Source organism: Kitasatospora sp. NPDC058046, assembly GCF_042885595.1.
Taxonomy (GTDB): Bacteria; Actinomycetota; Actinomycetes; order Streptomycetales; family Streptomycetaceae; genus Kitasatospora.
This window is the reverse complement of record NZ_JBHVRS010000027.1, coordinates 1-115,343: the sequence shown is the minus strand read 5'-3', so window position 1 is coordinate 115,343 and position 115,343 is coordinate 1. Positions and strand designations below refer to the sequence as shown.

94 protein-coding genes and 3 pseudogenes (1 of these 97 running past the window's edge) are annotated in these 115,343 nt (G+C 73.2%); 76 read left to right on the top strand and 21 right to left on the bottom strand.

Translation table 11 applies throughout. The features are described 5' to 3' along the window. The 5 genes from ACFVU7_RS38165 to ACFVU7_RS38145 all read right to left on the bottom strand — a co-directional run. Positions 1 to 572, bottom strand: partial view of an RNA-guided endonuclease InsQ/TnpB family protein gene (locus ACFVU7_RS38165; RefSeq protein ID WP_388050437.1) — the start only. The gene continues 643 nt to the left of window position 1, outside the view; only the first 572 of its 1,215 coding nucleotides appear in the window; its start codon is at positions 570 to 572; its stop codon lies beyond the left edge, outside the window. 254 nt (positions 573 to 826) lie between these two features. Beyond that, positions 827 to 1,024, bottom strand: a complete 198-nt coding sequence (locus ACFVU7_RS38160) for a DUF397 domain-containing protein (protein ID WP_388050434.1) — start codon at positions 1,022 to 1,024, stop codon at positions 827 to 829. A gap of 90 nt (positions 1,025 to 1,114) precedes the next feature. Then, positions 1,115 to 2,011 carry a DUF1932 domain-containing protein gene (locus ACFVU7_RS38155; protein WP_388050431.1) on the bottom strand — a complete coding sequence of 299 codons (897 nt, stop codon included), beginning with the start codon at positions 2,009 to 2,011 and terminating at the stop codon, positions 1,115 to 1,117. Positions 2,012 to 2,195: 184 nt separating this feature from the next. Beyond that, positions 2,196 to 2,450, bottom strand: a complete 255-nt coding sequence (locus ACFVU7_RS38150) for a DUF397 domain-containing protein (protein ID WP_388050429.1) — start codon at positions 2,448 to 2,450, stop codon at positions 2,196 to 2,198. Beyond that, entirely contained in the window at positions 2,447 to 3,298 is an 852-nt protein-coding gene (locus ACFVU7_RS38145) for a helix-turn-helix transcriptional regulator (RefSeq protein ID WP_388050427.1), read from the bottom strand. Before ACFVU7_RS38145 ends, ACFVU7_RS38150 begins: the two co-directional genes overlap by 4 nt. A gap of 310 nt (positions 3,299 to 3,608) precedes the next feature. Between ACFVU7_RS38145 and ACFVU7_RS38140 the strand changes: the two genes are divergently transcribed. From ACFVU7_RS38140 to ACFVU7_RS38130, 3 genes are read left to right on the top strand one after another with little or no spacing between them, the layout of a single operon-like run. Then, positions 3,609 to 4,553 (top strand): hypothetical protein, encoded by a 945-nt coding sequence (locus ACFVU7_RS38140; protein WP_388050424.1) that lies wholly within the window; start codon positions 3,609 to 3,611, stop codon positions 4,551 to 4,553. A gap of 16 nt (positions 4,554 to 4,569) precedes the next feature. Next, positions 4,570 to 5,922 carry a hypothetical protein gene (locus ACFVU7_RS38135; protein WP_388050422.1) on the top strand — a complete coding sequence of 451 codons (1,353 nt, stop codon included), beginning with the start codon at positions 4,570 to 4,572 and terminating at the stop codon, positions 5,920 to 5,922. An 18-nt stretch (positions 5,923 to 5,940) separates the two neighbouring features. Beyond that, on the top strand, positions 5,941 to 6,642 hold the full coding sequence (locus ACFVU7_RS38130; RefSeq protein ID WP_388050419.1) for a 2'-5' RNA ligase family protein: 702 nt from the start codon (positions 5,941 to 5,943) through the stop codon (positions 6,640 to 6,642). Here ACFVU7_RS38130 and ACFVU7_RS38125 read toward each other — a convergent pair. Together ACFVU7_RS38125 and ACFVU7_RS38120 are read right to left on the bottom strand one after the other, a co-directional pair. Next, positions 6,621 to 7,658 (bottom strand): aldo/keto reductase, encoded by a 1,038-nt coding sequence (locus ACFVU7_RS38125; protein ID WP_388050416.1) that lies wholly within the window; start codon positions 7,656 to 7,658, stop codon positions 6,621 to 6,623. The two genes, ACFVU7_RS38130 and ACFVU7_RS38125, sit on opposite strands and share 22 nt — an antisense overlap. Beyond that, positions 7,658 to 8,113 carry an ATP-binding protein gene (locus ACFVU7_RS38120; protein WP_388050413.1) on the bottom strand — a complete coding sequence of 152 codons (456 nt, stop codon included), beginning with the start codon at positions 8,111 to 8,113 and terminating at the stop codon, positions 7,658 to 7,660. Before ACFVU7_RS38120 ends, ACFVU7_RS38125 begins: the two co-directional genes overlap by 1 nt. A 317-nt stretch (positions 8,114 to 8,430) precedes the next feature. On the opposite strand from ACFVU7_RS38120, the gene ACFVU7_RS38115 reads away from it, so the two are divergent. The 3 genes from ACFVU7_RS38115 to ACFVU7_RS38105 all read left to right on the top strand — a co-directional run bounded on the left by ACFVU7_RS38115 (position 8,431) and on the right by ACFVU7_RS38105 (position 11,156). After that, on the top strand, positions 8,431 to 9,585 hold the full coding sequence (locus tag ACFVU7_RS38115; protein WP_388050410.1) for a hypothetical protein: 1,155 nt from the start codon (positions 8,431 to 8,433) through the stop codon (positions 9,583 to 9,585). Positions 9,586 to 9,635: 50 nt separating this feature from the next. Beyond that, positions 9,636 to 10,517, top strand: a complete 882-nt coding sequence (locus tag ACFVU7_RS38110; RefSeq protein WP_388050407.1) for an ATP-binding protein — start codon at positions 9,636 to 9,638, stop codon at positions 10,515 to 10,517. A 69-nt stretch (positions 10,518 to 10,586) separates the two neighbouring features. Beyond that, a complete protein-coding gene (locus tag ACFVU7_RS38105) occupies positions 10,587 to 11,156 on the top strand; it encodes a hypothetical protein (RefSeq protein WP_388050404.1) in 570 nt (189 codons plus the stop codon). Between the two features lie 158 nt (positions 11,157 to 11,314). On the opposite strand, the gene ACFVU7_RS38100 is transcribed toward ACFVU7_RS38105, so the two are convergent. The 3 genes from ACFVU7_RS38100 to ACFVU7_RS38090 form a co-directional block, all read right to left on the bottom strand. Beyond that, positions 11,315 to 11,797, bottom strand: coding sequence for a hypothetical protein (locus ACFVU7_RS38100; RefSeq protein ID WP_388050401.1), 483 nt, complete (start codon positions 11,795 to 11,797; stop codon positions 11,315 to 11,317). Positions 11,798 to 11,950: 153 nt separating this feature from the next. Then, the gene (locus ACFVU7_RS38095; RefSeq protein WP_388050399.1) at positions 11,951 to 12,853 is read right to left on the bottom strand and encodes a phosphotransferase family protein; all 903 of its coding nucleotides are present in this window, start codon (positions 12,851 to 12,853) and stop codon (positions 11,951 to 11,953) included. Between the two features lie 33 nt (positions 12,854 to 12,886). Next, entirely contained in the window at positions 12,887 to 14,230 is a 1,344-nt protein-coding gene (locus ACFVU7_RS38090; RefSeq protein ID WP_388050396.1) for a hypothetical protein, read from the bottom strand. Between the two features lie 409 nt (positions 14,231 to 14,639). Between ACFVU7_RS38090 and ACFVU7_RS38085 the strand changes: the two genes are divergently transcribed. The 29 genes and pseudogenes from ACFVU7_RS38085 (at position 14,640) to ACFVU7_RS37945 (ending at position 49,683) form a co-directional block, all read left to right on the top strand. After that, the gene (locus ACFVU7_RS38085; protein WP_388050393.1) at positions 14,640 to 15,104 is read left to right on the top strand and encodes a hypothetical protein; all 465 of its coding nucleotides are present in this window, start codon (positions 14,640 to 14,642) and stop codon (positions 15,102 to 15,104) included. Between the two features lie 64 nt (positions 15,105 to 15,168). Then, positions 15,169 to 15,702 (top strand): hypothetical protein, encoded by a 534-nt coding sequence (locus ACFVU7_RS38080; protein WP_388050390.1) that lies wholly within the window; start codon positions 15,169 to 15,171, stop codon positions 15,700 to 15,702. After that, the gene (locus ACFVU7_RS38075) at positions 15,699 to 15,905 is read left to right on the top strand and encodes a DUF5999 family protein (RefSeq protein WP_388050387.1); all 207 of its coding nucleotides are present in this window, start codon (positions 15,699 to 15,701) and stop codon (positions 15,903 to 15,905) included. Before ACFVU7_RS38080 ends, ACFVU7_RS38075 begins: the two co-directional genes overlap by 4 nt. Next, entirely contained in the window at positions 15,902 to 16,864 is a 963-nt protein-coding gene (locus tag ACFVU7_RS38070; RefSeq protein ID WP_388050384.1) for an SAM-dependent methyltransferase, read from the top strand. The genes ACFVU7_RS38075 and ACFVU7_RS38070 overlap by 4 nt, the downstream gene beginning before the upstream one ends. Continuing rightward, a complete protein-coding gene (locus tag ACFVU7_RS38065; RefSeq protein WP_388050381.1) occupies positions 16,861 to 17,538 on the top strand; it encodes a hypothetical protein in 678 nt (225 codons plus the stop codon). The genes ACFVU7_RS38070 and ACFVU7_RS38065 overlap by 4 nt, the downstream gene beginning before the upstream one ends. Further along, a complete protein-coding gene (locus tag ACFVU7_RS38060; RefSeq protein WP_388050378.1) occupies positions 17,535 to 19,670 on the top strand; it encodes a tetratricopeptide repeat protein in 2,136 nt (711 codons plus the stop codon). Before ACFVU7_RS38065 ends, ACFVU7_RS38060 begins: the two co-directional genes overlap by 4 nt. A gap of 14 nt (positions 19,671 to 19,684) precedes the next feature. Further along, positions 19,685 to 20,314, top strand: a complete 630-nt coding sequence (locus ACFVU7_RS38055) for a hypothetical protein (protein WP_388050375.1) — start codon at positions 19,685 to 19,687, stop codon at positions 20,312 to 20,314. Continuing rightward, on the top strand, positions 20,311 to 21,357 hold the full coding sequence (locus ACFVU7_RS38050) for a hypothetical protein (protein ID WP_388050372.1): 1,047 nt from the start codon (positions 20,311 to 20,313) through the stop codon (positions 21,355 to 21,357). The genes ACFVU7_RS38055 and ACFVU7_RS38050 overlap by 4 nt, the downstream gene beginning before the upstream one ends. Continuing rightward, positions 21,302 to 22,249, top strand: coding sequence for a hypothetical protein (locus ACFVU7_RS38045; RefSeq protein WP_388050369.1), 948 nt, complete (start codon positions 21,302 to 21,304; stop codon positions 22,247 to 22,249). Before ACFVU7_RS38050 ends, ACFVU7_RS38045 begins: the two co-directional genes overlap by 56 nt. 13 nt (positions 22,250 to 22,262) lie before the next feature. After that, entirely contained in the window at positions 22,263 to 22,898 is a 636-nt protein-coding gene (locus ACFVU7_RS38040) for a hypothetical protein (protein WP_388050367.1), read from the top strand. Between the two features lie 46 nt (positions 22,899 to 22,944). Then, a complete protein-coding gene (locus tag ACFVU7_RS38035) occupies positions 22,945 to 24,747 on the top strand; it encodes a hypothetical protein (protein WP_388050364.1) in 1,803 nt (600 codons plus the stop codon). 6 nt (positions 24,748 to 24,753) lie between these two features. Further along, positions 24,754 to 25,629: a Scr1 family TA system antitoxin-like transcriptional regulator gene (locus ACFVU7_RS38030; RefSeq protein ID WP_388050361.1), complete on the top strand. Its 876-nt coding sequence runs from the start codon at positions 24,754 to 24,756 to the stop codon at positions 25,627 to 25,629. Then, positions 25,626 to 27,068: a hypothetical protein gene (locus ACFVU7_RS38025; protein WP_388050358.1), complete on the top strand. Its 1,443-nt coding sequence runs from the start codon at positions 25,626 to 25,628 to the stop codon at positions 27,066 to 27,068. Before ACFVU7_RS38030 ends, ACFVU7_RS38025 begins: the two co-directional genes overlap by 4 nt. Before the next feature lie 116 nt (positions 27,069 to 27,184). Then, on the top strand, positions 27,185 to 29,071 hold the full coding sequence (locus ACFVU7_RS38020; protein ID WP_388050488.1) for a glycoside hydrolase family 15 protein: 1,887 nt from the start codon (positions 27,185 to 27,187) through the stop codon (positions 29,069 to 29,071). After that, entirely contained in the window at positions 29,068 to 30,045 is a 978-nt protein-coding gene (locus tag ACFVU7_RS38015) for an SAM-dependent methyltransferase (protein WP_388050355.1), read from the top strand. Before ACFVU7_RS38020 ends, ACFVU7_RS38015 begins: the two co-directional genes overlap by 4 nt. Further along, the gene (locus ACFVU7_RS38010) at positions 30,042 to 30,989 is read left to right on the top strand and encodes a hypothetical protein (protein WP_388050352.1); all 948 of its coding nucleotides are present in this window, start codon (positions 30,042 to 30,044) and stop codon (positions 30,987 to 30,989) included. The genes ACFVU7_RS38015 and ACFVU7_RS38010 overlap by 4 nt, the downstream gene beginning before the upstream one ends. Before the next feature lie 103 nt (positions 30,990 to 31,092). Further along, positions 31,093 to 31,839, top strand: coding sequence for a response regulator transcription factor (locus tag ACFVU7_RS38005; RefSeq protein WP_388050349.1), 747 nt, complete (start codon positions 31,093 to 31,095; stop codon positions 31,837 to 31,839). Beyond that, entirely contained in the window at positions 31,836 to 32,687 is an 852-nt protein-coding gene (locus tag ACFVU7_RS38000; RefSeq protein ID WP_388050346.1) for an SAM-dependent methyltransferase, read from the top strand. Before ACFVU7_RS38005 ends, ACFVU7_RS38000 begins: the two co-directional genes overlap by 4 nt. 201 nt (positions 32,688 to 32,888) lie before the next feature. Beyond that, positions 32,889 to 35,738, top strand: a complete 2,850-nt coding sequence (locus ACFVU7_RS37995) for a helix-turn-helix domain-containing protein (protein WP_388050343.1) — start codon at positions 32,889 to 32,891, stop codon at positions 35,736 to 35,738. A 9-nt stretch (positions 35,739 to 35,747) separates the two neighbouring features. After that, positions 35,748 to 36,530 carry an SAM-dependent methyltransferase gene (locus ACFVU7_RS37990; protein ID WP_388050340.1) on the top strand — a complete coding sequence of 261 codons (783 nt, stop codon included), beginning with the start codon at positions 35,748 to 35,750 and terminating at the stop codon, positions 36,528 to 36,530. Next, positions 36,527 to 37,288, top strand: a complete 762-nt coding sequence (locus ACFVU7_RS37985; protein WP_388050337.1) for a hypothetical protein — start codon at positions 36,527 to 36,529, stop codon at positions 37,286 to 37,288. The genes ACFVU7_RS37990 and ACFVU7_RS37985 overlap by 4 nt, the downstream gene beginning before the upstream one ends. Positions 37,289 to 37,447: 159 nt before the next feature. Further along, positions 37,448 to 38,701, top strand: a pseudogene (locus ACFVU7_RS37980) (glycoside hydrolase family 15 protein); the annotation flags it as partial. Then, complete coding sequence (locus tag ACFVU7_RS37975) at positions 38,698 to 41,043, top strand: Helicase associated domain protein (protein ID WP_388050335.1); 2,346 nt, start codon at positions 38,698 to 38,700, stop codon at positions 41,041 to 41,043. The pseudogene ACFVU7_RS37980 and the gene ACFVU7_RS37975, both read left to right, overlap by 4 nt. A 227-nt stretch (positions 41,044 to 41,270) precedes the next feature. Next, complete coding sequence (locus ACFVU7_RS37970; protein ID WP_388050332.1) at positions 41,271 to 42,107, top strand: hypothetical protein; 837 nt, start codon at positions 41,271 to 41,273, stop codon at positions 42,105 to 42,107. Continuing rightward, on the top strand, positions 42,104 to 42,964 hold the full coding sequence (locus tag ACFVU7_RS37965) for an SAM-dependent methyltransferase (protein ID WP_388050329.1): 861 nt from the start codon (positions 42,104 to 42,106) through the stop codon (positions 42,962 to 42,964). The genes ACFVU7_RS37970 and ACFVU7_RS37965 overlap by 4 nt, the downstream gene beginning before the upstream one ends. Before the next feature lie 496 nt (positions 42,965 to 43,460). Further along, positions 43,461 to 44,336, top strand: coding sequence for an SAM-dependent methyltransferase (locus tag ACFVU7_RS37960; RefSeq protein ID WP_388050327.1), 876 nt, complete (start codon positions 43,461 to 43,463; stop codon positions 44,334 to 44,336). Further along, positions 44,333 to 46,966 carry a helix-turn-helix domain-containing protein gene (locus ACFVU7_RS37955; protein WP_388050324.1) on the top strand — a complete coding sequence of 878 codons (2,634 nt, stop codon included), beginning with the start codon at positions 44,333 to 44,335 and terminating at the stop codon, positions 46,964 to 46,966. The genes ACFVU7_RS37960 and ACFVU7_RS37955 overlap by 4 nt, the downstream gene beginning before the upstream one ends. Beyond that, the gene (locus tag ACFVU7_RS37950) at positions 46,963 to 47,955 is read left to right on the top strand and encodes a Scr1 family TA system antitoxin-like transcriptional regulator (protein WP_388050321.1); all 993 of its coding nucleotides are present in this window, start codon (positions 46,963 to 46,965) and stop codon (positions 47,953 to 47,955) included. Before ACFVU7_RS37955 ends, ACFVU7_RS37950 begins: the two co-directional genes overlap by 4 nt. A gap of 375 nt (positions 47,956 to 48,330) precedes the next feature. Continuing rightward, a complete protein-coding gene (locus tag ACFVU7_RS37945) occupies positions 48,331 to 49,683 on the top strand; it encodes a hypothetical protein (RefSeq protein ID WP_388050318.1) in 1,353 nt (450 codons plus the stop codon). Positions 49,684 to 49,750: 67 nt separating this feature from the next. Here ACFVU7_RS37945 and ACFVU7_RS37940 read toward each other — a convergent pair whose 3' ends face one another. Together ACFVU7_RS37940 and ACFVU7_RS37935 are read right to left on the bottom strand one after the other, a co-directional pair. Continuing rightward, the gene (locus ACFVU7_RS37940; protein WP_388050485.1) at positions 49,751 to 50,788 is read right to left on the bottom strand and encodes a transcriptional regulator; all 1,038 of its coding nucleotides are present in this window, start codon (positions 50,786 to 50,788) and stop codon (positions 49,751 to 49,753) included. A 120-nt stretch (positions 50,789 to 50,908) separates the two neighbouring features. After that, positions 50,909 to 51,094: pseudogene (locus ACFVU7_RS37935) on the bottom strand (multiprotein-bridging factor 1 family protein); the annotation flags it as partial. Between the two features lie 433 nt (positions 51,095 to 51,527). Here ACFVU7_RS37935 and ACFVU7_RS37930 point away from each other — a divergent pair. The 27 genes from ACFVU7_RS37930 to ACFVU7_RS37800 all read left to right on the top strand — a co-directional run bounded on the left by ACFVU7_RS37930 (position 51,528) and on the right by ACFVU7_RS37800 (position 80,849). Continuing rightward, on the top strand, positions 51,528 to 52,163 hold the full coding sequence (locus ACFVU7_RS37930; RefSeq protein WP_388050315.1) for a hypothetical protein: 636 nt from the start codon (positions 51,528 to 51,530) through the stop codon (positions 52,161 to 52,163). 49 nt (positions 52,164 to 52,212) lie between these two features. Further along, on the top strand, positions 52,213 to 53,544 hold the full coding sequence (locus ACFVU7_RS37925) for an aspartate aminotransferase family protein (protein WP_388050312.1): 1,332 nt from the start codon (positions 52,213 to 52,215) through the stop codon (positions 53,542 to 53,544). Further along, the gene (locus ACFVU7_RS37920; RefSeq protein ID WP_388050309.1) at positions 53,541 to 54,293 is read left to right on the top strand and encodes a hypothetical protein; all 753 of its coding nucleotides are present in this window, start codon (positions 53,541 to 53,543) and stop codon (positions 54,291 to 54,293) included. Before ACFVU7_RS37925 ends, ACFVU7_RS37920 begins: the two co-directional genes overlap by 4 nt. After that, positions 54,290 to 55,507: a hypothetical protein gene (locus ACFVU7_RS37915; protein WP_388050306.1), complete on the top strand. Its 1,218-nt coding sequence runs from the start codon at positions 54,290 to 54,292 to the stop codon at positions 55,505 to 55,507. The genes ACFVU7_RS37920 and ACFVU7_RS37915 overlap by 4 nt, the downstream gene beginning before the upstream one ends. A 16-nt stretch (positions 55,508 to 55,523) precedes the next feature. After that, complete coding sequence (locus tag ACFVU7_RS37910) at positions 55,524 to 56,396, top strand: TauD/TfdA family dioxygenase (protein WP_388050303.1); 873 nt, start codon at positions 55,524 to 55,526, stop codon at positions 56,394 to 56,396. Between the two features lie 32 nt (positions 56,397 to 56,428). After that, positions 56,429 to 57,787, top strand: a complete 1,359-nt coding sequence (locus tag ACFVU7_RS37905; protein WP_388050300.1) for a hypothetical protein — start codon at positions 56,429 to 56,431, stop codon at positions 57,785 to 57,787. After that, positions 57,787 to 59,109, top strand: a complete 1,323-nt coding sequence (locus tag ACFVU7_RS37900) for a hypothetical protein (protein WP_388050297.1) — start codon at positions 57,787 to 57,789, stop codon at positions 59,107 to 59,109. The genes ACFVU7_RS37905 and ACFVU7_RS37900 overlap by 1 nt, the downstream gene beginning before the upstream one ends. After that, a complete protein-coding gene (locus tag ACFVU7_RS37895) occupies positions 59,106 to 60,806 on the top strand; it encodes an amino acid adenylation domain-containing protein (RefSeq protein WP_388050294.1) in 1,701 nt (566 codons plus the stop codon). Before ACFVU7_RS37900 ends, ACFVU7_RS37895 begins: the two co-directional genes overlap by 4 nt. Then, the gene (locus ACFVU7_RS37890) at positions 60,803 to 62,980 is read left to right on the top strand and encodes an HAD-IA family hydrolase (RefSeq protein ID WP_388050291.1); all 2,178 of its coding nucleotides are present in this window, start codon (positions 60,803 to 60,805) and stop codon (positions 62,978 to 62,980) included. The genes ACFVU7_RS37895 and ACFVU7_RS37890 overlap by 4 nt, the downstream gene beginning before the upstream one ends. Then, positions 62,977 to 64,896: a hypothetical protein gene (locus ACFVU7_RS37885; RefSeq protein WP_388050288.1), complete on the top strand. Its 1,920-nt coding sequence runs from the start codon at positions 62,977 to 62,979 to the stop codon at positions 64,894 to 64,896. Before ACFVU7_RS37890 ends, ACFVU7_RS37885 begins: the two co-directional genes overlap by 4 nt. A gap of 61 nt (positions 64,897 to 64,957) precedes the next feature. Then, entirely contained in the window at positions 64,958 to 65,503 is a 546-nt protein-coding gene (locus ACFVU7_RS37880) for an AAA family ATPase (protein WP_388050286.1), read from the top strand. Next, positions 65,500 to 66,369, top strand: coding sequence for a phosphotransferase family protein (locus ACFVU7_RS37875; protein WP_388050284.1), 870 nt, complete (start codon positions 65,500 to 65,502; stop codon positions 66,367 to 66,369). Before ACFVU7_RS37880 ends, ACFVU7_RS37875 begins: the two co-directional genes overlap by 4 nt. A 147-nt stretch (positions 66,370 to 66,516) precedes the next feature. Further along, positions 66,517 to 67,380, top strand: a complete 864-nt coding sequence (locus ACFVU7_RS37870; protein WP_388050281.1) for an NUDIX domain-containing protein — start codon at positions 66,517 to 66,519, stop codon at positions 67,378 to 67,380. An 87-nt stretch (positions 67,381 to 67,467) separates the two neighbouring features. Beyond that, complete coding sequence (locus ACFVU7_RS37865; RefSeq protein WP_388050279.1) at positions 67,468 to 68,934, top strand: hypothetical protein; 1,467 nt, start codon at positions 67,468 to 67,470, stop codon at positions 68,932 to 68,934. Positions 68,935 to 69,035: 101 nt separating this feature from the next. Next, a complete protein-coding gene (locus tag ACFVU7_RS37860; RefSeq protein ID WP_388050277.1) occupies positions 69,036 to 70,874 on the top strand; it encodes a hypothetical protein in 1,839 nt (612 codons plus the stop codon). Further along, the gene (locus ACFVU7_RS37855; RefSeq protein WP_388050274.1) at positions 70,871 to 72,967 is read left to right on the top strand and encodes an integrase; all 2,097 of its coding nucleotides are present in this window, start codon (positions 70,871 to 70,873) and stop codon (positions 72,965 to 72,967) included. The genes ACFVU7_RS37860 and ACFVU7_RS37855 overlap by 4 nt, the downstream gene beginning before the upstream one ends. Continuing rightward, positions 72,964 to 73,410: a hypothetical protein gene (locus tag ACFVU7_RS37850; protein ID WP_388050271.1), complete on the top strand. Its 447-nt coding sequence runs from the start codon at positions 72,964 to 72,966 to the stop codon at positions 73,408 to 73,410. Before ACFVU7_RS37855 ends, ACFVU7_RS37850 begins: the two co-directional genes overlap by 4 nt. A 42-nt stretch (positions 73,411 to 73,452) precedes the next feature. After that, on the top strand, positions 73,453 to 74,148 hold the full coding sequence (locus ACFVU7_RS37845; RefSeq protein ID WP_388050268.1) for a GNAT family N-acetyltransferase: 696 nt from the start codon (positions 73,453 to 73,455) through the stop codon (positions 74,146 to 74,148). Continuing rightward, complete coding sequence (locus ACFVU7_RS37840) at positions 74,145 to 74,378, top strand: hypothetical protein (RefSeq protein WP_388050265.1); 234 nt, start codon at positions 74,145 to 74,147, stop codon at positions 74,376 to 74,378. Before ACFVU7_RS37845 ends, ACFVU7_RS37840 begins: the two co-directional genes overlap by 4 nt. 39 nt (positions 74,379 to 74,417) lie before the next feature. Then, positions 74,418 to 75,626: a protein-L-isoaspartate O-methyltransferase gene (locus ACFVU7_RS37835; protein ID WP_388050263.1), complete on the top strand. Its 1,209-nt coding sequence runs from the start codon at positions 74,418 to 74,420 to the stop codon at positions 75,624 to 75,626. Between the two features lie 151 nt (positions 75,627 to 75,777). Then, positions 75,778 to 77,796, top strand: a complete 2,019-nt coding sequence (locus tag ACFVU7_RS37830) for an ATP-binding cassette domain-containing protein (protein ID WP_388050260.1) — start codon at positions 75,778 to 75,780, stop codon at positions 77,794 to 77,796. Positions 77,797 to 77,874: 78 nt separating this feature from the next. Further along, positions 77,875 to 78,456: an NUDIX domain-containing protein gene (locus ACFVU7_RS37825; RefSeq protein WP_388050257.1), complete on the top strand. Its 582-nt coding sequence runs from the start codon at positions 77,875 to 77,877 to the stop codon at positions 78,454 to 78,456. Further along, positions 78,453 to 78,710 (top strand): hypothetical protein, encoded by a 258-nt coding sequence (locus tag ACFVU7_RS37820; protein ID WP_388050254.1) that lies wholly within the window; start codon positions 78,453 to 78,455, stop codon positions 78,708 to 78,710. The genes ACFVU7_RS37825 and ACFVU7_RS37820 overlap by 4 nt, the downstream gene beginning before the upstream one ends. Then, positions 78,682 to 79,131 (top strand): isochorismatase family protein, encoded by a 450-nt coding sequence (locus tag ACFVU7_RS37815; protein ID WP_388050251.1) that lies wholly within the window; start codon positions 78,682 to 78,684, stop codon positions 79,129 to 79,131. The genes ACFVU7_RS37820 and ACFVU7_RS37815 overlap by 29 nt, the downstream gene beginning before the upstream one ends. Before the next feature lie 286 nt (positions 79,132 to 79,417). Next, complete coding sequence (locus tag ACFVU7_RS37810) at positions 79,418 to 79,576, top strand: hypothetical protein (RefSeq protein WP_388050490.1); 159 nt, start codon at positions 79,418 to 79,420, stop codon at positions 79,574 to 79,576. Then, positions 79,573 to 80,451 (top strand): hypothetical protein, encoded by an 879-nt coding sequence (locus ACFVU7_RS37805; RefSeq protein ID WP_388050483.1) that lies wholly within the window; start codon positions 79,573 to 79,575, stop codon positions 80,449 to 80,451. The genes ACFVU7_RS37810 and ACFVU7_RS37805 overlap by 4 nt, the downstream gene beginning before the upstream one ends. Next, on the top strand, positions 80,343 to 80,849 hold the full coding sequence (locus ACFVU7_RS37800) for an RNaseH domain-containing protein (RefSeq protein ID WP_388050480.1): 507 nt from the start codon (positions 80,343 to 80,345) through the stop codon (positions 80,847 to 80,849). Before ACFVU7_RS37805 ends, ACFVU7_RS37800 begins: the two co-directional genes overlap by 109 nt. Positions 80,850 to 80,879: 30 nt before the next feature. Here the strand turns inward: ACFVU7_RS37800 and ACFVU7_RS37795 are convergent. Then, positions 80,880 to 81,122, bottom strand: a pseudogene (locus tag ACFVU7_RS37795) (transposase); the annotation flags it as partial. Between the two features lie 536 nt (positions 81,123 to 81,658). Between ACFVU7_RS37795 and ACFVU7_RS37790 the strand changes: the two are divergent. The 3 genes from ACFVU7_RS37790 (at position 81,659) to ACFVU7_RS37780 (ending at position 87,964) form a co-directional block, all read left to right on the top strand. Beyond that, entirely contained in the window at positions 81,659 to 81,835 is a 177-nt protein-coding gene (locus ACFVU7_RS37790; RefSeq protein ID WP_388050249.1) for a hypothetical protein, read from the top strand. Positions 81,836 to 82,283: 448 nt separating this feature from the next. Beyond that, positions 82,284 to 87,461 carry an SNF2-related protein gene (locus tag ACFVU7_RS37785; RefSeq protein ID WP_388050246.1) on the top strand — a complete coding sequence of 1,726 codons (5,178 nt, stop codon included), beginning with the start codon at positions 82,284 to 82,286 and terminating at the stop codon, positions 87,459 to 87,461. A gap of 62 nt (positions 87,462 to 87,523) precedes the next feature. Then, entirely contained in the window at positions 87,524 to 87,964 is a 441-nt protein-coding gene (locus ACFVU7_RS37780) for a hypothetical protein (RefSeq protein WP_388050243.1), read from the top strand. 336 nt (positions 87,965 to 88,300) lie between these two features. On the opposite strand, the gene ACFVU7_RS37775 is transcribed toward ACFVU7_RS37780, so the two are convergent. Continuing rightward, positions 88,301 to 92,065, bottom strand: coding sequence for a hypothetical protein (locus ACFVU7_RS37775; RefSeq protein ID WP_388050240.1), 3,765 nt, complete (start codon positions 92,063 to 92,065; stop codon positions 88,301 to 88,303). A 189-nt stretch (positions 92,066 to 92,254) separates the two neighbouring features. Between ACFVU7_RS37775 and ACFVU7_RS37770 the strand changes: the two genes are divergently transcribed. Continuing rightward, entirely contained in the window at positions 92,255 to 92,431 is a 177-nt protein-coding gene (locus tag ACFVU7_RS37770; protein ID WP_388050237.1) for a hypothetical protein, read from the top strand. 596 nt (positions 92,432 to 93,027) lie between these two features. Beyond that, on the top strand, positions 93,028 to 94,344 hold the full coding sequence (locus ACFVU7_RS37765) for a hypothetical protein (protein WP_388050235.1): 1,317 nt from the start codon (positions 93,028 to 93,030) through the stop codon (positions 94,342 to 94,344). A gap of 601 nt (positions 94,345 to 94,945) precedes the next feature. Here ACFVU7_RS37765 and ACFVU7_RS37760 read toward each other — a convergent pair. From ACFVU7_RS37760 to fxlM, 4 genes are all read right to left on the bottom strand, one after another. Continuing rightward, positions 94,946 to 96,169, bottom strand: a complete 1,224-nt coding sequence (locus ACFVU7_RS37760) for a lanthionine synthetase C family protein (RefSeq protein WP_388050232.1) — start codon at positions 96,167 to 96,169, stop codon at positions 94,946 to 94,948. Continuing rightward, on the bottom strand, positions 96,162 to 98,951 hold the full coding sequence (locus ACFVU7_RS37755) for a lantibiotic dehydratase (protein WP_388050229.1): 2,790 nt from the start codon (positions 98,949 to 98,951) through the stop codon (positions 96,162 to 96,164). The genes ACFVU7_RS37760 and ACFVU7_RS37755 overlap by 8 nt, the downstream gene beginning before the upstream one ends. A gap of 69 nt (positions 98,952 to 99,020) precedes the next feature. After that, positions 99,021 to 99,188 (bottom strand): hypothetical protein, encoded by a 168-nt coding sequence (locus ACFVU7_RS37750; protein ID WP_388050226.1) that lies wholly within the window; start codon positions 99,186 to 99,188, stop codon positions 99,021 to 99,023. 74 nt (positions 99,189 to 99,262) lie between these two features. Then, positions 99,263 to 100,501, bottom strand: coding sequence for a methyltransferase, FxLD system (fxlM, locus tag ACFVU7_RS37745; protein WP_388050224.1), 1,239 nt, complete (start codon positions 100,499 to 100,501; stop codon positions 99,263 to 99,265). 240 nt (positions 100,502 to 100,741) lie between these two features. On the opposite strand from fxlM, the gene ACFVU7_RS37740 reads away from it, so the two are divergent. The 7 genes from ACFVU7_RS37740 to ACFVU7_RS37710 all read left to right on the top strand — a co-directional run bounded on the left by ACFVU7_RS37740 (position 100,742) and on the right by ACFVU7_RS37710 (position 105,974). Then, complete coding sequence (locus tag ACFVU7_RS37740; RefSeq protein ID WP_388050221.1) at positions 100,742 to 101,287, top strand: hypothetical protein; 546 nt, start codon at positions 100,742 to 100,744, stop codon at positions 101,285 to 101,287. 334 nt (positions 101,288 to 101,621) lie between these two features. Next, positions 101,622 to 102,062 carry a hypothetical protein gene (locus ACFVU7_RS37735; protein WP_388050218.1) on the top strand — a complete coding sequence of 147 codons (441 nt, stop codon included), beginning with the start codon at positions 101,622 to 101,624 and terminating at the stop codon, positions 102,060 to 102,062. Between the two features lie 5 nt (positions 102,063 to 102,067). Continuing rightward, positions 102,068 to 102,307, top strand: coding sequence for a hypothetical protein (locus ACFVU7_RS37730; RefSeq protein ID WP_388050216.1), 240 nt, complete (start codon positions 102,068 to 102,070; stop codon positions 102,305 to 102,307). Between the two features lie 92 nt (positions 102,308 to 102,399). Further along, complete coding sequence (locus ACFVU7_RS37725) at positions 102,400 to 103,617, top strand: endonuclease domain-containing protein (RefSeq protein WP_388050213.1); 1,218 nt, start codon at positions 102,400 to 102,402, stop codon at positions 103,615 to 103,617. Between the two features lie 546 nt (positions 103,618 to 104,163). Continuing rightward, entirely contained in the window at positions 104,164 to 104,478 is a 315-nt protein-coding gene (locus tag ACFVU7_RS37720; RefSeq protein ID WP_388050210.1) for a hypothetical protein, read from the top strand. Between the two features lie 54 nt (positions 104,479 to 104,532). Further along, positions 104,533 to 105,018 carry a hypothetical protein gene (locus tag ACFVU7_RS37715; protein WP_388050207.1) on the top strand — a complete coding sequence of 162 codons (486 nt, stop codon included), beginning with the start codon at positions 104,533 to 104,535 and terminating at the stop codon, positions 105,016 to 105,018. A gap of 572 nt (positions 105,019 to 105,590) precedes the next feature. After that, positions 105,591 to 105,974, top strand: a complete 384-nt coding sequence (locus ACFVU7_RS37710) for a hypothetical protein (RefSeq protein ID WP_388050205.1) — start codon at positions 105,591 to 105,593, stop codon at positions 105,972 to 105,974. A 207-nt stretch (positions 105,975 to 106,181) separates the two neighbouring features. Here the strand turns inward: ACFVU7_RS37710 and ACFVU7_RS37705 are convergent, their stop codons facing one another. After that, positions 106,182 to 106,334 (bottom strand): hypothetical protein, encoded by a 153-nt coding sequence (locus ACFVU7_RS37705; RefSeq protein WP_388050202.1) that lies wholly within the window; start codon positions 106,332 to 106,334, stop codon positions 106,182 to 106,184. A gap of 356 nt (positions 106,335 to 106,690) precedes the next feature. Between ACFVU7_RS37705 and ACFVU7_RS37700 the strand changes: the two genes are divergently transcribed. Next, positions 106,691 to 110,530, top strand: coding sequence for a restriction endonuclease (locus tag ACFVU7_RS37700; protein WP_388050199.1), 3,840 nt, complete (start codon positions 106,691 to 106,693; stop codon positions 110,528 to 110,530). A 150-nt stretch (positions 110,531 to 110,680) separates the two neighbouring features. On the opposite strand, the gene ACFVU7_RS37695 is transcribed toward ACFVU7_RS37700, so the two are convergent. Together ACFVU7_RS37695 and ACFVU7_RS37690 are read right to left on the bottom strand one after the other, a co-directional pair. Next, entirely contained in the window at positions 110,681 to 112,651 is a 1,971-nt protein-coding gene (locus tag ACFVU7_RS37695; protein WP_388050196.1) for a hypothetical protein, read from the bottom strand. 503 nt (positions 112,652 to 113,154) lie between these two features. Further along, positions 113,155 to 113,592: a hypothetical protein gene (locus tag ACFVU7_RS37690; RefSeq protein ID WP_388050193.1), complete on the bottom strand. Its 438-nt coding sequence runs from the start codon at positions 113,590 to 113,592 to the stop codon at positions 113,155 to 113,157. A gap of 708 nt (positions 113,593 to 114,300) precedes the next feature. Here ACFVU7_RS37690 and ACFVU7_RS37685 point away from each other — a divergent pair. Continuing rightward, positions 114,301 to 115,014 (top strand): prephenate dehydrogenase, encoded by a 714-nt coding sequence (locus ACFVU7_RS37685; protein ID WP_388050191.1) that lies wholly within the window; start codon positions 114,301 to 114,303, stop codon positions 115,012 to 115,014. Positions 115,015 to 115,343: the final 329 nt, after the last annotated feature.

The following is a 115,343-nucleotide window of genomic DNA, read 5'->3' as shown; positions in this document are numbered from 1 at the left end:
CCGGCGTCGATCCCGACTGCGGCATTCACCGGGGCGGTCATGGTCGGCCGGTCGTCGCACAGCATCGAGACGAACCAGCGTCCCGCACTGTCCTGCGACACGGTCACCGTGGACGGGACCGCACCCTCCGGGAGCGGCCTCGACCACACGACGTCCAGCGGCTCCGCCATCTTCGCCAGCGTGAGCCGACCGTCCCGGTAGCGGAACGCGGAACTGGTGTACTCGGCAGACTTCCGCGACTTCTTCCGGGACTTGAACGTCGGGTACTTCGCCCGCTTGAGCCAGAAGTTGGCGAACGCCCCTTGCAGGTGCCGCAGAGCCTGCTGCAACGGGACGGAGGAGACCGCGGACAGGTAGGACAGTTCCTCGGTCTTCTTCCACGCCGTCAGCATCGCGGAGGTGGCGTTGTAGTTGATCCGCTCCTGACGCAGCGTCCATGCCTCGGTGCGGGCCGCCAGCGCCATGTTGTAGACCTTGCGCACGCATCCGAACGTACGCGACAGCTCGGCTGCCTGCGCATCGGTCGGATAGAAGCGGTACTTGAACGCCCGCTTCACATGGTTCGCGGTCATGCTCACAACCTAGCATGACAACTTGTAAAGACCACCTGCGGGGCAGAGCACTGCGGTCCGCCTGACGGCGAAACGCAGCCCGTTGCCCTGCTCCGCAGGAGATCCATTTCCTCCCCCGGCTGAAGCCGGGGGTATCCATGGAGGCATCCGATGACGACGGAGGTCCACCGCCCCTGGGGCTGCCGAGGCACGGCCAGCGTAGAGAGCCAGTTCACGGAGGTCGGCCATGGCACGGTGGGACGTGAGGCCTCCGCTCAGGGCGGACGGCCTGATGTCCCTGGGCCACTCCGTCTTCGGCGTCCCCAGCCGCGAGCATCAGGGAGACCAGCGGATGCCTGTGGCGTGACCGCGAGCACAGGGCCATGCGGATCCTTCGGGTCACGGATGTACACCAGGTGGTCGAGCGCGGAGACCTCCACGCGGTACCCGCCGCCACTGTGGCTGAACTTCACCCAGTTCAGTCCAGCGTCCGGGCTGGGTGTGTCACACCTCGGTGCTGGCGGTTCAAGATGAGCGCCAATCAGTCATTTGTACCGGTCGCGTCATTTCTTGCGTACCTGGTGCATTTGAGCGGAGGGTCCCGGCGCCATGCCCGCCCGGCCTGTACTGTCGTGCAGAGCATCGAACACCTCGTTCAGCGGAGGCTGACCGGTGTCCTTCAGGGGAGTCCAGCGCAGTAGGGTGTCCGCCGCTGCTAGGGCGAGCGAATCGGGTAGGTTCGTCTCTCGCAGAGTCCGGGCGATCTCTTCGAGTTCAGGTGCCCAACGCCAGCCGCGGGGCGCCACGGTGCGCAAGTACTCGCGGTCGAGAAGGATGTCGGAAGGCATCGACGCGGCTTCGGTCAGGAGCTCGTCGGCGACTCCGTGGTCGGCGGCCAAGGCATGTGCGACGGCGGCCAGGAGTCGGGCGGGTTTCTGGTAGGCGGCGAAGGCCATCTTCAGCGCGGACGCGCCGCCGACCTCCTTGTCCAGGACGTGCGCCATGACGCGGGTTCCGGAGAACAGGCCAGCGACGGTGTTGGTAAACGGGTGGTCGCCAGCTAGGTAGAGCCGGGCACTCGTGTCGCCACCCGGCGGCGGCCCGATGATGCAACCGTCGACCAACCGGGCCCCGGTCTTCTCAAGGATCGCGCCGACTGCTGTGACCGTGTCCGGGCTCACGGCGTTCGCCTCGACGTACACCCCTCCGAAGCCGGTGATGGCGACCTCGGCTGCCAGATCTTTGGCCGCTGCAGGCGGGCAGATTGCCATCACGATGTCGCTGCCTGCGAGCGCGACGGCCAACGAGCTGGCCGGCCGTAGACCGGCCTCGGTTGCGCGCTCCACCGTGGCGTTGCTCCGCCCCTTGGCCACCCATAGCACCTCGTGGCCGGCGAGGCGGAGCTGGCGGGCAACTGCCGCGCCCATCTGTCCGGGGTGAAGGACGGTAACCGTGCTCATTCCATGTCTCCTGCGGGCAAAGCGGGTGGGCGGGGTGTAGCAGCCGGGGTAGGACGGGTCAATCACCACAGGCCGGCCCGTCAGTGGGCGCTCGTCCCGCTTCGGTCCCAGCCGGGGACCGAGGATGTGGTCGACGGTCGTGCGAGCGATCCCCGTTGCACGTGCTGGTCCGTTGGCCGCATGCCTACGGCCGGCGCCTGATGCCTGGGCTGTCGAATTCACCAGTGGCGGCGGCGGTGAGGAAGGCGGCGTATGCCTGTGACGTGACGCCGAGTACAGGACCTCGTGGGTCCTTCGAGTCCCGGATGTACCGCAGGTGGTCGACTGCGGCGACCTCGACGCAATTCCCTCCGCCGCCGCTGTGGCTCGACTTCACCCAGTCCAGCCCCTCGGCCGGGCTCTGGGCGTCAGGCCTCGGTGTCAGCGGTTCGAGATTCATGTGCGCTCCGTGATCAGTCGGGTGAGGTGGTCGAGAGTGGCGGGGACCGCGTGCGCGTGCGCGGCGATCGCGGCGAAGGCGGACTGGTAGCGCTTCACGGTGGCATCCTCGAGCCGGATGCTCCGGTCCATGAGCTCCACCCATACGCAGGGTCCACCGACCGGCGGGTCCATCAGGACGAACGGTGCGGTGAGACCAGGGTGGTAGGGGAGATCGGGTGGGAGTACGCGCAGGGTGATTCCGGGCTGCTGCGCGGCTTCGAGGAGCCGTTCGATCTGTCGGCGCGCGGCACCAGGGGCGAGGCCCGGGAGGTCCAGTACGGATGGCCCGAGCAGGATGTCCTGTTCCCCACTGAGCGTCTCGATCTGGCGGCGCATGCGCAGGTCCACGAGCTCGGTGACCTCGCGGCGGGTCAGGTCGGGTCGCATGCCCGTGATCACGGCGGTGGCACAATCCTCGGTCTGCAGGCGGCCGGGCGGCAGGTGAAGTTCCACGGAGCGGATCCGGCGGGCTTCCTGTTCGTCGGCGAGGTACTGGTCGAAGTCCTGGGGCAGGGTGAAGCCGCGGCGCCACCATGCGGGGCGCGCCTTGACGGCCGAGTCCGCCTCCCACAGCGCGGCCGCGGTCGCACGTGCGGAGGGATCGGCATCGTAGAGGTCGAGAAGCGCGCCGACGGTCGGGGGTTCGATCCTGCGGCTGCCCTTCTCATATCGGCTGAGGGTGCCCGGATCGATGCCGGTGGCCTCGGCGACCTGCCGCCCGGTCAGCCCGCGTCGACCGCGGAGGCGGCGCAGCAGGTCTCCGAGTTCCTTGCGGGCGGCCGAAGTGGTGGCCTGTCGGGTGGGCATGGCGGCAGTCTTCCCGGGTTCGCCCTACACGAGCAAGGGGTGGTGGAGCAATTTGCGCCATCAATTTGGTGAATCGCATTGCTACACGGCGCTCTGACGGACATTCTTGTTCTCGACGAAGCGTACCGGCGCGGTAGCCGTGTGTTGGTTCGACGGGCTCCGGGATCAGCTCACAGGGGGTGTCCTCGATGGTCTGGGACTGCTCGGCGATGCGACGTCAGTGGATGCTCCCGGACGTGGTCGGTGTTCCCGGCCCGGTGTTCCGGGGCCTGTCTGTCCACCGTGCACCACGGAAGGGTGGCGAGCTCGTATGACTCTGCTGCGCCGGCTCGTCGGGGCCGAGAGGTGGTCCTATGAGGCGCTCTGCCTCCACTTCGCAAGGGCCGCACGGGAGACGGCGGCAAAGAAGGCCAATCCGCGGATCGCCCACGTGGCAGTCTCGCAGCGGACCTACACCCGGTGGCTGGCCGGGGACCTGAAGGGACTGCCGTCGCGCGAGGCCTGCCTGGTTCTGGAGTACCTCTTCACAGAACACGTGACAACGGCCGAAGAGTTGTTCCAGGCGCCGGTCGACGAGCCGGTGAGCAGCGGCTGTCTTGAGCGGCCGGTCGGGCCGAACGTGCTTATCGGCGGGGTGTTGCCGCCCGCCGGAGTGGACCCGGCCCTGGTCCCGCACTGGCAGGGGATGCTGCAGGTCCTGTCCGCTGCGCACAACGCGCTGGGCTCCGCACAGATCCACCAGTCCGCTGTCCGGGAAATGCCGGTGATCCGGGGCTTTCGGGAGCGGGCGTCCGGCGGGCTCGCAGTGAGCCTGAGGTCGGTCGAGGCGCGGTGGGCGGAGTTCGCCAGTTGGACGGCCGACACCATGGGTGATCCGCAGCGGGCTGCCTTCTGGCTCGACCAGGCCTTGGTCCTGGCCCAGTATGCCGACGATCCGGCTCTCGCATCGTACGTGCTGATGCGGCAAGCGCAGGGGGCTGTCGAGCGTGGGGACGCGGCTGCGGCCTTGTCGCTGGCCGGGCGTGCGTGGCAGTCGGCCGGGGGCAGTGCCCACGACCGTGCGTTGTGCGCGGTTCGCCAGGCCGAGGCGTACGCGCTGGCCGGCGACGGCCGGGGGAGTCGGCGGGCAGCGGCCGAGGCGGTCCGGCTGGTGGGGCAGGCCGAACAAATCGGTGCGGCGGACGACGCGGGCGTGATCGACCTTGCGGGTCCTGACAGGCGAGGACACGACCGGACCGGCTGGAGAACCCGATGACTGACAGGAGCATGTGATGGGCGAACTGGTCCCCAGGTTCCGACTGCTTGTCCAGGAGCGGAAGTGGCAGAGGTTCGAGGTGTTCGACCTCCGCTTCAGCCAGGCCACCCGCACCGCAGCCGAAAAAGAGAACCGGCCGTCGCTGCGGACGGTCACAGTCAGCCGGAGGACCTTCAGCCGCTGGATGCTGGAAGGTGTGCGTACCGCTCCGACCATCGAGGTCGGCCTCGTCCTCAAGCACCTGTTCAACATGTCCGTCGAGAAGATCTTCGAAAACATCGACCCGGACGCCCACGGCCTCCCCCTGGAGGCCGTCCCCGCCGATCGGTTGGTTCCCGCCGAGCCCCCGGCCGTCGAGTTCGACGACCCGCAACAGGTGCGGGAGCAGGCCTGGCTGCTCACCGCCTCCAACACCGACCCCGCCGTCCTCGTGATGGCCGAAGCCACGATCACCGGCCTCGTGGACCGCTACGAGCGGCTGGGACCGCACCAACTGGTCGGCGAAGCCCGACTGCTGCGCAGCATGCTCCACACCCTGCTGGCCGGCCATCAACCGCCCCGGACCCAAACCGAGCTGTTCCGTCTCACGAGCCAGGTCTCCGGTCTCCTCGGCTACATGGCGACCAATGCGGGCCGGCCGACAGCGGCCCAGGCCTACAGCACGGAGGCGCTGGAACTCGCCCAGGAGGTTGGTGACCGTGCCCTGGAAATGTGGGCCCTGGGCACGCGATCCCTCGGCTACTACTACCAGGGACGATACGACCTTGCCGACGAGGCGGCCGCCGCCGGCATCGCCCTCGCTCCCGAGCACCCTCAGGCGATCCGCCTGCTGGCCAACGGCCGAGCCCGGGCCCTCGCCCGGGCCGGCGACCGCTGGCAGGCCCTCGACGCCATCAACCAGGCCCTTCAGCTCTCGGACCGTCACGACGTTCCTCCCGGGCTCACGGCCTGCATCTCCTTCGAGCCGTACTCTGCGGCCCGCACGCTGGCCAACGTGGTCACCGCCCACCTGTCCATCGGGAACACCGAACAGGTCCTCGACCGGGCCCGCGACCTCGAGCCGATGCTGGCCAGTTCCGACTCCGGGTGGAGCCGCGCCCTGGTCGGCCTCGACGTGGCCACCGCCCTACTCCAGCAGCAGCAGCCGGACGTCGAGACGGCCATGCATCTCGGGCAGCGGGCACTGGGGTCGGGCACCACCGCCCCGATCCGGTCCGTGTGGCTGCGCGGCATCGAACTCTACAAGCGCGCCGCCCGCTGGAAGGACGAACCCGTCGTCGGCGACTACGCTGAGCAACTGCGTGCCTGGCGTGCACACCCCACCGCCGGTACCGTCACCGGGAGCACCCGGACCCTGGGCGCTGCCTGAGGTGCCGAAGGAGGCGTCATGGCGCTGGTACCCGACCACAAGGCATTCCCGGCCGAGCCGCCGCCCGACCTGGACGACGCCGACGCCATCGTGCGCGCCGACTGGGCGGCCTACGCGAGCCTCGACCGCCTCGTGAACCACTGGGACCGCCGCGGCTGGGACAGTCGCACCCGGCGCCTGTACTGGATGCTCACCTTCGACGGGCACCACCAGCTCGCCGCCCGTGCAGCGCAGTGCCAGCGTGCGCTTCAGCACATGGGTCTCGACCTGACACCCCCCGAGGGCCTTCACCTCACCGTCCTGCGCGTCGGCGACACAGCAGATGTGCCTGCCCGGGTCGTGGATGCCCTGGCCCACCGCGCTCACGCGCTGAGACCGGGCCGGCTGACCCTGGCGGCTCATCCCCTCAGCGGATCCCGCGGAGCGGTCCGTTTCTCCATCACCCCGTGGACCGGCCTGGTGCACTTGCACCAGCAGCTCACCGCCGCAGGACGTGCCCTCGGCCTCCCCGGCGGCACGAGCACCGGCCGGTGGCGGCCGCACCTCGGCATCGGATACAACCCCCTCGACCGCCCCGCACGCCCCCTCGTTGAAGCCGTCGAACCGCTGCGCACCCTCGCACCCGTGCCCCTGGACGTCGAGACGCTTGACCTGGTTGAACTTCGACGCCACGGCAGGCAGTACCGGTGGCGGACGCTTCAGCGCGTCAACCTGTCCTGACACGCGTTCCGGCGCGCCGTCGAACGGAGTTCCTCACGCAATGAGGCGTAGGCGGCTTCGATGACGGCCATATCCTGTAGGGACAGTTCCAGGTCGAGGCTGCCGTAGTTCAGCGCGACGTGCTCGGCCTGCCCGAATCCGGCCACCACTGCGGTATGCGGTCCGCGCGACAGGCAGTACCTCAGCGCCGCCTGTCCGAGGACCGCCGGGTGGCCGCCGAGGTGCTGGCGCAGCGGCTCAAGCGCGCGGGCGATGACGGCCCTTGGCCCGTGCTCCTGCATCGGAAGCCTGTCCGCGAGACGGGCTGCCCCCGTGAGCAGCCCCCCGGCCAATGGCGAGACAAGCAGGACTCCGGCGCCCTGCTCGGCCGCGCGGGAGAGCAGATCGGTCTCTCCACTGTCCGGGAGGACCGCGAGCGGGGTCAGGGCGTTGAAGGGGAGCAGGACAACATCGGGCCGGATCAAGGCGATCAGCTCGTCGAACCTCGCAAGCCCGCCCGTATCCGGCACCGTGGCTGTGTCCCATCGCGGACCGACGAGACCGATCGCCCCGATCATGTCCAGATCCTTCATCGTCCGCAGGACCTCGATCGCCGGCCCCAGATAGCAGTCGTTCGGCCCGAAGTCGTGGGCCGGCAGCCCGAACAGGTCAATTCGCTCGACGCTCAGGTTCTCCAGGCTCTGTTCGAGCTGATGCCTCAGGTGGGGTCCCGCATAGGGGTGGGGTGCGGATCCCTTGTGCCCGACCTTGCTACTGATCTTGAGTGCGACCCCCTGCCGACGGCATTCCCGGACCACCTGGCCGAGCAGCCGCTCCGCGTGCCCATCCCCGTAGGTGTCGGCGACATCAAAGAGATCGGCTCCGTACTCGACAGCGCTGCGCATGCCGTTCAGCCACTCGGTGTCCGACACCTGGCGCGGCGACGACAGGGCACCGATGGCGCGGCATCCCACCCCGAGCGGGTGAACGGTGAAACCGGGCGCGAGGTGCCGCGGAACCGGCTCCAGACGGCCCATCAGGTCAGATCCGCCGATCGGAAGACTGCCGTCACGGTGGCGCCCGCCGGAGACGCCGGCTCGACACTCCACCCCGTGGCGTACGCGTCCACGAGGTTCAGGCCGCGGCCGCTCTCGGCCATCGACTCAGCACCCACCTGTTTTCCCCTCATGAAGTCCGTGATCCGTTCGCAGTCACCACTGCGGTCGGTCACCGTCACAGCGACACCGCGCTCGTAGCGGGCGATGCCAACCTCGGCAGGTCCGCCACCGTGTCCCTCAGCGTTCGCAACCAACTCTGCGACCACCAAGGCCACGTCGTCGGCAAGTCCCGGCATGTGCCGGGCGAGGAGAACCACGGCCAGGCGCCGCGCCACCGCCGCCGGCCTCTCCTCATCGGCCAGCCGCAACAGCATGTCGGAACGGGCCAACCCGAGGCCACAGCGTCCAACCAGGGAAGTGATCGGGAGCGACATCTTCGCCTCCTCGCACGGCCGACGCGGGGCGCGCCGTCTTCCAGACCTCCACCGTGCCGCCGCCGGTCCGGCATCACCAGGCCGCAGGGTGGCCATCTGGTGGCCATCTTCACCTCGAGGGAGACCTCGGCAGGGATCTTAAAATGGGACAAATCGGCCACTTGGCGCGGGCGCTTGCGTCCCTACGCTCCGAAGGTGGCCACCAGATGGCCACCCTGCGGCCTGGTGATGCCGCAGCACCCGGGCCACGGTTGATCCATCCCCCGAGGCCACCAATGGCTGCACTTCGACCTTTCCGACCCTGGGATGAGCTCCCGATGGCACTGCAACTCCACATAACGCGGATGCGTCACCGCGGTGACACGCTGGTCGCGCCACGCCTCACCCAAGGCGGCGCCGTCGACATGCGAGTCAAGGGCGCCGAGAACAGGGCCGCACCTCGGCACGTATCCGCGGGACAGCACACCCTCAACATCGTGCCCATGCCGAACGGTCACAACAGCCTGGCCATGGGCCAGTCCGTTCTACCCCGGTTGCACCGTCGGCACGCAACGGCCGAGACGGCGGTGCCGGCACACCGGCTGGAGGAGGCCAGGGCCGCCGAGCGGTCGGTCGAGGAGGTCGCCCGCACCGGCCTGCCGCTAGTGGTGCGGGCCGCCGAGAACGCCGGAGTGCTCGCGTCGCTCGACCTGCTGGCGGGGCACCTGCCCTCCGAGGCGGGAACGGAACGGTTGCTGCTCCTGGCGCCGCAGACCACGCTGATGCTGCGGCCCGCGGTGCGGGCCGGCGGGGGCTGGCCAGGCCTGCACTGCGAAGCCGAGTCGCTCAGCGGCCTCGCGCGCGCGGCGCTGGCTGGCGTGGACGGCGGCGATCGGGTCGAGATCGTCGTCCACCTGGAACGCACGGTCGCAGGCCGAGCGGTGGAGCCGCTGCTGGCCGCGCTGGCCGAGCTTGCAGACAACGCATTGCGGGCCTCGGACAACGCGCAGGTCGTGATGGTGGCCGGGCCGCCGGCGGGCGGGGTGCTGCCGGTGACCGCCACCGACACCGGCACGGACATGGACGCCGCCGTCTTGGCCCCCACGCAAACCCTCCTCCGACACCGCCGGGGCGTCTACACCGCCTCCCCCCGGCTCCCCGGCCGACGGCCTGGGGCTGCGGCTGGTCGCGGCCGCCGCGGACAGCGCCGGTCTGGACGCCACGGTCGACTCGGTCCCCGGCCGGGGCACCACCGCACAGCTCCTGGTCCCCGCCCATCTGCTGACCGACCCCGCCGCGTACGCGGACCTGCACCCCCACGATCGAAGGACCACGCCGTGATCAACACCATGACCTTGCACCGGGCATCGGGCCCGACCGCGCGACCGCCGCGCCTCCACACCGCCCGGCCGAGGTGCGGCCCGGGCCAAGCTGGCGGTCGCGGCCGCCTCCGGTCGGCCCTCACGCCCTCGGCCATGAACGGGGTGCGGTGATGGCGGTCTTCTCTCGGACGGGCCGTCACCGGGGCGCCGCCGCTGACGTCGTGGCCGTTGTCCGCAAGGAAGCGCACGACGCCGCGCTGGAGCACTTCGTCACCGTCTGTCTCCCGTACCTGCTGCGCAACGTCGAAGCCGGCCTGCCGCCGCGCCTGGACGGGGCTCCGCCCGTCGTCCGGCGGGCCGCGAGCATGATCGTCGCCTCCGTCGGGCGGGTCCGGGGGCAGGTCTCCCAGGACGTGGCGGCCGCGGTCCGCCCCGTCCTCGCCCAACTCGGCCAGCAGGGCGGTGAGCTGAGCGCGGCCCAGCAGAAGATCACGGACGCGGAGTCTCTGGACCACCTCTACCGGGCTGACCTCGCCAACGCCTTGGCGTTGCGTTTCGCGGTGCGGCTGGCCGTCCTGACCGGCGGGATCTGGCCCGCACCGCGCCGAGAGCCCGCGCAGCTTGTCGAGGTCGGTCAGGCCGCGACGAGCCAGGTGGCCGCCTACGAGCGGGTGCAGGTGCTGGCAACCGAGAACCTCGCCGTGGTGCCCGGGGCGGTCTACCCCCTCGTCGCAGCAGTGGCGGAACTCCTGGACAACGCCCTGGTGCATGGCGGCCCGCAGGCGCACGTCGAGCTGGGCAGCTCGACCGAGCCCGGAGGCGGTGTCACGTGGCTGACCGTCACGGACAAGGACGGCCCCGGCATGGACGACGAGACCCTCGCGACCGTACGGCAGGTCCTGGAAGGCGGCGGCCGCACTCCGGCCGGGAGACCGTGGCCCGGTCTGGGACTGCGGCTGGTGGCAGCGGCCGCCCGGTCCCTGGACCTGAGGGTCAGCGTCACCAGCGTTCCCGGACAGACCACCGCCGGCGTGCTGCTGCCCCCGGGCATTCTCGTCCCGCCGCCCGCTCCCGTTAGCCACGCCCTGCGCCGGTTCCAGTGACCCCCTCGCCCAGCGGCCGGAGTTGCCCGCTGACCGGTGCCCACTTGAGCGATCCACGAGGACGATCCGATGACCTCCCGCAGCATCACCCGCAAGCTTCCCGCGCCCGCTGGAGCCGACGCCGTTCAGCCGGTCGGCCCGCTCGTGACCATGCTGTCCCCGTCGTCCGCGGGCGGCGACCGGACCCGTTTCCGGGCCGGCCGTGACCGCGCGTCGTCCGAGGAACTGAGCGCAGCCGCCGCCCGGACCGGTGTCCCGGCGGCGTCCATGGTGTCGGTCACCGTCCCGCGCACTGGTGTGCGGGCCACCGGGAACAGCGGCCGGCCCGCCGTCACCTGCTCCTACCTCGACTCATCCTTTAGCCGTGCCGAGAAGGCCGTACCCGGGCGGGACCCTCGGACGCTGCTCGCCGTGGTGATGCCGGGGGCGAGGACCGGCGAGGCGCGGGTCTTCGTCGACGGCCGGCTCCACCCGGCGGTCGTGGCTTCGGGTGGCGGGTGGCGGGCCTACGCGCTGCAGGCGCACGGCTTGCTGCTGCTGGCCGTGGTGCCAGACCGGCCGGGTGTCGGCACTGCCCCGCACCTGCACCTCGTCGGCCCCGCCACCACGCGCACCCCCGACGCGAGGGGATCCGCGTGACGACGCCCCAGGCCGCTCGCCGACGGCAAGCCCGGCACGCCTCCCTCGTGCTCGTCGGCGCCTTGCCCGGCTCGTCGCTGCTCCCCATGTGCGCTCCGGCGGGTGCCGGTGGGCGTTCGGTGCGGGTGCGTCAGGCCGAGGAGCGTCTGGTCCTGCCGTCACGCCGCCGGTCGCGAGGCGCCATCGGGCCAGAGGACCTGGACTTTGACGCCGGCCCGGTCGGCGTGGGCGACGACGTCTGCGGTTCCGCCGAGGCCGCGGGCGGGCTGGCCGTCCCATACGGCGAGGAGCACGTCGCAGTGGCCGACCAGGATCTCACCGGCGGCCATGTGCGCCTGAGCGGTGGAATCGGCCAGCCCGGTCCGGTGCACCTCGGCGGCGCGGGCCAGCAGGCGATCGTAGGCGTCACGGTGCCACAGGGGGAGGCCCTCGCGGTAGTCGGTGGCGGGGACGACGACGATCAGACGGCCGCCACGTTCGACGACGAGGTCGGCGAGCCACGTGTCGGGGCCGTCGGCGAGGCAGGTGACGGCTTCCAGGCCACTGTCGTCGTAGGTGTCCAGTGCCTGTACGAGCAGGGCCGTCACCTGGCGCCGCAGAGGTTCGTCGAGGCCGCGGTGGCCGGTGATGCCGATACGCATGGGTGCTCGCTCCCGTTGGGGGTGGGTGGTGTGGAGGCGGTCGTCGAAGCCTGGGACGACCGCGGCTGTCGGACTGCGGCAGACGCGGCCCGTGACCGGGGCACGCTGGGCGGGCGGCTCCGCCCTGGCGTCGCGTTGCCGGTCATCGCGGCTTCAGAGGATGTTCCACCGTTGCTCGATGTCCCCGTCGGCCAGCTGGCTGATGCGGCGCCGGACCTCTTCGAGGGTCGCGCTGCCGGGGGCGGCGCGCTTGGCGTTGGTGGTGATCATCCGCAGTTCCCGCAGTGCGGCCAGGACCGGGTAGCCGTCCCAGGCGGTGATGTCGAGGCCGTACCGGTCGGCGAAGGCCTCGTAGTGTGCCCGGCCGTAGCCGAATCGCCGGCAGTGGATCTCGACCGTCGTCAGGTCCCATTCGGGCTGGCCGAAGGCCGCGGTGTCCCAGTCGCACAGGACCGCCCGGCCGTCGCCGTGCAGGGCGTTGCGGTGCTGGGGATCGCCCTGGATCACTGCGGGCCGCAGCAGGTAGGTGGTGCGGGCGAGGTCCGCCTCCAGCTGCTCCAGACGCCGGTGAAGGCAGTCCCGCTCCGGCGTGGTGAGGGCGCCGGCGGCGGCCAGGGAGCGGCGGACGGCGGCGACCGTGTCCACCGGGGGCAGTGGCACGGGCGGGTCGGTCAACCGGTGCAGCGCTTTGAGTGGGCCGGCCAGTTGCTCGGCGGCCACGGGGTGGCCGGGCTGGGGCAGGTGGGTCCAGATCGTGGCGAGGTGGCCGTCGGCCTCGACCGGCTGGCGTACGGGGTGCAGCCCCACGGTGGGGAAGCCTTGTGCGCCGAGCCAGGTGACCAGGGCGACGGTTCGTCGGACGGACGCGGCGGGTGTGCCGCGCCGGGCGATCTTGACGACGACGTGCTCGCCGGGCAGGTGGTAGACGGCGTTCGTGTGCCCTCTCAGCAGTACGGCGCCGTCGGGGCGCAGCCCGGCTGCACGGCACACCTCATCGAGGACGGCGGCCAGGTGCGCGGCGGTGAAACCGCCGGCTGTGACTGGGGTGGTGGTCATGGTGGTCAGGTTTTCCTATGCCGTGAGTCGATGTCACCCCTGCCCGGAGGGCAGGGTGAGCATCTCCGCGACCTGGCGGGCCGGGCGGCCCGACTGGAGCGGGGTGGGCAGTATCGCGATGACGTCGCGGGCCCGGGCACCGAGGATCGCGGTGCGGTGTGGTCCGGGCACCTGCTCGTAGGTGTGGACGGTCAGTTGCAGGGCCTCGGTCGGGCTGTGGTCGATGACCAGGCACATCGCCTCCTCGAGGCGCAGCAGGGCCGGGTCGATGCCGGTGTGGCCTGCGGGGTAGAGCGCCAGTGCCTGGTGCTGGGCGTGGCGGGCCTGGCCGGTTTCGCCGAGGGCGGTGTGCGCGCCGGAGAGGTAGAGCCACAGGCGTCGCTCGGGGAAGGCCCAGGCGTCGTCGTCCTGGTCGGCTTGGCAGTGGTCGTAGAGGTCTTTGGCCAGGCGGATCGCGGCCTGTGCGCCGTCGCGGTCGCCGAGTCTGGCAAGGGCGCGGGCTTCGGCCGCGACCGCGAACACCGCGGTCGGTCCGGGGCGGCCGTGGCTCAGCAGGCGGGCCTGGCGGGCGAGGTTCGCGGCGGTCCTCAGGGGGCCGTAGTAGTAGGGGAGCATCGCGGTCTGCACGCGGACGCGGGCTCGCAGCTCGGCGTTGCCGGCGTCATCGGCGGCCAGCCGGGCGGTGCCGTACCAGCGCTGTGCCTCGGGCAGCCGACCCAGCTTCATGTAGGCGTCGGCCACCAGGGTGGAGGCGATCGCGGTGAGCTCGGACAGGCGGGACTGCGCTGCGGCGGGCTGCCGCTCGGCGGCCAGGGCCTGGATGTCCCCCAGGTCGCCGAGCAGGTGCTGGATCATCTGCTCCGGTGCAGCGGTGACGTAGAGGCGGCGGGCGTCGTCGAGGCGCTCGTCCAGCAGGTCCAGTTCCCCCGGGCTGACGGTGCTCGCGGCGAGCGTCCGGTTGATCGCCCTGCGGGTCCGCTCCGCGTGTTCGTGCAGCGGGTCCGGCGGCTGGAGCTGTTGCGGCGGCGGCGCGGCGACGGGTGCGGACGATGTCAGCCCGAGACCTGCGGGGGAGGCCTCGTAGAGCACGCACAGCAGCTGAAGGGCCCGCTCGCGGGGCCGGGCGCCGAGGTCCTCCCAGGTACGCAGCAGCTCCCGCGTTCCCCGGAAGCACGTCCCGTCGTGCTGCTCGGCAAGCGCAACGAGCCGGGCGACGACCTCCGGCCGGCTCCAGCCCCGAGCCTGCCGGTGGGCTCGCAGCCGACTGATCCCGCAGCACTGCTGCAGTGCCCCCACCAGCGCGGGCAGGCCGCCGTCGATTACCTCGCGGTCCGCGCGCAACCTGCCGACACATTCCCGTCCGTGACGATTCGTCATACCGCCATTGTGCGACCCGACGAGGGCCCGAGGTACGGGTTCGGCGGGCATCCGGGCCGAAAGGGCCCGGATGCCGAGCGCGAGCCGGGCCGATCCACGGGAACGGCCCAACTCGCGGCCCGGGAAGGCCGCTTCGGCCCAAATCCGCTCGGTTGCCGAGCCCGCCCCGGCGCGACGAGTCTTTCCGGACCCGAAGCACTGCCGCTGTGTGCGGCCCGTCGTCCCGAAGGGGGAAGGCATGAACTCCAGCAGGTCCGCCCGGTCCACATCGCCCGGCGATGCCCTGACGCCGTCACGGCGCCGCCCGGCGACCGGGCTGCTGCACCGGCTCAGCAGCCGCCTGCCGCGCTACGGCTCCACCCCCGCCGTTCGCACGCACTCGGAGACCGCTGTGTGCACGCCGTCACGCGTGCCGCAGCCTCGCCCGCGCACTGTAGAGGCCGTCTGCGGCGAAACGGACCTGCCCGACCAGACGGACGGCTTCGCGCTGCGGGACCGGCTCGTGCGTCTGGCCCAGGCGGTGCTGCGCGCGGACGAGCTGGCCGCCCACCGAGCCACCTTCGGCGCTGCCGAGGTGTACCTCAAGGAGGTCCGCTACGGCGTGGGCGAACTCCTGCAGATCGTCGACTGCGGAGGATGGCCGAGCCTCGCGCTGGTGGGCAGGGACGGCCTGGACGCGGCTCTGATCATCGCGAAGGCCGCCAGCGTCGAGGAGCAGGTCACACTGCGTCGCGCCCTGGCCCCCGCCGTCCGCAACGGCTTGGTGCCTGAACCCCACCTGGTGCACCTGGCGGCACTGATCGCCCGCGCGAGCGGGACACCGATCGACGACGCGGACCGATTCGGCCCCGAGGCCGCGGACGGAGCCGCGTGAAGCGCGCTTCGCGCCGCGCTGCCCCGCCCTGCGACCTTCCCGAACCCACGATCACGAGGACCTGATGGACGACCAGCTCAGCCCCATCGACTCCCGGACGGCGCCGGACGCCTTCGGTGAACAGCCCAGCTGGGTACCGCCGGCGGGCACCGCCTCATGGCGCAGCGACGCCCGAACGACCGTCGGCCCCGTCCCCGGTGTCCTGCCGACCGCCGGGCCCGAGCAGGCCCTCATGATCGCGGTCCTCGAACGTCCCGCCGGCACCGCCTCCGGTCACACCGAGGCATGGGCCGATTCGACGTGCAGCACGACCTACGACGACGAATCCTCGGTGTGCGTCCGGCGGGCGGACACCGATTCACGGGCGCTGGCCGCGCTGGCCGCCGAACTGCTGCCCGAGGGCATACCGCTGCCCGGCATTCTGCGGATCGACGGCCGTCTCGTACCGGCCCAGGAGCGCCGCACCGACCAGTGGGTGGCGAGCGCCGCCGCGTGGCGGGGTCTGGCGGTCGTGACCCGCACGCCGGCCCGCGCCCCGGGCCTGCCGCAGGTGCGGCTGACCGTTGTGACCCACAAGCCGACCGGGGAGTCGTCATGAGCTGCACCCACCGACCCGAATGCCCCGAGGCCTGGAAGAGCGACCGCCAGGCGGCCGTCGTCGTGGCGACCCACCCGGAGCAGGGCTGGAGTCGGCTGTGCAACGGCGTCGTCCTCTTCGAGGACACGGGGCTGCTGCTGCCCGACGGCCACATCGTCACGCCGCAGAACCCGGCCACAAACACCTGTGAGCGTGCCGCATGAGCCGGCCCCGCGCGCAGCACCGTGGACCCGTCTGCCGGCGGGCGGACCGTGGAGCGCCCGTGGCGCGGCCGGACACGGCCCTGCAGGTCCCGCAACCCGCTGTACCTGTCGGCACGGGCCCGGAACCGCCGTCGCAGTGGTGGACTCGCCCCGGGAGGACGGACGCTTCCGTCTGGTCCAGGGTCGGGGCCGACTGCGCCGGGTCCGCCCGGGTGTCCAACCTCCTTCTGGGCGGCAAGGACTCCTTTCGGGCGGACCGGGCCGTCGCCGATCGTCTGCGTGAGGCGGACCCCTCCTGGGCCGACACCGCGAAGGCGGCCCGCCGCAGTGTGCTCGAACTCGCCGGGCGGCTCGCCGCACGGGGCGTCGGCCAGTTCGTCGACCTGGGCTGCGGCCTGACCACCAGCGACCACCCGCACGCGCCGCGGGCCCTGCGTCCGCTGCACACGGCCGTTCTCCCGGCCTTCCCCGGCGCACGGATCGTCTACGCGGACCGGGACCCGATGGTCCTGGCCCACGCCCGTGCTCTGCTGCACACCCAGATGCCGGGCCGTGCTCGGCACCTGATGGCCGACCTCACCTCGGTGGGCCCGCTGACGGAGGCGCTGCTCGGCCCGAACGCCGGTCTGGACCGGCGACAGCCGGTCGCCGTGGTCCTCTCCGACGTCCTCCACGAGCTGACGGACCCGCAGATCGCGGAGTTGCTCACGGCCCTGCGGGAGGGCCTGCCGCCGGGCAGCCGTCTCGTGCTCTCCCACCGCCACGCCGGCTCCGACGAGGCTCGGCGTGCGGCGATCGCCACCGTGCACGCGGAGGCGGGACTGGCCTGGCATCCCCGCACCCGCGGCGACCTCGAGGTGCTGGCCGCCGGCTGGAGGACTGCCGACCTGCCGTCGGCGAGGGACCGGGCCGCTCACGGATACACCGTGATGCTGCTGGAGACCGGGGGCACCCGGTGACGACGATGCGTCTCGGGGTGCCGGCGGTGACGCTCTGGTCCGGGGAGCCGCGCACCGGCGAGCTGGTGCTGCGCCGGTCCGAACCGGACGCGTTCCGGCCCGGCCGGGTGGTCGGGATCGGCTACGCGGACGAGAATGCGGCCGACCGCGACGAGATGGGCGTGCTGATCCTGCGCCACCACCAGGCGCCGGGCACCGGGACGGCACGCCTCAAACTGGTCCACCCGGCCCGCCACCACCGCTCCATGGCCGGCGAGCTGTGCCAGGGCTGCGGCGGCGAACCGGACCGCACCGCCGCCGGGACGCTGTGGCTGATGCCCCGCGAGGAGGGAGCGCCGACAAGGTGGCCGGAGGGCGCGGTCGTCGAGCACCCGCCGATCTGCCTGCCGTGCGCGCTGCGCTCACGCGCCGCGTGCCCGGAAGGGCGCCGGTGCGGCTGGGCGGCGGTCCGCGTCGGGGACAGCGACCTGTGGGGTGTCGCCGGCCCCGTGTACGACGGCGGCCGGCCGCAGGAGATCGCGCACGACAGGCTCAGCTACGACAATCCGCGGCTGGGGTGGATCGCCGCGAGCCGGTGGCTGCGAACCCTGTGGGACTGCACGCCCGTCGACCTGGACGACGAGGCCCGCCGCGCCGCGGCCGCCGGCCGGAACGAACGGGCGGCGGTGCGGTGACCACGAACACGATCACCGGCAGCCGTGTGGCCGGTCCGGTGGTGCAGGCCCACAGCGTCCACGGCGGCATCCACGTCCATCAGAGCCCCGAGAACCCGTGGGTGCGCCCCGATCAGCTGCCGCGCCCGGCCCCGGTGTTCGTCGACCGCGGCGCCGAGTACCGGACCGTGGCCGACACCCTCGACGCGGGCGGGATCCCCGTCCTGGTCGGCGCGCACGGAGTCGGCAAGGCGGCCCTGGCAGCCCGGGCGCTGCGCGCACGGGAGCAGCCCGGCGGCTACCTGGTGGCCGACCTGCGAGCCCTCCCGGGGGGCCGGGGCGGGGCGGCGCTGGATGTCCTCGGCGGGTGGCTGCGCGCCCTGGGCGCCCCACTGGTGCCGGACCGGCTCGACCAGGCCCAGCGCCTGTGGCGGACCCTGAGCTCGGCCCACCATCCGGCGGTACTGGTCGCCGGGGCACACGACGGCGCCCTGGTGGGCGACCTTCTTCCCGCCGCCGGATGCCCGGTGGTGGTGACCGCACCCGGTCACCTGCCCGGCCTGGTCCCCCACGGCGGCGTCCACGTCGACCTGGGCCCGCTGCCGCGCAAGGCTGCCGCGGTCCTGCTCGTCTCCCTCGCCCGCCGCACACCGGCCGACGGGGACCAGCCGGCGCTCGCCCGGCTGGTCGAGGCGTGCGCGGGCCTGCCGCTGGCGATCGGCCTGGCCGCCGCCCAGCTCCAGATTGACCCGGACCTCAGCCCCACCTCGCTCGCCGACACCCTCACCGGGCCCGCGCCCGACGGCGATTACCGCGCGGTGGACCGCGCCGTGCAGCGCGCCCTCGACCACGCGCACGGCATGCTGAACACCTCCCGCGCCGCCGCCTACCGTGCCCTCGGGGCGCTGCCCCCCGTCCCGGTGGACGCCGCGCTGCTCGCCGCGGTCACCAGCGCCACCGCGCAGACGGCGGCCGCGCACCTGGCCGCCCTCGAACGGCGCCACCTTGTCACGCGCGTGGACGACGGCCCCGACGGTCCCCGCTACCGGCTTCAGGGCCCCGGTCACGGCCATGCCGCCCACCTCGTCGCCGCCCTCGACGGGGTCGGCGCCGCGGCGGCCGCCCTGCTGGGCGGCGTGCGGTGGTGGGTGGCCACCGCCGAGGCCGCCGGTGCCCTGGCCAGCGCCCGCCGTGCCCTCCTGCCGCCCGAGCCCTCCCCCGACCGCCCGGCCTTCACCGACCCGCAGCACGCCTGGAGGTGGCTGGACGCCCAGGACCCGCTGGTGCGCCCCCTTCTGGACGCGGCCTCCCGCGCCGGGCAGCGGACGCTGGTGTGGCGCGCCGCCCTGGCCCTGTGGCCGCTCGTTCTGCGCCGCCGCGACTACCCGCTGTGGCTGTGGCTCTACCGCCTCGCCCTCGACGCGGTACGCCAGGACGCTGGTGCCCCGCCCGCCGCCCTGCGCGAGGTCCTCAACACCCTGGCGATCGGCCTGCGCGGCGTCGGACGGCACGACGAGGCCCTCGACCTGCTGCACGAGGCCCTCGCCAACGCGGCTGGCGACCCGCACCCCGACGCGACCCTCTCGCTCGCCCAGCACCTGCACGACATCGGCGCCACCCACGTCGAAGCCGGTCGCCCCGCAGCGGCACTCCCCGCGCTGGAGGAGGCCCTGAGGCTGCGCCACGAACTCGGCTACGAGCGGGGCGTGGCGCTCACCCGGATCGTGCTGGCGGGAGTCCACGCCGACCTCGGCGAGTTCCGGCCCGCGCTGGCGCTGCTGCGCCGGGCCCGCACCGCGCTGGCCGGCGAGCCGCTGGAGGCGATGCGCGCGCTCGCCTGGACCGGCCGCGTCCTGACCGGCGCCGGGCATCCCCTGCTCGCCGGGCGGGTCCTGGCTCATGCCCAGGCCCGGGCCGAGGAGCTGCGGAACGCCCTGTGGAGTGCCCGGCTGGAGGAGTGGCGCGCCCTCGCGGCCGAGGCCGCGGGCCGCACGGCCGCCGCGCGGCGGCTGCTTCGGGCCTCGCACGCCGCCTACACCACGGCTGCCTCCGCCTCCGACGTCCGGCGGCTGACCCGGCATCTGGACCGCCTCACCCCCGGACCGGCCCACCGTCGCTCTGACCTTCCCCCGTACCCCCTGTCCTCGTCGTGATCCTGGAGCAGCTCGTGTCCCGCCCCCGCTCACCCCAGCGGCCGCCGACCGCGGCCCCGGCCGCCCTCGTCTCGGTGCCCGGCATCCCGGCCGGCACGCAGCCAGCCCCCGATCCGGCGGACCTGCCGCCCGGCGCCGAGGTCCCGGGCGCCGCTCGGGCCCGGATCGTGGCCGAGACGACCGGCCTGCCGGTCGCCCTCCTCGACGGCGCGGCGGCGCCGTTGGAGATTGACGCCGCCGTCGAGCCGGCGGACGGCCGAGACCGGTACACCGCCACCACCACCCTGTATCCCGCCGGCGTGAGCATCTGCGTCAGCGCCAACCGGCCGCACGCGGTGCCGCCCGGGGATCCGGCCGCGACCCAGCGGGCGACCGTGGCCAGCGGGCTGTTCTCCGTTCTCACGGTCGTCGTCGACGGGGTGGCACTGCCCGCGACGGGCTGCCGCGCCCGGCGCGGCGGACCGATGCGGAGCTGGACCGTGTCCGTGGACGGGTGGCTGGTGACCGTGCGCGGCGCCGTGCCCGCTACGAGGGCCGTGCGGCTCGTGCGCGCCGGTATGCCGCCCGGCCCCGAAGCCCGCAGGCCCCCCGTCGCCCGCGGCGCCGACGACCGCGCCCCTCTCCGCTCCGTGGACGCGCGGTGACGGCGTCCGCGGGTACGACGGTGCGCAGCGGGCCGCCGTCCGGCGCGTCGTCGCTGGAGCTGGTCCGGTATCTGGCTGGCCCGCTGTCCGTGGAGGGCGTCGCCGAGGCCCTGGCACGTCCCGTCGCCCAGGTGGAGGACTCCGTGGCGGTCCTGTGCCAGGCCACGGGTGCGCGCAGCCGTGTCGAGCTGGTCGCCGACTACGCCTGGGCCGGGCACCTGTCGCCGCAGGACCTCGGTGTCCGCGACCTCACGGCGGTGTACGGCCTGTCCGGCGAGATGCGGCTGCTGCTGAGGCTGACCGCCGCCGACCGGTCCGACCGGGCGGTCGGTCACGAGACCGGCGCCACCACGGGCACGGTGCGCCGGCGCCGAGAGGCGCTGCGCTGTGTCCTGGGGGTGGACAGCGACCACCAGGCGGTGGGCCTCGGCTGCCTGGCCGGCGTCGTACGCCGCGCGGACGTGCCCGAGCGGCGGTTCGTGCCCGCGGTCGTGCCGGTGGCGGAGCACCTGCGGCCGCTGACGGTGCTGGCGCGGCGGCGCCTGACCGCCGAGCGGCGGGCGCTGGTGGTCCTGCCTCGCGGTGAGCAGGCCCGCCTGGCCGCCGTCTGTGCCGCGCTCGCCGGTGGCCGCCGCCGGGTCCTCGTCCTGACCGTGCCGGGCGAGTACTGGGAGCACGACCTCGCCGTCCTCGCCGACGCCCACCGGGAGACGGGGCAGGTGCTGGCGGTACTTGACCGGGCCGAGGCCGCGCGGCTGCCGCTGCCGGCCGGCGTGGCGGTGGCCACCGGGCCGCACGCGGTGCGCGCCCTCGCCGGCATGACACTGCCCGCGGTCCTCGTCGCCTCCCCGGCGGGCCTGCCCGCCCTCGACCGGCTCCTCCGGGACGGGTTGCTGGCTCCCGATCTGACCATCGCCCTGGACGCCCACCTGCCGGCCACCGGACGGCGGATCGGCCGAACCGGCGGCCGCCCGCCCGCCCGCCGCCGTGCTGCACCTGACGTCCGTTCCCCGGTTCGTCGCCGCCGGGCGGGTCGACCGTGACGGCTGCGAGCCGGGTGCCACCGGCGAGCCGGCGGCGGCGCTGACGCACAGGCAGGCCGTGGAGGCCGGGCTGATGCGCGGCCACCGGCTCGCGGCACTCGCCACCACCAGCTTGTTCCGGCACGTGGGTCCGGCCCGGGCCGTCGCGGACCTCGCCCGCGTCCACGCGCTGCGGCGCGTCGTCGTGCGCACGGCCGGCCCGACCGACTCCGTGAGGCTCGCGGAGGTTCTCGACGCGGAAGGCCTGGCCGCCGAGGCACTGCCCGCCCAGGACCGTGCCCGGGTCCTGGCCTGGTTCACCGGCCCCGAACCGGACACGCGGGTGCTGGTCGTCGACGGGCCGCTGCCGCCCGGGCTGGGCGCCGACGCCCTGGTCCACACCCATGTCGCGGCGTCGACCGCGCGCACCGCCGCTGTCGTCGAGGCCGCGCTCACGCCCGCCAGCCGCGGCGAGGGCCCGGTGCTGATGGTCTCCGTCGACCGGTCCGACGCCACGGGCTGGCCCGTCCTGGCCGCCCTGACCGCGGCGCTGTCCGCGCTCGACCCGCACCTGCGCCAGGACCTGGCCCGGGCGCGCACCGAGCCGGACGGCCACGACGGCCTGGAGATCGCCCTGCCGCTGCCCGCCGGCGCCGACGAGCAGCGGGCGAGGCGGGTGTGCGCGTGGGCGGACACCACCTGGGAGGAGGAGATGACCGCCACCGCCGCCCGGGCGGCCGCCGGCGGACAGCCCCGGCGCGGCATCGTCTCGCCCTCCGGCCGCCCGCTCACCTCCTGGACACCGCCCGAGACCGTCGCCCGACCCAACCTCGCCCCGGTGAGGACACCAGCCGGAACCCGGCCCGCCGCCGCCGGCCAGGTGCCCGCGCACCTGCCGCCACCTGCCGTATGAACGGAGAGTCTCCATGTCCCACCCTTCCTCCTCCGAGACACTCTCGGACGGGCTGTTCGGCTACGACACCGACGTCCGCAAGGCTCGCGGCGAGAACCTGCGCGAGGACGTGCAGGACTGGCTCGGCAACGTCGGACCGGGCGGCGAGCAGAGGGTTCTCGATCCCGGCTACGGCCGCGACGCCCCCGTCGTCCCCCTCGCGACACGCATCAAGGCGGTGACGGCCGCGACCGGCCTGCCGGTGGCCCTTCTGGACACCGGCCCGGCGCCGTACCGCATGCGCGGCCTCACCAACCTGGTCGGCGGCCTCGTGCGCTACACCGGCATCGAGGCCCGCTACCCGGACGGCCGGGACGTGGCCATGCGATGGCCCATCCCGTCGGACGAACCCCCGGCGACCGAGGAGACCCGTCAGGCGGCGGAGTCCTGTCCCCTGTTCACGGACGGTCTGCTCATCGTGGACGGCACCCAGGTCCCGGCCACCGTGTACCGGCCGGTGCGCAGCGGAGCGGTGCCCACCTGGGTCGCCGAGGTCGGCGGATGGTACGTCAGCGTGCGCGGCACCACCTACGACGGCACCCGGGTGCGCCTGGTGGGCGCCGACCGGAAACCGGGGCCGGGCCACCCGCGCCGCACCGGCGCGACCTGAGCCGACGCTCACCCGCCCCTGCCACCCACTTTCACCGGGACACCCCATGCACCCCGCCATCCCCGATTTCTCCTTCCCGGCCGGCTCCGACCTGCGCAGCACGGAGGACACCGCCGAGATCACCGCCGCGCTCGCGCACACACTCGCCAGCGACGTGGACTCCCTGGCCTTGGCGGCCCTGCTGTGCGGGCCGGGAACCGTGGAGCAGACCGACGCCGACGGCCTGCTGCAGCGCACCGCCCTGGGCACGCGTGCTCAGCTCGCCGCCGCCTACACGGCCGCGCGGCTCGTCCCCTGTGACGCGATGCCCCTCGACGGCCAGGACCCGGCCGACCTCAGCCTGGCCGACCAGACGCTGTTGAGGCTCCTGTCCGGCCGCACCCGGCGGGAGGCCGCCGCCGAGCTGGGAGTGGCAGGCGGCGCGGTGAGCACCCGCATCCGCCGCGTGCTCACCGCCCTGCAGGTCGCCACGCTCCAGCAGGCCACCGCGCTCGCCGCCCACCGCGGGATCGTCCGGCCGTGGGACATCCGCCCCGACATCCCCCTGCCGCTTCCCGCCCCGGCGCTCCCGCAGTCGCTGGGCCCGGCCGTCGAGGCGATCACCGCCCTGCTGGCCGAAGCCCCGACCTGGGTGGTCGCACAGATCCCCCGTGCCGAGCAGCAGCAGGTCGCGGCGGCCGTCGCGCACGCCCGCTTCGGCGCGGGCGGCCGGATCCTGGTGATCGTCCCGTCCGGGCCCGGATGGACCCTCGCGATGCACGAGTGGGGCCTGGCCCGGCAGCACGCCGGCGCCCTGGCCGGTCTCCGGCTGTCCAACCGGTCCAGCGGCCCACGCGAGGCGCCGGCCAGGGGGCTCGCGGCGGTGGCCTCGGTGCGGGCCGTGCTCGACCTGGCCGGCACCAGGCAGCCCGCCACCGTCGTCACCACGCCCGAGGCACTGCCCCTCGTCACGGCCCTGCACCGCACCCCGGGCGCCGCACGCTGGGACCTGGTCGTCGTCGCCGACACCGACCTCACCGGCCCGCCGGGCCTGGCGCCTTGGCAGGTCGAGGTCCTGCCCGCCGCCGCACGCCTGCTCATGACCTCCACCGCCCCGCACCGGCTGCCCGACGGCGCCGGCCCGGTGAGGGTCGCACGCTCGGCCGCCGGAGCTGCCGCGACCGGCCGGGTGCGCGGCCACCGGCTGCTGGCCACCGCCACCCCCGCCCCCGCCACCGCGGCAGCACTCGCCGACGTGGCCGGCCTGGTCCTGGAGACCGCTCCTCGCCACGGTCTGCGTCGCGTCCAGGTCGCGTGCGCGACACCGAAGCAGGGCCGCTGCCTGGCCGAGGCGTTCGCCGTCGCGGCCGCCGGCCTGCCCCCGTGGCAGCGCGCGGCCGCGCCGTGGACGACCGTGATCACCCCCGGTACTGGGGCAGAGGAGCGCCGCGCCGCGATGCGGCACTTCGCCGAGGCCGAGCAGGGCCTGCTCGTGCTGATCACCTGCGGGCCGGTTGCCGCCGCCGGCGCCGACGCGCTGCTGGTTCTGGAGTCCGCCGACGAGCAGGCGACGGCCGAGGTCATCGAGTGGGCACTGCTCGCCCGCGACAGGGCCGACGCCGCCCGCCCCCTGACGGTCCTCGTCCCCCTGCCCGGCGGCCACGACGCGGGCGACGGGCAGGCCGCCGCCCGGCACACGGCGGGCCTGGTGCGCGCCTGCACGCTGCTGGACCCGGCCCTGGCCGGGCGAGCCCGGCAGCATCCGGCCGGCTCGGCCACCCCCTGGATCCGGACGGGACCCGACGTGACCGGACGTCACCTCGCATGGCTCGAGGACACCACCCGGCCCATCACCGCAACGGAGGCGTGAAAACCCGTGCCGACCACCTCCGCCACCCAGCAGGACACCCTGCACCCCCGCCTGCCCGGACCGGCCGTCGTCCTCGGAACTCTGGCCGCCCTGCTGGACTCCTGCGACCTCACCTGGCCCGACCTGGCCGCGCGCAGCGGCCTGGCCCTGGACCAGCTCACGCCCCTACGGGACGGCCGATCGGTACCCTCCCACAAACAGCTCGCCGCCGTGCTGCCCGCGCTCGGTGCCGGGGCGGACCTCGAGGCGCTCCAGAGCCTGGCCCGGACGGACACCGGCACCGTCACCGATCGGCTGCCCGGCTGGGCCGCACGGCTGGCCGCCGTGCTGAACAGCGCCACCGGCTGGCGGGCCGGCGGCGCCGACGTGATCCCGCTGGGACTGCGCACCACCGACCACCACGCCCACTGGACCGGCGCGGCGCTGCCGGACCTGCCCGAGGCCGAACGCGCGGCCCTGGACACGCTCGCGACCACAGTGCCGACATCGGCCGGGCGCCGCACCGCGTTCCTGGACCCGGCTATCCTCCAGCGCCCCACCGGTGGCCCAGCCACGGCCGCCGCCCAGCTCGGCCGCCTCGTCGAGCTCGCCGACTCCGAAACGGTGGACGTGCGCCTGGTCGAGGGCCCCGGCACGGGCACCGCGCTCATCGAGATCACCACGGCCGCCCGGGGCGTGCTGGTGGTCGACGTCACCGCCGACGGGGCCCGCTACCGCGCCGGTGACGCCGCGACGGACGACGTGCTCGCCCTGGACACCCTCGCCTACCGCGCCGTGTCCGCCGAGGCGACGATCATCCAGCTGCGCACCGCGGCCGGGTGGATGAACGTGCGCGCCGCCCCCCGCCGGGTGCGGGGCCAGCGTCCGGGAGGGCCCCGGTGACCGCCACCGTCCGGAGCGCACCCGACCGCCCGGCCCACCGCCACAGCGGGGCCCCGCAGAGCCCCGCCCCGTCCGGCGGTCCCGCGCGCCTGCTGATGACCGGGCCGCGCACCGCACTCACCGCCCAGGCCCGGCGCGCCGTCGGCACCGTCACACGCGCCCTGCTGGTCCTGCAGGACGGGGACATCGCCCACGCCCTCGCCCACTGGCTGCCGTCGGCGGCGCCCGACGCCCGGCTCGTCGGGGTCCACGGGCTCGGTGAGCGCGCCGCCGCCGGCCGTGCCCCAGCCGGCAGCACCCTGCACGCGGACCCCGTCGCCGTGGCACGCGCGCTGCACGCGCCGGGCCCGGCACTGGCCGTGACCACGCTCGCGGGCGCCGAGGTCGTCGCCGACGCGCACCGCGCCCGCCGGCTCGGCCCCTGGCAGCTACTCCTGATCGAGGACGTCCTGGCACTCCAGGCCACCGGCACAGCGGCCGGTGACCTGCTGTCGGACGCCGCCGTCCCGGCGGCCCGGCGACTGCTGCAGACCACCGCCACCTCGATGGTCGACCAGGCCGGCCAGCTCTGGGCCGCCGCCCCCGGCCCCCGGTACGGCCGGCTGCGCGAACTCGGCCCGCCCACCGCCCGCGGCTGGCGCCTGGAGCTGCCACTCGACGCCCCGGCACGGCCCACCGACGGCATCGCCCGCCTGGACGCCGCCGCCCGCCTGGCCCTCGACACCGCCGCCCGGCCCGGAATCGACCGCGTCGCGGTGTACTGCCCGGACGAGGACACCGCCCGCAGGCTCACCGCCCGCGCCCACGCCCTGACCGACGCGCCGCACCGACGCGCGCCGGCGCCGGTCGTGCTGCTGGCCGCATCCCAGCCCCCGTACGAGCGGGCACGGAACCTCGCACGCCTCGCCGGCGGCTGCCGCGCCGTCGTCGTGACCTGCTCGCCCCTGCCGACCGCGGTGGACGCGGTCATGCTCCTGGCACCCGGCCGAATGCCGTGGACGGCACTCGCCGCGCTCGAACGCGCACTCCCCCACCCGGGCAACGACCTGCTCGTCCTGACCGGACGCCTCGAACTCCGCGCCCCCGACCAGCGCACCACCGACCTGCGCACCGCCCGGGCCGACCTCAGGGACGCCACCGTCGTCCTCGCCACCCTCGCCGCCCTCGACCCCCGGCTGCGCCGGGCCCTGGCCCACACCCCCGCAGCACCCGCGGCCGACCCGTGGGCGCCGGGCGGAGCCCTGGACCGGGTCCTGCTGCCCGCCTCGCTGTCCCCCGACCACCGCCGCACCGTCGCCCGCGTGCTGCTCCAGGCGGACACCCCCCGCACCCGCCCCGGCCGGGACGCCGACGACCTCCCCACCACCGGGCCCGCCCCGCCGAGGACCGGCCCCCAACCCGATGCCGCCTGGGACACCTCCCCTGTGCCGCACCCCTGACCACCCACCACGGCGAGGACCCCACGGCCCGCCGCCCTCCCACCCACGTAAGGAACACCCCCGTGCACGCCCACCCGACCGCACGCCGGATCGAAGAGCACGCGCTGATCGGCAACATGCAGACCGCCGCCCTCGTCAGCAGGGACGGAGCCGTCGACTGGATGTGCGCCCCCCGCTTCGACTCCCCGGCGCTCTTCGCCGCCCTGCTCGGCACCGACGACCACGGCTCCTGGCACCTGGCCCCCGCCGCCGACCACCCGCGCCCGGCCGACCGCCGCCGCTACCGGGGCGACTCGCTGATCCTGGAACAGGAGTGGGACACCGACGGCGGCACCGTCCGGGTGACCGACTTCATGCCCACCGCCGTCCGGGCCGGCGCCGACCCGGTGCCCCGCATCGTCCGGATCGTCGAATGCCTCAGCGGCACGGTGACGATGCGCTCCACCCTCAGCCCCCGCCCCGGCTACGGCCGTACCCGGCCCGCCGTCACCCGCCCGATGCCGGCACCCGGCGGCCCGCACCGCCTGGCCGCGGTCGCCGGCCCCGACGCGATCTGGCTCGACAGCCCCCACCACCACACGAACACCAACGGCACCCTCACCGCCGAGTTCACCGCCTGGGCCGGTGACCGAACCGCGTACGTCCTCACCTACCGAGAGTCCCACCGCGGCGCCCCACCCACCGTCGACGCCGCCGACGAGCTCGTCCGCACCGTACGCTTCTGGCGGGAGTGGGCCGACCAGTGCACCTACCAGGGCCCCTACCGCGAAGCCGTGATCCGCTCCCTGATCACCCTCAAGGGCCTCACCTACGCCCCCACCGGCGGCATCGTCGCCGCCCCCACCACCTCCCTGCCCGAGGACATCGGCGGCGAACGCAACTGGGACTACCGCTACACCTGGCTGCGCGACGCCGCCATCACCCTCTCCTCCCTGCTGCGCACCGGCTACCGCGACGAGGCCAAGGCCTGGCGCGAATGGCTCCTGCGCGCCGTCGCCGGCGACCCCGAGAACCTGCAGATCATGTACGGCATCGCCGGCGAGCGCGAGCTCACCGAGTCCTCCCTCGACTGGCTGCCCGGCTATGAGGGCTCCCAGCCCGTCCGCATCGGCAACGGCGCCGCCGGGCAACTCCAGCTCGACGTCTACGGCGAGGTCGTCGAAGCCCTCCACCTCGCGGACACGAGCGGCGTCGTCCGCAACGACCACGCCCACCAGCTCCAACTGCGCCTGATCGAGTACCTGGAGGACCACTGGCAGGAGCCGGACGAGGGCATCTGGGAGGTCCGCGGCCCGCGCCGGCACTTCGTCCACTCCAAGGTGATGGCCTGGGTCGCCGTCGACCGCACCATCAGACTGCTGGAACGGACCGGGGAGCAGGGCCCGTTGGAGCGCTGGCGCGCGCTGCGCGACACCATCCACGCCGACGTCTGCGAGAAGGGCTACGACCCGGAGCGCAACACCTTCACCCAGTACTACGGCGGCAAGGAACTGGACGCCTCGCTGCTGCTGATCCCCCAGGTCGGCTTCCTGCCCGCCGACGACAAGCGCGTCATCGGCACCATCGAGGCCATCCAGCGCGAACTGTCCACCGAGGACGGCTTCGTCCTGCGCTACCCCACCCACGACGAGTCCGGCAACAACGTGGACGGCCTCTCCGGCCACGAGGGCGCCTTCCTGGCCTGCTCGTTCTGGCTGGCCGACGACCTCGCCATGATCGGCCGGGTCCAGGAGGCCCGCGAGCTGTTCGACCGGCTGCTCGCGCTGCGCAACGACGTCGGCCTGCTCGCCGAGGAGTGGGACCCGCGCCTCAAGCGCCAGGTCGGCAACTTCCCCCAGGCCTTCAGCCACGTCCCGCTGATCGACACCGCCCTGCGGCTCACCGCCTGCGGCGCGGCGTACCCGTCCGCCCAGCCGGACGGCCCGGACACGCTCCCGATCCCCGGCCAGCGCACCACCACCGAACCCGCCGCGACGGCTGCCGTACCCGGGAGCCGCTCGTGACCCCCACCACCAACATGACCGCCCCGGCCACGGGCTGGCCCACGGGCCACCGTACGGCGCCCTGGGCCGGACCGGAGCGCGAGGACGCCGAACGCGACCGCATCCTGGCGCTGCTGGACCGGGCCTCCTACGCCGGCGTCCGGGACATCCTGGCGGGCGGGCACGACGCCAACCCGTCCAGCCGAACAGCCGCTGGAAGGCTGCTCAGCCTGCTGCCGGACGTGCCCCACCGGGTCCAGGACGCCCTCTGGTTCGCCGAAGCAGCCGCTGCCGTGCTCGTCCGCGACCTCGGGGTGCGGCAGATCATCCACATCGATCACGGCTTCCCCAACCACCCGCCCCGGCGCAACGTCCACGAGATCGGCCAGGCCATCGACCAGGGCTGCCGCACGGTGTACGCGGACGCCGAACCCGTCGTCCACGCCGTCTCGCGCTGCAGGCTCGCCTGCAACGACCACGTGACCGTCGCCGCCGTCGGCCTCGGCGACGGCGCGCACCGCGTCCTGGAACACCCGGCCGTCGCCGCCCACCTCGACCCGGCCCGGCCGGTGGCCGTGCTGTGCACCACGCTGGAAACTGTCCCGGACGCGGTGACCAGCACCCTCACGGCCGACCTCGCCCGACTGCTGCCGGCCGGCGGGTATCTGGCGGCATGCCAGCTGTCCGTCGAGGACACCCGCCTGGCCCAGCAGGTCGACGACGCGATGGCCACCGCGCTCGGCGGCCGGTGGGGACGCCTGCGCACCCCCGCCCAGACCGCGGGCCTGCTCCGCGACCTGCCACTCGTCCAGCAGCTCGGCGTCGTCGAGGCACCGCGCTACATCCCGTCGACGTACCGGCCCGCCGGCCCGCCCAGGAGCGCGGTCCTCGCCGCGATCGCCCGGATCACCCCGTACGACACGAGCCGCGCGGCCCGCCCCCGCACCACCCACACCGCAGCCTCGTCCCCCGCACCGACCGGAGGCCACCGATGACCACCACCCGCACACACGCCGAACTCCTCCTCACCGACCGGCAGGGCCGTGTACTGCTCACCCCCGGACCCGCCGGCCCGGACCTGCCGCGCGGACCCGTGCCGTTCAACCAGACGCCCCACACCGCGGCACGACGGCACGCCGAGGCCGCGACCGGCCTGGCCCAGCTGGCTCCCGGGCGGATGCTCGCGACGGACTGGCGGCCGGACACCGCGCTGTCGGTCGTCACCTACGACCACCCGCCGCTGACGGACACCCAGGTCGCCGCGCTCGTCGTCGAGGACGGGCGCCGAGGCGCACCCGTGCTGCTGGCCCCCGCCGATCTCGAGACGCGAGCCCCGGGCGCGGCTGGGCGCGTGCTGGCGCTGCTGCACGCCCGGGTCGAGGGCCGCACCGTCGAGCTGGAGCACGGCCTCCCGCGGACCCCGGGCCTGCTGGACATCCACCGTGTCCTCGCCCGGTCATCGGCCCCGGTGCCCGCCGCATGGTCACCAATTGACCACGGCGGCCCGATCACGGACGTACGCGGCTGGCTGTTCCACCCGGCCGGTCTCGTACTCGTCAGCCACGACCTGGAGACCGGCCGGACCACGCTGCCCGGCGGCGGTCTCGACACCGGCGACGCGGACGACCCGGAGGCGGCCCTGGGCCGTATCTGCGCGCTCACCGTCCACCTCTTCGTCAAGGACGCGGAGGTGATCGGCTTTCGCGGCCCGAGCGCACGCCTGGCCGCGTTCCTGCCCGGGCAGGCCCTCGCGATGCCGGCCGGTACGAGACTGCTGCGCCTACTGGTCACTCCCGACCAGGTCCTCGACCTGTGTGCCGGTCAGGTCTGCCGTGCCGAGCTGGAGGCGGCCTGCCGCTCGGTCGACCTCGAGGGCGCCGCGCAGATGCCCCGGCGACGGTCCGTTGTCGACGTCCCCGCCGAGGGGATGCCCTGGTGAACGGAGAACCGGACCGCGCTGTAACGACCGGGCCGGGGGCCGTCGACCGCCTGGGCGGTGGCGGCCGCCTGCGACCCCAGCCCCAGCTGCCCGGGGCCGCCCGGTGACCGCGACGTCCTCGCCGCTCTCCGGCGGCTACGTGTACCGCGAACAGCCCCCACGGAAAGCCGGGCCCACGTCCCTGTCCGGGGTGCGTCCCACCGGCGCCGGCCGTCGTATCGCCGTCGCGGCTCCGCTCCTGCAGGCCGAATCCCTCGCCGTCGCGCTGCGCCGCCACGGCTGGACCGCCGTGCCGGCCAGGCCCGGCGGGCGTGCCGACGTCCTGGTCCTCACCGTCGACGGCGCGACCTCGTGCCGGCCACGGATCGGGCGCTTGAAGCGGGCGCTGCCTGCGGCAGCGGCCCTCGCTGTCGGGCCGCACGACGGCTCGGTGGCGTTCGGCGCCCTGCTCGCGGGTGCGGACGGCTACCTGCCGCACGACGCGGGCATGGCCGAGACACACGACGCGCTCACGCGGCTCCTGTCCGGCCAGGCGGCGATCGGCTCCGCTTTGCTGCGCCAGGCGCTGGAGGCCGGCTGCCTGCCCACGGCAGGGGAGGGCGAGCGGCTCGCCGCCCTGCTCACCCGGCGGGAGCGGCAGGCGCTGCGGGGCGCGGCCGACGGGCTGGACACCGACGGCATCTCCCGTCGTCTCGGCATCCGCCCCAGTACCGCCCGCACCTACATCCAGCAGGCCATCGGCAAGCTCGGCGCCGACAACCGCCCGCACGCCGTCGCGATCGCCCGGCGACACCGTCTCCTCGACCCCGAACCCGAATCCGATCCTTGCCTGGGAGGGCCCCGGCCATGACCACTGACCACGCCGCCGTCGCCGCCGATGACCTGGACGTCTTGGTCCCCTGCTCCTACCGCATGGGGGACTACTGGACGTCCGGCACGGCCAGCTTCGCGCCGGACCGCTTCACTGCGAAGGCCGTCGAGGCCGCGGTGCCCGGTACCGCGCGGGCCGCCCGGGCGGCCGCCGACTTCGAGGTCCGCGTGCTGGAGTACCTCGCGGGCGCGGGCATCGCGCAGGTCCTGCACCTGGGACACGGATACCCCTACGCGCCGGCCGTCACGGGCGTGCTCGGCTGGGAGGTGGTGCAGCAGCACATTCCCGGTGCCCCCGTGGTGATGGTCTGCACCAACCGGCGCGTGTACACCCTCAACGAGGCGCTGGTGCACGCCGACGCGCCGGTCGTCACCCTCTGCCGGGATCGGCTGGGTCCGGAGGTCCTCGACGATCCTCAGGTCCGGGCTGTCCTCGACCCGGACCGGCCGCTGGCGGTCCTGCTCACCAGTGTCCACCGGCAGCACCCCGCACCCGACCTGCCGGCCCTTGTGGCGGGTCTGACCGCCCGCATGGCCCCGGGCAGCCTGCTTGCGCTGTCCCACCTCGCCGCCGGCGGCCGCCGCACCCGCCGCTGGCTGACCCGTTCGATGCGCCAGGCGACACGCGGCCGGTGGGGCAGGGTCCTCGCGCCCTGTGACCTGGCCAAGCTGCTGCTGGGTATGGAGCGCGTCGGTTCCCGGCCCGGCGACGTCGCCGCGTGGTCGGCGGACGGACGCACCCCGCCTCCCGCCGCGCACCTTCCGACGGAGGGCGGCCGGGCCCCGGCGGTTGTCGAGTACGGGGGCCTGGCCCGGATCCGGACCTGACGCCCGCCATCCGGGTTCGGGGGTTCGGGCGGCGCGCAGCAGCAACGCGCACCGCCCGCGCCCGGCACACCCGCCGCCGTCCGCAGTGCCCGTCCGCACGTCGCCCGGGCCCCGACGACTCCGGCATCCCAGCAACCGCGCCCGCCGTCGGGCGCCGACCCACCGCCGCCCCGTGCGGCCCACACCTCGAAGGATCCGTTCGTGAGCCCCGTCGCACCCGCCCGTCCCGGAACGCTCGCTCCCGCGGCAGACCACGCCCGGGCCGCCAGAGTGCCGGTGACCGGCCGCCACCCCGACACCCACCACGGCGACCCGGCACGCGAAGAGGCGACGCAGAGCCGCGCGCCCGGGAGCGGACGCGCCGCCATGGTGGTGGATGCGGTCGGCCTGCCGGAGTTAAACGCGTCCGAGCGGTGTGTGCTGGATCTGGTCTCCTGCGGGCTGGCGCGTGAGGTGGTGGCCCGGCGGCTGGGCGTGGGTGTCGAGCAGGTGGAGCGCGTCCTCGAGCGGATGTGCGGGCGGGCCCGGCTTCCGCACGCCGCGGCCCTGGTCGCCCGGCGGGTGCTGGGCCTGCGTACGGACGGCGCGGCGGACCTTGTTCCCGGGCCCGGACCTGCCCCTGAGGCGTGGGTTCGGCTGCTGCGGGTGGTGGCACGCGGCTTCAGCGTCGCGGATGCGGCCCGCCTGACGAGGATCGGGCAGGAGCCGGCCCTGCGGCTGGTGGCCGCTCTGCCGCGGGAGTGGGACACGACGCTGGAGGGGGCGGTGGCGGCCCTGGTCGGGGCGGGGCGGATCAGGCGGGAGCACTTGGACGGTGAGCCGCCGCACGCGGACGGAGCGGGCGCCAGGCGGTTGCTGATTGGGCCGCGCCGGGACATGGACGTACACGCGCGGGCAGCGGTCCTCGGGGCGCGGCGCGCGGTGCTGGTCGTGCAGGAGGAGCATCTGGCGCGACCCCTGAACCGGTGGGCCGCGCTGGTGCGCCCGGACGTCGTGACGGTGGGCGTGCACGGCCCGGGCGAGCGGGTCGACGGCCGGCTTCCCCCGGGCTGCCCGATCGTGCACCGCCCTCAGGACCTGCTCGGTGAGAGCGCGACCGCGGGCAGGATCCTGCTCGTGGCCACCCGGGACGGCGCCCAGGTCGTCGCGGACGCGCACCGGATGGTCCCGATGCCGGTGTGGGACGTGCTGGCCGTGGAGGACGTGCTGGCCCTGGAGGCCGCCGGTCTCGAGGCGGACCTGCTGTCCGACGACCGGCTGCCCGCGCACCGCCGGCTGCTGTTGTCGACCGTCACCCGGGTCAACACCGAGAGCCGGTCCCACAACGCACGAGCGGGCGCTCGCCTCGGCAAGCTGACGCGCCTGGCCCCGAGCACCGCGCGCGGCTACCGGCTGGAGGTCACTCTGTCCGCCCCGAGCCGGCCCAGCAGCGGCCCCGCCCTCCTGCACGCGGCCGCCGCCCGCCTGCGGGAGGCCGCGTTGTCGCCCGCCGCCGGACGCGTCGGCGTCTGCTGCCCCGACGACCCCACCGCGCGCCGCCTCATCACCGCCCTCGACTCCGCCGGCCCCGACGGTACCGCCGCACCGCATCCCGTCGGAGGCTTGCACCTGAGTATCCGTCAGACGCAGGCAGAGCAGCGCTCCGTGCTGCGGCACCTGCTCCGGGCCGAACCCGTCGTCGTCGCCTCCCGCGACCCGCTGCCGGCCGGCACCCCGCTCGACGCGCTCATGGTGATGGCCGCCGCACGACGCCCGTGGCAGAGCCTCGCCGTCCTCGAGCGGGCACTCGCCGAGCCCGGCCCCGACCTCCTCCTGATGACCGCTCCCGCCGACCACACCCCCAACCCGCGCGCCGACGCCTCCGGCACGGCCGATGCCGTCACCCTGGTCCGTGCCCTCGCCGCCCTGGACCCCGCTCTGCGCGGGAACCTCGCCCGGTGGGACGGCAGCCCCGACGAGGCCCTCGCCGCCGAAGGCCCTCTCTCCTGGGTCACCGTGCGCGGCGACCTGCCCGACGCCGCCCGCACCGCCCTCGCCGCCGAACTCCTCGGCGCCGACCGTAATCGTGCCCCCGACAAGCCCTCCGGGCCCACTCGTACCGCCCCGCGCCGCACCGCCCGTCCGAAGCCCGTCCCACGCCCGCCCCTGACCACGCGCCACACACCGGCCCTGGGCCGGATCCCGGGTACCCACCTGCACCGGCTGCGCACCGGGCAGCGTCTCGAGGTGGGTCACGTCGGCCTGGCCCTCGGACTGACCACGATCGAGGTCAGCCGCATCGAGCGGGGAGGCGCGCTGCCTGACCCCGCGACCGCCGAGCGTCTGCTCGACCTGTACCACGCGGGCGGTCAGGACCGTGAGGAGATCCTCGCCCTGTACCGGCAGGCCCTCGATCCTGCGGGCACGGACGGGCTCGAAGACCGCGGCCAGTGGTGGGAGCGGCTGACGTGGCTGGCGAGCAGCTCCATCGGCGGGCGGATCGCGGCAACCGCCGGCCTGCCGCCGATCGCAGGTCTCGGCCGCCGGCTCACCGTCCTGCTCGACAGCCGACTGCTGGACCGGTGCGCAGCCACGAGTCCCGGCCGTCAGGAACTCACCCGCCTGCAGGACCTGGCCGTCGTTCGCGTGGTGCCGGCCCGTGGTCCAGTGACGCCCATCGATGTCGCCGAGTTCACGTTCACCGACCCCGGCTCCCAGGCGGTGTACGCGAGCTGGGATTCCACCGGCGTCCGCTACCGCGTCGGACCGGCCGCCGCCGAGGAGGTCGGCGCAGGCCTCGACACACTGCAGGCCCATGCCCTGCATGAGCAACGCAGCAGCGACCTCCTGCAGGCGGCCGTGACCGGCGCCCTCGGGCGATGGCACCGACCGGACCGCACCACCGTCGAAGACGGGCACTCCTCCTCCCGGGACCCCGGGTGGTCGTCACGGCCCTTGTCCGCGGGCAGCGCGGATCAGCAGGTCCCGCCCGGCCGGCCGCCGCGGCCAGGCGGCCCCGCGGCGCCGCTGCCGGAAGAAACCGGCCCTCATGTCCGACCGTTCATCCGCTGAGAGGTGTCCATGACCAGCACGAATACCGGTACCGGAACCTGGGACGACGCGGTGCCGAACGGCCTGCAGATGGTCGACCACCTCGCGGGGCAGGAGAGGAACCGCCGGGTCGACCAGGAACTCGCCGCCGAACTCTCCACGCTCGTGGCCGGCCTGACCACCGCCGTACGCTCCGCGGACGCGTTCAAGGCCGGTGCCGTCCGCAGAGCGCTCGGCATGGGGATCCGCCAGATCGTCGACCTCGGCTGCGGCATGCCCCGCCGTCCCCACGTCTACCAGAGCGCGCACGACCTCGACCCCTCGGCGCTGGTGGTGACCGTCGAGAACGACAGGTGGGCGGTCGCACACGCCAGGGCCGAACTCGGCGTCAGCCATCTCACTCCCGTGATCGCGGCGCCCTACCTCACCGCGGACGCCCTCGACCACCCGGTCCTGCACGACCTCGCGGCCCTGGTCGCCGCCGTCGTCAGGCGTCTGCCCCGGGGGAGCGAGATCGCGGTGTCCCAGTGGACGATCGACGACGACATGACCCGGTGGGCCGTCAACGGCCTCCTCACGGAGAGGACCCATGGCTGGTGGGGGCAGGTGCGCAGCAGCGCCGAGATCGCCGGCGCGCTCGTCCCCCACCCTCTGCTCGGCCCATCCCCAGGCCCTGTGGCCGGGATTGCGCGGCCCGCCAAGAGGCGACGGCCCGCGCTCGGAGGCGGACGGCTCGCCGAGGTGGTCGAGTTCGGCGGCATCATCCACCTCGGCGACCCGGCACTGCCCGCCGCCTACCAGGGTGTGTCGTGACCGCGCCGGCCGTCCCGCTCGCCGTCACCCCGGACCAGTACATCGACGCGCAGGCCGAGCACAACGCCCACCTGACCCGCCTCGCCCTGGCCGGCCTGGACGCCGCCAGCGACGCCGCCAAGCGCGCCCCCGCGCTGGTCGACGAAGCCCGCACGGCCGCCCGCACAGCCGCCCGACGTTTTTACCCGCTCTGCCGGGCGACGGTGATCATCCACGAGTCGGCAGACCCCGAACTGACCATCATCCCCGAGGTCTACGACCAGCACCTGCACCCCACCGGCCGCCAGCTCATCACCGTCTTCGCCCACCAGCTGACCGCGCTGGCGCTGTACGCGCACTACCCCGAGCTGGCCTGGGCCCAGCCCAGGTGCAACGCGCTGGACAGCACACTCCCGACCCACCGGCGACGCCGGCCCGCCGCCCTGGTCCCCGGATACGGCCAGTACGTCGAGCGCCTCGTCGCCAATGCGCTGGGCGGACCCGCCGTGACCGGGCCCCTGCCCGACGAACCCCAACCCAGCGACCTCTACACCCAGCTGCTGGCCGACCCGGACAGCCCGGCGAACGCCTGCCAGGTTGACCACGGAGAGCAGGTCGCCACAGCCCTCCTCGACGCCGGCGGGCACCCGCTGCTCCACCTGGCCCTGTACCCGACCGTCGCCGACCTCAAGGACCCGGCGAAGTGGCTCACCCGCCACCAGGCGGCCGGCCCGGCCGCCACCATCACCGACGACAGCGGTACCGCGGGCGACAGGTAGAAGCCCGCACGCCGAGCCTGGCGACCACCCCGCCCACAGGCCGACACCCGAAGAAGGAGACCACCGATGAACCCCGCCGCCACGATCGCCCTGGAGCCCATCCAGGCCAGCATCCTGGAGCTGCACCGCAACGCCAGCACCATCCACACCTACAGCCCCGTCGTACGCTCGGCCCTCGTCCTCAAGTCCCTGTGCCACCCGGGCGGCGGGATCGTCGCCGCCCCCACCACCTCCCTGCCCGAACAGATCGGCGGCGAACGCAACTGGGACTACCGGTACGTGTGGCTGCGCGACTCCGCCCTGACCATCACCACCCTCGCCCGCCTCGGCCACACCGAGGAAGCCGAAGCCTGGCGCGACTGGCTGCTCGCCGTCCTGGGCCCCGACGCCTCCACCTTCCAGATCCTGTACGGCCTCCACGGCGAATACGACCTGCCCGAGAACGAGTTGGGCCACCTGCCCGGCTACGAGGACTCCCGGCCCGTGCGGGTCGGCAACGGCGCCGCCGACCAGCTCCAGCTCGACGTCCCCGGCGAAGTCGCCGACGCACTCCTCGCCGCCGAAGACGCCGGCCTTCCTCCCTCCCGCGACGCCGACGCGATGCTGCGCGCCCTCGCCCGCTGGGCCGAAGACCGATGGGCCGAGCCGGACGAGGGCATCTGGGAGGTCCGCGGCCCCCGCCGGCACTTCGTCCACTCCAAGGTGATGGCCTGGGCCGCGATCGACCGCACCATCACCCTGCTGCGCCGACGCGCCTCCACCACCGCCGACGAACTCGCCCACTGGCAGCAGCTGCGCGACCGCATCCACGCCGATGTCTGCGAACGCGGCTACGACCCCGAACGCAACACCTTCACCCAGTACTACGGCAGCCGGGAACTCGACGCCTCGCTGCTGCTGATCCCCCAGGTCGGCTTCCTGCCCCCGGACGACAAGCGCGTCATCGGCACCATCGAGGCCATCCAGCGCGAACTGTCCACCGAGGACGGCCTCGTACTGCGCTACCCCACCCACGACGAGTCCGGCAACAACGTCGACGGCCTCTCCGGCCACGAGGGCGCCTTCCTGGCCTGCTCCTTCTGGCTCGCCGACGACCTCGCCATGATCGGCCGCCTCCAGGAGGCCCGCGAACTCTTCGACCGGCTGCTCGCACTGCGCAACGACCTGGGCCTGCTCGCCGAGGAATGGGACCCCCGGCTCAAGCGCCAGGTCGGCAACTTCCCCCAGGCCTTCAGCCACCTCGCCCTGGTCGACACCGCCCTGCGGCTCACCGCCTGCGGCGCCGCATACTTCTCCGCCCAGCCGGACGGCCCGGCCGCGCTCGCGATCCCGGACCAGCACGCCACCGCCGGACCGGGTGTCGTACCCGCGCACCGCGTTGCCGTCGCCGACGGCATCGGAGACGCGCAGTGACCGGCCGCCACTTGTTCGCTCACCAAGTCGACGCGGTGGCAGCCGTACGCGGGGTGCTGTCGGGCGGTGCCCGGCGGGTCACGGCGGTGCTTGCGTGTGGCGGGGGAAAGACGCGCATCGGTGCCGAGGTCGCCCACCAGGTGGCGAGCGCCGGCGGCGGTCGCAAGGCCGTGGTGGTGCCGACCCTGGAGCTGGTGACCCAGACCGTTGCCGAGTGGTCGCGGCACCTGGGCCGGCACGGACTCGGGCAGGTGATCGCCGTCTGCTCCGACAAGGAGGTGCTCGCCTCCACCACCCTCCTGTCCGGGGACTGGACGGTGACCAGCTCCCCTGCCGACCTCGCCCGGTACACCTCCGCCCCCGGGCCGGTGACCATCGTCTGCACCTACCAGAGCCTGGGGGTGGTGAGCGCCGCCCAACTGGTCCACGACATGCCGGAGGTGGACATCGGCGTGATCGACGAAGCCCACCGCACGGCCGGCGCGGGAGGCAAGGCGTGGGCCGTCGTCCACGACCAGCACGCACTGCGCTTCACCCACCGGCTCTACCTGACCGCCACGCCCAAGATCGTCACCGGCGGGGACGACGTCGTGAGCATGTCGGACGAACGGGTATTCGGTCCGGTCGCCTACACGCTCAGCTTCGCGGACGCGATCCGCCTGGACATCCTCGCTCCCTACCGAGTCGTGGTCCCGGTCGTCGGCGACGACTCGATCGCCCAGCACCTGGAGGCCGAGGGCTCGGTGGTGCACCTGGGCGACGCGACCGTACAGGCGCAGCAGGCCGCCCTGCAGCTCGCGGTCCTTCGCGCCGCCCACGAGTTCCACATCAAACGGCTGATCACCTTCCACTCCCGGGTGGCAGCTGCCCGGTCCTTCGCCAACACCCTTGCCCGGGTGGGCGAGCTCCTGGGGCCGCACGAGCGTCCCGCCGGGCTGTGGGCGCGGCATGTCGACGGCGCGCAGGACCCTGCGGTGCGCCGGCGCGTTCTGCAGGAACTCGGACAGGACGGTGATCTCCTGCGGGTGGTCGCCAACGCTCGGGTCCTGGGGGAGGGTGTGGACGTTCCGGCCGTGGACGCCGTGGCCATCCTTCACCCGATGGGGCCAATCGCGGCTGTGCAGGCGCTCGGCCGGGCCGGACGGCGGGGGGACCGCCGCATCGCCAAGGTCGCCACGTACATGATCCCGGCGTTGCTGAAGCCTGGCGAGGATCCGCACGAGGCACTGGCCGCCTCGAGCTTCGCCGGGGTCTGGCAGACGCTGCAGGCGCTCGCCGCGCTCGACGGCACCGTGGCCGACTCGATGGAGAGCGCCCGTCGCCGGCTGGGCCGAAGCGGCGGCCGGGACGCCGGGGAGGCCGTCCCCAGGGCCCTGATGCCGTGGTTGCACGTCACGGGGCTCCCGACGCCGAAGCTGCCGGACTTCGCGCGGGCGATCACCCTGCAAGCGGTCCGGATGACCACCACGAGCTGGGAGGAGTACATCGGCGCGGCCGAGGCCTACCGCGCCGAGCACACTGATCTGCTCGTTCCCCAGCCCCATCGCACCGACTCCGGTCTGCGCCTGGGGGATTGGATCAGCCACCAGCGCGCGTTCTACGCGGCGGGCCAGCTCAGCCGCGACCGGATCGCGCAACTCGACGCGCTCGGGATGATCTGGAACGTCCCCGCCCATGAGCTGGAAATCCTCCTCGCCCAGCTCCGGGCGCACCGGGAGGAGCACGGGCACCTGCGCATCGCCCGGGACTGCGTGCAGACCGGACCGCACGGACAGCCGTTCAAACTCGGCGAGATCGCCAAGACCCTGCGTGGCGCCTACGCCAAGGGAGCCGTGCCCGAGGCCAAGGTCAAGGCCCTCACCGCGGAGGGCTTCGTGTGGGATCCGGCCGCCGCCGAGTGGCAGCGGTTCCTCGCCGACCTCACCGCCTTCAAGCTGGCCAACAAGCACCTGGACGTGCCGCAGAGGCACCAGGTGGACGGACGCAAGGTCGGGAGCAGGGTCTCCGAGTGCCGGAACCGCCCCGAGCGGCTGACGGCCGCGGAGGTGGCCGAGCTCGACCGCCTCGGCTTCATCTGGGACGCGCTCGAGTACCGCTGGAAGCAGATCATCAAGGCTCTTCGCCGCCTCAAGAGGGAACACGGAAGCCTGCAGTTCCCCCGCGGTCTCTACATTGAGGACCCGGGCTTCCGGCCCCAGGCCTGGCTGTACCAGCGCGGCAAGGAAGCGGCAGCCGGCCAGCTCACCCCCAAGCGGCTGCAGGACCTGCTCGACCTCGGCCTCGAGATACCTGTCCAACGCAAAACTCGACAATCTGCGCGCGGTCCGGAGCCCGTCCCGTAAGCCGGCACACCGTCCTGGACCGTTCCGACACCACGACCATCCCCAGCACGTCCCACCACTCCTGCCGGAGAACCACGATGACCACCACTCCCGTCGGCCTACCCGTCTCGCCCACCGGTACCGCCACCGCACCCGCGGCACACGCGGAACTCCTCCTGACCGACCAATGCGGCCGCGTACTGCTCACCACTGGCCCGGACGGGCCGGATCTTCCCGGAGGCCCCGTATTGCCCGGCCGGACTCTCCACACCGCCGCGCAGCAGTACGCCCAGGCAGCGACCGGGCTCGTCCTGCTGACGCCCGGACGCATGCTCGCCACCGACTGGCGCCCCGACACCTCGCAAACGGTCATCACCTATGACCATCCACCGCTGACCGGTACTCACGCCGGTGCGATCGTCGTCGACGACCGTCCCCGGGCGCCGCGCCTGGTGGCCCCCGCCGATCTCCACGCCGAGGCCCCGCAGACCGCCGACCGGATCCTCGCGCTGCTCCACGCCCGGATCGAGGGCCGCACCGCCGAACTGGAGAACGGCCGTCCACGCCACCCCAGCCTGCTGGACACCCACCGGGTCCTGGTCCGGGCGACTGCCGGCATGCCCTCAGCGTGGTCACCGGTGGGCCGCGACCACACCACGGAGATCGAGGAGATGCACGCCTGGCTCTGCCACCCCGCAGGCCTCGTGCTGGTGTCCCACGACCTGGCCACCGGCCGCACCGCCCTGCCAGGCGGCCTCCTCGAACCCGGCGAGACAGAGGAGAACGCGCTGCGCCGGGTGTGCGCACAAGCGGTACGCACCAGGCCGACGAACCCGGTGATCATCGGTTACCGCGGGGCCAGCGCACGCCTGGTCGCCGACCTGCCCGGCCCGCTCCTCGGCCTACCGTCCGGCTCGGCTGTCCTGCGTCTGCTGGTCACGCCCGAGCAGGTCGTGGACCTGTGCGCCCAGGTGGGCGCCGCCGAGGCGCAGGCCGCTTGGCGGGCGCTCGACCTCGCGGGCACAGCGCAGCTCGGCGGGCGGCGCTGCGTCGTCCCTGTGCCGGCTGAGGGAGTGGCTTGGTGAGCATCGACGACGACTCGGTCGAGGTGCCGGGGGGCGAGGTGGCGAACGGGCCGGGGCTGGTGAACCGGCTGGGCGGCGGCGACCGCCACTTCCACGCTGACCGCGAGGTCGCCGCCGAGTTGGAGGCTTTCGCGGGCGGGGTGGCCGGTGCGGTGCGCAATGCCCACGCGTTCAAGACGGCCGTGGTCCGCTCCGCTGCCGCCGCGGGCGTGCGCCAGTTCCTCGATTTGGGCTGCGGCATCCCGCGTGAGCCCTACGTGTACCAAGTGGCCCGGGAGTACGACGCCGGTGCCCTGGTCGTCTCCGTCGAGCAGGACCCCAGCGCGTTCGGCTGGGCGTGCGACTACCTCGAGTGGGACGAGCGCACCGTGATGGTGAACGCCCCCTACCTGACTGCGGGTGTACTCGATCACCCGGTCGTCGCCGGGAGCCTCGATACGGCCGAACCCGTGGGCGTGCTGCTGGTCTCCGCATCCCACACCGCGCCCCTGGGCGAGTTCGGGTTCGCGAACCTGATCTGGTCCTTGGTTCGGCGGCTGTGCCCCGGAAGTCTCCTCGCGGTGTCGCAGTGGGCGGCTGATGACGACCTGCTGCGCTGGGCCGTCAACGGCTTCATGGCCGAACGCACCCAGGGCAGGTGGGGCTCCGCGCGCAGCAGCAAGGAGATCGCCGCTGTGCTCAGCCGCTACCCGATGCCGTCGTGCCCGCCGGGTCCCGTCGGCGCGTGGCTGTCGCCCGGGCCCGTACCTGCCCGGGTACTGCCTGTCGCCACGCCAGCCCTGGTCGAGTTCGGCGGCGTCATCGAGATCGGCGGTGGCACCGCCTTCCCATCCCGGCTGCCCGGGGGCGCCCTGTGAGTGCTGCGGTCGCCGGGCCCAGCGTGCGCCGAGGCAGGCGCGCGGTGATCGCCCTCGAGTTGGGACCTGGCGGCTCAGTCCCGGCGCCATGTCTGCCCGGCGACGGTCGGTGCGTCACGGTTGCCGGCCCCTCGCTCCATGTCGAGTCCCTGAGTGTCGCGCTGGGTCGGCGTGGCTACCACGTTGCGCCGGCCCAGCGCGGGCGCGGACGGCTGCCTGCCGTACTCCGAAGGCGTCGAGGAGGTCGAGGCTGCTCTCGCGCCGGTCCTGTCCGGTCGGGCCGCGGTCGGCTCCCTGCTGCTTGCACCGGGCTCTCGCGGGCGCCGTCCCCTCGCCGGCCGGAGAGGGGACGAGCAGCAACGGCTGAGCACGCTGCTCATCCCGCCGCACGTGGCAGTGCTGCAGCTGATGGCTGACGGCCTGACCACCGACGACATCTCCCACCGTCTCGGTGTCAGCACCATCGACACCGACCCCTTCCCGAAGGGCCCCTCGCATGACCACCACCCTCTCCGCTCCGGTCCTGGACGGCACCATCCCCTGCTCCCACCGGATGGCGAACCACTGGCGGTCCGAAAACTTCAACTTCGCGGCGGACCGGATCGCCGCCCGGGACGTCGAAGCGGTCGTGCCGGGGGTGGCCCGAGCCGCCCGCGCCTCCGCGACGTTCGAGCGCCGTGTGCTGGAGCACCTCGCCAACGCCGAGGTCGGACAGGTCGTGCACCTCGGGCATGGATACCCCACGCCGACCGCAGAGGGCGGACTCGACTGGGAGCGCGTCCAGGACCGCCAGCCCGGCACGCCGGTGGTGCTGGTGTCCACCGACAGCACCGTCTACACCCAGTCCGAGGCCCTGGTGCACGCCTCGGCACCGGTGGTCACCCTGCGCCAGGACCACCTCAGCGCGACGGTCCTCGACCACCCGCAGGTCCAGTCCGTCATCGACCCCACGCGGTCGGTCGCCGTCCTGCTGACCAGCCTGCACCACCAGCAGCCCGCGCCCGACCTGACTGCCCTCGTGACGGGCCTGGCCACCCGGCTCGCCCCAGGGAGCCTGATCGCACTGTCACATCTGGCCGCGCCCGCCCGCCGCACGCGCCACCGCCTGACCCGCCTCATGAACCAGACCACCCGCGGCCGGTGGGGGAAGGTCCGCGCACCCGGCGACATCGCCGCGCTGCTCCTCGGCCTCGAACGCGTCGGCTCCCGCCCCGGCGACGTCGCCGCGTGGACGGCTGACGGACACACGCCGCCCGCCGCCCAGCGCCTCCCCTCGACGGGCCCGGCCCCGCGCGTGATCGAGTACGGCGGCGTGGTCCGCGTCCCCCACACCGGCCTTCGCCCGCAGGCCCGCCGGGCCGCAGCGCTGTGAGCCCCGGGCTGGACGAGGTCACCCTGCCCGCGTTCGACGAGGACGACCTACGGGTGCTGGACCTGGTGGGCGGCGGGCTGCCGCGCGACGCGGTGGCGCGACGCCTCGGCGTGCCCGCGGAGGAGGTGGCCCGCACCCTCGACCGGATGTGCATCCGAGCCCGGTTGCCGCACGTCGCATCCCTGACCGCCCGCCGGGTGCTCACCCGCCGCGCTGACGAACCGGTCGACCTCCCGCCCCGGGCCCAGCCCGGGGAAGCCGGGCAGAACCAGGTCCGGCTGCTCGCCCTGGTGGCGCGCGGGCTCACCGTGGCGGACGCGGCCACCTTCCTGGGAATCGGACCGGACCACGCCAAGCCGCTGGTGACAGAGCTGCTGGCGACCTGGAGCACCACAGTGGAAGGGGCGGTAGCGGCCCTGGCCGCCGTCGGGCGGATCGGATGGGAGCAGCTGTGCGGGGACCTGCAGCCCGTGGCCCGGACGCACGGTGAAGAGCCGCCGGGCGACGGCGCCCGGCGGCTCATGACCGGGTCGCGCCGGGACCTGGCAGTGCACGCGCGGGTCGCCGTGCTGGAAGCGCGTCGATCTGTGGTGGTCGATCAGGAAGGGGACCTGGCGCTGGCCGTGGCGCGATGGAGAGCCGCAGTGGGCCCGGAGGTGGTGACCGTGGGCGTTCACGCTCCCGGGCAGCGGGTCGTGGGCCGGCAGCCGCTGGGCTGCCCGATCGTGTGCCGGGCCCGGGACCTGGCCGGCGCGGTCGCGGGGCCGGGCAGGGTCCTGATGGTCACCACCCGTGAGGGCGTCCAGGTCCTGGCAGAGGCGCACCGCACGGCTGCGCTGCCGCACTGGGACACGCTGGTGGCGGAGGACATCGTGGCGCTGGACGCCATGGGCCTGGCGGTGACCGTGCTGTCGGACAATCACCTGCCAGTGCGGCGCCGGGTCCTGCAGTCGACCGTCACCCGGATCGTCGGCGACGACGGCCGCCTGCGCGGTGTGCGGGCCGGAGACCGCCTCGGCACGGCAACGCGGCTGGGTCCGGCGACCGCGCGCGGCTACCGACTGGAGATCGTGCTGTCCATACCCGGGCAGCGAAGCGACGGCCCCGCCCTGCTGGGCATGGCTGCGGACACCCTGCTGAAGGCCGCCGCCCGCCCCGGGACCGGCCGCGTCGTCGTCTGCTGCCCGGAGGACCGCACCGCCGGCCGGATCCTTGCCGCCGTCCACGCCCGCACCGCGCCCGAAGCCGCCACGCAACCCAGCATCAAGGGCCGGGCCCTGACCGCCCGGCAGAGCACCGAGCAACGGCGCGCAGCCCTCGGGCAGCTGGCCCACCGCGCCCCCGTCATCCTGGCCGCCACCGAGCCGCTGCCACACGGCACGCCGATGGACGCCCTCATGATCACGGGCGCGGCACGGCGACCGTGGCAGACCCTCTCCGCCATCGAACGAGCGCTGGCCGAACCGGCCGCGGACCTGCTCCTGTTGCTGGCACCCGCCGACCTCGCCCCGACCCGACGCGGCACCACCACAGGCCTCGCCGACGCCCTCACCCTGGTCCGCACACTCGCCGCCCTCTCCCCCTCCCTGCGCCGGCGCCTGGCCGACTGGGACCAGGGCAACGATCCCGGCGAAGCATGGAACGCGGGCGGTCCGCTCGACTGGGTCACCCTCCACGGCGAACTGCCCGACCACACCTGCGCCGCCATCGCCGACACGCTCCTGCACGCCGACCGACCCCTCGTCCCTGCCACCGCCCCGCCGAAACCCCGGGAACGAGCGCGCCGCCCCGCCGCCCGCCCCGGACAGAAGCCGCTCGGCCTGGGCCGCGTCGCAGGCCTGCACCTGTACCAGCTGCGCACCGGCACCGGCCTCGAGCTGCGCCACGTCAGTCCCAGGATCGGCATGTCCACGGTCCGGCTCAGCCGCGCCGAGCGAGGCTGCGCCCCGCTCCCCCCGGAGACCGCCGGCCAGCTGCTGGAGCTCTACCACGCGGACCGGCAGGACCGAGAGGAGATCCTCGACCTGTGCCGCCAGGCACAAGCCCCGACGGGGGGCGACCGGCTCCTCGACGGTGGCCGCCGACGGCACGACCGGCTGGGCTGGGCCGCCGGCAGCGCCATCGACGGCCGCGTCTCGCTCTCCACGACCCTGCCCTCGCTGCCCGGACTCGGGCGCAGGATCACCGTCCTCCTCGACGACGCCCTCCTGACCCGAAGCGCCGCCACGCGCCCGGGCCGACAGGACCTGACCCGGCTCCAGGACCAGGCCGTGGTCCTCGTGGTCCCGCGCGACGAGGCCTCGGGCAGCGCGGACCTCGCTGAGTTCAGGTACTCGGACCAGGGCGCCCAGTCGCTGTACGCGACCTGGGAGCCGGCCGGAGTGCTCTACCGCGTCGGGCCGGCCGCCGCCAAGATCGGCGCCGCGCTCGACGGCATCCAGGCCCGCGCCCTGCCCGAGACAACCAGCCGCGAACTTCTGAACGCGCACCTCACCGGCGCCGCCGAACACGAAAGCCTCCAACCGTGTGGTGCACCGGCCGAAGACCGGCCCACCACACGTCCACCACTCATCCCCTCAGCCACAAGCGCCGTCCCCACGGCCCTGAGCACATCACCGGGCACATCATGATCAATTTTCTTCCCTCCGCCGCAACGCCACTGGCGGACCGGATCCTCGGCGAACACCTGCGCCACCTGCGCGAATGCCAGGACGTCACCGTCGCCGCCGTCGCCGAGCGGCTGCCCGCCGATCTCCGGCCCGCCCCGGAGACCCTCACCGCGGCGGAAGCCGGGCACCACCCCCTGCTGCGCACCACGGTGCTGGCGGGCGAGGGTCTGGCGCTGGCCCGCGCCTACGGTGCTGGCCAGCACGCCGCCGACGACTGGCAGACCTGTGTCCTGGGCCATCAGCAGCACCTCGCGGCCGGGTTCACGCGCGACTGCTTCATCGACTGCGGTTTCGGATGGCCGCACCGGTACCAGGTGGTGGAGGAACGCGCCGGCAGCATCCTGATCGCCGGCAGCCACCAGCTGCCGCCGGTGCCACTGCGCACCCCCGCCGTGGAGGAGGCCGTGTGGGAGTTCAGGCCCGGCGCCAGGTCACGGCACCATCGTGAGCGTGCGTCACTGGGCGCCCTGCCGGGCACCGGATGCCGGCTGTGCCAGCCGTACTCCGCCGACCTGCTCACGGACTGGTCTGCCGTCGAGGCGTGGCAGCGCGAGGCGCACCGGGTCCGCACGGCCGTCTTCGCCGCCCGGGTCCGGGCTCCGGGCGCACCGAGCACCGTCGTCCTCCTGGACGAGATGCTTCTCCACCGCCGGGTCGGCGGCGCCCGGCTCCATACCGGGCAGATGGAACACCTGGCCCACCTGGCTGAGACCACGTCGCTGGAGATCCGCGTTGTCCCGATGTCCGCCTGCCTCCCGAACGACACGGACCGGGTCCAACTCGACCTACCCGAAGGCGCCCTCACCGTCACCCTCAGTGAGATGGACGCCGTCTACGAGGACCTCGTGGACCCGAGGCTGGCCGATCTGCTTCGCCATGCACTTGAGCCCAAGGCGAGCCTCGACATGATCCGGCGCGCAGCCGACGGCACGCTGAGCACACCGTGGTAGCCCCCGACATGCCTGGCATTGGACGCCCGCCGCAGCGCCGGCAAAGGATGTTGAAGGCCACCGCAGCGCCCCGGCCGCCTGCCGCTGCCCCAGAACGCCCTCGCCCAGCCGGTCCGAGATCGGCAAGTCTGAGGAGCCCGTCCTCTGCCGGTCCGGACTCTGGCCCGCAGCATCACCCGCACCAACAGGCCAGGCTGCTTCGGCAGCCCCGGCCCTCGTTCCCGCCCCTTTCGCCCACACCGACTGACCACGACGAGGTGACCTATGTCTGCGAGGGATCACGATGCAACCGCGTCGCCGTTCACCGGGGCCGGTGGCAGTCAGGGCGTCCAATCCTCCACCGCTCGGCGTGGTGTTTCGCCGAAACCCCACAAGGTGAACACCGCTCTGGGATGCCTGATCGCGGAGGCTGATGTGAAACGGGCATGGCTCGCGCGCGAGGTCAACCGGCTGTCCCAGAATGACGACAAGCCCACCGCCTACACCCATACCCATGTGCAGCGCTGGCTCGACGGGGCAAGGCCCAGCGAAGTGACAGCCAGGCGGGTTGTCCGCCTGCTGAGCGAACGTTTGAACCGGGTTGTCACCCTTGAGGATGCCGGGTTCGGGGAGTTGGCGCCGTTCGACCCCGCGGTCGGGTTGGATTTCCCCCGAGACCGCGAGACCGCTCTGGGAAACGCCATTACCTGCTGGAGGACCGTGCACCGCCGTGATGTCCTGCGCCTGCCCAGTGCCGCGCCCGCCGTCCTCAGCGTGGCAACGATGCGGTGGATGGCGGTGCCCGCCGATGCCCCCGTCCCGCGGGCCGGGGAACGGCGCGTCGGCCTGACCGATGTCGAGAAGGTGTGGGCGGCAGCTGCTCAGGCCCAGCTCATGGACTCCCGGTACGGGGGCGGTGACTGGCGCGACAGCAACGTGCTGGTCTGCCTGCGGTCTGCCGCACCGCTGCTGACAGGCAGCTACTCCGCGGAGACCGGACAGTCACTGCACAGCGCCCTCGCGGAACTGTCGAGGGTGTTGGGGTGGGCGGCGATGGACGCGGGGCACCACGGCGCGGCGGACCGGCTGCTGATCCAGGCCCTGCGCCTGGCCCGGTCCGCCGGGAATGTGGAGCTGGGCAGCTACGTGCTGGCCACGATGGCGCTGAAGACGTTCCTGGCCGGCTGGCCGTCGCATGCCGCGGACATGGCGGAGGCGGCGTACGAGCGGGGCAAGGGCCACGCCGCACCGAGGGTGCTGGCGTTCTGCAAGCTCGCCGAAGCCCGGGCGCTGGCCAAGGACGGTGACGGTGCGGGCGCCGCCGCCGCGCTGGTGCGCTGCGAGAACCTGCTGTCCGGGATCCATCCGGGTGCCTACGACCCCCTGTGGATCGCGTACATGACCCCCGAGCGGCTGGCCACCGACAGTGTCGAGGTGCACAGGGACCTCGGGCTCACGGCGGCCGCCCGGCGTTGGGCCGAGCGTGCTGGCACGATGCCGGTGGACCGCTACACGCGCGCGGTCGGCATCCGTCACGCCGTCCTCGGCAGCACGCACGCGATCGACCGGGACCTCGAGCAGGCCGTTGCCGACGGCTACCGGGCGCTGGGCATCCTCGCCGGGGTGCGATCGCCGCGGGCCCACAGCTACGTCCACGACCTGGTCGGCAGGCTCGATCCGTGGAACGGTGATCCGCGGGTGCGTGAGCTCACACAGCGGGTCCGAGCCGACCTCCCACCGTCGACCTGAGGAGTCGGGTGCCCGGGGACGTCCTTCTCCGGGTACCCGGCCACCGGCTGGGAGGGAACAAGGCCGTTCAGGCGAGGACCCCGGTCCGGCGTGCGAAGTCGCGGACGCCGGGCGCCGGCATCGCCGTGTAGAGCAGTTCGGAGGTGAGCGCCTGCAGGGCGGGACGGCGGGCCTCCTCCGGGGCCACCCGGTCGACGAACTGCAGTGCGGCCAGGGTACGTTGCTGGTCTCCGAGGCGCATCCACATGCGGGCGGTGTCGGTGCCCCAGCGCGCCTGGCGCTCCGTGGTGGGCAGAGCGGCCGGGTTGATCCGTTTCGCGTACGGGACGGCCCGGTCGGGCTCGCCGAGCACCGTGTGCACGCCGACCCGGTACAGGTCGACCTGCGCCTGCGTCGCCCCTACCGTGAACAGTTGCCGCTGCGGGAGGCCGGCCGGCAGTCGGTCGACCGCCTCGGCGGCGCCGGCCAGCAGGTCGTGGGCCGTGCCGGCGTCGTGGGCGCACGCCGCGGTGTAGGCGGCCGTCATCCACAGGCTGGCCGCGACCGCCCGGGCGGCGGGGCCGTGGGCGTCGAGGTCGTGGGCTGTGCGCTCCAGGAGGGCGACGGCCGCAGCGGGGCGGCCGGCGCGGCGCATGGTGATGGCGAGGACGCGGACGGCTTCTCCGACAGCGACCGGGTCGCCGCTGTGGTGGGCGGCCTGCACGGCCCTGTCGGCCGTGGCCCAGGCGAGGTCGGAGTGGTGCTTCGCTGCGAGCTCCGTGGCCAGGACGTAGCCTCGCGCGGTCAGGGCATGGGCACGCTCGCGGGCGTCGCCGTTGGAGGAGTCGCGGTGAGCCTCGGCAGTGGCGATCAGGCCTGGCAGGGCGGCGCCGAGATCGCGGTAGCGCGAGGCCGTGAAGTGCGCCCGGGTCGCGGCGAGCAGCCGGTCGAGCTGTGGGAGCGAGATCCCGGACACGGGTGCAGGCGGTGTGTAGAGAAGTCCTACCAGGCTGTCGGCGGGGTCGACGGAACCGGACTGCGCCGGGCTTGCTGCCGATGCCGGCGGGATCGCCAGGGGAGCGGCGGCGGCGACACCGAGCATCAGCAGCAAGTTCCGACGACGCATGGGGTCCTCCGGGTCCGACGTCCTGTCCGCCACGATAGCGCCGGAAGTGGCACCGGGGGCTTGTTGTGGCCTCAACACCCCTGCCGAGCCGCCGAGTTTGTACGTTCTGAGGTCGATCTCCAGTGCGTCCTCGAAACGCAGGAGCGAGTGGGGCGACGGCCACATCTCGCCGTTCTCGATCCTGCTCACCGCCGAAGCCGAGTATCCGGTTGCCTGCCCCAGCTGGGCCTGTGTCATCCGCCTGGCGGCGCGAGCACCGCGGATGACTGCTCCGAGATCACGGCTCCCTTTGGGCGAAGTAGCCATGCGACTCCCCAACTCCCCTTTCCTGCAAGGGTAGTGGGACTGGCCGCCCGGTGGGCCGGTTCACAGGATGTGCGGGTCCCGCACGTCGTGTGCGGGTCTTGCCCGAGGGACTTCCCTGCCGAATCCGGGCGCGGTGTGCTGAGTCCCGGTGTCCGACATGGGACACCGCCCCGAAATGGCGTGGACATGTCCAAGGCGTGGAAAAGTGCCCCCCTGAAAGTGCCTTCCGCGGTCCTGCGATCTGGTGTGTGCTTGGTCCTCCGCACGACGCGCTCGCCGGTCGGACGCCGGGCAGCCCTGTGTGTCCAGGCCCTCCGTCGGCAGGGGCAGGTGTTCGCGGGCAGCCCCAACGGCGGGGCCCGGACCGGCGCCGGAGCGGGATCAGGTGTGTGGGACGCCCTTTCCCACGATGTACAAGGAGTCTCGATTCTCGATGCGGCTTGTGATGGTTGACGGCATCGACCTGGCCGGGAAGACCGAGCTGGTCAAGGCTGTGGTGGGGTACCTCGACGATCGCGGTGTGGTGGCGCGGCGCCACCGTGGGATGCTCACCCGGCGCCATCCGCTGGACCGGCCGCTGCGCCGGTTGTCCATGGCCCGGCAGCCGGACAGTGCGTTCACCACCACCGCGTACCTGTTCGCCGGGTTCGCGCTGGACCACCTCCTGATGAGGGTCCGCCCGCGCACGGCCGGGGACTGCGAGGTGCTGATCCAGGACGGCTACGTGGACCGGACCGCGGCCTTCGGCATCGCCGGCGGCCCGTACCTCGCGGCCCGGGCGGCGCTTCGCTGGCCGTGGATGTTCACCCGCTTCGAGCTCGCGGTCCACGTGACCGCTGACATCAAGACCCGCGCCGAACGCCTGCACGGCCGCGACCACGTGGACGTCCGGGACCTGCGCAGCGCACAGGACGAACCGTTCTCCGACCGCTTCCACCAGGCGCTCGCCGTGATGGGACGCCGTCACCGGCACCTGATCACCATCGACACCACCGGTCGGGACGTGGCCGAGAGCGCCCGTGAGCTCGGCGACGCGATCCTCGCCCTCTCCCGCCGCTCTTCGCGCTGACCGACGCGCCACCCGCCAGCCCCCTGACCTCGACCGGAGGCGATTCATCATGCCCGCCACCCTGTTCGACCCGGCGCGCCGCGCCGACAGCGGCCACCTGTGGCACCCGTGGAGCCCGATTCGCAGTGACAGCCCACGCCTGTTCCTGACCAGCGGTGAGGGTTGCCGCGTCACCGACGACACCGGCCGCAGCTACCTCGACCTGCGCGCCGGCACCCTGAACGCCACGGTCGGCTACGGCGAGCAGCGCGTCGTGGACGCGATCGCCCGTCAGGCCCGGCAGCTGATGACGTGGGACCTGGCGGAGGTGGCCACCGAGCCGGCGGCACTGCTGGCCGAGCGGATCGCCGCGCTGTGCCCGCAGGGCCTGTCCCGGACCCTGTTCTGCAACTCCGGGTCCGAGGGCGTCGAAGCCGCCCTCAAGATCGCCCGGATGTTCCACTGGATCACCGGAGACAAGGAGCGGACGGTCGTCGCCTCGTGGGCCGACGGGTACCACGGCGCGACGACCGCGGGGATCGCCGCCACCGGGGCGGCATTCCGCCGTGACGGCGCCGGGCCGCTCCCGGAGGGGTTCCTGCACCTGGCCACGCCGAGGTGCGCCGCCTGCGCGGCGGGCGCGCCCGGGCACGAGTGCCGGGTTCCCGGCGTCGGGGAGTGGGAGGCGCAGCTCGCGGCGGTCGGCGCGCACCGGGTGGCGGCGATTCTGGTCGAGCCGGTGCTCAGCGTCGGCGGGGTCGTCGTGCCGCCGGACGGCACCCTGGCCGCGTTGCGGGCGCTGTGCGAGCGGCACGGCATCCTGCTGATCGCCGACGAGGTCGCCACCGGGATCGGCCGCACCGGGCACATGCTCGGCTTCCAGCACGACCTGGGCGACGGCACCGGCCCGGACATCGTGGTCACCTCGAAGGGGCTGGCCGGCGGGTACGCGCCGCTGGCCGCCGTCACGGTGCGCGAGGACATCTACGAGGCGTTCGCGGACGACCCGTACCTGGGCGGGCTGCGGCACGGGCACACCACCGGCGGCCACGCGACGTCGTGTGCGGCGGCGCTCGCGGTGCTGGACATCGTCGAGGGCGAGGACCTGCCAGCCCGGGCCGCCGCCGTCGGCCGGGCCGTGCGCGAGCAGTTGTCAGCCGATCTGGCCGGGAACCCGGCGGTGCGGGAGGTGCGCGGCCGCGGGCTGCTGATCGGCGTGGAGACCTCGTCCATCGGAGCGGCGCAGGACGTCGCCGCGCTCGCCCAGCGGGCCGGCGTCCTGGTGCGGGCGTTCGGGCCGGTCCTCACGATCGCGCCGCCGCTGGTCATCACAGAGGCCGACGCCCTGGCCGGCGCCCGGACCGTGGTCGACGCCCTGCACGCCGTGGGCGGTGCGCGGTGAGCGGCGGGCGCGACACCGTGGTGCTGCCGTGCGCGGGCACCGGAAGCCGCCTCGGGCTGCCGATCGCGAAGGAACTGGTTCCCACCGGGCCGGGGCGGGTCGCCCTCGACCACACCCTGGACCTGCTCGCCCAGCACGCCGAGCGGCTTCGCGTGGTCGCCGTGCTCGGCCCCGGCCGGGAGGCCACCGCCCGCCACCTGACGGCCCGCTGCGCCGACCTCGGCCTGCCGCTCGCGCTCTGCTCGCAGGACGCGAAGCTGCCGGAGTCGACCGGCGCGGTGCTGAGCTGCGCCGCCTGGTGGGGCCCGGCCACGGCCGTCCTGCTGCCGGACCAGATCCTCACCCGCCCGGTCCCGCACGCGATCGGCGGCCTCCTCGATCTCGTTGGCGCCGGTCACCGGGCCGCGTTCCTCACCGCCGCCGAGAGCGACCCCCGGCGGCTGGCCGTCGACGGGGCCCTGCTCCTGGAGACCGCCGCCGGCGATCCGTGGCCGCGGGTCGCCGACTTCGCGGACAAACCCGGCCTTGAGCGGGCTCACCGCTTCAACGCCGTCTGGTTCGCCTACGCCTTCGCCGGCGCCCACGGCCCCTCGGTGCTCGACGTGCTGCACCGCGCGACACTTCACCGGCCGCTCGGGCCCGGGGGCCTGGCTCCGCTGCTCGGCGCGCCGACGCTCGACGTCGGCCCGTTCACCGACCTGGGCACCTGGCCGAGCCTTGCCGCGACGATCACCGGGAGCGCCCTGTGACGACCGTCCTCATCCACTCCGGCCCCTACCCGGTGGACAACCAGCTCGGCGGCATCGGGATCCGCCTGTGGGAGACGGCCCAGGTCCTGGCCGACGCCGGCCACCGGGTCACCATCGCCGCTCCGCGCCCCTCCGGCTTCACCCACCCCGGCGTCACCGTCACCAGCAGGCCGTGGGAGGAACTCCTGCCCGCGCACCGGGTGCTGGTCACCACCGACCTGCCCGACACGCGGCTGCTGCTCGCCGCCCACAGGGCCGGCATGTTCCTGGTCGTCGAGAACGCCCCGCCGATCGAGCACCTGCACTACGACACGCTGGCCGGCGCCGACGGGCAGGACCTGTACGCGGACACGGTCGCGCGCTGGCGGCTCCAGCTGATGCTCGCCGACCACGTCCTGGTGCGCTCCGAGGCCGAACGCGCCTCCACCCTCGGCGCGCTGGTGGCCACCGGCCGCCTGTCCGCCGCCCACCACCGCGCCGCTCCCGCCCTCGACCACCTGCTCAGCCTCGTCCCGATCGGCCACAACCGGCACTCCGCCCAGAGCGCAGTCGCCGCGCCGACCGGGCCTGCGGTGGACATCGTGTGGAGCGGCGGCGCGTGGGAGTACTGCCACCCCGCCCCGCTGCTGCCCGCCCTGGACCATGCCCGCGGCCTCGGCCGGGAGCTGACGCTGCGCCTGCTGTACGAGCCCGGCCCCGCCTTCCGCGCCCAGATCCGGGCCCTGGGCCTGGACAACCTGGTGCAGCTTCCCGACGGGCCGCTCGGGCACCACGGCCGGGACCGGATGCTGAAGGGCGCCCGCTGCCTCGCGGTCACCGGAAGCCGCACGGCGGAGTCCCAGACCTGCCACCGGCTGCGCCTGCGCGATGCCGCCCTGTACCGGCTGCCGGTCGTCGTCGACCCGCACGGCGCCACCGGCGAGGTGGTCGCCGCCCTCGGCATCGGCCCCGTCGCCGACCCGGCCGACCCGAGGGCGCTCGCCCTCGCACTGATCGCCGCCACCGACGACGGCCCCGCCCGCGACGGCCACCTCGCCGCGCTCGACCGGGCCGCTCCCCGCTTCGACCTCGAACGCCACCTGCAGCCGCTCCTGCGGCTGATCGCCGGGTGCCGGCCCGCGCCCGACCGCGACGACCCGGCCCACCGTGCTGCCGTGGCCCGGCTGCTCGCCGACACCCCGGCCCTGACCGCCAGCGCTCCCGCCATCATCTGACCGACCGGAGGCTCCCGTGCCCGCTCCCGCCATCACCCGCCGAACCCCGGCCCGCGTCACCGCCCCTCTCCAGCTGCCCGGCTTCACCCCGGCCCCCGCCGCGCCCGTCGTCACCACCGGCTGGGGCGTCCCCGAGCCCGCGGCCCGCCACCGGATCGCCGAGGACTACCGCACCCGCGGCTACGCCGTCGTCCACGTCCCCGGCACCACCCCGGCCGAGGCCGACCTCGCCGCGCTGGCCGACGCGCTGAACCTCGGTACCGCGTTCAGCCCCCCCCAGTACCGCGGCAGCGCCCACACCCGGGGCGCGGTCAGCCGCCTCACCGCCACCGCCGACCCCGCCCACCCCTTCCAGGACCGGGCCGGGCAGAACCTCCACTGCGACGCCACCCTCCAGCACCTCGGCCAGGTCGCCACCACGGTCATGATCTGCGTACACCCGGGCCGCTCGGGCGGCCACACCCAGCTCTTCAACGCCGTCCAGGCGTTCGCCGAGCTGCAGGCCGCCGACCCCGAGGCGGCTGCCCAGCTCACCCACGAGCGCGCTCTGCTGCGCACCTCCACCTTCGTCGACGGCCTGTCCACCGCCGGCCCGGCGTTCGGCCGCGACCCGTCCGGAGACCTGATCACCCGCTACAGCCTCACCGCCACCGACTCCTACCACCCCACCGCCCCCGGCCGGCAGGAGCACCTGGACCGCGCCCTCGCCGCGCTGGCCGACGCCGCCGACGAGGGCTCGCGGCACCGCGCCACCTTCACCCTCGCCGCCGGGCAGGCCCTGGTCCTGGCCAACGACAAGCTCTGCCACGGCCGCACCCCCTTCACCGACGACCCCGCCGCCCCGCGCCTGCTCCTGCGCGGCCTGTTCACCACCCGCCCCACCATCTGACGCCCGTCCGCCATCCACGCCAGGAGCACGGCATGACCCTCACCCGCGAACCCGCCCGCACCCTCGACACCGGCCCCGCCGGCCCGAGCGGCGCGCAGCTGCTCACCACCGCCCTGACCGTCCTCGCCGGGCACGAGCGCGCGGCCCGGCAGGTGATCAACCTGGTGCCCGCCGAAAACGCGATGTGGTCCGTCGCCCGACTGCCGCTCATCGCGGACCTCGCCGGCCGGTACATGTTCGACCAGCACCCCGACCCCGACGCCGCTGAGTGGCGCTTCCCGGGGGCCCGCGACGCGCAGTGGCTGGAGACCGGCCTCGCCGTCCCCCTGCTGCAGCGGATGCTCGGCGCCGCCCACGTCAACGTAAGGCCGCTGTCCGGCCTGCAGGCCATGGAGATGACGCTGGCCTGCTACCCGGCCGGAGCGCCCGTCGCGGTCCTGTCCCCGAACCAGGGCGGGCACTACGCCACCGCCGGAATCGCCCGCCGCCTCGGCCACCACGTCCTGACCCTCACCGGCCCCGACCCGCACCGCCTCGACCTCGGGCAGCTCGCCGAGCTGTGCGCCCAGACGCGCCCGGCGCTGCTCTACATCGACCAGTGCCACACCCTCGTGCCCTACGACATCGCGTCGATCACCGACACGGTGAAGAAGGCGTCGCCCGGGACTCTGGTACACGCCGACATCTCCCACCTGCTCGGCCTGGTCCTCGGCGGCGCCGTCCCGAACCCGCTCGACTGCGGGGCGGACAGCCTGTCCGCGTCCACCCACAAGTCGTTCCCGGGCCCGCAGAAGGGCATCCTGGCCACCAACAGGAGCGGCATCGCGGCATCGTGGCAGCAGGTGCAGCCGCAGCTGATCTCCAGCCACCACTTCGGCTCCGTCGCGGCGCTGGGCCTGTCCCTCGCGGGCTTCGCCGACCGCGCCGGCGACTACGCGCACACCGTCGTCGCCTGCGCCCGCTCGCTCGGCAAGCACCTCGCCTCGGCCGGCTGGGACGTCGCCGGCGCGGACTTCGGCCACACCCGCACCCACCAGCTGTGGGTCACCACCACCCCGCGCCTGAGCGCCCGGGCCGCCGCCGAGCGCCTGTACGCGGCCGGAATCCGCGTCAACTGGCTCGACGACCTGCCGCTCGGCGACCCGGCGCTGCGCCTGGGCCTGGCCGAGGCCGTCTGGTGCGGCCTCACGCCCTCGGACATGCCCTTCCTCGCCCAGCTCATCGACCAGGCCCTCACCGGCGCCCGCGAGCCGGCCGACATCGCCGCCGACGTCGCCGTCCTGCGCACCGGCGACCCGCATCCGTTCGCCGCCCACCCCGACGAGGCGGCCACCGCCGCCCTGGGCGAGATCACCGCGCTGCTCGGCGGCGGGGAAGGGGGGATGTACTGATGGCGCTGCCCGCACCCGACCTGGCGGCCGACGCCCCGTGCGTCGCGGTGTACCGCGATCTGCGCGACGGGGTGGCCCGATCGTCCGCGCAGATCGGCTACGGCTACAACCTCTACCCCGCCGCCCCGGCGACCGCCCGGCACCTGCAGCAGGTCCTCGCCGCGTGCCTGCGCGACAGGCGGATGCACGAGTACGGCACCAGGCACGACGAGCACGACCGCGCCCTCGCGGCCACCCTGGCCGGCGAGTACCTCGGCGTCCCGGTCGCCGAGGACCAGGTGATGTTCTGCGCGGGCGCGAGTGAGGGGATCGGCCTGGTCTCCCGTTACCTGACGGCGTGCGACGCCAGCATGATCCTGCCCGCGCCGTGCTACTTCGCGTTCGAGCAGACGCCGCGCCGCCACCCCCTCGCCATCGCCGGCCGCTACCGCGGCGACGGCGCCGTCCACTGGTCCGGCGGCGGCTCCCGCCACACCGCCGTCGTCGAGATCCTCCCCAACGGCGTCACCGGCACCTCCTTCCGCCCGCCGGCCGTCCAGGCCGACTTCCGCGTCCTCGACCTGGTCTTCCAGGCCAGCGGGCACGACACCCACCGGCACCTGGTCGCCGACCACGCCCGCACCGCGCTGGCCGGCCGCCTGACGGACACCGCCGTCCTGATGACCCCCTCCAAGGATCTGTCCGTGCCCGGACTGCGCTCCGGACTGCTCATCAGCGGCGACACCGCCCTCGTCGCCACCGCCCGCGACGACGTCTTCGACCGCACCGCCAGCGCCAACCCCATGGCCGGACAGCTCGTTCTGCTCTACCTCACCGTCCTGCTGATGGCCGAGGCCGCCCACGCCCCCGACCCGCGCGACTTCGCCCGGCGCCACGCCTGGATCCGCGCCCAGTACGCGCGCCACCAGGTGCCCACCTGCCCGACCGAGGCCACCTGCCGGGCGATCACCGACCACCTGGACCGCATGGCCGCCCACTTCACCGACGCCTTCCGCCTCCTCGCCCAGCACGGCGCGGACCTGCTGCACGTCAGCGACGACATGCGGCCCATCGCCGGATACTCGCTCCTGCCGCGCCTGAACGTCGACCTGCCCACCCCGGACGACCTGGTGACCTGGATCAACACCGTCGGACGGCGCTTCGACCTCAAGCTCAACCCCACGCTGCTGTTCGGTGGCGACCGCTCCTCCTGGAACACCCTCTACCCCGGCGAGCCGCGCATCCGCGTCAACCTGTCCGTCCCGCACCACGACCTCGTCCACACCCTCGACCTGCTGCGCACCGCCCGCCGCGAACTCGACCGTGTGGGAGCGCCGCGATGAGCGCCCTCACCCGCCTGATCACCGCCGCCGCCCGCACCCGGCCCGACGCCCCGGCCGTCGACGACGGCGAACGCCCATGGGCGTGGGAACGCCTGGACGCCGAGACCCACGCCTTTGCCGCCGCGCTGCTGCGCGCCGGGTTCACGGACGGGCCGCTGCTGCTCGCCGCGGCGCCCGGGCCCGCCTGGGTGACCGCGCTGCTGGGAGCGTGGCGGTCCGGTGCGGTGGCGGTGCCGCTCGACGCGGGGCACCCGCCCGCCCGCCTCGCCCGCATCGCGGCCGGGTGCCGGGCGCGCGCAGCGGTCACCGCCGACGGCACCACCCCCCACTGGGCGCCCGCACTGCCCACCATCGCGGCCGGCGCCCGCGCCGCAGGCAACCTGCCGGAGGTCCCCGACGACGCGACCGCGTGCCTGTTCCACACCTCCGGCTCCACCGGTACACCCAAGCCCGTCGTCCTGTCCCACCGCGCCCTCGCCGAACGCACCCGGGAGATGCCGGCCGCCGCCGGCCTCACCGTCACCGACCGGATCGCCCAGTTCACCTCCCCGGCGTTCGACGCCGTGCTGTGGGAGGTGCTGTGCGCCCTGGCCACCGGCGCCACCCTGGTGACCGCACCCACGCCCGCCCGCACCCCCGGGCCCGCCCTGACACGATGGCTCGCCGAGCAGCGGATCACCGCACTGACCTGCACCCCCAGCCAACTCGCCGCCACCCCCGCCCCCGATGCCGGGCTGCCCGATCTGCGGCTGCTCGTCCTGGGCGGCGAAGCCCTCCACCTGCGCCCGCTCACCGCCTGGTTCACTCCCGGCCGGCGGATCGCCAACGCCTACGGGCCCACCGAGGCCGGCATCGAGGCGTTCCTCGCACCCGACATCGGCCCGCACAACGACCCGGTGCCGATCGGCTGGCCCCTGCCCGGCGTCGTCCCACTCGTCCTCGACCACGACGACCAGCCGGTCCCGGACGGCGAAGCCGGCGAACTCCACCTCGCCGGAACCGGACTCGCCGACGGCTACCTGCACCGGCCCGAGGCAACAGCAGCCGCGTTCCCCACCGTCACCGACCCCGCCACCGGCCGGCCGGTGCGCGCCTACCGCACCGGCGACCGCGTCCGCCGCCTGCCGGACGGCCAGTACACCTTCCTCGGCCGCACCGACCGCCAGCTCAACCTCCACGGCGTACGTCTGGAACCCGGCGAGATCGAGGCCCGCTCCGTCGACCACCCCGAGGTCCGCACCGCGGCCGCCGTCCTGGACCCCGACCGGCAGCAGATCACCCTCCACGCCGAGACGACCACCGGCCTCACCCCGGCCGCGCTGCGCCGCCACCTCGCCGACCACCTGCCGCCGGCCGCAGTCCCCGCCCGCATCACCTGCCGCCCCGCGCTCCCACGCACCGCCGGCGGCAAGATCGACCGCCGCGCCCTCGCCGCCGAACCCACCGATCCCAACCCTCCGCCCGGGCCGCCCGGAACCGTGCTGCCCGAGCCGCTGGCGACGTGGTGGCACACCGCCACCGGCACCCCGGCCTCGGCCGGCGGCGACTTCTACATCGCAGGCGGCGACTCGCTGGGCGCCCTCGCCCTGCTCGCCCGCCTCAACGAGCACTACGACACCGACCTAACCATCGGCGCGTTCACCGCCGACCCCACCGCGGAGCACCTGCTGCGCACCATCGAACGGAGGAGCCGATGAACCGCCCCGCCGCCCAGGCCCGCATCCGCGGCATCCTCGTCGACCTCGACGGCGTCGTGCGCCTCTGGCGCCGCCAGGGCGCGAACGCCGCCGAGGCCGAACTCGGCCTGCCGCCGCGCACCCTCAGCGCCTACACCTCCAGCCGCCACAGCGACGCCGCCCACGCCGGGGCGCTCACCTGGGGGCAGTGGACCGCAGGAGTGCGCGAGCGCATGGCCGCCGGCCTCGGCACCGACAGCGCCGACCGGGCGTTCGCCCTGTGGAGCGCCGACCGCGGCGAGCCCAACCCGGCGATGGTCTCCCTTCTGCGCCGCGCCCGCGCCGCCGGCCTGACCACCGCCCTGCTCACCAACAACACCACGATCCTCGACGCCGACCTCGCCCACCACCGCCTCGACACCCTCTTCGATCACATCCTCAACTCGGCCATCTCCGGACTGACCAAGCCGAGCCCGCGCGCCTACGAACACGCCCTCGCCACCATGGGACTGAGCGCCGACCAGGTCGCCTTCACCGACGACTCCGACATCAACAGCGACGCCGCCCGCGCGCTCGGTCTGCACGCCCACCACTTCCGCGAGCCCGGCGGCGCCGACGCCTTCGAACAGCACCTCGCCGGCCTCGGCATCACCCTGCCCAGCGACCCGGGCCGCCCAACGCCGCCGGAACCGGTCAAGGCCGTCGCGCCGCCGCCCGGCCACGCCGAGCACGACGACCACCAGAACCTGAGCATCCGCTACCTCGCCACCGGGCTGCCCGCCGACGCCGTCGCCACCCGTCTCACCACCTGCGACGCCGCCTGGGCGCAGCCCACCAACGAGCACACCCTGGCCTCCGGTGGGCCCGACGGCCGCGTCACCCAGTGGCGGCTCGTCCCGTCCGGCACCGAGGCGGCCCACGCGGCCGGGCACCCCGGCGCCTGGATGCCGCAGCCCGCGCCGCCCGGCGCCGAATACCTGCCGCCGTGGACGGCCGCCACCCGCGCCGAGGCGGCCCGGCACGCCACCGCCCTGCTGACCGAGACCGCCGCCGCCCTCACCCGCACCGCAGGCGCCCACCGCGGCGGCGACCGGCTGTCCGCGGCATTGCACCTGGACACCGCACGCCATGCCCTGACCCGCCTCGCCTCGATGCTCGCCCGCCGCCAGCCGCGCCCCTGGCCCGACGCCACCCACGCCCGCTACCTCGGCCACGCCGCCACCACGCTGCTCACCATCTCCCTGACCGCCGACCCGACCACCCCCACCGGGCTCTGCCGCTCGGTGACCGCCCTGCTCCACCTGCTCAACAACCTGCGCCGCGCTTCAGCCCTGCTGCTCGGCGCCGAGACCGCCTGGCCCTGGCCCGACCTCGAACGCCACCTCGTCCCCCTCCTCGACGCCACCCTCACCGCACCCGGACCCGACGTGCTGTACGGCGCGCGCCTCGCCGCGACCTACGACGACCACCGGGCGGTCGCGCCCGCTCTCGCCGACGCCCTGCGCGCCTTCTCCGCCGACCATCTCGCCGGGCGCGACGTCCTCGAACTCGGCGCCGGCACCGGCCGCATCACCGCCCACCTCGCCTCCGGGGCCTCGACCTACACAGCACTCGAAGCGTCCCCGGACATGGCCGCCCTCCTGACTGCCCGGAACCTGCCCGGCGTGCGGCTCTTCCTCGGCGACGCCCTCGCCATCCCCCTGCCGGACGCCAGCGCCGACACCGTCGTCGAACACGAGGCGCTGCTGTTCACCGGCGACCCGCTCGCCGCCACCGACCAGGCCCTGCGGGTGCTGCGCCCCGACGGCCAGTTGGTACGCCTGCTCCTGCACGCCCACGGGGACGACCCGGCCGCCGACCTGGACGCCGCCTACCGCAGCGCGGCCTTCCAGGGCCGGCCCGCCCCGCTGATCACCGGCAAGGGCACCGACCACCTCGTCACCACCCACCTCGCCGCCGATCACGGCCTGGCCACCACCGACACCCTCCTCGCCGAGTACACCGACCAACGCCCCCTGGCCGAGGTGCTGTCCGCGCTCGCCGCCCGGGCCTGGCCCTACCAACACCAGGCCGACACCGATCAGCACGCCGCCGGGATGGCCGCCGCCGAGGAACTCGCCCAATCCCTCCCGCACGCCGGACAACCGGTCCGCTACCGCCTGCGCGCCCTGACCACCCGGCTGGAGGCACGGTGACCCTTCCGCGCCTACCGGACGGCTACGCCTGGGCCACCGGCCTCGACCACACCCATGACCTACTCACCGACGCGACCGTCCCCCTCCTGGCCACCGGCAACCGCGAACGCGACGAACGGATCGCCGCCGTCCTCGCCCGCTACGGGCCCGCCTCCGGGCCGCTCCCGCGCCCAGCCGGTGCGTGCGCCCGCGTCGTGTCCACCGGCGACGACCCGCGCCTGGGCCGGCTCGCCGCCACCGCGCTCGGCCGCCCCCACCACCACTACCCGACGCTCACCCAGGCCCTCGCCGACCCCGGCCCGGCCGGCGGCAGCGTCCTGCTCCCCGCCGCCCCCGACCACCTGACCCTCGCGCATCTGCTGCCCGCCCTCGACACCTGGACCCGCACCGGCACCCGCCTCGGACTGCTCACCGGCCGCGACACGCCCGCCGCCGTGTTCCTCCTCGCCAAGATCCTCGCCGCCGCCCCCTCGACCCCGGACGGGGCATCCGCGCTGATCGACGGCACCACCGGCCGCTCCCGCCACCTCCACCGGCCCGGCGCACCCAGGCTCACCACCGCCGACGCGATCAGCTCCCCCTGGCGCACCCTGCTGATCGACGCGCACGGCTCCGCCGCCCACGCCCACCTCGGCACCGCCGTCCTGTGCGGCCTGAGCGGCGATGCCGAACGCACCACCCGCACCGGCCACCCCGTCCCCGGCGGCTGCACCCCCACCCGGTGCAAGACCGCCCCCTCCAGCGGCCTCACCGTCCACCACCCCCACGACCTGCACACCGACGTCCTCGGCCTCTACATCTGCAACGCCATCACCCTCGGCCCCGACGAGCAATACCCCACCACCGTCAACCTCGCCCTGGACGCCGTCGACGGACACCCGGCCGCCGTCTTCGGCCTGGTGCGCGGCGACGCCGACACCACCAGCGCCGACCCGCACGCAGCCGCCGACCTCCTCCACACCGGGGCCGACCTCGGCACCGTCACCATGGACGCCAACCGCCGCGCCGCCGAACGCGGCCTCACCGCAGGGGCCGCGATCCTCCTCGGCGACCCCGACCACCACCCCCACCCGGTGCACAGCGACCGCCCCGCACCCCCCGCGCCCCGCACCAGCCACCCCCGCCCACCCGCCACCCCCACCCCCGAACGGGACCGGGAACTCGCCGACTGGACGCGGCGCGCAACCGAGGCCGCCCTGTTCGAAGCGGCCCTCGGCGACTCCCTCGCCCACCGTCCCGACCCGGGCCTCGACCAGTCCCTACGGTCCATGGGCGAAGCACGCGCCGCCGCCCAGACCCTCCTACGACGCGCCGCCCCCACCGGGCGCCTCGACCACGAAGGGCTGGAACGCCTCGCCGGCCAGTGGGCCGAGCACGCGCTCGCCCTGCTCACCCGAACCCGCGGCGGAGCGTTCGGCCGCCAGCTCACCGCACTGCGCGCCACCCACCGAACCCTCCGCACGACACCGGCTCCGCCGTGCCCGCACTGCGCGACCCCGTTGACCGCGGAGCACCTCACCAGCGTGCTCGGCCCATGCGACCGCATCACCGTCACCTGCCCACGCTGCGGGCCCGCCCACAGCCACCCCGCCAGCCAGACCCCTCTGACCGTCCACGCCCCCGCCGCCATCCACCCCGGCCAGCCCTTCACCCTCACCGTCGACGGCCCCGAACACGGCCTACTCGCCGTCCACCTGCGCCCGCGCAGCAGCCGCTCCGGCAGCTACGCCCACACCACCACCGACCTCGCGCCAGGGCCGCTGACCGTCGACCTCGACGTCCCCACCGACCTGGTACCCGAACTCGACCGGCTCTGGCTCGTCCACGCCGACCAGTTCCGCCTCGCCCTCCACCAGCGGCGCGTACCCGTCCTGCCCACCGAGTGCAACCCTGACACCAGCACCCGCACGGCGTAACCCCCGGCCGGCTACCGCAGTTGGCCCAACACCACCACCCAGCGACGAAAGCGAGACCCCAGTGATCATCTGGCTCAACGGCCCCTTCGGCGGCGGCAAGACCACCCTCGCCACCACCCTGCAGCAGGAACTGCCCGGCGCCGTCCTCTTCGACGCCGAGGACGTCGGCTTCCTCCTGCGTGACGTCTTCCCCGGCAAGTACAAGGACTTCCAGGACAACCCGGCCTGGCGCCCCCTCGTCGCCCAGGTCGCCGTCCACTGCCACCAGGAGAACGACGGCCACCCGGTGATCATCCCGATGACCCTGCTGCGCCAGGACTACGCCGCCGAAATCCACGGCGCCATCCGGGCCGCCGGCATCCCGCTCCAGCACCTCCTGCTCCACGCCGACCCGGACACCGTCCTCGACCGCATCAACGCCAGCGTCGAGTACCCCGACAACGAGACCCGCTCTGAGAAGGTCCGCGCCTTCCGCCGCGGCAAGCTGCCGATCTACACCAGCGCGTACGACGGCTGGCTCGCCGCCGACGCCGAGGTCATCGACACCACCCACCTCACCCCTCGCCAGGTCGCCGACCAGGCGTTGAAGATCATCGGCGCGCTGTGACCACCAGCGTCTGCGAGGCGATAGCGCGCCTCACCGGGCCGGCCGAGGTCGTCGCCGACCTCAGCTGGCCCGGCACCACCGCAACCGTCCGTCTCCTGCGCCGTCCCTCAGGCCAGCACCTGGTCCTCAAGGCGAACAGCAGCCCGGACTGCTTCACCCGCGAGCTGCACGCACTGCGCACCTGGACACCCGCCCTCGGCACGGCGGCACCCCAGCTGGTCGACGCCGACGAGGACGCCCGCGTGCTGCTCATGACCGCACTGCCCGGCAGCCGCCTCGACCTCGCCACCCTCACCACAGCCCAGGAACAGGACGCCTACCGGCAGACCGGCCACCTACTGCGCCGCCTCCACGAAGCCGGCCCGCCGCAGACGATCACGGACTTCGGCCGCCGGCGCGCCGCCTACCTTCGCGCCCGGCTCACCGGTCCGACCCATCCCCTCACCACCGCCGAACTCGACTTCGCCCTGGCCGCCATCGACCAGTTGGAGACCCTGCCTGAGCAGAAGGCCCTGCCCTCCCACCTGGACCTCACCGCCCGCAACCTCCTCGCCGACACCGACGAGCGCGGCCGAGTGCGGATCGCTGTGATCGACTTCGAGACCAGCCGCTACGAGGCCGCCGGCCGGGACTTCCTCCGGATCACCCAGCGCACCCTGCGTACCCGGTCCGACCTCGCCGCCGCCTTCTACACCGGGTACGGCCGGCGGCCGACCGAGGAGGAGCAGTGCCTCATGCGGTGGTGCGGGATCGGGGACGCCGCAGCCATCGCCGTCTCCGCAGCGGCATCCGGCCACCTCGACTTCTCCCGTGAGGGCCACACGGCACTGCGATCCGCCATGGCCGCAGTACGACCGGATACCTGAGCGCTGTGTCGGTACACACCGCACCCCGTTGGTACGGGGTTCCGCCCCCGAGGCCCAATCCGGGCACGCGCAACACCACCAGGCTGCCTTCAGCGAATCCGGTGGTATCCGCGGACACCCGGACCCGTTCCACGTGAGGAGCACCGCTTGCCACCGTCAGCCCCCGCGATCCGCGCTACCGTCCTGCGGTACTTGGAGCGCCACCCCGACGAGCGCGCTGCACTGCAGCCTCTGCTCGCCCTGCTGGACCGTGCCCCGGAGCCGACCAGCCGGGCGACCCTGCCCGCACACATCACCTGCAGCGCCGTCGTGATCGACCGCGAGCGGCGGGTTCTGCACATCCACCACCGGGCAACCGGCGGGCTGCGGCTCTGCCCCAGCGGGCACTTCGAGGCCGGTGACCCGAGCCTGCGGGAAGCGGCGCTGCGCGAGGTGTGCGAGGAGGCCGGCCTCGCGCCCGGCGGCCTGTGCCTGACCCCGCAGCTCCTCGGCACCCCGCTGGACATCGACGTCCACGAGATCGACGCCGACCCCGCCAAGGGGGAACCGGCGCACCGGCACTACGACATCCGGTTCGCCTTCTACCTCACGCCCGGCCGGCCAGCCGTCGTCGATCCACAGGCCGAGGAGGTCTCGGGAGCCGAGTGGCGGCCCTTCGACCAGGTCGGCTCGCCGTCGCTGCGCGCCAAACTGCTCGCCGCCGGGCTCGACGGCCGGGTCGAACCGGTGAACGCCTCCGCGGTGATCCACGACGGCCGGGGCCGCTACCTCCTCCACCTGCGGGACGACTACCCGGGGATCTGGGCGCCGGGCGAGTTCAGCCTGCTCGGCGGCGGCCGCGAACCGCACGACCGCACCCTGGAGGACACGCTGCGCCGCGAGCTCGCCGAGGAGGCCCCCGGCCTCCAACCGGGCGCGCTGGAGCCGTTCACAGTGGAGTTCGCCACCGGCACCGGAGGCCTGTGCGTGCCCGTCCAGATCTTCTTTCCGCTGTTCAGATCTGTCTCATGAGACCTGTGGTTCAGTCTTGATTCGTCGTGGCGGTACGAGACAGGTGAGCTGACGAGAGTTCCATCAGGTCCCTGGGGAGGAGAAAGTGTGGACCTTGCCTTTGTCCAGTCCGGCCTGCTGGAGAGGTACCTGGACACGGATGTGATCACCGCAGCGGAGGTCGCCGCGTTGTTGGAGCGGAGGGGCGTCCTCGACGGGACGCCGGTGTACCTCGATGAGGAGACACAGATGCCGATCCCGCCTCTGTGCGAGTTCGGCAGGTATCTCTCGACGTCCTTGCTGGATGAGACCACGCTGAAGGACTACGGGCGGGTGATTGGCCGGCTGGACGACCATCTCGCTGACCTGGACAGCGATGTGCTCTCGGCGACGGAGACTGATCTCGTTTCGTATCGTGGCCATCGGACTCAGAGGCAGAAGAAGCCGGTTGGCGGGTCGGTCTGGAAGCGGGAGTCGTTCGTCTTGGACGACTTCTACGGCTTCCTCGTCGACCGGAAGATCTTGGCGAACCGCCCGGCGCGGGTGGCCGCACGGGGACGCAACGCGTTGGCGCCACGGGTCCGGGCGGGCATGGACATCCGACACCTGACGTTCGAGCAGTACCGGTACCTCCGGGATGTTGGGCTGGGCGGGCAATTACCCAACGCCCAGGTGGATGGGACCTTCCGAGGATGGTCACCACTGCGCGGCCGGGCTGGCTCGGACATTGCCCTGGGGTCGGGGATGCGGTGGCGGGAGTGGGCGACTGTGTTATTGCCCGAGATCGGTCTGTGGCCCGGATTGCCAGGCGGAGGCGCGGAGTTCCAGCTCCAGGCTTGCGCGAAATACGGCAAAGCTCGCCCGGTCTACGTCCCCGAGGACGCCGTGGCTTCCGCTGATCTGTTTTGCGTGCTCGAGCGTCCCGACATCGTCCGCAAGGCGGCCCGGAGCCTGGAACGCAAGGCCCGTGACCTGTTCATCGTCGACGAGGTCGACGTCGCAGGTGGTCGGGTGAAGGGCGTTCAGGACGGTGTCGTGCGCGAATACGAGATGTCGGCCATGGACGCCAGGCTGCGGCGGATCACCGTCTGTGAGGGCGAGTTCGGTCTGGAGGCTCTGACCTTGTTCGTCTGCCGTGGAGGCTTGATGCCGGGGGCGGACGCCTGGAAGAGCTACCGCCACCGGGCCTGGGCACGCATGACAGCCCTCGCCGACAGCACCACGCCACTCCTGCCGACTCGGCGCTGGAGGTGGCACGACCTGCGGCATACCTATGCTCTGCGGCTTTTGACCTATCTGGAGAACCTGATGGACGGCGAGGAGCCGGACCTCAAGGCCCGCCGTCGCCGACACCGTTCGTACTTGACCGGGCACATCCGGCACAACCCGCTGCTGGTCGTCAGCCGCAGACTCGGTCACGCGAACCCGGAAACGACCTACGAGTACCTCCAGTACACGGATGACCTGATCAACGAATTCGAGGCCGCGTTCAACGGCTGGGTGGGCGACGGTGAGGCGACCTACACCGAGATCGCCTCGCACGTCCTGTCCGGAGCGAACGGGGGCCGCCGATGACCAGGCCACGCAGGAAGGTGAAGAGCCGGACGAACGAGGAACGTGCTCGGCTTCTTGCAGCGCTGGCGAACCCGGCCCCACGAGGAGGAACCGGTCCCAGGGTGGTGCAGCTCCCCGGGCGCCTCGTGGCGCTGGACCCCGCGGACTACCGCTGCTCGCTGCTGGCTGTGCAGCTTGCGGACGAGTGGGTCGAGTACGTCGCAGCCACCGAGATCGGGAGCCAGGCGGCGAACTACAAGCGCGCGATCGATCAGCTTTGCCAGTACGTGGACAAGGCGCTCGGTGCGGAGGCCGCAGGAGCAAGTCTGGCCGATCCGGGTCTCTTCGACACGCTGGTGAGGTGGGAATTGTCCCTTCCTGAGGAGTACGACGAGGGCTCGACCAGGCCCTATCTGCTGGCCTCCTCGCTACGTGTGCTGGTGATCCGGCGCGACGACCATGACGAGCGGACGGTCGCTGCGGATCTGGCCCGGCTCGCCCGCGGCCCCGCGCTCCTGGGCAGCGGGGAGAGCAAGGAGCGAGACGAGTTCACCCGCAAGGAAAAGCTGGCCCTGGTCCGGGCTGCCTGGACGAGCGCTCATGCCACCCGCAAACGCATTGAGGAGAGCTGGGCCCTCGCGGCACAGGGACGTCATCCCGATCAGGGCAGCTGGACCAACATCGCCGACCTCCTTTGGGGCCTGGCCCATGAAGAGATCACCGTCGAGGACATCCGTCGGCGGGTGCCTCTGTCACGCGAGTGGCCGTTGAATCTGGTGGAACTCACCGCCGGGCCGGGGCGGGCGCCCAGACCTTCGACCGCACGCATGCAACTGGCACGGAGGCTGGTTGCGCGGTTATATCCCACTGCCCTTGACCTGCATGCGTTCCGTGTCCTGCTGATGGACGCCACCGGCCACGCCTCCGAAGAGGTCACCAGCTTCGGCGAGGCCGGCGTGGAGTTCCTGCCGAAGGGGGTCCGGCTGACCCTGCTCAAGAACCGCGCCGAGCGGCTGCGGCACCGGGCCTTTCGCGACCAGAGCCCGCCCGAAACTCCGGTTCCAGATGACGAGGGCAGCAGCGAGACACTCACCGTGAACTGGCCCCGACGCGAGGCCAGCGAGGTGGTCCGACAGCTCATGGACCTCACGGCCCGGGCCCGCGCCAAGGCCCCGCACATCACCGACACGCTCTTCGTCAGTGCCGCCGTCCGCCCCGACCACACCATCGTGTTCAGCCGGTGGGACCCTAGCCAGGGCAGAGCACAGTTCCGCCACTGGCTCGACGCCATGGACGTCAAGATCAAGGGCGACCGGCACATCGGGCGCCTGCGCAAATCGACCAAGGTCGAGAAAGCTATCGTCACCGAGGGCCGCATCGATGCCGCAGCGGACGACCACACCGAAGAAACCTTCGCCGGCCACTACGCCCAGGGCACCACACTGCGGATCATGTCCGGCCGGACGATCAGCACGGCTCAGCAGCACTGGTTCGACCAAGCACTCGACCGCGTCGACGGTCCCACCGTCGTTACCGGCACCGAGGACATCGACCAGGACCAGCTAGAAGTGACCGGCCTGACCCCGGACGAAGCCGAGGGAATCATGACCGGCCAGCTCGACATGGGCGTCTCCCACTGCAAGAACCCGTATCAGGGCCCCTATAGCCGCCCCGGTGAACTCTGCGCCGTCGCACCGCTGCGCTGCCTGGAATGCCGCAACGCCTGGATCCTGCCCACCAACTTGCCTCAACTCCTGTTATTTAAAGCGCACTTGGATCGACTTCGCACGCTTCTGACCCCCCTGGACTTCGGTCGGCTTTGGGGGCAAAGCTGGGTGAACCTGAAAGCCGTCCTGGATGACCGAACCCCCGAGGAGCTCTCTCTGGCCCGAAAGCACATCGAGGCCGGCGAGGCATTTCTGGACCTGCCGCTGGCCGCCCACACGGAGTTCGACGGATGAACCTTCCCTTGCCTCAGCAGCGGCGCCCATCACTGTTCCCGGACGACGAGCCCATCGTCCAAGGCCGATCGCTCCTGCCTGCGGCTCGAGAACCAGGGGCCTACCTCCCTCGGTTCGGCGACACCAATTTTTGGGACTTCAACGGGGTGGTAAAGCGGCCCGCCAACGTCAACGCCGCTGACTGGAAGGTCAACTTCACCCTGGAGCTCGCGGACCCGTACTGGAATCTGCTGGCGCGAGAGCTGATGATGCTCCTCTTCAACCAGCGTCACCCTGTGGTCCTCAAGCGCGGCGTCGTCCTCGACGGATCAAGCAGTCCCCGCACGCTGAGCCACATCGCCTCGCGTTTGCGGGTCACGGCCCGTTGGGCCCATAAGAACGGGCTCCCGCCGCATCCGGATGGATGGTCGGTCGAGGACTTGCGGCAACGCATCGCGGATATGTCGACCGAAGGCGCTTCTCCCGAGTCGATCAAGAATCATGTGAGCACCCTGAAGAACTTGGCGGCCGCCACGCCTGGCCTGAGCCTGCCCTGGCCGGAGGGCGATCCATGGCCGGGCCAGAGTGCCCGCCAGGTCGTCGAGCTCACGTCCAAGGGGACCCTCGCCACCCCCACCGTTCCCCCGGAGACCTGGTTTCCGCTGATCCGCGCGGCCTGGGCCTACATTCACGACTTCGCCCCCGATGTCCTGCGCGCCGACGGTCGGCTCCGTGACCTCAGAGCAGCGGCCCGAACGTCGACCGTTGACATCGACGAGCAGCTCGATGAGTGGCTCGCCGACCCCTCGAACAAGATCCCCGTCCATGCCGGTTCCTTGGACGGGCAGGCCCCCGAAGTGCAGTGGGCTCTGCTGACGCTCCTCCTCGGCTACGAGAGTGACTGCAGCTCTGCGCTGCTCAGCGGTTGCAGTCCGGCGCGGGAACGCCGGCGGACCCTGATCCTGGACGCGGTCGCCGAGGGCCGGATCACAACCCACGCGCTGAGCGGAGAACTGGCACAGGTCACCCGAACGGGTGGCATCACGGAGTCGTGGCACCCTGGCATCGACACACGCGCGCTGTTCGACTTGAAGACGGCGCTTCGTGATGCGGCATTCACGTTGGTCGTGGGCTTGTCAATGATGCGCGACTCGGAGATTCACGAGATCCTGCGGGACCCCGTCGTCGAGCACTACAGCACCCCCGCCATCTCCTCCACGAAGATCAAAGGCACCACCGACCGCCCTGGAAAGCACTGGTGGATTGCTGAACCTCTCGTCGAAGCTCTCACGGTCGCTGAGGCCGTCTCGTTGCACCCCGAACGTGTCTTCGCTCCTGTCCGCGCCAACAAGGAGGACGGCACCGTCGACGGCGTCAGAATGCTGAAGGCGTTCGTGACGTTCGTGAACGCCAACCGTGCCTGGACCGGGCTCGACGAGATTCCCGCCACCTACATCCGACCGCACATGTTCCGTCGAACGATGGCGATGCTCACCGACCAGTTCCCCGGCTCCGAAATCGCCACGGGCATCCAGCTCAAGCACATCGCCACCCGCGCGCTGGCCAACGCCACCACCCGCGGCTACGCCGCCTCCGACAAGGAATGGGCCAAATACCTCAAAGACGCCCTCGACAACGTCAAGTTCCGCAAGATCAAAGACCTCTACGAACGTCACACCGCAGGCGAGGAAATCGGCTTCGGCCCCGGCGCCGAACGCATCAAAGACGCCTTCGATCAGATTGATGCCACCGTCAAGGCCCGCAACGGCGACGCCCGTACCACCGACACCCTGCTGCGAACTACCCGAATCCACATCCGCTTCGGCCTGCTCAACAACTGCACCGCCGACCACAGCAACCCAGTCGGAGCGGTCTGCCTGGAGAACGCGATCATCCCCGAAGGACACACGGGGCCCCTCGACGAGCGCTGCCGGCCAGACCGATGCGCCAACAGCATGATCGGCCCCGAGCACCTGCCGATCTACGACTCCCACCAGCGCAAACAGCTAGAGATCATCAACAACCCCTCCATTCCCGCCTGCCGTCGGGACCTCGCCGAACGCGAACTGGACATCACCCGCAACGTGATCTCGATGGCGAGGAAAGCCCAGTGACTCACGCCGCTGCCACCCCCGAAGACCAGGTCAGCCCCAAGACCGCCGCATCTCTGCGAGCAGCAATGACCCGCCTCTTCGAAGGCCGCCCGCAACGGACAGACGGCCGCCTCACCAAGGAGAACCTTTACAAAGAAGCCCAGGTCAGCCGCGCGACCATGAACCGCGCGCACGCCATCCTCGCCGAGTGGGACGCCCACATCACCGACAACGGAAAGACCACCCCGGGCGAGGCCAAACGCGACGCGACCATCGCCGATCTTAAGAAGCGACTGGCCAAGAAGACTCAGGAATACACGCTCCTGGAGAACAAGCTCAAGGCCGCTCACACCGCGATCGCCGCCCTCTTTCACGACAACGAAGCCCTTCGGCAGCAGCTCGACAAGGGCGTCTCAACCACCGTCACGCCCATCCGCCTCCGCGGCCCCCGCCGAACCCGTTAACGCCCTGATCAAGGACTCAACGTGCATCACACGGAATGTCTCATGAGACATACGCAGCGCGAAGAACAGATCTACACCGCCCGCTGGGCCGGCGACCCAGACGCGGTCGGGCTGACCGAGGGCGTCCTGCTGCGCTGGTTCACCCCGGACATGCTGCACCGGCTGCGGCTGCGCTCCTCCACGCGCGACTTGCTGCTCGCCCACGCCGCGCAGACCCAGGGCAGCATGGGCGTCCGACCGCCCGCGCCGCGCCAGCCCCACCTGCCGGCCCCGCTGGTCGGGCCGGGCCTGCGGCGAGCGGTACCGTCGGACGCGGCCGAGCTGACCCGGCTGCGCCTGGTCATGCTCGCCTCCGCCGGGACTGTGCCCGAACCGCAGTGGTCGGCCGATTGCGAGCGTTGGTTCGCCGACCGGCTCACCGGTGACGGGCGGTTCGCCGCGTTCGTCGTCGACGACGGCACCTGCCTGCTGTCCTGCGCAGTGGGCCAGTACACCGATCCCATGCCCAGTCCCGGTCAGGGACCGAACGTCGGGCACATCGCCTCCGTCGCAACCGACCCCGCCCACCGCCGCCAGGGCCACGCCCGGCGGGTCGTCACGGCCGTCCACGACTGGCTCACCGCCCACGGCTGCGGATACATCAGCCTCACCGCGTCCCCGGCCGCCGAGGCCCTGTACCGCTCGCTCGGCTACCGGGACCACGCCGGTCCGACCCCGCTGGCCTGGAGCGCCCGATGACCGACCAGTCACCGTTCGACCTGCTCGCCGAAGCCCGGGCCGCCGGCGCGCCGGCGCTCACGGCCGCGCAGTTCACCGCGATCCGGCTCGACCCGCGCGAGCACAGCGAGGTCGTCACCGTCTCCGAGGCGCGGCTCGAGGACGGGACGGCAGGTCACGACCGCGCCCTGACACGCGCCGTGCTGGACGCGGTGCGCACCGGTGTCCCGGCCCACATCGTGCGCCCCTGACCACCGCCACGCCGCCACACCCGTTGAGAGGAGACTCATGTGAGCACGACGTCGAGAAGCGCGGCGGCCGACCCGCGCACCGGCGGGGGGCCGCCCGCGCCCGCGGGGACGGTCGCCGCCATCGCGGACGCGGTGCCGAGCGGTTACGCACTCGCGTTGGCCGCGGAGCCGGGCGTCCACGACCCGGAAGTCGTCGCGGCGCTGGCCGCCGTGCCGCGTCACCGCCTCATCCCGCGTGCCTACCTGCCGCTGGACGGGAACCGGCCGACGACGCACTGGCGGCTGCTGGACGCGGACGTCGACCGGGCCGCGTACCAGGCGCTCGTCTACTCCATGGACCAGGTTGTCGTCCAGCTCGCCGACCAGCCGGCCGCCGGGCACACGGTCGGTGCCGTCTACAGCGGCCGGCCCTGTGCCCAGAGCTCCGGTGCCGGCCTGCTCGCCCGCACCCTGCAGGATCTGCGGGTTCGCGACGGGGACCGGTTCCTCGAACTGGGCGCCTGCACGGGTTACCTGGGAGCAGCTGCCCACCTGCTGACCGGGCGCCAGGTCACCGGCGTGGAGTGCGACCTAGACCTGGTGCGCGAGGCCACGCCCAGGCTCCGCGAGATCGGCGCCGACGTGCGGCTGCTGGCCCGCGACGCCGTGCGCGGCATACCCGACGGCACCTGGGACAAGATCGCCGCCGGTTTCGCCGTGCCCGCCGTCCCGCCGAGCTGGCTGCGCCGCCTGGCACCGGACGGTGTGCTGCGCACGACCGTCAACCCCGGCGCGCCGGGCTGGCATGCCACCGCCCTCGTCGAACGCGACGAGGGCGGCGCCTTCTCGGGCACGCTGACCGCTGATCTGTGGGGGCACGTCCCGGCCCGAGGTGCCGGTTGGCTGCCGGTGCCCGAGCAGCGCCCGGCCGGTGGCGCCGTGCGCACGGCCGTCCTGCCGCCGCCCCCGCACACCGAACGGGGCTTCTGGGTCGCGGTCGGCCATCTGCTGCCCGGGGTGCGCCGCCGCTGGGGCCCGGCCGCGGGCGAGGACGTGGTGCTCGTCGGCACGGACGGGTCGCGCGCCCACATCGCCCCGGACGGCGCCACCGCCACCGAGTGGGGCCCGCGCGCCCTGTGGCAGCTCGCCGAGGACGTCCACGAGCGCTGGACCGCCGCCGGAGGTCCGGGCACCTACCGGCTGGAGCTGACCGGCCAGGAGCAGCGCGTCGTCGGCGGCACGGGCCTGCACTGGTTGCTGCCGCTGTGACCGTGACCCCGCCGACCCGCAAGCGCCCCGCGACCGCCCCACGGTGCCGCTGCGCCGCGGCCGCACCGAGCCCGTGCGCCCGCCCGCCATCCAAGGCCGGCCCGCGCCCCGCCACCCTGCCCGTGCCCTTCGACGAGACCGGAGCCGCCCCGTGAAATGGCCACGCCGCAAACCCCGCCCCGACCTCCAGCCCTCGGCCGGCGAACTCCGCCTGTTCGGCGCCCGGTTCGGCTACGACTACGGGTTCACCCGGCACGAGAGCGCCACCGCCGACGCAACGCTGCGCCGCGTCGCCCGACAGATCCCGGCCATGCTGCTCCTTGCCTGGCGCCTGGCCTGGCGGGCCGACCGGCGGGCCCTGGTCGGCGTGGTGGGCGCCGAGGCCGGCCGCGCCGTCTTCGCCGCGGTCGCGCTGGTGGCGACCAACCGGGTGCTGACCCAACTGCTGGCCGGCGCCAGCGCCACGCAGAGCCTGCACCGGGCGCTGGTCCCGCTGCTGGTCGCGGGCGCGGCGACCGGCGCGGCGAGCTGGCTGTCGTCGGCTTCCACGTGGGCGGCGGCGGTCCTGGAGCCCCAGGTCGAGCGGATCACCACCCTGACGCTGCTGCGGCACGCCGACTCGGTCGAGCTCGCCGCCTTGGAGGACGCGGAGTTCGCGCGGACCCTGGAAAGCGCGCGCTTCGGAGCGGACTCCGTGCGGCGCCTGATCAATGAGGCCGTCGCCGTGCTGGGCGCGATGCTGACGATGACGGCGACCGCCGGGGTGATCCTGTCCCTGAACGTGATGCTGCTGCCGATGCTGGTACTGATCGCCGCGCCCCGGGCCTGGGGCGCGGTACGCACCGCCCGGCGCCGACACGCCTCCGTGATGGCCTGGCTCCAGCACGCCCGCGCCTCCAGCCTGATCTGCCAGCAGGTCACCGCGCCCCACAACGCGGCCGAGCTGCGGGTCCACGCGGTGGGCCGATGGCTGCTGGAGTGCTACGAGGAGATGGCACGCACCTCCGAGCGGGAACGCCGACGTCTCGCCGCGGCCGCGGCCGCGACCTCCGCGGGCGCCTCCGCGGCGGCCGGCGCCGCCTCGCTGCTCACCTTCGCACTCCTGGGCTGGCTCGTGCTTACCCACCGGCTGCCGATGGCCGGCGCGGTCACCGTCATCGTTGGCATCCGCACCGGCGCAGCCACCATCGGGACGCTGCTGACCGGTGTGAACCGCATGTTCGAGGAGTCGCTGTACGTCCGGGATCTCGAGCGGCTCGGTACGGCCGCCGTTGAGCGGGCCATTCCCGCCGGGGGCGCGGACCTGCCGCAGCAGCCCGCCGAGATCCGCCTGGAGAAGGTCACGTTCACCTACCCCGGCCGCGACGCGCCGTCCCTGCGCGAGGTGTCCCTGGTGGTACCCCGCGGGAAGGTCGTGGCCCTGGTGGGGGTCAACGGCGCCGGGAAGAGCACGCTGGCCAAGCTCCTCGTCGGCCTCTACCAGCCCGACGAGGGCCGGATCCTGTGGGACGACGTGGACACCCGCACCGCCGATCGCCGTCAGCTGTTCTCCTCCTGCGTCCTGTTCGCCCAGGACTTCGTCCACTGGCCTTTCACGATCCGGGCCAACACCACAGCCGGGCGCCCCGAACACGCCGAGGACGGCCAGGCGCTCCAGGACGCGGCCGACTTCGCCGGGCTCGACACCCTGCTGCGCGAGCAGCCGAACGGCTGGGACACCATGGCGGCCAAGGGCCTCATCGACGGAGTGCAGCTGTCCGGCGGGCAGTGGCAGGGGATCGGGACCGCCCGAGCGGCCTTCCGATTCTCCACCGTCGGCCCCGGCGAGCGGCCGCCGCACCTGGTGATCGCCGACGAGCCGACCTCCGCCCTCGATCCGGCCGCCGAGATCGCCGCCTTCGACCGCATCCGCTCACTGGCCGACCAGGGCATGACGGTGGTGCTGATCACCCACCGCCTGGCCGCCAGCGCCGCCGCCGACCTGATCTACGTCCTCGACGGCGGCGAACTCGTCGAACAGGGCACCCACGACCAGCTCATGGCCAACGAACCCGACCCGGACCACCCCGGGCACGGCAGCTACCGCACCGCCTACCTCCTCCAGGCCCACCAGTACGCCACCACCTCGCTGCCCGGACAGCCCCAACCCCACACCGCCGACCGGACCTGACCGCCCAACACCGCCGACCAGCCGATGATGCCAGGCCCGACCACTCCTCCCCACCGCGAAGACCGAAGGAATCCGCTCATGAGCCTGCCCACCGTCACCCGCCAGCCGGCCGTGCCCGAGCCGTGGCAGCACCACCGCCGCGCCACCCTGCTGAACACCCACTCGTACCTGATCCACCGCGACACGGTGACCCAGCCCGATGGCACCGAAGGGTTCTTCGAGTTCCACCAGGCCCGGGTCGACGGGGCGTTGACGGTCCCGCTGGACGACCAGGGCCGGATCGCCATGGTCCGCTACCGCTCCTACCTCCACGACGAGGTCCTCACCCCGCCCGGCGGGAAGCTGGACCCCGGCGAGGACCCGCTGGAGGGCGCCCGCCGCGAGCTCAAGGAGGAATCCGGCATCACGGCCGCCGCGTGGAGCCCGCTCGGCCGGATCGCACTGATGACCAAGTCCACCGCACACCTGCACATGTTCCTCGCCCGGGACCTGACGATCGGCGAGCAGGAACTGACCGCCACCGAGACGGGCATGACCGTGGAATGGTGGCCGCTCAAGGAGACGGTGGCCGCCGCGATGGACGGCCGGCTCCTGCTGTCCGGAGCCGTGGTGTCGGTCCTGATGGCCGCCCAGGCCGTGGGCGCAGCGGTGCGCGCGTGAGTGCCCAACCGGCGGCGGAAGCGCCCGCCCGGGTGCACGACTGGGTGATCCCGGAGCGCGAGTACGCCCGCCAGGAGCAGCGCCGGGGACGTCGGCACGCCTACACCTGGCTCGAACCGGCCCGCGCCGCCCTGGTGGTGGTCGACATGGTGCCGTTCTTCGACAGGCCGTACGCGCCCGCAGATCGAGGCGCTGGCGAGCACCCTGCGCCGGGCTGGGGGCCTGGTGGCCTGGGTGCTGCCGGGCCCCGGTGAGCCGACTGCGGCCCGCAGGGAGTTCTACGGCCCCGAGGTCGCGGAGATGTTCCGGACCTCCGGCGGCAGCGGCCCGCTCGCCGGGCGCCTGTGGCCGCAGTTAACCGTCAACGAGGACCGCGATCTACTCGTAGAGAAGGAGGCAGCCAGCGCGTTCTTCCCGGGTCTGAGCCCGCTGCCCGGGCTGCTGGCCGAGCGCGGCATCGACACCGTGCTGGTGTGCGGGGTCGTCACTGACGTGTGCGTGGCCGGGACGGCGCGCGACGCCTTCACCCTGGGGCTGCGGGTGATCGTGGCGGCCGACGGCACGGCTGCGGGCAGCGATGAAATCCACAACGCGACGCTGCGAACCCTCTACCGCTCCTTCGGCGACGTGCGGCCCACCGCCGAGATCCTCGACCTGATCCGGGACGGCCGGTGACCGCGCCCACAGGCCGCGGCCCGCACGCCGACACCGGCCACCCGCCGGGCGCGCTGTGGCGGCAGCCGGATTTCCGCAACTACGCCCTGGGACAGGGGATCTCGATCGCCGGCAGCTGGGTAACGTTGGTGGTCGTTCCGGCCGTCGCCGCGCTGCAGCTGTTCGAGCAGCTCAAAGAGCCCCTTTCCGCCTTCCACTTCGCCCCACTGGCCCCCACCAGAAGACCTCACAGCGCCGACCGGGCCGCATCGAACCCGCTCACGAAAGCGCAGACCACACCCTGGAGTTGTGGCACTGCGCCCCCGGCACCTACCAGGCCGTCCACCTTGCCTTCACTGGCCTCCTCGGCTACCGCCACCAGGGAGAGGACCCCGACCAGGAGGGACTCCACCGCTACGAGGGCGACACCCGCCTCTCGTTGCGCCTGGTCAACCCGCCGCGCTGACGGCCGGCCTTCCCAAGCCGGTCCCGGACGCCACCGCGGAACAGCGCCGTGCCCACCGCGCCCAGCAGCGGAAGACCCGAACCGACGAACTTCGCGAAGCCTTCCCCGATGATGGGCCCTTGGTGGGCTGCCTGGTGGAGATCGACAAACCCGTCATCTACGCCCTCGCCCGTCAGGACGACCCCAAGCCCCTCCTCAAGCAAGCCCTGCCCTCGCTCGGCCGACACGTGCAGTGCCTTCACCCGGTCACCCTGACTGCCGGCCCCGCATCCAAGGCCAAGCCCGCGAAGCCCTTCGCTGGCAGTACCGTCCGCACCGACGATGTCCACCGCGCCGCGTCTTCGGTGAAAGACATCCTGCGCTCCATCGGACACCTTCCCCGTCTGCCCCGCCCCCACGGCATCGACACGCGCTTCGAGGTCATCACTGTCCACATCGCACAGGCCAGGAACGGCCTCGTCCCCTACATCCTGCGCAGCCGCACGGACGGCACCACCACCGGGCACCTCATCCCCACTCCGAAGCATCCGCGCGAAGACCCGCTCGACATCCGCGACCTGCCGCGCGCTCTGACCGCCGGCCGCGGACGCCTCCCCTGGAAAGAACGTCAGCAACTCGTCGAGTTCGTCGCCCAAGCCCTGACAGTAGACTCCGCTGCCCCGCGTCTCTTTCTCGCCCGCGCGCACTCCCTGCGCCGCGCCGACCTATGTCCATGGCTGCAGAACCCCCACATCACCCCCAACCAGCAGCACCTCCCCGGCCAGGACTGCGCCAGCAGTCAGCCAGGCACCGCTCGCACCCCCCTGACCTCCCCGGCCTGCGCATCGTCCGCGTCAACGACGGCGGGACCGAGATCCGCCTGGCCTTCGGAGTGAACCTGGCCGAGCCCAATAACAAGGACATCGACCCCACGCAGGCACCTGACCAGGACGAAGCTGACGGAGAGGAACACCTGGCCTACAACGAATGGGGCCGTTACTCCGGCGTCGTGAAGTGGAACGCTCACGCCTACCTGGCCATCAACCCCCGCCCGGACACCCAGCAGCTCGCCAAGACCGCCTCCAAGTACGACGGCCCGGACTACCTCCACCGCCACGGAGCCAACCCGCACTCGCTGGAGATGCACGTGTCCTTCTACCAGCCCAAAGACAACCCCGCCGACCTAGCGGCCTACGTCAATAATCTCCGCCGCTGCCACCTGCACACCGATACGCCCACCACGCTTCCGTGGCTCCAGCATCACGCGAAGCTCATGGAGGAGTACATCGTCTGACAACTCACCTGCCTCTGCAGAGCCGGTGCAGCCCGCCATGTAGCTTTCCGGGCTCTTGTCGTATCGGGTCGCCAGGCCGCGCCAGGTCTTGATCTTCTGGAAGCACCGTTCGACGTGGCTGCGCTGCTTGTAGCGGTCGGGGTCGAAGGTGACCGGTCGGCCGCCGGCGGAGTCCTTCCGCTTCCGGTTCGCCGCCTGGTCCGCCTTCTCCGGGATCACTGCGGTAATCCCGCGCCTGCGCAGGTAGGCACGGTTGGCCTTTGAGGAGTATGGCCTTCGTCCTGACCGCGGGGCAGGTCTCCGACAGCCCGCAGTTCGTCCCCGGACTCGGGAAGGTCCGGGTGAATCCGACCGGTGACACACCCACAGGCGCGCCCGTTCCCCCCGGTGGCGACCTGGAGCTGGCCGTGGTCATCGCGGTGCATGGCCGAAACCCGTCGCAGCAGCCCCTGCGGCGTACGCAGCCCGGGGCCGACGACGAGGACGTCGCCGGCGGCCAGGGACTGGGCGGGGCCACTCGCGGAGGCGAAGAGCAGCGTCGGACCGTCGGTGCTGCTCACGAGGTCGACGACGACACGTTGGCACCGGCGGCCACGACCACGTCGAAGCGTGTCCGCTTATCGATCGGGATGACCGGCGGGAATGCGCACCGAAGGCACAGAACTCTCCCTATCGTGACGCTTCGCTGCTGGACTGTGCAAGTCCGGTCGCCGATACACGCAAGGGTGGGCCGATTTGCTGCACGAGCGCAGTAGCGCTCGCTAGGGTCACTGCGGCCAGCTGCCCGACGGGGGGCAGCGGATCGGAGGATGATCGTGGACGGCAACGGGTTCGACGGCATGGTCGTGAGTCCCGACGGCACTGTGGGGATCACGGACGGACAGGCGCACTCGCCGTCAGTCGCGGAATTCCTCGCGGATAGCGGGGACGTGATCGCCGCCCTGTTCGGGGGCCTCTTCACGGAAGAGAGCGGCCTGCCCGAGTGACCGCCCTCGACGCGGCCGTCACCGATGGTGAGCGTGTACATGGAGGCGGTCGGCTGAACGCTTTCAGCCGACCGCCCGGTCGCGAAGCTGTCGGGGAACACCCTTCATCCGGCGGTCCGCATGCACCGAGAGAGGACCACAGCCGTTTGTCAACATAACGTCAGATCTTCATGCTTTTGGGTTACTTCTGTCTCGGAGGCCCGATTGCGTCGGGCACGATGTCGCTATGCCTCCCCGGACTTCCATCGCTCTCCGCTGCTCCGGCTGCGGCCGCAGTCACGCTCGCGCCACCGATCGTGACCAGTGGAACGGCACATTCGAGCGGGGTGTGCTGAAGGCGGCGACGTGCCCGGACTGCCAGTCCCCCGGCCAAGCTCTCGAAGCGGTCGTCAACGAAGCACTACGCGTTCCCGCAAGTCTCACGAAGTATGGTGCGCACGCCACCCATATGGCCAAGCCCGGCGAGTGGAATGTCGTGCAGGCCGGCATCGACCCGTCCGTCCGGAACGACTCGGACACTCACCTTGCGGTGCGTCTCGTCGACGACATCCTGCGCCTGTCCGTGGCCGCGCACAGCGACGCGGCCTTGGTCTCCATCCTCGCGCCGGGCCTGTGCACCGAGGTCGCGACCGCCGCGTTGGCCGACGAAGGCGCGACCGCGACTGGCCGGCGCGTGATGGTTCAAGCCGTGCCTGACTGGCCAGCCGACTTGGTGATCCTGGCCGCCGACCACAGCTCACTCCTGGACGGTGAGGACCGCGGTGAGCTGATCCTCTACTTCCACCCCGACATCTCATCCGGTCTGCTGCGGGCCTTCGCTCCCCACATCGTCGCCCTGATGGGAGACCAAGGGGGCATGCCGGTGACGGCTGACGGGACCGCCGGGTTGCTGGCCCGGCTGGTATCGGACGACGCCCTGCCGTGGATCAGCACGTCGTGGATGTCCGGCCTCCTGACCCGCCCGGGAGCACTACCCGCGGAGACGGACCTGGCTCAGCTGGACAGGAGGGTGCTGTGCTCGCTTCAGGGACCCAGCACCACCCCCGCCGACCTGGTGGTGGTGATCTGCAGCTCGTACGGCTTGCCGAAAGCCGTCGCGTTCGCGTGGAAGGTCCTGGCCGCCGATCTCGGGATCGCGTGGACGGCGCTGGAGGCGGCCGCGTGGGCGTGCGGCATGACGCTGGTGCGTCGCAGTGCGTGTCTCGAACCAGGTTTCGAGGCCTGCCAGTTGGCGCTCCACGACGGTGGCCGGAGCGTGACCGGTCCGGTCGGTGTCGCCGGCGGTGCCCGGGCCGCTCTTCACCGTGCGGCGCTGGCGCTGCTGGAGACGCTGGCGCAGGCCGAAGGTCACGGCGAGGCTCTCTCCCCGGAGGGTTGGGCCGGCGTCGAGGGCCTGGTGGCGTGGGCGGACGACTCCCGGGTCGGTCCGGTGGTGTCGGCCCTGACGACACAGGCGCAGTCGCCGGGCAGGACGTCGGCCGCTGGGGGCGCCAAGAAGCGCAGGCGGGCGAAGGGGTGGCACTCCGGCGGGTCTTCCGCTGTGGACGCCGCGCAGTTCGTGGAGGACTCGAAGGCGGAGGTCGCTCACCAGGAGCGCCTGCTGGCGGTGTCCGATCGGATCTCCTCGGACACCGAACAGCGGGTCGAGGCGTGGCAGGAGCGGCTCGCGCAGTTGGTCGAGGCCGGTGCCCCCGAGGAAGAGATTCTGGCCGCCGGTGCGGCCTGGGACGCCGTGACAGAGCGCAGCGGCCGGCCTGGTCGGCCGGGCTTCCAGTGGGTTGAGCTGTGCCGGACGGGCAGCATTGGCGGGGCTGTGCTCAGCGGGACGGCCCACCGGGTGGGCGATGCGGACGGGCAGGCGCTGTGGGTCGGGCAGATCCGGCAGGATCTCGCGGGCGTCGATGTCCTGCTGGTGGAAGGGCCGGTGCAGCTCTCGGAGGACGCCGCGCTGGACGCCGCAGCGGTTCTTGCCGCCGCGAAGCTGGGCGTGGTGGTGGGGCCGGTCGCCGATCTCCTGCGGGTGTGGCACCTGGTGCCCCCGCAGGAGTCGTTGCCGTGTGTGGTGGAACTGGCGAAGGCCGGCGTGCTGGTCGGGTTCGAGACGGCGGTTGAGGGTGATGGCCCGGTGACCGTGACGATGTCCGCCTGCGCGCAGGGCGGGCCGGTGCGCGTCGTGGCGACGGGTGCCGACGAGGAAGTCGCCGTCGAGCAGTGCGCGCGGCTCCTGCTCGGGGCGTTGTCCGGTGAGCGCGGCTTCGGGCCCCTGGGGTGGACGGCGCAGGCTGCTGAAGGGTGGCTGGGGGACGCGGGCGGGGAGCGGTGGTTCGGTGCTCTCAAGCGTCGGGCGACCAGGCCCCTGGGTGGCGGGCGGCAGGTGGAGTTGAAGGCCAGGGTCGGCGGCCGCGATGTGCGGATCGCGGTGGTCGCCGAGGTCGAGCCGATCGGGGAGCTGGCGGCGCGGTGGCTGCTGGTGCAGGAGATCGCGGGACGGGTACCGCCGGCCGTGCTGGAGCGGGAGCCGGCGCGTGCGTGGCAGGCCGCGGCGGCTCTGTGCGAGGGCGGTGTGCTGGGTGAGGTCGAGCTCGCGGACGGCGTGGGCGGCGATGGGGCGGTCGTGGCGCGGGCGGCCTTCGGTGACGGGCGGGTGTGGGCATCGGGCCCCGACCGCGACCAGGTGTGCGCGGAGCTGCTGGCCGCGGTGCGCTGCTGGCTGCTGGCACCGGAGGCCGCCGAGGAGTCCGGTGCCGGGGCACCCGAGCCGGGCTGGGTCGCCCTCTTCGAGGCGCCGCCCTCCGGCGACGACGCGGACCTGACCTGCGGCGAGCGGCTGCTGGCGGCGGTACGGGCCGGTGCGCGCCTGTGCGTGGTCGGCGTGGACGGCCCGGAGCCCGGGTTCGTGACCTTCGACACCGCCACCGCCCGCAAGGCGAAGCCGGGCCGGGGCGGTGGGGGTTGGCGGTTGTGGTCGGAGCGCGGAGCCCTGGTCGTGCCGGGACCGTGCGTGCCGGTCGCCGATGCGGCCCGGGTGCTGCTGGCCGCTGACCCGGATCCCGCGTGGGACGCCTCGGCCGTGGCCTGGCGCGAGATCCTGCGGTACGGATGCCAGGTGGTGGCCGGAGGCCAGGTCCGCCCCGGCATCCGGGCCGACGGCACCGCGCTGTGGCGGCCGGGACCGCTTGGCGACGAACAGCATGCCTGGCTGGAGCAGCTGGCGGCGGACCTGCCACCGTGGGCGCACAGCGCGGCCCTCGGCGGCCGGCGCGGGACGATGCTGTCCGCCCGCGCGGCAGCGGACCTGGTGCTGGGCGAGCTCACCGATGCCCTCGTTTGCGGCCCGGGAGTCGCGGCGATCTGGGGCCACAACGCCCTGACCGCCCGCACCCGCCACCCGGTACGCGGCGCCGCCGCCCAGTGGCTCGACGCGCTGGAGGAGATCGCGGACCCCACCCCGCTGCCCGGGGTCGTCGTCCAGGTGATGCCTCCCCCACGGCCAGGCGTATCCGCGCAGTCCCTGCAGGTGAGCGTCCGCCTGCGGCCCGCCGAGCGCGGGGCCGCCTTGGTGACGCTGCCCGAACTGCACGAACGCCACGGGGCCGAACACCCCGCTGTGCTGCGCGCCCGACGGGCGCTGCGCAAGGCCGCCGCACTGTGGTCCCCACTGGCCGCCGCGGGCGACGGCGACCGGGTGAGGGTCCGTCCGGGCGAGGCTGTGCTCCTGCTCGGCCACCTGGGACGGGTTCTGCGCCAGGCCGGGGTGGAGGTGGTGTGGCCCGAGCAGTGGGCGGCCCGACTTCGGGCAACGGTTGTCGCCTCCGGTCCGCCCGACGCGGGCCTGGCGCTCGACCAGCTCGTGGACTACCGCTGGCAGCTGCGCCTCGACGGGAGTCCGCTGAGCCCGGAGGAGAGCGAGCGCATCGCGGCGGCGGCCGGGGCCCTGATGTGGCTGCGCAACCGCTGGGTGCTGGTGGACGAGGTCACCGCCGAACGCGCTCGCGGCCGCCGGTTGCGCCGGGGCGTGCCTGCGGGTGAGGCGCTGCAGGCGGTGCTGCTGGGGTCGGTGGAGTTGGAGGGCGGCGAGCACGCGGACGTGGTCGCCGACGGTGGTCTGGCCGACCTGGCCGACCTGCTGACCGGCGCCGCGCACACCCGGGTCGAAACGCCGCCGGGTCTGGCCGGCACGCTGTGGCCCTACCAGAGCGCGGGGTTGACCTGGCTCGCTTCGGTGACGCGTAACTTCGGGGCGATCCTCGCCGACGAGATGGGCCTGGGCAAGACGATCCAGACGATCGCGCTGATCCTGCATCGCATCCACACCGGGCAGTCGGGGGGTCTGCCGGTGCTGGTGGTGGCGCCGGCGTCGATGGTGCTGACCTGGGTCCGCAGGCTCGCCGAGTTCGCCCCCGCCGTGCCGGTGCGCGGCTATCACGGGCCGGACCGGTCCCTGGAGCACCTGGCCGCCGACGAGGTCGTCGTGACCAGCTACGGCACCCTGCTGGAGGACCGCGATCTGCTGACGGGCCAGGCCTTTTCCCTGGTGGTCGCCGACGAGGCGCAGTTCGTGAAGAACCCCGCCTCGCAGCGGGCCCAGGCCCTTGCCGCCGTGCCGGCACTGACCCGCCTCGCGCTGACCGGAACCCCCGTGGAGAACAGGCTGAGGGACCTGTGGGCGCTCCTGAACTGGACCAACCCCCACCTGTTCACCTCCCTGGCCGCGTTCATGCGCGCCTTCGGCACCCTCGAGAAGGGCCCCGACCCGAAGACCCAGCGGGCGCTGAACCGGGTCGTGGGCAGCGTGATGCTGCGCCGCCGCAAGAAACACCCCAAGGTGGCCCTCGACCTGCCGGAGAAGATCACCTCCCGGCACGTCCTCGCTCTGACGCCCGCCCAGGTCGGCCTCTACACCCGTGCCACCAGGCTCGCGACGGAGGTGCTCCGCACCGCGTCGGGCCGCGACCGGTCGGCGGCGGTTCTGCGGCTCATCACCCAGCTACGGCAGATCTGCAACAGCCCTCTGCATCTGAAGATCGGATCCGCGACCTCGGACCGCCTCGCCACCGGCCTGGCCGGCTACGACCCCGCCCGCGCCAGCAAGGAGGCCTCCAAGCTCGCCGCACTGGACGACCTCGTACCCACGATCCTCGACAGCGAGCCCGGGGCGGCGGCGGTTCTCTTCACCGAGTTCGCGACCATGGCGATGGTGCTCAAGCGCCACGCCACCGCCTGGGGCTGCCGGCCGCTGCTGTACACGGGCGCGATGACGTCCGGCCAACGCGACGTCGCCCTGACCAGGTTCCGCGACCGGCACAGCAGACTTCTGATCGTGACCCGCGGCTCTGGAGGCACCGGCCTGGACCTCGTCACCGCCAACCACGCAATCCTGGTGGACACCCACTTCAACCCCGCCGCCGTCAGCCAGGCCGTGGACCGCCTCCACCGGCCCGGCCAGCGCAGCACTGTCCACGTCCACCACTTGCAGACCGCCGGGACCATCGAGGAGAAGATCGAAAGGCTGCTCGCACGCAAGAACGAGCTTCTCGACGCGCTCAGTCCCGGCACCGCGTTCGACCCCGCGCAGCTCAGCAACGACGAACTGTACGAGCTCATCGCCTTGGGGACCGCCGCATGACCCCACCCCTGAACCCTGTTCCCCGCCCGCGGACACCGGCTCGGGCAGCCGAGCCTACATCCGTGACGACGTACACGGCCGCACTCGAACGCTGGCGCGCACCACGCAACGGCGACTCACGACCACCGACGCGCAGTCCGGCCACCGGCCACCGGCTCCTCCAGGACGACCTGCCCACCCCGCCCGCCGGCCTCCCCACCCAGGGCGACTTTCTTGAGATCGCCCACGCGGCGGCGGACCGGGCCCAGACCCTGCTCAACGCCGAACCCCTGCCCCTCACACCGATCGACCACGCCGTCCACATCGCGGCCCTCCGGCCTGGAACGCCCCTCGAACCCGCCCACCGGCTTCACCTCGACATCGGCCACTGGCGTGAGCTCATCGCCACGTATCGCACCGATCGGGACAACCTCCACGGGCTGGGGACAGACCCTCGCGGCCGCTCCGCGCTCGCGCTTGTGCGCGACACGGAGCCCGGTGGAGCCTCGGCTCTCCGTGCTTGAGGTGGCTGGCGCACCACCCAAGGAGCCGGATGTTGGTGCGGCTGAGGTGTTCACGGCGGACGTCCGAGACGCCGACAGCGTCCTGCCAATCACCGTCGAGGGCCAATTCGCCGTCCAGGTGGATCGGCGTGGCCAGGGCCCAGCGCCCCCGGAACACCAGCTCTGGCCGCGCCTCGTCGCGCTGGCGCGCAGTGGCGCCGGCTGGCTACGGGCGTGCTTTCTGAGCGGCGGGCGGGTGGCCATCAGGCCCCGACCATTGCCATCACACCGTGATCGCTGCCATTGCGGGTGGCGGCACCGGGAGATGCCAGACCGGGGGTGCTGGCCCGGCTGCGCCTATGCACCGTCAGGGGGTGGCTCCTGCAGGTGGCGGTGGGTGAAGACGATGTCCCGTACCCGGTCCACCGCCTCGGGGCTGACGCGCTGCAGGACGGGCAGGGCCAGATGCCAGGCGCCGACCAGCAGTGCTTCGGCGATCAGTTGGGTCGCCGGATCGGCGCCCGCGACCGTGTCGGGCGGGGTCTGCTGCAGGGCCAGGGTGTGCAGGGTCTGGGTAAAGGCGGTGCTGGTGGTCTCCGACGGGAGCCGGGGGCCGGGGGGCGTGCCGGTGAGGTAGGCGGCAAGGGCGAGGGACGCTTCGGCCCGCTCCCAGGAGGTCCAGTATCGGGCGGCGGCGCGGCGGGCGCTGTGGAGGTCGCCGGCTGCGGCGTGGGCGATGGCGAAGCCGGCCATCTGCGTTTCCTCGGGGTCGCCGGACTCGGTTTTCGGATACAGCCGTTCGAGGATGGTGCGGGCTCGGGCCGGCTGCATGGGAGTCTCGATGACGATGAGGCTGAGCCAGACTGCCATGTCCGTCACCGGCCGCGCTCGGGCGGTCCAGGCAGCGCCGATCGCCTGGAGGATCCTGTTCCGGCATGCCTGGTGGGTGTGGCCGATGGCGGCGAGGAGTTCGGCGAGTTCGGTGACCTGTCCCCCGCCCTGGGCGGTTGGGGAGTCGGTGGTGGCCCAGGTGGGAGCGGTGTCGATGAGGGCGGCGGCGGTGTCCGGGTCGTGCTCGGCCAGGGCTGATGCTATGGCGGTCCGTGCCCGATGGCCTGAGGCGGCGTGGGTTGCGGCGATCCGGCCGGCGAGGGCGAGGGCGTCCTGGGTGTGGCCGTTGTGGGCCAGGGCTTGCGCGGCAAGACCGGTCGCGTCGGTCTGCGACTGCCACGACGGGTCGAGTCCACGGGGCCCTGCGGGGGGAAGGTGCTCTGCGAGCCGGGCTGCCGCGCGGGCCAGGGTCAGGCTCCCCGCGCCGGGCCGGGCTTGGAGGGCTGCGCGCGCGAGTGCTTCGACGCGGTTGCACGGGTCGGTGAGGCTGTCCGCGAGGGTGCGCGCCGCGCGGGTTCGGCCCGCGCCGGCGAGAGCGCCAGCGAGGCGGGTCAGGCGTCCCTCCTTCCAGCGGAGGCCGTTGGTGCGTACGGGGTCGGCCGCGTGCGCCTGCAGGGCCCCGGCGAGGCAGCGTTCCGCGGTGTCGGTGTCGCCGCGCTCGGCCAGGTCCAGGGCTCGCCGGGCGAGGGCCTCGCAGGTGTGTGGCGCGGGGTCTTCGAGAACGGCCCGAGCCGTGTGGGCCCTCGCGGTGAGCCGCTCGGGTACGGCCCGCAGGAGGCGGTGGGCTTCGTCGGCGGCTCCGGCGGCGACCAACCCTCGGACGACCTCGGTGAGCGCGTCGACCGGCAGGAAGGCGAAGAGCGCGTTCTCGTCCTCGGGCACGCTGTGCGGCTCGGACAGTGCCGCGGCCAGGAGGTCCCTGGCCTGGTACGCCAGGGCGCGGGCCTGGTCCGGGGAGTCGGTGGCGAGCGCGGAGGCGGCGGTCGCGCGGGCGCAGGCGGCTTCCAGCCCTGCGGTGACGCTGGCGGCGTAGACGGCGATCTCCTCGCGCAGCCGTGCTGCGCCCGCCGGGCCCGCTGCCTCGGTGGTGGCGGCGATGGCGGCCACGACGGCGCGGGGGTGGTAGGTGCGGTAGGTCGTCTCGTCCGGTGAGGTGAGGGCGCGGATACGATCCTGGGCCCAGGCGAGGAGCCGGTCGGCTTCGGCGGGATCGTGGGGGCGGGTGAGTGCGGAGGTGCGGGCCGCCAACGTGATCGGCAGGGTCTCGTCGTCGCAGTGGATCAACCGGTCGTCGTCCTGCCCGAGCATGGCGGGCAACAGGTGGGTTTCGGCCAGCAGGGCACGGCCTTCGGCGGGGCCGGCCGGTCCGGGGATCGCGGTCATGACGGCCACGGCCGCCTCGCCGATGGCCTGTTGGGTCTCGACGTCACCGCCTCGCATCTCCTCCTGGCGGGCCTGCCGGGCCCACCGGGCGGCCTCCCTGGCCGTGTTGGGCGCGCCCGGGTGGCCGGTGTGGGCCATCGCGGTGGCGACCGAGGCGAGTTGGGCTGCTTTCACTTCCGGCTGGTCGGTGGCGCGAGCGAGGTCCAGGGCCCGTCCGGCTTGGCCGAGCCGGACGAATGCCTGCGCCACCAAGGGCGGCAGCGCCGCGGTGTGGGCGGTCAGCAGGTCTTGGGACACGGCGAGCGCCGCGAGGTTCGCCAGGTTCACCGGCTGCTGCTGTGCGATGGCATGCCGCGCGGCGTCGAGGTGGGCGAGGGCGGCATCGGCGGACCAGCGTTCCAGCAGTGCTCGCTGGCGGTGCGGGTCGAGGGCCAGCGTGAGAAGCCGATCGCTGTCGCCCAAGGCCGTGAGCAGGCGCGGGTAGTCGTACAGGAGGTAGGCCGGGGCCTGGTGGTGCCATCGGAGGCCGCGGTAAGTGTCGGCCCAGGCGTGCAGTGCCCGCTCGTGGCCGACGATCAGGCTCCGCCCGAGCTGGGCAGTGGCCGCGCGGTGCAGCTCGGCGTGTCCCAGCAGATAGCGGCGGGCCCCCGCGGTGACGGGCGGCTGGTACGGGCCGGCCGCGGGGATCAGGCTGCGCCCGGTGATGCTGCGCAGGATGCGCTCCACCTCGAACGGCGGAACCTGGGCCAGCTCGGCGAGGTCATCACGGCTCAGGGCACCGTGGGCGGCCGCGAGCAGGCCCAGGACGGTGCGGCCGAGTTCGCTGTGCAGCAGGTGCTGGATGTCCCTGGTGGCCGCTTCCTCGATCCCCTGTGCTCCCGGCCAGGGTTCGAGGCGGCGGATGGCCGCCGCCTCGCGCAGGGGGTGGTCGCTGGGGACGTCGTCGGGCAGGGGCGGGTTCGGACGCCCGGTGACCAGGACCCGCATGCCGGCGGGCGGGTTCTTCGGCAGCAGGGCAGCGATGGAGGCACCGCCAGGGCGGGCTCCCGCGTCCTCGTCCAAGGCGTCGACGACCAGGACCAGCCGTCTCCCTCGGTCGCGGCACGCCTGCCCGGCCTGCTCCATGAGGGCGAACAGCTCCTCCGCGCTGCCAGCCCGGCCGGCCGGGCGGCCGGCGAGGTCGCACAACTGCTTCCACAGGTCCTTGCGGAAGTCCTCGCGGTTGTTGTTCTGCAGGACCTCACTGATGAAGTACACGGCGAACTCCACCCCCCGCGGCCGGGACCGGGTGACCAGATGGGCCATCAGGGCGCTCTTGCCCGTCCACGGCCCGGCCTGCCACCACGCGTACGGTGATCCCGCCCCCTCAGGGGCGGCGCAGAACGCCTCGAGCTCTCGCAGCTCCTCGCCGCGGCCGCTCAGATGGGCTGGCGGGACGAACACCGCAAGCGCCGTGCGGGCCCGCGCGCCATGCTCACCGCTCGTGCCGCGCGCCTTGCCCGCCACGGTGGTGGGCAACGCCGACTTCGCCGGGCGGCCGCCGCGCTGCCGTCCGGACTCACGCTGGGCAGCTTCCACCAGTTCCTTGAGGCAACCGAGCGTCACCACAGCGGTGCGGCCCCGTTCTTGGGCCCTGGTGTCCAGGATCTCGGCGAGCTTCAGCACCGCCCGAGTGTCGCTCGGACCGCGCCTTCCCTTGAACCACTCCTCCAGCGCCGACTTTCCAACCTCGAAGCCGCCCGCCTTCATGCGGCTGCTCAGGCTCTCCAGGCCCGGCCGGCCCGCCGCATCCCGAAGGACCGACAACTGCCGGCCCAACTCCTTCCGGGCCGCGAACTCGCCGTCCACCCTCACCCTCCCCAGAACCGGAAGTCCCCTCCTCAAAAACCCGCCGGAAAACCCCCAACCAAGCCCCTGCAATGGCCTTTTGAAGAAGACCGCGAGCCGGGGAAATCGCAGGAAACCCCCCGGAACGGCGACGGTACACCACAGATCCGGCGGCCCGCACCGGCGCCGCCCCAACCCAGGAGGTCCCCCATGCCCAACCTGCCCGTGCTGCTCCACGACGGCGAGCAGCTCGCCTCCTTCACTGCCGCCGTAGGGGCGCTGTGCGTACTCCTGGCAGTGGCGGTAGCGGTCCTCGCCCGCAACCCTCGACGGCGCCGCGACGCGCGAGAGACGCTCGCGATCCTGCTGCGCCGCAGGGACCGGTGAACCGCGACGTCCCACGTGCCGGGCGCGGGCCACCGTGCCTGCGCCGGCGGTGGACCGGGGGCACCCCGCCGGACCGGCCCTCCCCCGGACCGGGTTCTCGTGCTGGCGAACCGGCAACCGGGTACACGGCTCGCGCGGAGACGCCCGCGTGCGGACGCGCCGGGAAGCTGAATCCAGGCCCGGGGCCTGAGCCTCACCTGAAGTTGCCGCGACCGGCCTCCGGGTACCTACGGGCCGGGGTACGCACCCGCCGCGCAGCGTGGGTGGGCGTCGGCGCTCGGGTCTGGCTTGGTCGTCCGGGCCATCTCCTGGCTGCTACGGCAGCGAACGCCCGACGTGCTGGTCCGGCACAGGGGCCCCGCAGGTGTTGATCAACGCGGCGTTGCCTCTGTCGCCGTTCTGCGGCTGCCCGCAGGCGACCGCATCCAAGCCCCCGAGATCCTCCGGCTCAGGACGCCGACCGGCCGTCATCCCACCAGGTGTCGGAGACTCCGCGACCTAGGCTGGTAGCATAGAGCTACGCTCCGTGACGTTCAGTATGGGCCGCTGCGCTTCGCCTGGCTGATCCACGGGATTGGGGACATGGATGGGGCAGGATGCTTCTGAGCTGGGCGGACTGCGCGCGCCTGCCGACCGAGGTGGTCTCCGCAGCGGCGGGAGCCGACTTCGAGGCCCTGGTACGGGTCGCGATCGCTGACGCCATCCGGGATCTCCCGGACACGACCGCTTGGCTGCGGTCACCGGATATCCATCTCGACTGGCTGGACGCGCTGCTTTTCGCCGAGGGCGATCTGCAGGTGACGGTCGAGCAGATGGCCTACGACGGCGACCCCCATCTTGTGGCTTCGAGGGCCCGCCTGAAGAAGGTCCGCCGCGCCCTAGACCGGGCGCGCAGCCTGGCAGGCCAGTACCGCCACCAGGCCCGCCGTACCCGCGACGCACACGACCACCACGACGCAGTCCATGTCGCTCAGCGGTGGCTGCGACACCACTTCGCCGACGAGGCCGACCAAATCCGCGACGAGCTCTGCCGCCGCGCCGGGCTTCCCTTCCATGCCCCCGACCGGCCAACCACTGTGGACGGCCTTCACGCTATCGAGCTCGCCGCGGAACAATCCACGCCCGCTCTGCCGCCCGACCACCCGGCCGCCGTCCTACTCGTTGCCGCCCGGGAGCCGTTCCTTGCTATCGTCGAAGCGGACATCCGCCAGCAGAAGTCACGCAACCAGGCCCTGCGCCACCCCTTGGTGCTGCGACGCTGGCGACAGGCGCTAGAGGCCCTGCTGGACGACTGCCAGCCACGGGCCCACGCAGCCTCACCCCGGCGTCTCGGCGCACTCGAAGTCGACCTGCGGACGCTGGAGCCGGACAGGGCCAGGCGCGTACTCCGCAGTCGTCGATTCTTCACCGCGGCGCTCCAGCGACTGGCCGAATTCGAGCAGGTGGTACGGCGGCTGCATCTCGAGGCCGAACAACACGACCACGAACGCCAGCGGCCATGGGCCGAGATCGAGAGCAAGACCCGCGCCGAGCTCGCACGCCGCCGGCGGGACGAGCACGCGTTCCTGCTCCGCAGCCTCCACCCGTACGGGGTCGAGTTCGCCAGCCCGCGGCTCGACCCCCGGTGGTGCGACGACACCAACCGGTGGGCAGCAGTCCGCAGACAGGCCTTGACCGCGCTGGCCGAGGGCACCTGGACGACCGCCGTACCGTCGAGCCGACCGGCGGGCGCAGCACAGGACGACGCCGACACCGCGCGCCGCAACGCCTACCTGCGACGTCAGGTACTGGCTGGCACTCTGACGCCGCGGCAGGCCCAGAGCTTCCGGGAGCGCGACAACCGGCGGCGCCGAGCCAAGGAGCCCACCCTGGGGGACGAGAACGGGCAAATTAGATGCCACTGGGAAGTTTAGGACAGTGGGGCGCCGACGGCTCCACCCGCAGCCGCCGTGGAAGCCCGGCGCCGCGCCAGGCTGTGGGCCAGCTGGCGTCTGTCCGGGCATGGCTTTTGCCGCCGGTGTGGTCCGAACGGGTGCCCATGATTCCGGACAGGGGTGCTGTTGTGGGACGGTGGCGGCCATGACCAGCCTTGGGGGCAGGCATCTTCGGTCCGTTCCGGCCGCACGAACGGTGGGGGCACCAGGCGAGTCCGGGGGCCGGGGGAAGGGCTGTATGTCGGCGATGTACTGGGCGAGGGCCTCCGCCGCATCGGCCAGGTCAGCCAACGACGGTTGGGTTCTGTTGTGGCTCAGCTTCCTGCTCTGGACCAGGCCGTCGTGTGGGCCGGAGCTCCAGGATCTCGGGACGTCCAGTGGCCCGGCGGCTTAGATCAGAGCACCCCGATCCGGCAACATTCGCCGGGCGGGAGAGCCACGTACCCTCGCGTGAGTGCGGTTGCACCGCTGTCCACGACAGTCGGCTCCGGCTCGTGGTGATGCCGGAACAGCAGCAGCAGGCCCATCGTCGGCCCGCCGCCCAGCCCGGTCTCCAGCGGGTGGTTGGAAGCGGCGTGGGTCAGGCCAACATGAGCAGGGCGTCCCACGGAGCCTGCTGGCTGGTGGGTCGGTGGTGGGTGGCCAGGGCGAGGGCGGCTCCGGCGCGGCCGGTGAGGAAGCCGGTGGCCGGGCAGGCCTCGTGGAAGGTGTCGGCGGTGTGCCGGGCGGCCGCGTCTGCGAGCGGTCGGTGGTTGAGGCGCGTGGCGGCCTGGAGGATTCCGGCGCTGCCGTGGCAGAGCCCGGGCCCGGTGGTGTCCCAGGTGGCGGGGGGTCGGTGGGCGAGGGTGTCGAAGGCTTCGCGGGCCAGGGCGGTCAGGGTGGGGTCGGCGAGCGCCCGGCCGGTGTGGTGCAGGGCAGCGGCGATGCCGGGGGCGCCGTAGCACCAGGCGTCGCGCCGGCCCGGGACCGCGGTCAGGCGTACGCTGTCCGGGGTTTGCGCGAGGTTGTCGCCGCTGATGTACGGGGGCCAGGACGGTCCGGGGGCGGCCCGGCTAACCAGCCAGTGGGCCGCAGTGGCAATGGCCTTGTCCTGCTCTGGGACGAATTTGCCTGCCAGGTGCGCGAGGGCGAGGACACCGAGGGGCCCGGCGATGCCGTGTGCAGCTCCGGTGCCGGCGGTGCCGGAGGCGGGCAGGGTTCCGGGGACGGTGAGGGCGTGGTCTTCCGCCCGGACCCACCAGCCGGAGCGGCCAGCGTCGTCGGCGGTGTTGATCAGGTTGGTGAGGGTGGTGAGGGCTGCGGTCAGGCCCGGCCCGGCTTCTGGGAGGCCGAGCTGGTGGGCGGCGAGGAGTGTGCGGCCGATCCCGGCGAGGCCTTTGATGGTGTCGTAGACGCCCCACAGAGTTCCGGGCCGGCCCGCGAGGAGGCGGCTGGCCTGGTGTTCGGCCAGGCCTTGGGCGCGGGCGGACAGCCAGGCGGTGGCCCGGCCGAGGGCTTCGTTTTGGCGCCGGTCGGCGGGCAGGTGGGCGCTGCCGTGGATGAGGGAGGCGGCCAGGGCTCCGGGGCCGGCGTAGATGCCGTCGGGGCGGGAGCCGGTGACAAGGCGGGCGGCGGCGTTCCAGTGCCGGTCGGCGGCGTCGATCAGCGCAGCGTCGCCGTCGGCCAGGACCGCGAGGAGCAGGGCGGTGCCGGGTAGGCCGTCGGCGAGGGTGGCGGTGGCGCCGGGGGTCAGGCGAGAGGCGACCTGGTCGGGGTCGAGGACAGAAGCGACGGTCTCCTCGACCAGCAGGAGGGGGTCAGGCATGGCGCAGGAGGTCGGTGGCGAGGGAGCGGGCCAGGTGCTCGTGGGCGCGGTCGGTGCCGAGGAGGCGGTTGGAGTGCAGGTGGATCAGGTCGGAGGCGCAGAGCGGCGCGATGCCCTCGGCGAGGAGGGGCCGGTAGGCGGTCAGGGTGTCCAGCAGGGTGTCCCAGCGGTTGGTGAGGTCGGTGGGGACGGCGGCCGTGCGGCATTGGGTCCGAAGCGTTTCGCGCCAGCGGCGCAGGGCGGCCGGGATCGGGCGGGGGCGTGCAGCGGTGGGGGTGTCGATGGTGCGGGCGATGGCGGCGGCGGTGTGGGCGGCGAGGATGATCCGCTGGTCGTTGTCCAGGCCGGGGAGGGCGGTCCGGACGAGGGCGGAGTCGGCGGCGAACACCGCCTCGGCCGCGCCGATCGCGCCGGGGCCGCCGTAGCGCTGGGTCTCCCGCTGGTACGGCGTTGCGGCGAGGTGGCCGTTGGTCAGGTGCTGCTCGGCCAGCTGTGCGGCGAGGGCGGCGAGTTCCTGTTGAACGGCGGCCAGCAGGTCGGGGGCGCCCTGGTAGCGCAGGCGCAGGTGGGGGCCGAGGTCGGGGGTGGTGTACCGCAGCCAGTAGGACAGCGTGCCCGGGTAGTGCGGTAGACGGGCGAGGATCGCCTCCTGGTACCGGACCGGGGCGGGCAGTACAAGGGAAAGCCAGGTGCCGCCGGGTAGCACGGTGTCGGCTGCGCGGGGGCGGGCGGCGGTCCGGGGGTCGAGGACCTGCGGCTGATCCGCCTGCTGCTGTTGGCGCAGGCCGATGACGAGTTCGAGGTGATGACGGCCGTCCTGGCCATGCACCGGTGGCCGGCCCGACAGTACCTCGCCGACGGTGAGGCAGCCGCGGCGGACACTGCGCCGTAGCACCTCGCGGTGGCCGGGCTCGCTCAGATCGATGGGCAGGTGTCGGTCGCTCTCCTCGATCACCACCTGCTGCGGCACCCGCAGGGTGGGGCGGGCCAGCCAGTTCTCCAAGCAGGTGTGCCAGCGGTCGCGCTGGTCGACCAGCGTGTGGAGGTCCTGGGGAAGGCGCCAGCGTTGCGGGGCGAGGACGGTGGAGCGGTAGGTGACGCGCGGAGTGTAGGGCGCGAGGGCGGCGGGGCCCCAGGACCAGGGGTGCCAGGGCCGCTCGTCCGCGTGCCCGATCAGATGGAGGAGCTGGGCAGCCGGGGGCAGGAGCGTCCGGGTGATCCGGCTAAACAGCACCGGCCGCACCAGGCGGCCGAGCTGCGGCGAGTAGAGGGCGACGTGGCCGGCCCGGGTGGTGGTGACGAGCAGGGTGCGGGGGTCGAGGTCCCGGGGTCCGGTGAGGGGCAGGCCCACGGGTATGCGATACGCGGTCCGGCCGTTCTCGACCGCCAGCGCCCCGGTGCCGACGGTGAGGGGGCGGCAGACGATCTCGGCGAGCAGCGGACCGCCGGCGGCCCGAGGCGCGGTGGCGAGGTCGGGCAGGTGGTGGGCGAGGCGGCTGGCTGCCGACCCGGCGTCCTGCGCCGCGTGCGTGCCGATCGCCAGCGCGAGGCGGCCTCCGTGGTCTTCGCGGACGCGGATGTGGACCTCGGCCGTCCGCGGCGGGTGCCCGTCTCCGTGGTGGGCCAGTGCGTCCACCGTCTCCTCGGTGAGCTCCACCTCCTGCTCGCCGCGCGCGGTCGCTGCGGTGAGCAGCGCGAGGAGGAGGTGGGTGCGGTGGTCGTCGAGGTCGGTGCGGGCGCCGATCGCGTCGTGCGGCCCGGGCGGGCCGATGCCGGTGGCCGGGTCGACGGCCTCCAGGAGCGGGACCATGCGGTGCGGCCCGTACGTCTCCCGGAACGTCGCCGTCCAGGCCTGCAGTGGGGTCGTGCGGTGGCCGATGCGCCAGAGGGTGTCGATCGCCCGGGCCGTCTGCAGGCCCACCGCGGCCGGCAGGCGCAGGTCGGCGTCGGCGATCGTGTCGCAGGCCAGGGGGCGGTCGGTGGTGTGGATCGTGTCGGCCGCGCGGCGGGCGGCGCGCAGGAGTGGCAGGCGCTCGGCGGTGCCGGGCCGGTGCCGGTCGGCGTGCGTCAGCAGCGCGCGCAGGTCGAGGACGGCGGCGCGCAGGCCGGCGGCCGGGTGGAGCTTCGTGGCGAAGTGGCCCAGGGGGTCGCGGGCGGGGTCGGCGGGCAGGAGGTCGGTCAGGAGCAGGCCGGTGCGGACCAGGGCGGTGATCGCGGTCCGCACCGTCTCGGTCTCGGCGTCGGGCCAGCGTTCGAGCGCCGCGCGGACGACCCGCGCGGCCGGGGCGCCACCGGTGCGGTCGCATTCGTGCAGCACCCAGGAGGACACCTCGGTCACCCGCACCGTGCCCAGCTGTGCTGTGCCGCCCGTCCCCGGGTGCTCGGCCTCCAGAACCGCGCCGCGCCGCTGCGCGGTCGGGTTGGCGAAGAGCTGGAGGCGGTCGAGCGCCTCCGGCAGGTCGAGGGCGCGGTCGGCGACGGCCGCGAGCCAGGCCGGACTCGGGAGCGTGGCGCAGCGGTGCTCTGCGCCCAGCAGCAGGACAGGTTCCCCGGGCTCCAGGCGTGCGAGGGTGCTGGCGGCCCAGACGCCGTTGGGGGTAGTGCGGGTGCGGGCGCGCAGGTCGTAGGCCGCCCGGGCGGGTGCGCCGTCGGATGCGCGCTCAAGGTCGCGGGAGGTGAGGAACAGCCCCTCGGTGACCAGATCGCCGCCCTTCGTGCCGTCGGCCGCCAGGAGCGGGAGGCGGGCAAGTGCCACCGGATCGGGCGTGAGACGGCTGCGCACTGACGGTTCCCCCTTGTCGAACGGCCGGGTGGGCGGCACCGGGCTTCCGGTGCCGCCCACCCAGTGCTGCTACAGCTGGTCCGGGATCAGACAGCCGCTGGTCGGACCGGCCGGCGGCGATTCCCCGCAGCCGTCACCGGTGGTGTCGCCCTCGGTGTCCGCGTAGTTCTCGCGCACACCGGTCAGCGGCACGTTCACCGCGTCGAGCGCGAAGGCGTCCAGCAGTTCGGTGCTCATTGTGCGTCCTCCTTCCATCGTCCGGGTGGGGATGGTGCGCCCGGACCGCGCGGGTCCGGGAGTGCGGGTGGCCGTCAGGCCCTGGGCCAGGTGAGGACCATCGGCGCGCCCGGCCGCTCCAGACGCCGACCGGGGGCCATGGCGGCGGGGTCGGTGCCCTGGCTGTAGACGTGGAGGACGGGACCGGGCCGTCCCCGGTGGTCCCGGTCCCACTCCCGCAGGCCCTCCACCAGGGCCTCGCCCAGGGCGTGGTCCTCGCCATGAACGACGACGCCGTATTCGTACCGGCCGTTCTTCCCCTCGGCCGGACGCATCGTCACATACGCCGCGGCGCTGAAGTCTGCGTTCCAGGTGAGCGGGGTACCGCCCGGCAGCGCCCGCAGGACTGACTGCTTCGGGTCCACTAGCAGGGTGCCGTAGGCGTCGAGGACGGTGGCGACCCACAGGTCGACGACGGGTCGGGTGCGCTCGCTCGCGTCCACCTCGACCCCGGACCAGACCGGGGCGCCGGTGGTGTCGAGGCTCCTGACCAGGGCCTCGAGGTTGAGTGGCTGGGCGCCGTCCACCCGCACGCGGGCGCCGGGTGTCAGCGTGTGTACCTGGGTGGAGCTCGCCGCTTCCCCGCGCATTGCCACGAAGCCGCAGGGCAGCCAGCCGCCGCCGCTCCAGTGCCCCTCGCCGTCGGGGGTGAGGGCGACCAGGCGGCCGAGACCTCGTACGCGCAGCGGGACGACGAGCACACCGTCGGAGGCGAGCTGGTCCAGCCAGGTCTGCTCGATGGCGGCTGCCTGCACGGTGACCTCGATCCGGTCGTACGGGGCCGCGTCCGGAACGCCGTGGGCACCGTCGGCGGTGAGGATGCGGACGGCGTCCTCCAGGCCGGCGGCCTTCAGGCAGCGGCGGGCGCGCTCGGTCACCACCGGGTCGATGTCGATGCTGGTCACCGCGCCTCCGTCGCCGACCAGGTGGTGGAGGAGTGCAGCGTTGTATCCGCCAGAGCCGATCTCGAGGACCGAGTGGCCGGGAAGCGGGTGCAGGTAATTCAGCATCTCGGCGACCAGCCACGGGGCGCTGACCGAGCTGAGGAGCTGGCCGTCACCGTCGCGGTCGGTGGGCTGGTAGTCGTCCTTGTACGCCTCGGCCAACCCGATGTCCGGGACGAACAGATGCCGGGGCGTTGCGCGGAACGCGGCGCCGACCTCCGGGGTGGTGATCCGGCCCGCCCGCTTGAGCGCCGAGACCAGGTGCTCGTTCAGCTCAGCCGCCTCAGCGGTCTGCTCGTCGGTGACGTTCGGGTCACTGAGGGTGCTCATAGGGGGAGCTTAGACACCGGCGGACCGCGAGGAGGGTGCTTCGTTGAAGACAGCGTTGCCCACGCAGACGCCTTTCGGCCAGTCGCACGGATCCTCGGGTGGGTCCGTGCCCGGCCGACGGCAGCCGTCGCGTGCGTGATCGTCTTCGCGCGGCCGGGCTGTCTCCTGTCCTCGGCGCCATGCGGGTGACAGGGCAGCACGAGTGCACTGCCGAGCCCTGGCACCGGCAATAGCTGACGTGTGAGTATCCACAGCGTGAGCCCGGTGGGCCCGGACGCCGTCTACAAGGCCCTGGCCGAGCTGGGAGCGGCACCGGTCATGGACCCGGAGCTGTGGCCGGACGGCCCGCAGGACGAGGACCGCGCCCGGCTACTGGGCTGCCTGCTCGCCAAGACCGAGCTCGAGCTCGCTGCCACGACCCGGACGAGCGCGGGCGAGGACGAACTCGCGGTCCTCGGCGACGCGTACTTGGGATGGATGGACGTGGTCGGGCCGGACTGGGAGGTCGCTCTCACCGTGCTGCTCTCCCGGCTGGAGCGAACGGCGGTCCAGCTCCTCGACCCCGATGACCCGGATGCGGTGAACGCGCCGCCGGCCCAGTTCACGGCGTGGGCGGCGGTGGTAACCGCCGCTACCGCGCTGGGCACCCACATGCACGCCCGGCACGGCGACGTGAACGAGGTCCGCCGTGCTCTGGGCAGAGTGGAGTCGTGTGTCATCCAGCTGCTGCAAGGAATCCACGATCTCCGCGTGACCATCGGCGATGCGGACGAGGACAAGGACTGACCGGGGAGGTACTCGCACGGGCCCTTTCCCTGCCCGGGGATGGCCTCCCGTCACAGGCTCGGCCGCCGTCCTCGCACCCCGCCGTCAGCCGGTTCTCGCCGATCCGTCAACCTGCCCTGACCGCCGGCCCGCAGCTGCGCACGCGGCCACTACCCTGTGCCCGTGCCTCCGTCGAAAACCTGGAGTTCCAGCGCGCCGAACCGCAGCGCCACGGCATCCGCGGTGCACGCTCTCCTGGCCGGCCGATCCCGGGTGCGGAACGCCGTCCTGACCGGTCCGCGTCTCGTCGGCACGGGGGGGCCACCGCACCGGACCAGTGGTCCGCCGGGATGCCTTGTACCGCCGCCCCCGGCCCTACCGCCGGGTCGGCCGTCCGCACGCCGGGCCGGTGCCGGTGATGGCCGCCGACTGGACGGAGGTCGACGAGGTCACCCGTCATCTCCTCGCCGAGATCCTCCCCTCCCGGCCGGCGTCACTGGTGGACGCGCTGGTCGGCGCCTTCGCGCTGCTCTCCGAGTTCAGTCGGCCCGCGGTGGCCGTCGGTCACGAGGATGACCTCGCGGAGCTCCAGGAGCGGCGCGCCCGGCTGGCCGTGGCCGCACTCGACTTCACCGCGGGTGTTCCGGAGCGTGTGGCTCGGGCGCTCGCCGGGGCCGCGGCAGCCGCCGTCCGCGACTGGCTCGCCGCGCTGGACCGAGTGGAGCGCGCGCAGGCCGGCCTGGCGCCGTTGCGCGAGGAGGCCCCCACGCACTGCCTGGGCTTCGAGCCCCGCTGAACCACATGTCGGGCCGCCCCGGACGATGGCGGCTCACCGCGGCGGGCGGCGAACCGGTGGGCGAGCTGTTCGCCCCACCGGACCTGGGACTTGAACCGCTGCTGCACTGGGCGGCAACCGTGCTGCCCGGCCGCTGCGTCGAGCAGGTCCACGAAGGTCACCCGACCTTCAGGCACACACCGGACAGCGACGGCGACCGGATCCTGTACGTCTACACGCGCTCCCGCCCCGAGCCTCCGTTCTGAGCAGCGTCCGGCCCCCTTGCATCGCCCTCGCGACGCTTCGCCTTCTCCTCCAGAGCGGCGGGGATGTCAGTACGTGCTGGCACCCTGCCCTCGTGCTGATTCCCCTTGCCACAGCCCGAGCGACGGCCACGTTCGTGCTCACCGCGTCCGCGCTGCGTTTCGCCGCCGACGGCCTCCACTCCGACTTCCTCCGCGACACCGGCCACCTCTACCTGGGCGCCGCCACGCTGCCCGGCGTCAAGCGCAGCGGGGTGTGGCACGTCGACCAGGCCCAGCTCGACTGGGCGTTGCGGGAGCTTGCCGCGGTGGCGGCCGCGCCCGGCCGGCTCGTTCCGCTGAAGCTGTCGTGGACGGATCTGAGCCGGGACGAGCGGTTCAACGACGACTGGCGCCTGGCTGTCCAGGCCGAGGTCCTCGACCGGGCCGCGCGGGCCCGCCGCCGTACCCCTGCGGCCGAACTGCTCGACGCCGGACTCGCTCCCGCGGCGCAGCGCGTGGCCGTGAGGGAGGTCAACCGGCTCCTGCTCGGGGCCGTCCGGGAACCGGACGGACGTGACCCGCTGGTGGTGGCGGGCGTTGTCGTGATGGACGTGGTCCGGCGCCGGGCCGGGGTGTGGAGTATCCCCGAGCGGTGGGCGGATGTCCTGGACCGGTGGCGTGCCGAGCACTTGGCGCTGCTCGCGCGGGCGCAGCGGTGCGCCGGGTGCGGCACGGTGGCGGACCGGGCCCAGCAGTACGAGTGGCGGTCGTCCGGCGCGGACGGCTGGATCACCCAGTGCCCCGCCTGCGCGGGCGGCGAACACCCCCTGTACGGGGGATCGATGCGGGGCGTGAAATACACCAGCGAGCGGCGGCGGTCGGCGCGCGCCGACCGCTACCTGTGCGCGGTGTGCGGCCTGCGGCAGGCCGCCGTCTGGGACCACTGCCACGAGCCCGGGCACGACTTTGTCCGAGGGCCGGCCTGCGCGAGCTGCAACCAGGCCGAGAACTCCCGGCGCGGCATTTGGAGGACGTTCTGGGACAACAGCCCGGCCGTGCGGCACCTGCTGGAATGCCCCAGCTGCCGTACCGCCACCACCCTGCCGATCCGGCACCTGTCCGCGCTGGCCACCGCTCGGCTGCGCGCCACCGCGCGGCACGGCCGGTGCGCGGCCGAGCCCTCGGCCATTCTGGAGCCTCTGCCGGAGGGCGGCTTCCTTGCACGGCTGGAATGTGCGGCCCATCCCGGCCGAGAGGTCCGCTGGGAGGAGACCGTCGGTGCGGAGACGGTCTCGGGGTGGGTCGCGGGTCTGGTCGCGGAGCACGCGTGACCGCCGGTCCTCGTTGAGGCTTGCGATGCCGGAGTGACCGCCCTGATCCTCATCTGTCCGGCTTCCTGCCCTTTGACCGCGTGGTTCACGGGGCAGCCGCGACGAAAGCGCCGATGCCGAGCCAGATCATGTGCCAGGCCTGGTCGAGGCTGTGGGCGCCGGTGCCCATCGTTCGGGCGTACGATCCGTCCGCCGCGGTCGGACGGCAGGGGTCGTCGGGGCCGGCGAGGTCGTGGAAGTCCGTCCGTCCCAGGAGCGTGGCGAGTACTGGTGGTCTCCGCTTATTTGCGAGTGCGGAATAGCGGGTCGATCAGGGTGTGAGCAGGCATCCAGGCCCATGCCGAGTGCGAGTCCGGGCAGGGTGACGGGGGTGTGCAGGACCAGCACGGTGACCGCCACGGTGATTATCTTGCAGGAGGTCAGCACAGCAACGTTCTCTCTGGTTTGTAGGGGCGTCGTGCACTGTCGCATCACCCGCAAGAGGGGTGTCGTGTACGACGGTTCGCGTCGCCGTGTCGTGCACGTCGTAACTGTCGTTGAAGGCTCGTGACTCATCAGGTGATCTCCAGGGGTCTGCGGCCCTTCCCGGTGCTCATGCCGTCGGGACAGCGCTACTGGACGGTGTTGGACGACGAACGGTTGACGCCCGTACCGGAGGCGGACGAGTTCCTGCGGCATGTGCGCTTCGGTCATGATCAGGCGGAATCGACGACGCGTACCTATGCCGGGGCGATCGTGCTCTACTTGACGTGGTGCCGCTGCACCGGCCGTGGCTGGACGACGGCGGCGGGACGGCTGGGAAGCTTCATGTTCTGGCTTCGGCACTCGACCGGTGACGGCAGTCCGGCCCCATGCCGGTGAGAGCCGGACATAAGTGAGGTGCAGAACGGGAGGGCCTGCGGCTAAAACGGACCCATGACGGTCTTCTACTGCTCCAAGTGCGGCACGACGCTCACCCCGGACCTGACGGCCTTGCCCGCCGTTCCCGCGGTTCCGGGGCTCGAAGACGCGCGGCCCAAGGGAGCACGGCAGGCCCCGCCGACCGTTCCGCAGGGCTGCTACGCGGTGGAAAAAGAGCCTTGGGGAGCCCCCTTCGTCGTGCAGGAGGACCAGGAGAACCCCTCGCCGTCGCAGCCTCGCGGGACTCTCATGGCCACCGAGGAGGGCTTCGTCGCCTCGGCCGGGGTCCGCAACACGGTCGTGATCCACCCCGATGACGCGCTCGCGTTGCAGCCCCTCCCGGACTGGGAGAACAGCACCGGATGCTGTGGGCCGAACGGAACCGAGGGCCTCAACCGGGCCTGCCCCTGCGGAGCCCGGGTCGCCACACTTGCCGCGGACTGCTTCGGGCCCTACGAACTGCACCTCGACCCGGTCCGCACCTACGGCGCGGAGGGCTGACACCTCAGCGGATTCGCACACGGGACTCACAGCCGGGTGATCAGGAGCGCGGAGACGAGCAGTGCCCCGGCGTGCAGAGCCTGATCAGCCAAATACAGCCCGTTGTCCCCCGTTGCGGGGCGGCCTTTGGAACTGCCGCCTGTCGCCGGTGTGCGCAGCGGCGGGCTGGAGGTGAACAGTGCGCAGGCCTTGCCGTCCGGGCCCTGTCGGTGTCGGTGCCGGCCGATAGGTTGCTGGACATGACCTTCACGGACACCAGGACCAGCCAGGCGCGCACGATCCGGCCGGCCACCACCGCGGGATGTACTGCCGAGACGCGCACCTGCGGCGACGCCTCTTCTGTTCGGGTTGTTCCCCTGTGGCAGGCGCCCTGCGCGCTCACTGCCCAGGGGCCGTCGCAGCGCTGAGGCACACGGCCGGCGCTGGAAGTCGTTGGTCCGGAAGACATGGCCACCGGCGGCTGGCTGCGGGGCCGGACCGGTCCGGTGTCGTGATCGCCGCCGCCCCGGGGTGGCGCGCGCTGGATACTGGGTGTCCGACCGCGCGTTGAGCACGCATCTCTGGAGTGCCCGTTGACCAGTCCCAGCCCCTTGCCCGATGTCTTCACCGTAACGGATCCGCCGGATACCGCCGATCTGCAGGCCTGGCTCGGGCGGTACGGATGGCGCGTCAACGGGACAACGGCCAAGGCCTGGCCGGACGTGGTGTACATCGAGCCCGACCTCGGCCCGGAGCCGGTGCTCATCGACGGCTTCTACCTGCGGGCGGGTCAGAGCATCGTGTGGGACGGCCGCGAGGTGGTGCGACGCTCGGAGCCTGTGCCGGCCTCGGTCCGGCCGTTGGTCGAGTTCGTGTCGGTTCTGTGGGGCGCCGACCGGGCGCTTCCGACGCTCACCGATGCCGACCTCGACCGGCTGCGCGACAGCGGGGACACTGGCGGGAACGCACGCGGGTGAGCCCCGGCCGCGGTGTGCGGGGCCGGGGTCATCGCGTGGCCCGACGCGGCGGTGTGACGGTTGGTATGGAGCCGGCGGCGGCGTGAGCGCGGCAGTCGGTGGCCGACCGGGTCCGGGCCGCGCGGCCCGGTGGTGGGCGTGGCCGCGCAGCCGACCGGATCCCGGCCGGCTTTCCCCGGCCTGGCTGCGGCTTGCCCCTCGCGGACGTCAGGTCCGCTCGGGCCGGGTGAGGCTGTCGCCGTCGGCGGCCCGTCGCACGAGGGCGAGGTCGCTCAGCTGCATGCCAGACAGGGACCGGCCGTCCCACACCTGGAGCCAGGGGACGCTCCGGGGCGCGGTGCTGTGAGCGTGGACCTCCATGACATCGACGCACACCCACACCGGCTTCGGGAAGCTGCCCGAGGGTCCGGCCCACAGGGCCTGCACGCGAGTCCTGCCGCCCAGGCGTGCCCTGGAGGTCCTGCTCCCCTACCCAACCCCGGCGAGGAAGCGCAGGAGGACGTCGGGGGCCTGCCGGGCGCGAGCGGCCTCCCGGGTTCGCGGGACGCGGTTGCGGCGACCGGCCTTCGCAACGGCAGGGACTGCGTGTCCGGGTTGTCCGTTCCGCTCCGCCGTTGCTGTCCATCCTGCCACGATGGCTCCGCGGGCGATGAGGCGCGCGCCCCGGGGATGCGGGGGTGACCGCAACCGCGAGCACAGTGGTGGAGGGTTCTTCGTTGTACGACACGGTGCGCGCAGCGCTGGAGCAGTTGGAGAACGCCCGCGTCTTCGAGCGGGTGGCGTGCCGGGTGCTGGAGGTCCGGTTTCCGGGGCTGCGGCCCACGACGGCCGGTGGCGACCTCGGCCGTGACGGGTATGTCCGCGCGCCGTTCGGCACAGACGAGGGCGTGGTGCTGTTGGTCAGCCTGCAGGACGCCTGGACGTCCAAGCTCGCCTCCGAGCTGCGGAAAAACCGCGAGCACGACCGGCACGCCAAGGCCGTGTTCGTGACGACCCGGACGACCAACGAGGCGGCCAAGGAGAAGTGGCGGGACAGCGCACGGGACGACTTCGGGGTGGACCTGGAGATCGTCGACCTCGACGAGCTCGTGTATGAGCTGGAGCGCGACGAGCTGCGATGGGTGGGCGAGGTCGAGCTCGGGGTCCGCCCGCGCGCTCCTCGCGCACTCGCCCCGGCCACCTCCTACCTCGAACACCTGGGCGCCCGGGTGCCCGGTATGACGGCGCCCCTCGTCAGCGCCGACACCTTCAGCGCACAGCTGCGGACCGCCCTTGCGGGACGCGAGCGGATCGTCACCGTGGAGGGACACGGCGGTGTCGGCAAGACCCGGCTTGTCCTCGGAACGGCCATCGAGAGCGCCGCGACCCTCGTGCTGGCGACCGCGGCCCCGCTGCAGGAGGGATCGTTCACCGAGATCCCGCTTGGTTCGCCGTCAGTGCTGGTCGTCGACAACGCGCACCGCAGGACCGACCTCGGTTCTCTGGCTCTGCTGCTGGACGATCCCCGTTTCGACCGGGTGCTCGTCATCCTCGTCGTGCGGCCCGGCCACCGCCACCGTGTCCTCTACGAGGCGGGGGTGGAGTCCTACCCGGCGGTGCACCTGACGCTGGAGGCGCTTTCCCACGCGGACGTGGACCGCATCGCCTGCGACCACGGGGTCAGCCGCCCCGAGATTCGCCGGCACGTCGTCCGGCTCGCCGACGGCAATCCATCCCTCGCCCACAGGGCATGCGAGGCAGCCCTGTCCTCGGGTGTCCTGCGGTGGGCGGACTCCTCCCAGATCATGGCCAGCCTGGTCACCGACCGCCTGGACGGAGACCGCGAGACGACCCGGGAACTCCGGGCGACCGCCGTCGCCCTCGCCCTGACCGGCACCGCCGGCGACGAGCGCGGCATGGGTGCCGGCCAGGACCTGGCCCCGCTCTTCGGCACCATCACCGGTCTGCCACCCGACCCCCACCGTCTCGACCACCTCCTCGCGCGCCTCGAGGACGCCGGTCTCGCAACCGGCCGCCCCTACGCGCTGCGCCCCCGTCTCCTGGGCCCGGTCGTCCTGGCCCAGGCACTGCGCGGGGACACGGCGGTGCATCTGGATCTGGCGGCGGCACTGCCCCGCGCCGGCCGGGCGCAGCGGTCCCGCACCGGTGGGCGGTGCGACGGGCTGTTCTGGGTCATCGGGCTGATCCCTGTGCTCCAGGACCTCGCCGCCGCGGTCCTCGAGATCGCCGACCGGTCGGCGGCAGACCATCTGGCCAGGTTCGTGCGCTCCCTCGTGGTGCCGGCGGCCAGACTCGACGACTGGTGGATCGTGGCATTCCTGGCCCACAGCATCGCGCCCGCCGCACCGACGATCCTGGCCGACCTTCACCGCTGGCTCGTTGCGGCCTGGCCTGTGGAGACCGGGCCCGGCCCCGCGGACCTCGACGCGGAGGACCGTCGGCAGCAGGCGGTCAGCGACCTCGCACGCCAGTACGCCGACCTCGCACGCCGCACCGACGAGGCCGGCCGGTCGGGCGCCGTTGCTGCTGTGCTGGACCTCGCCTACCTGTGCGACCCGGACCATCCCGACGCCGTCCCGGTGCGCGAGATCGCCCAGTGGCGCCTGGACGACGCCCTCCTGTCCCCCGGCCGGTGGGGCGACCTGATGGCACTGCGCCAGGAGCGCCTGGAGACGATCGCGCAATGGAGCCGGGACCTGGCGGCCGAACCTCCGTCCGGACTGTCGCCCGCCGAGACTCGCCGTCGCGGGCCCGCGACGCTCGCGCGGGTGGTCCTTGCCGCCGTGGAGCCGCTGCTGACCGGGTTCGCCGAGATCACGACCGGTACACCGCTAGACCCGAACACCTACCGGACGAGGCGGGTTCCGCTGCCCGACCATCCTGACCTCGCCCGCCAGCTGCGGGAGGCCGCCGAGCTGCCGCTCGCATACCTGGAGAAGGCCGGCCTTCGGCGGCCGGAGAACCGGGAAACGCTGCTGGCGCTCGTCCGGATCCCCACCGACCTACGGCGCGGCGCCACCAGCCCGCTCCCCGGTACGACCCGCGCTCTGCCCGCCTACACGCAGCGGGCTCTGGAGGACGCCGCGGCGGCGGTGAGCGCGCGGATCGCCGAGCAGTGGCACACCCTGCCGCTCGAGGCACGGCGCCTGGCAGCAGACGGTGCCGCACGCCCGGGACCGCCCCCGCCGGGCCGGAGCTCCGCGGCCGATCCGGTGGCCGTCGCCGCGGCCGGCGACCCGATGCTGCAGCACCACTTCATTCTGCATCCGCCGCGCTCCGCCAGAGCCCGCCCGTGCGATGACTCCCGGGCCCGCTCACGCCGGGCGCTGCGCCTGGCCTCGCAGGTGTCGACCGACGATGCCCTCATCCTGCTGGAAGCCGTCGGCCCTCACGCTCCGGCCTCTGCCACGTTGGACATGTTCGCTCGCGCTGTCGGCGCGGCCGCGCCAGACCCGGACGCGGTTCTGGCCCGTCTTCGGCGGCGGCACTCCTTCGCCGGTAACGGGTCGCTGCTCGCGGGGATCGCCGATACCGACCCCGGCCGGGTGTGGGCGTGGATCGAGTCGCGCCTGGACTCTCCACGTGTGGCCGGGATCGCTCTCACCATCGTCGACGAGCACCCCGACCAGGAGCGGCGCCTGCTCAGCGCCCTTGCGCTGGCCGTGCGCAGAGATCCGACCGGCGCGGCGCGCACCGGCCTCGCCCGCGACCTGGTCAGCCATCTCCTGTCCTGCCTGCGGCCTGTCGGGGAGCGGCTCGCCCTGCTGGCCGACGTCGGCCGCGACGGCCCCGCCGACGTGCTCCCCCACACCCTGCGCGTCATCGGTCTCCTCCTCGCGGATCCGGTACTGGACTCGCGCCTGGTCGGCCGGTGCGTGGCTGTGGCCCGCCGCGCGCTGCACGAAGCCGTCTCCAGTCACCGGTTCCGACGCGAGGAGACCGCCGCCGAGGGCGCCCGGCTCATCGCCGCGCACTGCCCGGCCCCGTTCGCCGCGCTCGTGACCGATCACCTCGCCGCCGGCCGTCACCTGCCCGGCGAGTGGGCGCAGGCCTTGTGCGAACTCGACCCCGCCGCCCGGGAACACCTTGCGCACGCTCTCCTCGGCCGCTGGCCGCGGCCGGGCACCGGAACCCCACCCGCCCTCAGCGGCATCGCCACGCTCGGCGGGATCACCGCCGGCACCCATGCCTGGGACACCGCCGTACGAACCTGGGCCACGGGCACTCCCGGTGAACGAGCCCTCGCCACCGCGGCCGTCAGCCACCAATGGGAGAGCCCCACCTGGCAGGCCGTCGTCCCCGCGCTCCTGACGTCAGGCCTCGACCAGGACGCCACCGGCCAGCTCGTCGACGGCATCACCACCGTCCTCGGCTTCGGCCTCACAGGCACGTTCGACTCCGCGCTCAAGGCCCGGCACGCGGCACTGGACGCGCTGCGCGCGCATCCCCGGCATGCGGTGCGCGCCTTCGCACGCGACGTCGACGCCGTTCTGGACGGCCTGCGCACCCGGGTTCGCTCCCCTTCCCCGGTGACCGCCTCGCAGGACGAATGGTGACTTCCGGGCCCGGCTTCCTCATGGAAGTTTCCTGGCCGTACCCGGGTGTCGGCCGGTGCCGGCCGCCGTACCTGCACTGCCTCGGCACCGCACGTGGCACAGATCCCGGGTGGCAGGTGGTCGGGGGAGGCCGCCGGCTCCGGGACCGGGCTACTGGGTCGTCCGGTGACGCCACGTCTGGTAGAGGCGGAGCACGTCGACTGCCCAGCGGGCGCGGAGCTGTTCGTCGTCGCCCGTGTCGTCGCGGCCAGCGCGCGCCAGGACCCGGGGCAGAAGCGGGTGCGGGTGTCCGGCCGAGGTGGTGAGGAGTTCGGCGAGCAGCGGCTCGCCGGGCGGGGTGTCCTGGTCGACGAGGACCAGGAGGTCGAGGAGGTCGTCCTGGCTCAGGCGGGGAAGAGCGATCCCTGAACTGCGCAGCCTGGAGAGCGTCGTCGTGCTCCGGGCCCGGGCCAGGTGCTGGAGGTGACCTTGCAGGGTGGACGCGAGCGGGTCCAGGCGGGCCCGGCCGACCGTGTCCTCGGTCGACGGACCCACGGTGCCCGGGGCCGGCAGTGTGGCGGCCGAGTTCCGCTGCAGGTCGGCCAGGCGTCGTGTCCAGGTTCCAACGGCTCGCCCCTCGTAGCCCGGCAAGGCGCCGACGGCCTCGGTCAGGCGTGTGAGCTCCGCGACGGCGGTACTCAGCCGGTCGGCGTCGAGGTCGTACCCGCCGGCACCCAGGTCTGCGAGCCGGGCTCGTAGCTCTGTCAGGGCGTCGCGGCGTTGAAGGGCACGTGGCGTGGGAGGCTGCAGCCGTGCCCGCTGGCGGAGGACCTCGCGCCGCCGCGCCCGTCCCTCGGGCCCACGTCCCCCCGGTTCGGTGTCGTCGCACAGCGCCCGCGCCGCTTCCCAGTCGCCGGCTGCGCGGGCCTCGCGCAGCCGCTCCACGGGGTCGTCGGCCGCGCCGGCGGACCCGGACTCGGGGTTGCCTGGGTGCTCGGGTGTGTCCGGTTCGCCGTCCGCGGGCACGGATGCGGTGCTCCTAGGGAGGTGGGCGGCGTTTTCCGTGACCCGGGCACGGGCTGCGTGGAGGATGTCACGCTCACTGTTCGTTCGCGTCTTGGGTGTCAGGCACATGACCCGGTGCAGGCAGGCGGAGAGCTCGTGCGCAGGTCCTTCGCGGGTGAGCCTCTTGAGTTCGGTGAAGGCTGCCGCCCGCCGGTCTTCGGGGTTCAGGCCGCGCAGCCAGGCCCGTGCGTCGACCACCGCGGTGCGAAGGGCCGTGCGGGTGGCGCCCTCGTGCTGCAGGCACAGCCGGAACGCGCGGTCGGCCAGTTCCTCGACCTGATCGGCGTCGCCGCGGCGGCAGGCCGTGCGCAGCGCGGCGACGAGATCGCGGGCTTCCGGTTCGATCGATGGATTCTCCAGGTGCCTGGGCTCGGCGGCGGAGCCGCTGGACCGCAAGCGGGCCAGGGTCGGTGTGATGAGCCCGTCGCGGGTCAGTGAGCAGTCGGAGAGGTCGAACCACTCCGTGCGGCCGGGCCCGGCGCCGACCTGGGTGCCCACTTTGACGCGCCGCTCGGTGCCTGCGGCCTCGCACCGGATCCGGTGGACGAAGCCCTGGCCGCGCAGCTGGACGTCGGCGGGATGGTCCTCGGTGAGGAGGGTGCGCAGCGCCGGTGTCGGTACGGTGGGCCGGTCGTGAGCCCGGGCTGCGGAGGGTAGGTGGATCCACCAGTCGGCGCCGGTGGCCGGCTCGCTGAGCACGATCGTGCCGGTGCCGCCGGCCGGGACCTGCGCGGCGATGTGGATGCCGCTTCCGGCGAGCCAGCGGGTCAGGCCCCGCTTGATGTAGAGGTGGTCGGCGCTGGAGACACCCGTCGAGGCGCGGCGGCACAGCGTGGGCGCACCGCCGGACTCGGGGTAGTGCGCGAAGTGGCAGGCCCGGTCCAGGTACAGCTTGGTGGTGAGCTGTTTGCCGCACCCTCCGAGCAGGACTCCGCACCAGAAGGCGTCGCCGCAGTGGGCCCGCCGGAAGGCGTCGACCTCGATGGCTTCCAGGGGCAGGACGACGGGGTCGTCGCTGTGCTCGTCGCCGATCACGGCGGTCTGGATGCGCCGCCGGTCCCAACCGTGCTCCGCCAACGTGCCTCCGTTCGGTCGCAGAACATGCTGCCATCCGGCGGAGGCAGCGTCAGGCGTTTCCCGTCGGCGTGGTGCGCGAAGGCTGTGATTCGGCTCCGGCTGCGGCCGGGCGGGTTCGGTACTGCCCCGGCGGACTCGATGAGCGGCACCGGCCGTACGGGAACCGGGGTCTGGGCTCCGTCTCTTGGCCCGGCGCGGACGGCAACGGCGAACGGGGGCTACCTCTACCTCGTCCGCGTCGGCATGCGGATCCCGGCGGAACGCACGGGCCCTGACACCCACCCGCGATGCTCGTGTCCGGTACCTCCTCGAGGCGATCCCACTCACCATGGACGCCGTCGGTTCGTCGATCCCCATGCCCCGTCGTTCAGCGCCGCCCTGGGCGGATCCGTTGGCACGGGCGAACCGGCCCCGGGGCCTCGCGCCTGGGCTGCGGCGGACCGAGCGGCCCGAGCCGCACGCCGGCGCGGGCACCGAGCCGGGCTGTGGTCCCGGCCCGCCTGTCAGGGCCTGCGGTCCGCCGGTCGCCAGGGTCGCCGTTCAGCGACCAGACGCAGGATCTGCAACCCGAAGAGCCCCGAGAGCGCTCCGCTGGGTGGCCCCACCCACTGGAGCACCGGATTGGCCAAGTCGGCGACGTGGGCGTGCAAGTAGCCGAAGAAGACGCCGGCCGTCCCGGCCGCGAAGAGCCCGCGGACACCCCAACTGGCGAAGGCGTTCGAGCCGACCCGCGCGGCCGCAGCCACGTTGCCCGCAACCAAGACCACGGGCAACAGCCACCAAAAGAAGTTCCCCCCGTCATACCGCCGAGCCACGTACCAGGAGGTCACAACGGCGTAGTAAAGGTAGAGAGCGGAGACGAGCCCACCGGCAAGGGCAAGTAGCGCCCAGGCAGTGAGGCCTTCGCTACGCGGTGAACTGGCGCTGCTACTGTTCGTCATGACGGACAGGATGGCAGCTTCTGACGTACCGGGGCGGCGCTTCGAGGAAGAACCGAACCCTGCGAGGCCGAGCGTCGATGCGGTACAACGCCGGAACATCCTCGCCGCATCAGGCCATCCACCGTTGCCCCACGCATTCCCGCCTCCCTCGGGCCCGACACCGGACAGAGGCCCTGGCCGCCCCGGGGGCGACGGTGCGCGAGTTGACGGCTTCGAGCGGGGCACAGGCGGCGTACGGGGACTCGGGGGCACTGACTGCGGTCGCCGGGTCGCAATATCGGCTCGCACCGACCACCGCCGCAGGCAGAGGCCGGTCGGAACCCCGACGAGCACCTCCTGCTCACTGCCGACACCGGGCCGGCCCCGGGACCTCGCGAGCGATGCCGCAGGCTCCCGGCTGCGCTCCGCCCAGCCCGTCACCCCGGCCCGCTGGAGCTGGTCGCGCGCGTCCGGGTGCGCGGCGTTGCGGGCGGCCGGCCCGTGGCTCGGGCCCGGTTCAAGCGGATGTGCAGTGAAGTCGTGGTCCGCGTCCACGACGCCGCCGACGGGTGTGACTCGATCCCTGGCAGAGCAGCGACGGCCCGTGAACTCAGTGCCACCTGCTCCGATGAGGGATTCCCCGGGTGTAAAGCGGCACTTGCGTCGTAAAGTCGTGAGAGCAATCATCCGTACGGCGATCGCCGTTCCCACCTTGAGCGAGGTCACCCCTTGGCAACTTCCGTCGAAACGAACTCCGGCGTCGCAACCGCCATCACGCTCGTCGAAGTCCAGCTCGCCGAACTCGAGAAGCAAAAAGCCGCTCTTGAAGGCGAGTTGGAGCGGGTCACTGGGTACGTCACGTCGCTGAGTGTCGCCCTCGACGGCCTGCGGGCCGTTGACGCGGCCCTGCAGCCCGTCGTCGTTGCGACGGTCGGGCCTTCCGCTCCGGTGCTGATGCCGGCCGAGGAAGCTCAGGCAGCTGAGGAGCCGGAACCGGTCGAGGCCGCTGCGGGGCCGCTCCCCGCAGCCGACAAGCCGGCACAGAAGAAGGCAACCCGACGACGGGTGTCCGCCCCGGCGGCCGCCACCACCGAGACCGCGCCCGCCAAGCAAGCTGCTCGCAAGCCGCGCACAACCACCGCGGCGACCGAGGCCGCTGCGCCGGCCAAGAGCAAGCCGAAGGCTCGGACCGGGAAGAAGACCGCCGCGAAGAAGTCGGCTTCGGCAGCCCCAACAACCGCGAAGCGAGCCCGGGGGATTGCCGACGATGTACTGAGCACCCTGGCCGCGGCCGGTAGGCCGTTGCGGGCGAGCGAGGTGTCCGCGGCACTCGGCGCTGACAACACCGACGACAACGTCCGCACGACTCTGGAACGGCTCGTCAAGGCAGGCCGGGCACAGCGCGCGGGCCGCGGTCTGTTCGAAGCGCTGCCGAACAGCTGACATCGCGAGCCTGCCGGCTGGGACATCACATCGCGGTCGACCCTTCAGGGCTGGTCGGGCTCGTCCCTCCCGGCCCTGGCCGGAATGAGTACGCCGGGCCGAAACCTCGCTTCTGCCACGTTCACGCGACTGCACCCGACCCCTCGATCCGGGAGCAGTCACCGCGTGGGCAGTCTCACAGCGAAGAAACAGCGTATCTGTTCCACGAGGCGGCCGCGGCTCCCCGACGAACCACTAGGGCCTGTGTGAGGTTGCGATCAGTCGGTGTCTCGCAGGAGGTCGTCGACCCAGATCATCGAGGCGCGGAGGTGGAGGCCGGCGAGGTAGCT

Bases quoted from the DNA above. Each gene is read 5' to 3' on its own strand.
- ACFVU7_RS38155 (WP_388050431.1), bottom strand. From the start codon at position 2,011: ATGAGCACGGTTACCGTCCTTCACCCCGGACAGATGGGCGCGGCAGTT.
- ACFVU7_RS38150 (WP_388050429.1), bottom strand. From the start codon at position 2,450: ATGAATCTCGAACCGCTGACACCGAGGCCTGACGCCCAGAGCCCGGCC.
- ACFVU7_RS38145 (WP_388050427.1), bottom strand. From the start codon at position 3,298: ATGCCCACCCGACAGGCCACCACTTCGGCCGCCCGCAAGGAACTCGGA.
- ACFVU7_RS38140 (WP_388050424.1), top strand. From the start codon at position 3,609: ATGACTCTGCTGCGCCGGCTCGTCGGGGCCGAGAGGTGGTCCTATGAG.
- ACFVU7_RS38135 (WP_388050422.1), top strand. From the start codon at position 4,570: ATGGGCGAACTGGTCCCCAGGTTCCGACTGCTTGTCCAGGAGCGGAAG.
- ACFVU7_RS38130 (WP_388050419.1), top strand. From the start codon at position 5,941: ATGGCGCTGGTACCCGACCACAAGGCATTCCCGGCCGAGCCGCCGCCC.
- ACFVU7_RS38125 (WP_388050416.1), bottom strand. From the start codon at position 7,658: ATGGGCCGTCTGGAGCCGGTTCCGCGGCACCTCGCGCCCGGTTTCACC.
- ACFVU7_RS38120 (WP_388050413.1), bottom strand. From the start codon at position 8,113: ATGTCGCTCCCGATCACTTCCCTGGTTGGACGCTGTGGCCTCGGGTTG.
- ACFVU7_RS38115 (WP_388050410.1), top strand. From the start codon at position 8,431: ATGGCACTGCAACTCCACATAACGCGGATGCGTCACCGCGGTGACACG.
- ACFVU7_RS38105 (WP_388050404.1), top strand. From the start codon at position 10,587: ATGACCTCCCGCAGCATCACCCGCAAGCTTCCCGCGCCCGCTGGAGCC.
- ACFVU7_RS38100 (WP_388050401.1), bottom strand. From the start codon at position 11,797: ATGCGTATCGGCATCACCGGCCACCGCGGCCTCGACGAACCTCTGCGG.
- ACFVU7_RS38095 (WP_388050399.1), bottom strand. From the start codon at position 12,853: ATGACCACCACCCCAGTCACAGCCGGCGGTTTCACCGCCGCGCACCTG.
- ACFVU7_RS38090 (WP_388050396.1), bottom strand. From the start codon at position 14,230: ATGACGAATCGTCACGGACGGGAATGTGTCGGCAGGTTGCGCGCGGAC.
- ACFVU7_RS38080 (WP_388050390.1), top strand. From the start codon at position 15,169: ATGGACGACCAGCTCAGCCCCATCGACTCCCGGACGGCGCCGGACGCC.
- ACFVU7_RS38075 (WP_388050387.1), top strand. From the start codon at position 15,699: ATGAGCTGCACCCACCGACCCGAATGCCCCGAGGCCTGGAAGAGCGAC.
- ACFVU7_RS38070 (WP_388050384.1), top strand. From the start codon at position 15,902: ATGAGCCGGCCCCGCGCGCAGCACCGTGGACCCGTCTGCCGGCGGGCG.
- ACFVU7_RS38040 (WP_388050367.1), top strand. From the start codon at position 22,263: ATGTCCCACCCTTCCTCCTCCGAGACACTCTCGGACGGGCTGTTCGGC.
- ACFVU7_RS38035 (WP_388050364.1), top strand. From the start codon at position 22,945: ATGCACCCCGCCATCCCCGATTTCTCCTTCCCGGCCGGCTCCGACCTG.
- ACFVU7_RS38020 (WP_388050488.1), top strand. From the start codon at position 27,185: ATGCAGACCGCCGCCCTCGTCAGCAGGGACGGAGCCGTCGACTGGATG.
- ACFVU7_RS38010 (WP_388050352.1), top strand. From the start codon at position 30,042: ATGACCACCACCCGCACACACGCCGAACTCCTCCTCACCGACCGGCAG.
- ACFVU7_RS38000 (WP_388050346.1), top strand. From the start codon at position 31,836: ATGACCACTGACCACGCCGCCGTCGCCGCCGATGACCTGGACGTCTTG.
- ACFVU7_RS37990 (WP_388050340.1), top strand. From the start codon at position 35,748: ATGACCAGCACGAATACCGGTACCGGAACCTGGGACGACGCGGTGCCG.
- ACFVU7_RS37960 (WP_388050327.1), top strand. From the start codon at position 43,461: ATGACCACCACCCTCTCCGCTCCGGTCCTGGACGGCACCATCCCCTGC.
- ACFVU7_RS37950 (WP_388050321.1), top strand. From the start codon at position 46,963: ATGATCAATTTTCTTCCCTCCGCCGCAACGCCACTGGCGGACCGGATC.
- ACFVU7_RS37940 (WP_388050485.1), bottom strand. From the start codon at position 50,788: ATGCGTCGTCGGAACTTGCTGCTGATGCTCGGTGTCGCCGCCGCCGCT.
- ACFVU7_RS37930 (WP_388050315.1), top strand. From the start codon at position 51,528: ATGCGGCTTGTGATGGTTGACGGCATCGACCTGGCCGGGAAGACCGAG.
- ACFVU7_RS37925 (WP_388050312.1), top strand. From the start codon at position 52,213: ATGCCCGCCACCCTGTTCGACCCGGCGCGCCGCGCCGACAGCGGCCAC.
- ACFVU7_RS37905 (WP_388050300.1), top strand. From the start codon at position 56,429: ATGACCCTCACCCGCGAACCCGCCCGCACCCTCGACACCGGCCCCGCC.
- ACFVU7_RS37900 (WP_388050297.1), top strand. From the start codon at position 57,787: ATGGCGCTGCCCGCACCCGACCTGGCGGCCGACGCCCCGTGCGTCGCG.
- ACFVU7_RS37895 (WP_388050294.1), top strand. From the start codon at position 59,106: ATGAGCGCCCTCACCCGCCTGATCACCGCCGCCGCCCGCACCCGGCCC.
- ACFVU7_RS37890 (WP_388050291.1), top strand. From the start codon at position 60,803: ATGAACCGCCCCGCCGCCCAGGCCCGCATCCGCGGCATCCTCGTCGAC.
- ACFVU7_RS37855 (WP_388050274.1), top strand. From the start codon at position 70,871: ATGAACCTTCCCTTGCCTCAGCAGCGGCGCCCATCACTGTTCCCGGAC.
- ACFVU7_RS37845 (WP_388050268.1), top strand. From the start codon at position 73,453: ATGAGACATACGCAGCGCGAAGAACAGATCTACACCGCCCGCTGGGCC.
- ACFVU7_RS37840 (WP_388050265.1), top strand. From the start codon at position 74,145: ATGACCGACCAGTCACCGTTCGACCTGCTCGCCGAAGCCCGGGCCGCC.
- ACFVU7_RS37825 (WP_388050257.1), top strand. From the start codon at position 77,875: ATGAGCCTGCCCACCGTCACCCGCCAGCCGGCCGTGCCCGAGCCGTGG.
- ACFVU7_RS37790 (WP_388050249.1), top strand. From the start codon at position 81,659: ATGATCGTGGACGGCAACGGGTTCGACGGCATGGTCGTGAGTCCCGAC.
- ACFVU7_RS37785 (WP_388050246.1), top strand. From the start codon at position 82,284: ATGGCCAAGCCCGGCGAGTGGAATGTCGTGCAGGCCGGCATCGACCCG.
- ACFVU7_RS37770 (WP_388050237.1), top strand. From the start codon at position 92,255: ATGCCCAACCTGCCCGTGCTGCTCCACGACGGCGAGCAGCTCGCCTCC.
- ACFVU7_RS37765 (WP_388050235.1), top strand. From the start codon at position 93,028: ATGCTTCTGAGCTGGGCGGACTGCGCGCGCCTGCCGACCGAGGTGGTC.
- ACFVU7_RS37760 (WP_388050232.1), bottom strand. From the start codon at position 96,169: ATGCCTGACCCCCTCCTGCTGGTCGAGGAGACCGTCGCTTCTGTCCTC.
- ACFVU7_RS37750 (WP_388050226.1), bottom strand. From the start codon at position 99,188: ATGAGCACCGAACTGCTGGACGCCTTCGCGCTCGACGCGGTGAACGTG.
- fxlM (WP_388050224.1), bottom strand. From the start codon at position 100,501: ATGAGCACCCTCAGTGACCCGAACGTCACCGACGAGCAGACCGCTGAG.
- ACFVU7_RS37730 (WP_388050216.1), top strand. From the start codon at position 102,068: ATGTCGGGCCGCCCCGGACGATGGCGGCTCACCGCGGCGGGCGGCGAA.
- ACFVU7_RS37715 (WP_388050207.1), top strand. From the start codon at position 104,533: ATGACGGTCTTCTACTGCTCCAAGTGCGGCACGACGCTCACCCCGGAC.
- ACFVU7_RS37705 (WP_388050202.1), bottom strand. From the start codon at position 106,334: ATGGAGGTCCACGCTCACAGCACCGCGCCCCGGAGCGTCCCCTGGCTC.
- ACFVU7_RS37690 (WP_388050193.1), bottom strand. From the start codon at position 113,592: ATGACGAACAGTAGCAGCGCCAGTTCACCGCGTAGCGAAGGCCTCACT.